92 protein-coding genes and 2 tRNA genes are annotated in these 103,167 nt (G+C 60.8%); 47 read left to right on the forward strand and 47 right to left on the reverse strand.

The annotated features are described in order from the left end of the window. Window positions 1-216: 216 nt before the first annotated feature. Both mmsA and aptA read right to left on the reverse strand, forming a co-directional pair. Complete coding sequence (gene mmsA, locus ACWKV4_RS15965; protein ID WP_483833070.1) at window positions 217-1,710, reverse strand: CoA-acylating methylmalonate-semialdehyde dehydrogenase; 1,494 nt, start codon at window positions 1,708-1,710, stop codon at window positions 217-219. 15 nt (window positions 1,711-1,725) lie between these two features. Beyond that, window positions 1,726-3,072 carry an omega-aminotransferase AptA gene (gene aptA / locus ACWKV4_RS15970; protein WP_483833071.1) on the reverse strand — a complete coding sequence of 449 codons (1,347 nt, stop codon included), beginning with the start codon at window positions 3,070-3,072 and terminating at the stop codon, window positions 1,726-1,728. A gap of 112 nt (window positions 3,073-3,184) precedes the next feature. Between aptA and ACWKV4_RS15975 the strand changes: the two genes are divergently transcribed. The 4 genes from ACWKV4_RS15975 to ACWKV4_RS15990 all read left to right on the forward strand — a co-directional run bounded on the left by ACWKV4_RS15975 (window position 3,185) and on the right by ACWKV4_RS15990 (window position 6,504). Beyond that, window positions 3,185-4,099: a LysR family transcriptional regulator gene (locus tag ACWKV4_RS15975; protein WP_483833072.1), complete on the forward strand. Its 915-nt coding sequence runs from the start codon at window positions 3,185-3,187 to the stop codon at window positions 4,097-4,099. 154 nt (window positions 4,100-4,253) lie between these two features. Continuing rightward, window positions 4,254-4,925, forward strand: coding sequence for a TetR/AcrR family transcriptional regulator (locus tag ACWKV4_RS15980; RefSeq protein ID WP_483833073.1), 672 nt, complete (start codon window positions 4,254-4,256; stop codon window positions 4,923-4,925). Then, complete coding sequence (locus tag ACWKV4_RS15985) at window positions 4,925-5,509, forward strand: IMPACT family protein (RefSeq protein WP_483833074.1); 585 nt, start codon at window positions 4,925-4,927, stop codon at window positions 5,507-5,509. The genes ACWKV4_RS15980 and ACWKV4_RS15985 overlap by 1 nt, the downstream gene beginning before the upstream one ends. 317 nt (window positions 5,510-5,826) lie before the next feature. Continuing rightward, window positions 5,827-6,504 (forward strand): SDR family oxidoreductase, encoded by a 678-nt coding sequence (locus ACWKV4_RS15990; RefSeq protein ID WP_483833075.1) that lies wholly within the window; start codon window positions 5,827-5,829, stop codon window positions 6,502-6,504. A gap of 3 nt (window positions 6,505-6,507) precedes the next feature. Here the strand turns inward: ACWKV4_RS15990 and ACWKV4_RS15995 are convergent, their stop codons facing one another. Continuing rightward, window positions 6,508-7,599, reverse strand: a complete 1,092-nt coding sequence (locus ACWKV4_RS15995) for a calcium:cation antiporter (protein WP_483833076.1) — start codon at window positions 7,597-7,599, stop codon at window positions 6,508-6,510. A 138-nt stretch (window positions 7,600-7,737) separates the two neighbouring features. Between ACWKV4_RS15995 and ACWKV4_RS16000 the strand changes: the two genes are divergently transcribed. After that, window positions 7,738-8,685, forward strand: coding sequence for an adenosine deaminase (locus ACWKV4_RS16000; RefSeq protein ID WP_483833077.1), 948 nt, complete (start codon window positions 7,738-7,740; stop codon window positions 8,683-8,685). On the opposite strand, the gene ACWKV4_RS16005 is transcribed toward ACWKV4_RS16000, so the two are convergent. The 3 genes from ACWKV4_RS16005 to ACWKV4_RS16015 form a co-directional block, all read right to left on the reverse strand. Beyond that, the gene (locus ACWKV4_RS16005) at window positions 8,682-9,389 is read right to left on the reverse strand and encodes an ArsR/SmtB family transcription factor (RefSeq protein ID WP_483833078.1); all 708 of its coding nucleotides are present in this window, start codon (window positions 9,387-9,389) and stop codon (window positions 8,682-8,684) included. The genes ACWKV4_RS16000 and ACWKV4_RS16005 overlap by 4 nt on opposite strands. 311 nt (window positions 9,390-9,700) lie before the next feature. Then, complete coding sequence (locus ACWKV4_RS16010) at window positions 9,701-10,885, reverse strand: multidrug effflux MFS transporter (RefSeq protein ID WP_483833079.1); 1,185 nt, start codon at window positions 10,883-10,885, stop codon at window positions 9,701-9,703. A gap of 76 nt (window positions 10,886-10,961) precedes the next feature. After that, complete coding sequence (locus ACWKV4_RS16015; RefSeq protein ID WP_483833080.1) at window positions 10,962-11,171, reverse strand: heavy-metal-associated domain-containing protein; 210 nt, start codon at window positions 11,169-11,171, stop codon at window positions 10,962-10,964. Between the two features lie 140 nt (window positions 11,172-11,311). Between ACWKV4_RS16015 and ACWKV4_RS16020 the strand changes: the two genes are divergently transcribed. The 3 genes from ACWKV4_RS16020 to ACWKV4_RS16030 are packed head-to-tail and all read left to right on the forward strand — an operon-like array spanning window position 11,312 to window position 14,374. After that, on the forward strand, window positions 11,312-11,704 hold the full coding sequence (locus tag ACWKV4_RS16020) for a hypothetical protein (RefSeq protein ID WP_483833081.1): 393 nt from the start codon (window positions 11,312-11,314) through the stop codon (window positions 11,702-11,704). Window positions 11,705-11,757: 53 nt separating this feature from the next. Next, window positions 11,758-13,971 carry a heavy metal translocating P-type ATPase gene (locus tag ACWKV4_RS16025; protein WP_483833082.1) on the forward strand — a complete coding sequence of 738 codons (2,214 nt, stop codon included), beginning with the start codon at window positions 11,758-11,760 and terminating at the stop codon, window positions 13,969-13,971. 1 nt (window position 13,972) lies between these two features. Continuing rightward, on the forward strand, window positions 13,973-14,374 hold the full coding sequence (locus ACWKV4_RS16030) for a MerR family DNA-binding protein (RefSeq protein WP_483833156.1): 402 nt from the start codon (window positions 13,973-13,975) through the stop codon (window positions 14,372-14,374). On the opposite strand, the gene ACWKV4_RS16035 is transcribed toward ACWKV4_RS16030, so the two are convergent. Both ACWKV4_RS16035 and ACWKV4_RS16040 read right to left on the reverse strand, forming a co-directional pair. Further along, on the reverse strand, window positions 14,371-15,264 hold the full coding sequence (locus ACWKV4_RS16035; protein WP_483833083.1) for a PA4780 family RIO1-like protein kinase: 894 nt from the start codon (window positions 15,262-15,264) through the stop codon (window positions 14,371-14,373). The genes ACWKV4_RS16030 and ACWKV4_RS16035 overlap by 4 nt on opposite strands. Before the next feature lie 143 nt (window positions 15,265-15,407). Beyond that, complete coding sequence (locus ACWKV4_RS16040; RefSeq protein WP_483833084.1) at window positions 15,408-16,208, reverse strand: AraC family transcriptional regulator; 801 nt, start codon at window positions 16,206-16,208, stop codon at window positions 15,408-15,410. An 83-nt stretch (window positions 16,209-16,291) separates the two neighbouring features. On the opposite strand from ACWKV4_RS16040, the gene ACWKV4_RS16045 reads away from it, so the two are divergent. The 10 genes from ACWKV4_RS16045 to ACWKV4_RS16090 all read left to right on the forward strand — a co-directional run bounded on the left by ACWKV4_RS16045 (window position 16,292) and on the right by ACWKV4_RS16090 (window position 23,699). After that, the gene (locus ACWKV4_RS16045; protein WP_483833085.1) at window positions 16,292-17,332 is read left to right on the forward strand and encodes a bile acid:sodium symporter family protein; all 1,041 of its coding nucleotides are present in this window, start codon (window positions 16,292-16,294) and stop codon (window positions 17,330-17,332) included. A 95-nt stretch (window positions 17,333-17,427) separates the two neighbouring features. Next, entirely contained in the window at window positions 17,428-18,267 is an 840-nt protein-coding gene (locus tag ACWKV4_RS16050; RefSeq protein ID WP_483833086.1) for an AraC family transcriptional regulator, read from the forward strand. Window positions 18,268-18,335: 68 nt separating this feature from the next. Then, entirely contained in the window at window positions 18,336-18,917 is a 582-nt protein-coding gene (locus ACWKV4_RS16055; RefSeq protein WP_483833087.1) for a LysE family translocator, read from the forward strand. 45 nt (window positions 18,918-18,962) lie between these two features. Further along, complete coding sequence (locus ACWKV4_RS16060; RefSeq protein WP_483833088.1) at window positions 18,963-19,268, forward strand: MazG-like family protein; 306 nt, start codon at window positions 18,963-18,965, stop codon at window positions 19,266-19,268. Further along, window positions 19,265-20,017 (forward strand): methyltransferase domain-containing protein, encoded by a 753-nt coding sequence (locus tag ACWKV4_RS16065; RefSeq protein ID WP_483833089.1) that lies wholly within the window; start codon window positions 19,265-19,267, stop codon window positions 20,015-20,017. Before ACWKV4_RS16060 ends, ACWKV4_RS16065 begins: the two co-directional genes overlap by 4 nt. Before the next feature lie 28 nt (window positions 20,018-20,045). Further along, window positions 20,046-20,657, forward strand: coding sequence for a DUF4136 domain-containing protein (locus ACWKV4_RS16070; RefSeq protein WP_483833090.1), 612 nt, complete (start codon window positions 20,046-20,048; stop codon window positions 20,655-20,657). A gap of 15 nt (window positions 20,658-20,672) precedes the next feature. After that, window positions 20,673-21,233, forward strand: a complete 561-nt coding sequence (locus tag ACWKV4_RS16075) for a DUF4136 domain-containing protein (protein ID WP_483833091.1) — start codon at window positions 20,673-20,675, stop codon at window positions 21,231-21,233. Window positions 21,234-21,407: 174 nt separating this feature from the next. Further along, window positions 21,408-21,878 carry a prepilin peptidase gene (locus ACWKV4_RS16080; protein WP_483833092.1) on the forward strand — a complete coding sequence of 157 codons (471 nt, stop codon included), beginning with the start codon at window positions 21,408-21,410 and terminating at the stop codon, window positions 21,876-21,878. A 101-nt stretch (window positions 21,879-21,979) separates the two neighbouring features. Next, window positions 21,980-22,273: a hypothetical protein gene (locus ACWKV4_RS16085; protein ID WP_483833093.1), complete on the forward strand. Its 294-nt coding sequence runs from the start codon at window positions 21,980-21,982 to the stop codon at window positions 22,271-22,273. 76 nt (window positions 22,274-22,349) lie between these two features. Next, entirely contained in the window at window positions 22,350-23,699 is a 1,350-nt protein-coding gene (locus tag ACWKV4_RS16090) for an MATE family efflux transporter (protein ID WP_483833094.1), read from the forward strand. Here the strand turns inward: ACWKV4_RS16090 and speA are convergent. The 4 genes from speA to ACWKV4_RS16110 all read right to left on the reverse strand — a co-directional run bounded on the left by speA (window position 23,684) and on the right by ACWKV4_RS16110 (window position 27,864). Beyond that, window positions 23,684-25,597, reverse strand: coding sequence for an arginine decarboxylase (speA, locus tag ACWKV4_RS16095; protein WP_483833095.1), 1,914 nt, complete (start codon window positions 25,595-25,597; stop codon window positions 23,684-23,686). The two genes, ACWKV4_RS16090 and speA, sit on opposite strands and share 16 nt — an antisense overlap. Window positions 25,598-25,743: 146 nt before the next feature. After that, complete coding sequence (locus ACWKV4_RS16100; RefSeq protein WP_483833096.1) at window positions 25,744-26,115, reverse strand: translation initiation factor Sui1; 372 nt, start codon at window positions 26,113-26,115, stop codon at window positions 25,744-25,746. A gap of 106 nt (window positions 26,116-26,221) precedes the next feature. After that, window positions 26,222-26,788, reverse strand: coding sequence for an NUDIX hydrolase (locus tag ACWKV4_RS16105; protein WP_483833097.1), 567 nt, complete (start codon window positions 26,786-26,788; stop codon window positions 26,222-26,224). Next, on the reverse strand, window positions 26,785-27,864 hold the full coding sequence (locus ACWKV4_RS16110; RefSeq protein WP_483833098.1) for a DUF2333 family protein: 1,080 nt from the start codon (window positions 27,862-27,864) through the stop codon (window positions 26,785-26,787). Before ACWKV4_RS16110 ends, ACWKV4_RS16105 begins: the two co-directional genes overlap by 4 nt. A gap of 340 nt (window positions 27,865-28,204) precedes the next feature. On the opposite strand from ACWKV4_RS16110, the gene dsbD reads away from it, so the two are divergent. From dsbD to accC, 3 genes are all read left to right on the forward strand, one after another. After that, entirely contained in the window at window positions 28,205-29,968 is a 1,764-nt protein-coding gene (gene dsbD, locus ACWKV4_RS16115; protein ID WP_483833157.1) for a protein-disulfide reductase DsbD, read from the forward strand. 449 nt (window positions 29,969-30,417) lie between these two features. Beyond that, window positions 30,418-30,870, forward strand: a complete 453-nt coding sequence (gene accB, locus ACWKV4_RS16120; RefSeq protein ID WP_483833099.1) for an acetyl-CoA carboxylase biotin carboxyl carrier protein — start codon at window positions 30,418-30,420, stop codon at window positions 30,868-30,870. A 17-nt stretch (window positions 30,871-30,887) separates the two neighbouring features. Beyond that, window positions 30,888-32,240, forward strand: coding sequence for an acetyl-CoA carboxylase biotin carboxylase subunit (gene accC / locus ACWKV4_RS16125; protein WP_483833100.1), 1,353 nt, complete (start codon window positions 30,888-30,890; stop codon window positions 32,238-32,240). Window positions 32,241-32,287: 47 nt separating this feature from the next. Here accC and ACWKV4_RS16130 read toward each other — a convergent pair whose 3' ends face one another. Further along, window positions 32,288-36,250: a dermonecrotic toxin domain-containing protein gene (locus ACWKV4_RS16130; RefSeq protein ID WP_483833101.1), complete on the reverse strand. Its 3,963-nt coding sequence runs from the start codon at window positions 36,248-36,250 to the stop codon at window positions 32,288-32,290. Between the two features lie 167 nt (window positions 36,251-36,417). On the opposite strand from ACWKV4_RS16130, the gene prmA reads away from it, so the two are divergent. The 7 genes from prmA to ACWKV4_RS16165 all read left to right on the forward strand — a co-directional run bounded on the left by prmA (window position 36,418) and on the right by ACWKV4_RS16165 (window position 46,125). After that, complete coding sequence (gene prmA, locus ACWKV4_RS16135; RefSeq protein ID WP_483833102.1) at window positions 36,418-37,296, forward strand: 50S ribosomal protein L11 methyltransferase; 879 nt, start codon at window positions 36,418-36,420, stop codon at window positions 37,294-37,296. A 31-nt stretch (window positions 37,297-37,327) separates the two neighbouring features. Next, complete coding sequence (locus ACWKV4_RS16140; RefSeq protein ID WP_483833103.1) at window positions 37,328-38,533, forward strand: DUF3426 domain-containing protein; 1,206 nt, start codon at window positions 37,328-37,330, stop codon at window positions 38,531-38,533. Window positions 38,534-38,751: 218 nt separating this feature from the next. Further along, window positions 38,752-39,765, forward strand: coding sequence for a tRNA dihydrouridine synthase DusB (dusB, locus tag ACWKV4_RS16145; RefSeq protein WP_483833104.1), 1,014 nt, complete (start codon window positions 38,752-38,754; stop codon window positions 39,763-39,765). After that, entirely contained in the window at window positions 39,762-40,082 is a 321-nt protein-coding gene (gene fis / locus ACWKV4_RS16150) for a DNA-binding transcriptional regulator Fis (RefSeq protein ID WP_483833105.1), read from the forward strand. The genes dusB and fis overlap by 4 nt, the downstream gene beginning before the upstream one ends. Window positions 40,083-40,155: 73 nt before the next feature. Then, entirely contained in the window at window positions 40,156-41,763 is a 1,608-nt protein-coding gene (purH, locus tag ACWKV4_RS16155) for a bifunctional phosphoribosylaminoimidazolecarboxamide formyltransferase/IMP cyclohydrolase (RefSeq protein WP_483833106.1), read from the forward strand. A gap of 158 nt (window positions 41,764-41,921) precedes the next feature. Then, window positions 41,922-43,211, forward strand: a complete 1,290-nt coding sequence (gene purD / locus ACWKV4_RS16160) for a phosphoribosylamine--glycine ligase (protein WP_483833107.1) — start codon at window positions 41,922-41,924, stop codon at window positions 43,209-43,211. Between the two features lie 139 nt (window positions 43,212-43,350). Further along, the gene (locus ACWKV4_RS16165) at window positions 43,351-46,125 is read left to right on the forward strand and encodes a response regulator (RefSeq protein WP_483833108.1); all 2,775 of its coding nucleotides are present in this window, start codon (window positions 43,351-43,353) and stop codon (window positions 46,123-46,125) included. An 11-nt stretch (window positions 46,126-46,136) separates the two neighbouring features. On the opposite strand, the gene cobJ is transcribed toward ACWKV4_RS16165, so the two are convergent. Genes cobJ through cobG form a run of 4 tightly spaced genes read right to left on the reverse strand, consistent with a single transcriptional unit; the run spans window position 46,137 to window position 50,524 of the window. After that, a complete protein-coding gene (gene cobJ, locus ACWKV4_RS16170; protein WP_483833109.1) occupies window positions 46,137-47,846 on the reverse strand; it encodes a precorrin-3B C(17)-methyltransferase in 1,710 nt (569 codons plus the stop codon). Between the two features lie 8 nt (window positions 47,847-47,854). Beyond that, window positions 47,855-48,586: a precorrin-2 C(20)-methyltransferase gene (locus tag ACWKV4_RS16175; protein WP_483833110.1), complete on the reverse strand. Its 732-nt coding sequence runs from the start codon at window positions 48,584-48,586 to the stop codon at window positions 47,855-47,857. Further along, entirely contained in the window at window positions 48,583-49,209 is a 627-nt protein-coding gene (locus ACWKV4_RS16180) for a precorrin-8X methylmutase (protein ID WP_483833111.1), read from the reverse strand. Before ACWKV4_RS16180 ends, ACWKV4_RS16175 begins: the two co-directional genes overlap by 4 nt. Then, window positions 49,202-50,524, reverse strand: coding sequence for a precorrin-3B synthase (cobG, locus tag ACWKV4_RS16185; protein WP_483833112.1), 1,323 nt, complete (start codon window positions 50,522-50,524; stop codon window positions 49,202-49,204). Before cobG ends, ACWKV4_RS16180 begins: the two co-directional genes overlap by 8 nt. Window positions 50,525-50,639: 115 nt before the next feature. On the opposite strand from cobG, the gene cbiE reads away from it, so the two are divergent. The 8 genes from cbiE (at window position 50,640) to ACWKV4_RS16225 (ending at window position 57,352) form a co-directional block, all read left to right on the forward strand. Further along, window positions 50,640-51,851: a precorrin-6y C5,15-methyltransferase (decarboxylating) subunit CbiE gene (cbiE, locus tag ACWKV4_RS16190; protein WP_483833113.1), complete on the forward strand. Its 1,212-nt coding sequence runs from the start codon at window positions 50,640-50,642 to the stop codon at window positions 51,849-51,851. Beyond that, entirely contained in the window at window positions 51,844-52,944 is a 1,101-nt protein-coding gene (locus ACWKV4_RS16195; protein ID WP_483833114.1) for a cobalt-precorrin-5B (C(1))-methyltransferase, read from the forward strand. Before cbiE ends, ACWKV4_RS16195 begins: the two co-directional genes overlap by 8 nt. Continuing rightward, window positions 52,941-53,663 carry a cobalt-precorrin-6A reductase gene (locus ACWKV4_RS16200; RefSeq protein ID WP_483833115.1) on the forward strand — a complete coding sequence of 241 codons (723 nt, stop codon included), beginning with the start codon at window positions 52,941-52,943 and terminating at the stop codon, window positions 53,661-53,663. Before ACWKV4_RS16195 ends, ACWKV4_RS16200 begins: the two co-directional genes overlap by 4 nt. Window positions 53,664-53,739: 76 nt before the next feature. Beyond that, window positions 53,740-54,234 carry a copper chaperone PCu(A)C gene (locus tag ACWKV4_RS16205; protein WP_483833116.1) on the forward strand — a complete coding sequence of 165 codons (495 nt, stop codon included), beginning with the start codon at window positions 53,740-53,742 and terminating at the stop codon, window positions 54,232-54,234. Between the two features lie 5 nt (window positions 54,235-54,239). Continuing rightward, window positions 54,240-54,641 carry a DUF2946 domain-containing protein gene (locus ACWKV4_RS16210; RefSeq protein ID WP_483833117.1) on the forward strand — a complete coding sequence of 134 codons (402 nt, stop codon included), beginning with the start codon at window positions 54,240-54,242 and terminating at the stop codon, window positions 54,639-54,641. Between the two features lie 117 nt (window positions 54,642-54,758). Further along, a complete protein-coding gene (locus ACWKV4_RS16215) occupies window positions 54,759-56,123 on the forward strand; it encodes a PepSY-associated TM helix domain-containing protein (RefSeq protein WP_483833118.1) in 1,365 nt (454 codons plus the stop codon). A gap of 163 nt (window positions 56,124-56,286) precedes the next feature. After that, entirely contained in the window at window positions 56,287-56,811 is a 525-nt protein-coding gene (locus tag ACWKV4_RS16220; RefSeq protein WP_483833119.1) for an N-acetyltransferase family protein, read from the forward strand. Between the two features lie 4 nt (window positions 56,812-56,815). After that, window positions 56,816-57,352: an N-acetyltransferase family protein gene (locus ACWKV4_RS16225; RefSeq protein WP_483833120.1), complete on the forward strand. Its 537-nt coding sequence runs from the start codon at window positions 56,816-56,818 to the stop codon at window positions 57,350-57,352. A gap of 29 nt (window positions 57,353-57,381) precedes the next feature. Here ACWKV4_RS16225 and ACWKV4_RS16230 read toward each other — a convergent pair whose 3' ends face one another. Further along, window positions 57,382-58,320: a DnaJ C-terminal domain-containing protein gene (locus tag ACWKV4_RS16230; RefSeq protein ID WP_483833121.1), complete on the reverse strand. Its 939-nt coding sequence runs from the start codon at window positions 58,318-58,320 to the stop codon at window positions 57,382-57,384. Window positions 58,321-58,539: 219 nt separating this feature from the next. Here ACWKV4_RS16230 and ACWKV4_RS16235 point away from each other — a divergent pair, with 219 nt between their 5' ends. Beyond that, on the forward strand, window positions 58,540-59,808 hold the full coding sequence (locus tag ACWKV4_RS16235; protein ID WP_483833122.1) for an Hsp70 family protein: 1,269 nt from the start codon (window positions 58,540-58,542) through the stop codon (window positions 59,806-59,808). 34 nt (window positions 59,809-59,842) lie between these two features. On the opposite strand, the gene ACWKV4_RS16240 is transcribed toward ACWKV4_RS16235, so the two are convergent. Further along, window positions 59,843-60,853, reverse strand: coding sequence for an AI-2E family transporter (locus ACWKV4_RS16240; protein WP_483833123.1), 1,011 nt, complete (start codon window positions 60,851-60,853; stop codon window positions 59,843-59,845). A 190-nt stretch (window positions 60,854-61,043) separates the two neighbouring features. On the opposite strand from ACWKV4_RS16240, the gene osmE reads away from it, so the two are divergent. Continuing rightward, complete coding sequence (osmE, locus tag ACWKV4_RS16245; RefSeq protein WP_483833124.1) at window positions 61,044-61,385, forward strand: osmotically-inducible lipoprotein OsmE; 342 nt, start codon at window positions 61,044-61,046, stop codon at window positions 61,383-61,385. Between the two features lie 140 nt (window positions 61,386-61,525). Next, window positions 61,526-62,059: a ferritin-like domain-containing protein gene (locus ACWKV4_RS16250; protein WP_483833125.1), complete on the forward strand. Its 534-nt coding sequence runs from the start codon at window positions 61,526-61,528 to the stop codon at window positions 62,057-62,059. A gap of 161 nt (window positions 62,060-62,220) precedes the next feature. Here ACWKV4_RS16250 and ACWKV4_RS16255 read toward each other — a convergent pair whose 3' ends face one another. Next, entirely contained in the window at window positions 62,221-64,296 is a 2,076-nt protein-coding gene (locus ACWKV4_RS16255; protein ID WP_483833126.1) for an AsmA family protein, read from the reverse strand. 213 nt (window positions 64,297-64,509) lie between these two features. On the opposite strand from ACWKV4_RS16255, the gene ACWKV4_RS16260 reads away from it, so the two are divergent. Continuing rightward, window positions 64,510-65,646, forward strand: coding sequence for an AGE family epimerase/isomerase (locus ACWKV4_RS16260; protein WP_483833127.1), 1,137 nt, complete (start codon window positions 64,510-64,512; stop codon window positions 65,644-65,646). On the opposite strand, the gene ACWKV4_RS16265 is transcribed toward ACWKV4_RS16260, so the two are convergent. The 6 genes from ACWKV4_RS16265 to ACWKV4_RS16290 all read right to left on the reverse strand — a co-directional run bounded on the left by ACWKV4_RS16265 (window position 65,597) and on the right by ACWKV4_RS16290 (window position 71,902). After that, window positions 65,597-66,361: an SDR family oxidoreductase gene (locus ACWKV4_RS16265; protein WP_483833128.1), complete on the reverse strand. Its 765-nt coding sequence runs from the start codon at window positions 66,359-66,361 to the stop codon at window positions 65,597-65,599. The two genes, ACWKV4_RS16260 and ACWKV4_RS16265, sit on opposite strands and share 50 nt — an antisense overlap. A gap of 485 nt (window positions 66,362-66,846) precedes the next feature. Continuing rightward, on the reverse strand, window positions 66,847-67,563 hold the full coding sequence (locus ACWKV4_RS16270; RefSeq protein ID WP_483833129.1) for an ABC transporter ATP-binding protein: 717 nt from the start codon (window positions 67,561-67,563) through the stop codon (window positions 66,847-66,849). Continuing rightward, window positions 67,560-68,435, reverse strand: coding sequence for an ABC transporter ATP-binding protein (locus ACWKV4_RS16275; RefSeq protein ID WP_483833130.1), 876 nt, complete (start codon window positions 68,433-68,435; stop codon window positions 67,560-67,562). The genes ACWKV4_RS16270 and ACWKV4_RS16275 overlap by 4 nt, the downstream gene beginning before the upstream one ends. Beyond that, window positions 68,432-69,709, reverse strand: a complete 1,278-nt coding sequence (gene livM / locus ACWKV4_RS16280; RefSeq protein WP_483833131.1) for a high-affinity branched-chain amino acid ABC transporter permease LivM — start codon at window positions 69,707-69,709, stop codon at window positions 68,432-68,434. Before livM ends, ACWKV4_RS16275 begins: the two co-directional genes overlap by 4 nt. 3 nt (window positions 69,710-69,712) lie before the next feature. Continuing rightward, the gene (locus ACWKV4_RS16285; RefSeq protein WP_483833158.1) at window positions 69,713-70,627 is read right to left on the reverse strand and encodes an ABC transporter permease subunit; all 915 of its coding nucleotides are present in this window, start codon (window positions 70,625-70,627) and stop codon (window positions 69,713-69,715) included. A 138-nt stretch (window positions 70,628-70,765) separates the two neighbouring features. Then, window positions 70,766-71,902: a branched-chain amino acid ABC transporter substrate-binding protein gene (locus tag ACWKV4_RS16290; RefSeq protein WP_483833132.1), complete on the reverse strand. Its 1,137-nt coding sequence runs from the start codon at window positions 71,900-71,902 to the stop codon at window positions 70,766-70,768. A gap of 490 nt (window positions 71,903-72,392) precedes the next feature. Between ACWKV4_RS16290 and pncB the strand changes: the two genes are divergently transcribed. Then, on the forward strand, window positions 72,393-73,589 hold the full coding sequence (gene pncB, locus ACWKV4_RS16295) for a nicotinate phosphoribosyltransferase (protein ID WP_483833133.1): 1,197 nt from the start codon (window positions 72,393-72,395) through the stop codon (window positions 73,587-73,589). A gap of 105 nt (window positions 73,590-73,694) precedes the next feature. On the opposite strand, the gene azu is transcribed toward pncB, so the two are convergent. The 9 genes from azu to rnr all read right to left on the reverse strand — a co-directional run bounded on the left by azu (window position 73,695) and on the right by rnr (window position 84,043). Beyond that, window positions 73,695-74,144: an azurin gene (azu, locus tag ACWKV4_RS16300; RefSeq protein ID WP_483833134.1), complete on the reverse strand. Its 450-nt coding sequence runs from the start codon at window positions 74,142-74,144 to the stop codon at window positions 73,695-73,697. Window positions 74,145-74,371: 227 nt separating this feature from the next. Further along, window positions 74,372-76,666 (reverse strand): YgiQ family radical SAM protein, encoded by a 2,295-nt coding sequence (locus tag ACWKV4_RS16305; RefSeq protein WP_483833135.1) that lies wholly within the window; start codon window positions 76,664-76,666, stop codon window positions 74,372-74,374. A 179-nt stretch (window positions 76,667-76,845) separates the two neighbouring features. Beyond that, window positions 76,846-78,240 carry a replicative DNA helicase gene (gene dnaB / locus ACWKV4_RS16310; RefSeq protein ID WP_483833136.1) on the reverse strand — a complete coding sequence of 465 codons (1,395 nt, stop codon included), beginning with the start codon at window positions 78,238-78,240 and terminating at the stop codon, window positions 76,846-76,848. 109 nt (window positions 78,241-78,349) lie between these two features. Beyond that, entirely contained in the window at window positions 78,350-78,796 is a 447-nt protein-coding gene (gene rplI / locus ACWKV4_RS16315) for a 50S ribosomal protein L9 (protein WP_483833137.1), read from the reverse strand. 21 nt (window positions 78,797-78,817) lie between these two features. Further along, the gene (locus tag ACWKV4_RS16320) at window positions 78,818-79,717 is read right to left on the reverse strand and encodes a hypothetical protein (protein WP_483833138.1); all 900 of its coding nucleotides are present in this window, start codon (window positions 79,715-79,717) and stop codon (window positions 78,818-78,820) included. Window positions 79,718-79,754: 37 nt separating this feature from the next. After that, a complete protein-coding gene (gene rpsR, locus ACWKV4_RS16325; RefSeq protein WP_040260021.1) occupies window positions 79,755-79,985 on the reverse strand; it encodes a 30S ribosomal protein S18 in 231 nt (76 codons plus the stop codon). A 28-nt stretch (window positions 79,986-80,013) separates the two neighbouring features. Further along, the gene (gene rpsF / locus ACWKV4_RS16330) at window positions 80,014-80,439 is read right to left on the reverse strand and encodes a 30S ribosomal protein S6 (RefSeq protein ID WP_483833139.1); all 426 of its coding nucleotides are present in this window, start codon (window positions 80,437-80,439) and stop codon (window positions 80,014-80,016) included. A 233-nt stretch (window positions 80,440-80,672) separates the two neighbouring features. Beyond that, window positions 80,673-81,416, reverse strand: coding sequence for a 23S rRNA (guanosine(2251)-2'-O)-methyltransferase RlmB (gene rlmB / locus ACWKV4_RS16335; protein WP_483833140.1), 744 nt, complete (start codon window positions 81,414-81,416; stop codon window positions 80,673-80,675). After that, complete coding sequence (gene rnr, locus ACWKV4_RS16340) at window positions 81,413-84,043, reverse strand: ribonuclease R (RefSeq protein ID WP_483833141.1); 2,631 nt, start codon at window positions 84,041-84,043, stop codon at window positions 81,413-81,415. Before rnr ends, rlmB begins: the two co-directional genes overlap by 4 nt. 188 nt (window positions 84,044-84,231) lie before the next feature. Here rnr and ACWKV4_RS16345 point away from each other — a divergent pair. From ACWKV4_RS16345 to ACWKV4_RS16360, 4 genes are all read left to right on the forward strand, one after another. Further along, window positions 84,232-84,318 (forward strand) — tRNA-Leu (locus ACWKV4_RS16345). A 179-nt stretch (window positions 84,319-84,497) separates the two neighbouring features. Next, a tRNA-Leu gene (locus ACWKV4_RS16350) sits at window positions 84,498-84,584 on the forward strand. 143 nt (window positions 84,585-84,727) lie between these two features. Then, window positions 84,728-85,738 (forward strand): extracellular solute-binding protein, encoded by a 1,011-nt coding sequence (locus ACWKV4_RS16355; protein ID WP_483833142.1) that lies wholly within the window; start codon window positions 84,728-84,730, stop codon window positions 85,736-85,738. Window positions 85,739-85,768: 30 nt separating this feature from the next. Then, on the forward strand, window positions 85,769-87,316 hold the full coding sequence (locus ACWKV4_RS16360; protein WP_483833159.1) for an ABC transporter permease: 1,548 nt from the start codon (window positions 85,769-85,771) through the stop codon (window positions 87,314-87,316). A gap of 78 nt (window positions 87,317-87,394) precedes the next feature. Here the strand turns inward: ACWKV4_RS16360 and ACWKV4_RS16365 are convergent, their stop codons facing one another. From ACWKV4_RS16365 to ACWKV4_RS16415, 11 genes are all read right to left on the reverse strand, one after another. Then, on the reverse strand, window positions 87,395-88,687 hold the full coding sequence (locus ACWKV4_RS16365; protein ID WP_483833143.1) for an adenylosuccinate synthase: 1,293 nt from the start codon (window positions 88,685-88,687) through the stop codon (window positions 87,395-87,397). A 52-nt stretch (window positions 88,688-88,739) separates the two neighbouring features. Then, on the reverse strand, window positions 88,740-89,927 hold the full coding sequence (locus tag ACWKV4_RS16370) for an ATP phosphoribosyltransferase regulatory subunit (protein WP_483833144.1): 1,188 nt from the start codon (window positions 89,925-89,927) through the stop codon (window positions 88,740-88,742). 278 nt (window positions 89,928-90,205) lie between these two features. Then, window positions 90,206-91,075 carry a protease modulator HflC gene (hflC, locus tag ACWKV4_RS16375; RefSeq protein WP_483833145.1) on the reverse strand — a complete coding sequence of 290 codons (870 nt, stop codon included), beginning with the start codon at window positions 91,073-91,075 and terminating at the stop codon, window positions 90,206-90,208. Then, window positions 91,075-92,232: an FtsH protease activity modulator HflK gene (gene hflK / locus ACWKV4_RS16380; protein WP_483833146.1), complete on the reverse strand. Its 1,158-nt coding sequence runs from the start codon at window positions 92,230-92,232 to the stop codon at window positions 91,075-91,077. Before hflK ends, hflC begins: the two co-directional genes overlap by 1 nt. A 96-nt stretch (window positions 92,233-92,328) precedes the next feature. Further along, window positions 92,329-93,630 (reverse strand): ribosome rescue GTPase HflX, encoded by a 1,302-nt coding sequence (hflX, locus tag ACWKV4_RS16385; protein ID WP_483833147.1) that lies wholly within the window; start codon window positions 93,628-93,630, stop codon window positions 92,329-92,331. 12 nt (window positions 93,631-93,642) lie between these two features. Then, window positions 93,643-93,903: an RNA chaperone Hfq gene (hfq, locus tag ACWKV4_RS16390; RefSeq protein ID WP_483833148.1), complete on the reverse strand. Its 261-nt coding sequence runs from the start codon at window positions 93,901-93,903 to the stop codon at window positions 93,643-93,645. 86 nt (window positions 93,904-93,989) lie between these two features. After that, window positions 93,990-94,961 carry a tRNA (adenosine(37)-N6)-dimethylallyltransferase MiaA gene (gene miaA, locus ACWKV4_RS16395; RefSeq protein ID WP_483833149.1) on the reverse strand — a complete coding sequence of 324 codons (972 nt, stop codon included), beginning with the start codon at window positions 94,959-94,961 and terminating at the stop codon, window positions 93,990-93,992. A 1-nt stretch (window position 94,962) separates the two neighbouring features. Beyond that, window positions 94,963-96,882: a DNA mismatch repair endonuclease MutL gene (gene mutL, locus ACWKV4_RS16400; protein ID WP_483833160.1), complete on the reverse strand. Its 1,920-nt coding sequence runs from the start codon at window positions 96,880-96,882 to the stop codon at window positions 94,963-94,965. Further along, on the reverse strand, window positions 96,882-98,291 hold the full coding sequence (locus ACWKV4_RS16405; protein ID WP_483833150.1) for an N-acetylmuramoyl-L-alanine amidase: 1,410 nt from the start codon (window positions 98,289-98,291) through the stop codon (window positions 96,882-96,884). The genes mutL and ACWKV4_RS16405 overlap by 1 nt, the downstream gene beginning before the upstream one ends. A 15-nt stretch (window positions 98,292-98,306) precedes the next feature. Next, window positions 98,307-98,777, reverse strand: a complete 471-nt coding sequence (tsaE, locus tag ACWKV4_RS16410) for a tRNA (adenosine(37)-N6)-threonylcarbamoyltransferase complex ATPase subunit type 1 TsaE (RefSeq protein ID WP_483833151.1) — start codon at window positions 98,775-98,777, stop codon at window positions 98,307-98,309. After that, the gene (locus tag ACWKV4_RS16415) at window positions 98,765-100,261 is read right to left on the reverse strand and encodes an NAD(P)H-hydrate dehydratase (RefSeq protein ID WP_483833152.1); all 1,497 of its coding nucleotides are present in this window, start codon (window positions 100,259-100,261) and stop codon (window positions 98,765-98,767) included. Before ACWKV4_RS16415 ends, tsaE begins: the two co-directional genes overlap by 13 nt. Window positions 100,262-100,326: 65 nt before the next feature. On the opposite strand from ACWKV4_RS16415, the gene queG reads away from it, so the two are divergent. Next, on the forward strand, window positions 100,327-101,394 hold the full coding sequence (queG, locus tag ACWKV4_RS16420) for a tRNA epoxyqueuosine(34) reductase QueG (protein WP_483833153.1): 1,068 nt from the start codon (window positions 100,327-100,329) through the stop codon (window positions 101,392-101,394). Window positions 101,395-101,397: 3 nt separating this feature from the next. On the opposite strand, the gene orn is transcribed toward queG, so the two are convergent. Beyond that, complete coding sequence (gene orn / locus ACWKV4_RS16425) at window positions 101,398-101,940, reverse strand: oligoribonuclease (RefSeq protein WP_483833154.1); 543 nt, start codon at window positions 101,938-101,940, stop codon at window positions 101,398-101,400. 116 nt (window positions 101,941-102,056) lie between these two features. Between orn and rsgA the strand changes: the two genes are divergently transcribed. Continuing rightward, window positions 102,057-103,088 (forward strand): small ribosomal subunit biogenesis GTPase RsgA, encoded by a 1,032-nt coding sequence (rsgA, locus tag ACWKV4_RS16430; RefSeq protein WP_483833155.1) that lies wholly within the window; start codon window positions 102,057-102,059, stop codon window positions 103,086-103,088. Window positions 103,089-103,167 lie beyond the last annotated feature (79 nt).

A 103,167-nucleotide genomic window follows, 5' to 3' on the forward strand; every position in this document is an offset into this window, starting at 1 on the left:
GGCGAATTCTACAGCACTACAACCTGCTGTCAACTGCCTTTTTCACCGCGCCGATCCGGAGACCGAAGCCGCTTCCAGCCCCTTCGAACCGGCTAACCCATTGATACTCAAGGAGTTTGCTGATCCGTTGCCGCTGGAAGTGGGGCGCAGTATAAAGGGTTTCGGAAGGCCGTCAACACCTTTTTACACCGTTGAAGCAAAACCCTGTTTTGCCCCTTACAAGCTAGGGAATGCAAATTGCGACGCCTCATGGCTGGCACGTTGTGGCCACCGCTGAGTGATTGCTTTGCGGCGAGTATAAAAGCGCACGCCATCCGGGCCATATGCATGGAGGTCGCCGAACAAAGAGCGCTTCCAGCCACCAAAGCTATGGTAGGCGACCGGCACTGGCAGGGGCACGTTCACACCGACCATGCCCACTTCGATCTCATCACAGAACAAGCGTGCAGCTTCGCCATCTCGGGTAAAGATACAGGTGCCATTGCCATACTCGTGTTCGTTGATCAGTTGCATGGCCTGCTCAAGGCTATCCACCCTGACGATGCACAGCACTGGACCGAAGATTTCTTCCTTATAGATACGCATGTCCGATGTAACGCGATCGAACAGGCACCCGCCCAGGAAGAAACCTTCTTCATGGCCGCTTACTGTTAATGCACGCCCATCGACAACCAACTGGGCACCGGCTTTTACCCCGTCGTCCACATACCCTTGCACTTTGTCTCTGTGCGCCGCAGTTACCAAAGGCCCCATGTCTAACCCGCATGAGGTACCGGCACCAATCTTCAGCGCTTGGATTTGCGGCACTAGCCTGGCTACCAACGCGTCCGCTACCTGGTCACCCACGCACACTGCAACGGAAATGGCCATGCAGCGCTCGCCGCACGATCCATAGGCAGCCCCCATCAACGCACTGACAGCGTTATCCAGGTCGGCATCGGGCATCAACACCGCATGGTTCTTCGCGCCGCCCAAAGCCTGCACGCGCTTACCGCGGGCGGCGCCCTCTTTATAGATGTATTCAGCGATAGGTGTAGAGCCTACAAAACTGATGGCTTTGACCTCAGGTGCTGCGATTAGCGCATCTACCGCTACCTTATCCCCTTGCACAACACTCATCACACCTACTGGCAACCCAGCCTCTTGCAGCAGTTGGGCGATAAATAGCGTAGCACTTGGGTCCCGCTCGGAAGGCTTGAGAATGAAGCAGTTCCCGCACACGATCGCCAAGGGGTACATCCACAGTGGCACCATCGCTGGGAAGTTAAAAGGCGTAATGCCAGCCACTACCCCCAGAGGCTGAAAGTCGGACCAGGCATCAATGCTTGGGCCCACGTTGCGGCTGTACTCGCCCTTCAACAACTCAGGTGCGGCACAAGCGAACTCCACGTTCTCGATACCGCGTTTGAGTTCGCCCGCAGCATCTTCCAAGGTTTTGCCGTGTTCCTCGCTGATCAACTGGGCAATCTTGGCTTCGTTCTGTTCAAGCAGTTGCTTGAACCGGAACATCACTTGGGCCCGCTTGCCCGCAGGCGTACGCCGCCAAGCCGGGAATGCGGCAGTCGCGCAGTCGATGGCCCTTTGCACCGTAGCGGTATCGGCCAACTGAACCCTGCCGGTTACGGCGCCCGTAGACGGGTTGAAAACATGCGCGGTGCGATCACCTAACGTAACCAAGTCACCATTGATCAGGTGTGGAATGCTGCTCATCGTGTGTTCCTGTTATCAATCGATCTGGTTCAGGGTTTCGCCCACTGCATCGAATAGCCGGTCCATCTCTTCAGGTGTTGCATTGAAAGATGGCCCAAATTGCAAGGTGTCCCCGCCGTACCGAACGTAAAACCCTTTCTGCCAAAGCTTCATTGCCGCCTCGAACGGGCGCACGATGGCATCGCCGTCGCGGGCAGCCAATTGAATAGCGCCCGCCAGCCCAAAGTTACGCAGGTCAACTACGTGCTTTGCGCCCTTCAAGCCGTGCAATGCACCCTCGAAGCTTGGTGCCAACCGCGCTGCCTGCCCTACCAGGTTTTCTTTGAGTAACAGGTCCAGCGCGGCAATACCCGCCGCGCATGCCACTGGGTGGGCTGAGTAGGTGTACCCATGGGGAAATTCGACGGCATATTCGGGGGTGGGTTGTGCCATAAAGGTCTGGTAGATCTCGCGACTTGCCACGACCGCGCCCATGGGGATGGCCCCATTGGTCATTTGCTTGGCAATGCACATCAAATCGGGCGTTACCCCAAAGGTAGTCGCGCCAAAAAGCGTACCCGTGCGCCCGAACCCGGTAATGACTTCATCGAAGATCAGCAGGATGTTGTGCTGGTCGCAGATCTCCCGTAGGCGCTTAAGGTAGCCCTTGGGCGGTGGCAACACCCCCGCCGAACCTGCCATGGGCTCGACGATCACCGCGCCAATGTTCGAAGCGTCGTGAAGCTCGATCAGGCGCAGTAAATCCTCGGCCAGCATCACCCCGCCTTCTTCCGGCATACCACGGGAATAAAGGTTGGCAGGTAGCAGGGTGTGGGGCAAATGGTCAACATCGAGCAATTGGCCGAAGAGCTTACGGTTGCCGTTGACGCCACCCAGGCTGGTTCCCGCGATGTTCACGCCATGGTAACCACGGGCGCGCCCGATCAACTTGGTTTTGGTGGCCTGGCCTTTGAGGCGCCAATAGGCACGCACCATCTTCACGGCTGTGTCGGCACACTCAGAGCCGGAGTTGGTGAAGAACACATGGTTCAGTTCGCCAGGGGTCAGTTCAACGATCTTTTCGGCCAACTGGAACGACAACGGATGGCCATACTGAAACGCGGGCGCGTAGTCGAGCACGCCTAACTGTTTGGCGACCGTTTCCTGGATCTCCTTGCGTGAATGGCCCGCGCCGCAGGTCCACAACCCGGAAAGGCTGTCGTATATCTGCCGGCCATGATCGTCCGTCAAATAACGCCCCTGTGCCGCGACGATAAGCCGGGGGTCACGCTGGAAGTTGCGATTGGCCGTATAGGGCATCCAATGCGCATCCAGTTTGAGCTGGCTGGCCAACCCCACGGGTGCAGTCTCCGGCATGTTCATCTGGAACCTCTTATTAGTGGCAGCGCGGGTTGTTCATTGCGTTTAATGTCCCATGGCCATACATTCGGTAAAATTCTACTTTTCCAATCTTCAGGCCTGGCGTGACTAAACAATGACCCGACGCGCGCCTTTCGCCCAAGTGAGCGATTTCGACATACGTCTGCTGCGCATTTTCCGCAGCGTGGTGGAGTGTGGAGGCTTTTCGGCAGCGGAAAACGTATTGGGTATTAGCCGCTCCGCGATCAGCCAACACATGAGCGATCTGGAACAACGCTTGGGGCTGCGGTTGTGCCAACGTGGCCGCGCCGGGTTTTCCCTGACTGAAGAAGGGCACGAGGTATACCAGTCCTCGCTACAGGTATTAGGCGCGCTTGAGAACTTTCGTACCGAGGTCAACGGCCTGCACCAGCACCTAAGGGGTGAGTTGAATATCGGCTTGACGGATAATCTGGTCACCCTCCCCCATATGCGTATTACCCATGCGCTTGCCCAACTTAAAGAACGTGGCCCGGATGTGCGAATCAACATTCACATGATCGCCCCTAGCCAAGTAGAGCAAGGGGTGCTGGACGGTAGCCTGCATGTAGGTGTGGTACCACAGGCCAGTGCCCTCCCCGGCCTTGATTATCAGCTGCTATATAGTGAACGGTCGCTGCTGTATTGCGCGGTAGGTCACCCCTTGTTCTACACGGACGACGCGACCCTGGACGATCACCGGCTCGATAGCCAGGAAGCCATTGCCCCTACGTTTCGATTGCCCGGGAATATCCAGGCCCAGTACCAGGCCCTACGGTGCACTGCCAGTGCCTCTGACCGGGAAGGCATGGCGTTTCTGATATTGACCGGCCGCTACATTGGCTATTTACCGGATCACTACGCTCAGGCATGGGTACAACAAGGCCGCTTGCGGGCGCTGAAAGCCAAGCAACGCTTCTATGACCTGAGCCTGGCCTGGGTCACCCGCAAGGGGCGACGGCCTCATTTGGTCTTAGAAAGCTTTCTGGAGCAACTGGTCAGCACCCGGTGAACCAAGCCCAATGGGTACTTCGATACTTTCAACCCTCATCAACCTGCGCTGCCCAGGGCGGTGGATGGAAAAGCCGCTTTAAAAGGGTTGTCTGATGCCTGTGGGTGCGTTATGAACGCAAACCAAACGCCCCCATAGGTAAAGTGGAACGCTTATGCCCCGTCATGCTCCCCCAGCCCCGGCTAACGTAAAACCGCCAAGCCGTATCCGTCGAAAGAACGAAGAGGCGATTATCAAGGCTGCAGAAGACGAGTTCGCGCGGCATGGGTTCAAAGGCACCAGCATGAACACCATTGCCCTTAAGGCGAACCTGCCAAAGGCTAACCTGCACTACTACTTCAATAACAAGCTTGGCCTGTATGTTGCGGTATTGAGCAATATCGTCGAGCTGTGGGACAGCACGTTCAATCACTTGAGTGGGGAAGACGACCCCGCTGAGGCCTTGACCCGTTACATTCGCGCGAAGATGGCGTTTTCAAGAACCAACCCACAAGCCTCTCGCATCTTCGCCATGGAAATCATCAGTGGCGGCCAGTGCCTGAGCGAGTACTTCAGCCAGGATTACCAACGCTGGTTCCGAGGGCGCGCGGCGGTATTCGAACAGTGGATCGCCGATGGGAAAATGGCCCCGATAGACCCTGTTCACCTGATTTTCCTGTTGTGGAGCAGCACACAACATTATGCAGACTTCGCCAGCCACATCTGCCGCCTGACCGGTAAACGTCAGCTCGGCCAGTTGGACTTCGATCAAGCGGCGGATAACCTGATTCGTATCATCCTGACCGGCTGCGGCATTTCGGCCCCAGCGTCAACGGGCACCCCGTGATGCTGTTTACGCTAGCCGAACCGGTGTACTACCGGGAAGAAATCCGCAAAAGCCGGTTTTTGGCCATCGCCGGGCCAGTGAGCGGCGCTGAACAAGCGCAGGCGTTTTTGCAGGCCCATAGTGATAGCCAAGCCACTCACAATTGTTGGGCGTGGAAGTGCGGCCCGCAGTACCGCAGTAGCGATGATGGTGAGCCGGGGGGTACGGCGGGGCGTCCTATTCTGTCTGCCATAGAAACCCAAGGTTACGATCAGGTAATAGTGGTGGTCACCCGTTGGTACGGAGGCATTCAGTTGGGTACTGGCGGCCTCGCCCGGGCGTATGGGGGCAGTGCCAACAAGTGCCTGCAGCAGGCGCCGAAGCTGCCATTGGTGGCCAAAGTGCTTTTTGGCTGTCAGTGCACATTTAGTGAGCTGGCGCTGGTCAGGCTTCGGGTAGAGGAGGCTGGCGGTGATATGGTCAGCGAAACCTTTCAGGCCCATGGCGTTGACCTACAGCTGGCAGTGCCCTCTGCTTCGCTACAGGAACTGACCGCGCAGCTCTCTCACTTGAGCCGAGGGCGCATTGAGCTTCACGCCCGTTAATTTGTTCACAATCACTGTGCGCGTGCTTGTGGATAAACTATGTGTAGCTTGCTCAAGCCCTTGCAGATAGGGCCCTCCAGGGACTTGATCAAATTTTGATCAGCGGAGTTTAAGCCTGTGGATCGAGACCAGTCGCCAAATATCCACGGCCGTTGCCCACAAATAGTGTGCGCCTACCTGTGGATAACCCCTGAATGACCGCGCGCAGCCCACGCAACATAGGCGCTCCAGTATGATGGTTATTATTTGACCAACTGCTGGCCCTGGCAGCTTATAGGCCTTGGCGTATGCTGTACCTTCAATCCGGAGATCCTTTTATGCCTGAAGCAAAACATGCGCTCATCATCGGGGCCTCTCGAGGCCTTGGCCTAGGCTTGGCTCGGCGCTTCCTTGAGCAAGGTTGGGCAGTTACAGCCACCGTGCGCGGCGATCCGCCAGCTGAGTTGACAGGGGCTGGTGCAACGATGCAAACCCTGGAAATCAACGACCTGGCTAGTCAGGACGGGTTGGCACAGCAACTCAATGGGCAAACCTTCGACGTGATTTTCGTTAACGCGGGGGTAATGGGCCCAACAGGCGCTTTGGATGCGGTAGAGCCGCAAGCGTTATTGGACCTGTTCACCACCAATGTACTGTCGCCGACTCGCTTGGCTTCGCGCCTTCTGGGTAACTTGGCCGCGAATACGGGTGTCCTGGCCTTTATGAGTTCTACCCTAGGCACGGTTGCCTCCCCAGATGCCCCAGATGCTGCGTTGTACAAAGCGAGCAAGGCCGCTCTGAACTCGATGGTCAACACCTTCGTGACCACGTTGCCAGAACCCCGCCCTACCGTGGTGTGCATGCACCCAGGCTGGGTCAAGACCGATATGGGTGGGCCTGGGGCAGATATCGACGTGACCACCAGCACCCAAGGCATGGTCAGCCAGCTACAGGCTCTTGCCGGCAAGGGCGGCCTGCGGTTTATTGACTACACCGGCAAAGCCTTGCCTTGGTGAGGCCTACAGCCCCAACAGCGAGAGCATGATAAAGGTGCCGAACAACACGAAGTGGGTCATGCCCTCAATGGCATTGGTTTCTCCATCGTTCAAGTTGATGGCGCACGCCAACAAGGTGATCAGCACCATCACTGTTTGTACCGGGGTCATGGCCATCTGGAAGGGTTGGCCGGTGTAAAGCGCCATGGCTTCCATCACCGGTACGGTAAGGATGACCGTCGACAAGGACGCACCCAGCGCAATGTTGACCACGGACTGCATCCGGTTGGCCAGCGCGGCCCGAAGGGCGGTCAGGATCTCAGGCGAGGCAGAGATAGCCGCAACCAAGATGGCCGACAGCACCGGCGGCGCCCCGCTACCTTCCAGGCCTACGTCCATGGCCTTGGACATGACCTCCGCCAACGCACCGATCACCGCTACGCCGAACATCAACACGGCGATGGAAACCCCGGCGCTGGTAGGCGCTTCATGGCCCTCATCGGCGGGGTGCTTGCGCTTTTTCTCAGGGTAGTTGTAGCTAAAGAAGTAACTGTGCGGCCCTACCTGCATCCGCAGGAACAGGCTGTAGAGCACCAGCATCGCGCCGATGGTAAACGCTGAATACACCGCCCAACGGCCCTCGGGAATGAACTCCGGCACCACCATGGACACACCCATGGCGGTAAGGATCATCACACTGTAGGTGCGTGCCGAATCATCGTTGTAGCTTTGCTCCCCGTGCTTGAGCCCGCCCATCAAGGCCGCCAGGCCGAGAATGCCGTTGATATCGAGCATCACCGCCGAATAAATGGTATCTCGCACCAAGGTCGGTGATGGCGCATTGTTCATCATAATGGCCAGAATCACCACTTCCACCAGCACCGCGGCCAGGGTCAGGATCATGGTGCCGTAGGGGTCACCCACTTTTTCGGCCAACAGTTCAGCGTGATGGGCCACTCGCAGCGAGGCGAAGATGATCGCCACGATCAACAGCCCGGCAGACAGCAACGCCATCCCGTGGCCGTTGTGCACCATGGCAGGCTCAAGCGGGTAGGCAATGACGGCGGCCACCAATGCGAGCAATAAGTACTTTTCTTCGATGACCTGCTTGAACATGACAGCCCTTTTCACTAACGCAATGGAAGTACTACTGACTGGCTCCGACAAGGATGGTTTCCCCCGCGACAACCCAGCCCGTGCACCGGTGTTACAGGAGGAGTAAAATGCCTCTTTGCGACTTTCAGAGACTCCCCTATGTACAACTGGCTCAATGCCCTTCCAAAGGCTGAACTGCACCTGCACCTGGAAGGCTCCCTCGAGCCTGAGCTGCTGTTCGCCCTGGCCGAACGCAACCGTATCGCGCTGCCGTGGGCAGATGTAGAAACACTGCGTTCGGCCTATGCCTTCAACAACCTGCAGGAATTCCTCGACCTTTATTACCGCGGCGCAGACGTGCTGCGCACTGAACAGGATTTCTACGACCTGACCTGGGCGTACCTGGAACGCTGTAAGGCGCAGAACGTGATCCACACCGAGCCCTTCTTTGACCCGCAAACCCATACCGAGCGTGGCGTACCCTTCGAAGTAGTGCTCAACGGCATCACAGCGGCGCTAAAAGAGGGCGAGCGTACACTCGGCGTGACCAGCGGCTTGATTCTTAGCTTCCTTCGCCATTTGAGCGAAGAAGAAGCCGAGCGCACGCTGGACCAGGCCCTGCCGTTCCGCGAGGCGTTCGTGGCGGTTGGCTTGGACAGCTCCGAGAAGGGCCACCCGCCCAGCAAATTCAAGCGTGTGTTCGACCGCGCCCGTGGCGAAGGCTTACACGCCGTAGCCCATGCAGGCGAAGAAGGCCCGCCCGAGTACATCTGGGAAGCCCTTGACCTGCTCAAGATCAAGCGCATCGACCACGGCGTGCGGGCAGTGGAGGACGAGCGGTTGATGCAACGCATCATCGACGAGCAGATCCCGCTGACCGTTTGCCCGTTGTCCAACACCAAGCTCTGCGTGTTCGACCATATGTCCAAGCACAACATTCTGGACATGCTCGAGCGCGGCGTAAAAGTTACCGTCAACTCGGACGACCCAGCCTACTTTGGCGGCTACGTGACCGAGAACTTCCATGCGCTGCATACGCACCTGGGCATGACCGAAGATCAGGCCCGCCGCCTGGCACAGAACAGCCTCGACGCTCGCCTGGTTTAAGCAGGCAGTAACACCGGGCTGCCCAGTTGATTCAATTCACGCTGGCCAGCCTGGGTTACCCGTAGCCCCAGGCCGTCGTCCAGGCGGCGAACCCAGCCCTTTTGCATGAATAACCGCAATAGGCTGGCACCCAATGCGCCTCCCAAGTGGGGCCGACCATCGCACCAGTCACAACAGGTGGTCACGCTTAAACAGCGCCGCTGGGCAAACGCCTGAACATAAATACCGCAAGCCGCAAACCCCAGCACCCCTCTGGGGGTTAGGCTGGCGCTGCCTTCAGCGACTTCGATCCAGCCGCTGCTGACCAAGCGCAGGTAGACATCGTGGGCCACCTCCCCTCCCATATGGTCTTTGCATACCCGCGCCTTGCGCAGCGCGCCAGGCAGGCCGGGCGTTGGTAAAGGCGATGCGGCTTCGCTGGCTCGCCCTAAGGCCGGTACGCTGGCCAGGGCCTCCACGGCCATGCCTACCTCGGGAGCGGCCAATCGGAAAAACCGCTTGCGCCCGCGGGCTTCGCGTTTAAGCAGCCCCGCGGCAGACAGTTTGGAGAGGTGAGCACTGGCCGAAGAAGGGGTAAGGCCTGCCAGGTTTGCCAGTTCATCGGCCCCTCGGGTAGCGCCATCGATCAGGGCCCATAGCATCGCGCTTCGCTTCGGGTCCGCCAGCAAGGTGGCGATGCGGCTGATGCGAGGTACGTATTCCATGTTCTTTCACTCCCTGTATAAGGGCCGGCAACCGCGCGGCAGCCGGCGGATCCAGTGCATTATAAGCACGGGCTTGGGAGGGAAAATTGGCCTTGGGAAGGGTGAGCTGGCTACTTCTGCAGTGCTTGGGCACACCATTAACAGCGCCGTAAGCCATGGTGCCCATGGCCTGAACGAAGCGACCGAACGATAGCGGGGGTTCGACCTTGTACCAATGAGTACAAGGCGAGAAAGGCCTTACGCCTGAAGGTACATTTACCTACACAGCGAATCGTTTCGTGGCTGGTAACCAAAGCCTACCGGCAACGCTTTCAATTCCCAGCGCGGGCTCGAACCACTTTGGTGGTCAGCAACGAGGCCGTTACCGCCAAGGCACCACAACTGGCGATCACCATCGCCATGGGCACCGCCGTACCATTGGCCAGTGCGCCCACCATGCTCGAAGACAACGCGGCTATGCCAAATTGCAGGAAGCCCAACATGGCCGACGCGCTCCCTGCCCGCCCCCCTTGGCCCGCCATGGCACACGCAGAGGCATTGGGAATGATTGCCCCTAGGCTGGCGATACAAATGAACAGCGGAATCAGCAAGGGCCATAGCTGGGCCGGCTGTACGGCGGTAATGCCAAGCAGAGCCAGGCCCGCGCCTAGATATACCCATACCATGCGTCGCAACAGATTATGTGGCCCAAACCGGCTCAGTAAGCGGGCATTGACCTGGGCCACGAGGATGAACCCAGCGGCATTGGCGCCGAACACCCAGCCAAAATGCTCTGCCGGTACACCGTACAGTTTGATGATTACGAAGGGAGACCCGGCTATATAGGCGAACATACCCGCCATGGCAATGCCGCCTGTAAGCGCATGCCCTACAAAAGGCCAGTCCCGAAGCAAGCGTGCATACTGCCGTGGAGCGCCCGTGAGTGGCAAACGCGGCCGGTCTGCCGGCATGCTTTCAGGCAAGCCTAGGTAGACCGCGGCCGCGCAGCAGGCGCTGAAAACCGTTAGTACCAGGAAGATCGACTGCCACCCCGCGGTGTTGACCAGGAAGCCACCCAGTACCGGGGCTAGGATAGGCGCAAGGCCCATTACCAGCATCAGTTGGGAAAACACCTTGGCCGCCCCTATGGTGTCGCATTTGTCCGTGACGATCGCCCGCGCCAGTACCATGCCCGCGCACCCACCCAGGGCTTGCAAGAAACGCAACACGATCAGGGATTGAAGGCTCGGCGCCAGCGCACACCCCAGCGAGGCCAGGGTGAAGACGCCAACACCGGCCAGCAGCGGCAGGCGGCGGCCGAAGCGATCTGCCATGGGGCCATAGATCAGTTGGCCGAACGACAAGCCCAGGAAATAAGAGGCCAGGGTAGTCTGGACGTGGGTTTCGTCGGTACCAAATGCCGCCGCCATGGCGGGGAACCCAGGCAGGTAGAAGTCGATGGCCAAGGGGCCAAAGGCGCTCAGGGCGCCGAGGATCAAGATGATTCGCAGGTTCATGGGGCAATCGATAGCACGTATGGCCCGTCAGTGTAGCGCGGCACCCTGGAACATTCTGAAAAAATCCCTGCGTGCTCTATTTAACCTCACCCCGTGGCTGCGCCGAGTAGCCACTGTTCTGGATGGCGCGCAATATCCGCTCTACAGGCAGTTCGCTGATAACACCCACCTGGCCTGCGGCTAAGTCCACTTCTACCCGCGCTTTGGCATCCTGGCTCTGGATGGCGTCGCTTACGGCCCGCACGCAGTGCTGGCAGGTCATACCTTGAACGTTGAAATACTGCATAAGAACCTCCGTTGATGAAGTGGGCCAGCCTTTAACTGTCCGTCGGGGCAAGGTCAAGTTTTTCCATGAACGGCCGGGCTGGCAATCCGTTGTAAGGTGCGCGAAGCTTGAGGGGTCGTTCTCGCTTTGGAGCCTTAACAATGCGCCGGCTTATCACTCTTGGCTTTGCCCTGCTGGGCCTGGCGTCCACCACGCCCGTATTGGCCGACAGCCCTCAGGGCTACGGTGTGCTGATCATTTCGCGGGAACGGCTTGAAGTCGGCACCTCCTGCGAGATCGGCCTCTACATGCAAGACCAGCTGGTGGGCAGGCTGTTCCCAGAACAAACCCTTTCTTACAACCTGCCACCCGGCCCGCAGGTGGTGCGGCTTCAGGTACTGCCTGGGCAAGCCCCCGGCTGCAACCCAGGCATCGTTGGCGATCAGCGTTCGACCACGCTTACGTTGCAGGCTGGGGACATTCGTAAATACCGTATTGCCACAGGCCCAGATGGCCTTTACCTGAAAGCGGCGCCCCTCGACTACGCCCCTTGACCTTGCCAGTGGGTCAAGGTTGAGGCTTTATGCGTCCGTAAGGAGGCATAAGCATGGTTACATCCACCACCTTTGAACTGTCGATCGAGGGCATGACCTGCGCCAGTTGCGCGGGCCGGGTCGAGCGCGCCCTGGTGAAAGTACCCGGGGTGACGGTTGCCACGGTGAACCTGGCCAATGAACAGGCTCGGGTCAGCCTGAACGCACCTCTACCTGTCGCGCAACTGATCGAAGCTGTGAAGCTGGCCGGATACGAAGCCCGGCCTACCGCCGATGCCACTGACGAAAACCATGCCCGCCAGCGTGCTATCACTGTTGAATATCGCCGCCTTGCCCTGGCGCTGCTATTGGCGCTGCCACTGGTAATGCCCATGATACTGATGCCGCTAGGGGTGCACTGGGCGCTGCCACCCTGGTTGCAGTTCGCCCTGGCCACGCCCGTGCAGTTCATTGCTGGCGCGCGGTTCTACCAAGCAGCCTGGGGCGCAGTGCGCGCCAAGGCAGCCAACATGGACATGCTGGTTGCCTTGGGGACCACGGCTGCCTATGGCCTGAGCCTGTTTAGCTGGGTCAGCGCCCAGCCTGGTCAGCCGCCGCAATTGTACTTCGAAACCGCCGCCATGGTGGTTGCTCTGGTATTGCTCGGCAAAGCCCTGGAAAGCCGGGCCAGGCGCCGCGCTACTGGGGCCATCCGCGCCCTACAGGCGCTACGCCCCGCCACCGCCACGCGGCTGGAAGCAGGCATGGAGCATCAAGTGGCGGTAGAGCAGTTGCGCAAGGGTGACCATGTACGGGTTCGCCCCGGGGAGCGCTTCGCTGCCGATGGTCGAGTGCTGGAAGGGCTTAGCCATGTGAACGAAGCGTTGCTGACAGGCGAGGCGCTGCCCGTCAGCAAGGGGGTAGGCGATAGGGTCAGTGGCGGCGCCGTCAATGGTGAAGGGGTATTGCTGCTGGAAGTCACTGCGGCAGGCAAGGACACGTTGCTCGAAGGCATCATCGCTTTGGTCGAAACTGCCCAGGCGGCCAAAGCGCCAGTGCAGCAGACGGTCGACCGTATCAGCCGCGTTTTTGTGCCTGTGATGCTGCTTGTGGCGCTGGCAACCTTTCTGGTTTGGTATGTGGCCCGAGGGGATTTGGAGCACGCACTGGTTACCGCCGTGAGCGTGCTCGTGATCGCCTGCCCCTGCGCCTTGGGATTGGCTACGCCTGCCGCGATACTGGCAGGCACCGGCGTGGCCGCTCGCCATGGCATCCTGATCAAAGACATCGGCGTCATAGGGGTCGCCGGGCGGGTAGGTCATGTGGTGTTCGACAAAACCGGTACCCTTACCAATGGCCAACCAGAGCTGACCGGGGTAAGCACCTGTGGAGCCACCGACGCTCCGGTGCTGGCCTTCGCCGGCGCCTTGGCCAGTGCCAGCGAGCACCCTTTGGCGCAAGCCGTATACCGCGCCTGTGTAGAGCGCACGCTCTCGATACCCCCAGTGAAAGGCGCCAGCGCCCTGCCCGGCCAAGGCATCACCGGCCATGTGAATGGCCAAGCCCTGGCACTGGGCAGCCATCGTTTGGTAGAGGCCCTGCAGGCGGCCGTCAGCCCTACCCTGCTCGATCAAGCTCAGGCTTGGGAAGCACAAGGCATGAGCGTTTCCTGGCTGGTCGAGCAACCGCCCTCCCCGCGGGTACTGTGCGTCATGGCCTTTGCCGATGTGGCCCGGCCCGAAGCCGCCACAACAGTCGCCGCCCTTGACCGTAATGGCCTAACTTGCCACCTGCTCACCGGCGACAACCCTGGCAGTGCCCGAGCTATTGCCCAAGCGGTCGGCATCACCCGCGTGCAGGCCAGTCAGCTACCCGCGCAAAAAGCCGAACGGGTAGCCCAATTAGGGCTGGAGGCCCCGGTAACCATGGTGGGCGATGGTTTGAACGACGGGCCTGCGTTGGCGGCGGCCGCAATCGGCATCGCCATGGGCAGCGGCACAGACGTAGCGGCCCAGGCCGGCGGCGTAGTCTTGGCCAGGGCAGACCTGCGTCTGGTGCCCGCGGTGTTGGACATTGCAGCGCGCATTCAGCGCAAGATCCATCAAAACCTGTTTTGGGCTTTTGCCTATAACCTGATAGGTATCCCTCTGGCCGCGTGCGGTGTGTTAAGCCCGATGTTCGCAGGCGCCGCCATGGCGCTGTCGAGCGTTAGCGTGGTGACCAATGCCCTGTTGCTCAATACCTGGCGCCCAGCCCTAGCCACCGGAGGCAATCATGCCCGACCTTAGCCTGAACATTGGCCAGGCTGCTATGCAAAGCGGCCTAAGCGCCAAGATGATCCGCCATTACGAAGCCATTGGCTTGCTGCCGCCTGCGCCGCGCACTGCCAGCGGCTACCGGTTGTACGGGCCCCACGCGATGGAGACCCTGGCGTTTATCAAAGGGGCCAAGGCCTTGGGCTTTGACCTCGACGCGGTTGCGCAACTGTTGGCCCTACGTCTTGACCCAGGCCGCGCCAGTGCCGATGTTCAGGCCCTGGCACGGCGGCATATCGCCATGCTGAGTGAGCGCATCGACACCCTTACCGCCTTGCGGAACAGCCTTGGCGCACTGGCTGATCAATGCCAGGGCAATGCATTGCCACAGTGCGCCATTCTCGATGAGTTATCGGCTGGCGCGTTGGAGCGCTAGCGCATCCACGGCGGGGTAGGTTCTTCGGGCGGGCCCGCTGGCGCGTCTTGTTCAGCCCGAGCCGCCTGGCGCCGTGCTTCGTCGCGCTTGGCGGTTTCAATCTCACGCATAACCGCGTTCACGTCCGCGCTTACGTCTGCTTCGGCGAAGGTACCGGTCAGTGGCGTGCTCGGTTCCAAGGTGCCGGCCTTATACAGCGCCCACATTTCCTTGGCATAACGGGTGGCTTTGAGTTCAGGCGCGAAACGCCCGAAGTACTGGGCCATGTTGTTGACGTCTCGCTCCAACATGCTGAAAGCGTGGTTGTTGGCGGCGGCATCCACCGCTTGGGGCAGGTCGATGATTACCGGGCCGTCGGGCCCCAGCAGCACGTTGAACTCCGAAAGGTCTCCGTGCACCAGGCCGGTACACAGCATCAGCACGATCTGTGAAATCACGAACCCATGGTATTCCCGCGCTTGCTCGGCCGTCAGGTCAACGTCATTGAGCCGGGGCGCGGCGTCCCCCTGGCCGTCGGTGACCATTTCCATCAGCAGTACGCCGTCGAGGAAGTCATAGGGCTTGGGCACCCGAACACCTGCCCCGGCCAAGCGGAACAGCGCGCTCACTTCAGCGTTTTGCCAGGCTTCCTCGGCTTCCTTGCGGCCATATTTCGTGCCCTTGGCCATGGCTCGGGCTTGCCGGCTGCTGCGGGTTTTACGGCCCTCCTGGTACTCGGCGGCCTGGCGGAAGCTACGCTTGTTCGCTTCTTTGTAGACCTTGGCGCAGCGCAAGGCAGTGCCACAGCGCACCACGTACACCGCTGCCTCCTTGCCGCTCATCAGCGGGCGCAGCACCTCGTCAATGAGGCCATCTTCGATCAAGGGTTCAAGGCGTTTTGGCGTCTTCATCGGTTGCGTAAGGGTCCTTTTTAACCGAACAGCAAAGGGTTAGGGGCGAAAGTGGCATCGCAGCGCCGGATGCTCGCCCAGCAGCGCCACGAATGCAAACGCCTCGGCGTTTTTGCAATGTTTGTTCATCACAGACCCGCCCTTTACAGGCAGATTCCCCGGAACACTTCACCGGGGGTCGAGCCGAACAGCGCTTTGAATGCCGCAATGAACGCAGAGGTAGATTCATATCCACAAGCCAGCGCCGCCTCGGTCACGCTGCTGCCTTCCTGCAATGCACCCAGCGAAGCCAGCAAACGCACCCGCTGCCGCCAACTGCGAAAGGTCAGCCCGGTTTCACGCTGGAACAGCCGCGCCAGGGTTTTCTCCGATACGCCCACGCGTGCGGCCCAGGCTGTGAGCGACGTGACTGCATCGGGCTGAGCGATCAAGCCTTCACACAAGTTCAGCAAACCTGGGTGATGGGGCAGCGGTACTGAAAAGGCCACTTCGTTCAGCCCCTGCAATTGGTCGATCAGTACCGAGGTCAGGCGTGCCTGGGGCGTGTCCCCCAAGGGATAGTCCACTTCCAGGGCCGAGAAGGACTTTATCAGCTCGCGGGTCAGTGGCGTCACCTCTAGCACCCGGCACCGCGTCACAGGCGGGCCTGCCACTTGCTCATCCACATACAGGCTGCGCATTTCCGCCTGGGTAGAGGTGTGCACCCGATGCTCCACGTTGGCGGGGATCCATACACCCCATTGCGGGGGCGCGAAGTAGCTCCCTTGGTCGGTATACACCGCTAGTACGCCGCTGATCGCATAGGAGAACTGCACCCATGGGTGGCGATGCCGAGGGGTCCAGGAACCTGCCCACAGGCTTTCCGCTCGGGCATACAAGGGCCGAGGCAACGTGCTTAATGAAGGAATGCTGCGTATAGGAGGTGGCTGTCCGTTTGGCGTCATAGGCTGGCTTTTTGTCGCAAGACGGCTAAGGCGATACAGGGTACCGTGGTGCCATTGCCCTGTCTCTGTCAATGGTCCCGCGTATGCCTGTGCTTAAACATTTGAAAAAACTGCTGACCGACTGGTTTCTGTGCGGCATGGTACTGGCTACGGTGCTGGCCTGGTTGCTACCTGAGTACGGTGGCACCGGCGGGGCACTGCATCTGGATAAAGTCATCAATGTAGGCGTGTTCCTGGTGTTCTTCCTTCACGGCGCCAACCTTTCCAGCGAACAGATAGGCCGCGGGCTGCGAAACTGGAAACTGCATGTGATGATCCAGAGCTTTACCTTTGTGGTATTCCCTCTGTTGTGGCTGGCGGCCAGTTACCTGGGTGCCAAAGCCTTGCCGCCGATGCTGATGCTAGGCTTTCTGTACCTCTGCGCGCTGCCTTCGACCATATCTTCTTCCGTGGCGCTTACCGGCAGTGCCAAGGGCAACGTGCCAGGGGCCATCCTCAATGCGAGCCTCTCTAGCGTGTTGGGCATTTTCATCACGCCTTGGCTGGTGAGCCTGGCCATTGGCAGCGGCCAAGGGGGCATCGACCTGGGCCCTACCCTGCTTAACCTGAGCCTGATGTTGCTGGCCCCGCTGTTGCTAGGCCAAGCCGCCCGCCCGCTGCTGGGTGCGTTCTTCGCCCGCCATAAGCGCTATACCAACATCCTGGATAAAAGCGTGATCCTGCTGCTGGTGTACTCGGCATTCTGTAACTCGATGCTGTCCGGCCTGTGGGAACAGCAAAGCAGCAGTGTAATCGTGGCCGCCTTTGTAGGCAGCGCACTGTTACTGGCAATCGTATTGTTGATGACCACACGGGTTACCCGCTGGCTAGGCTTTCCCCATGGCGACCAAGTGGCCGGAGTGTTTTGCGCCAGTAAGAAGTCTTTAGCTGCCGGGGCCCCCATGGCGGCGCTGATCTTCGGGCAACACCCGGCACTGGGGCTAATCCTGTTGCCGATCATGATTTATCACCCTATGCAGCTGGTGGTGTGCTCGATCATGGCCGAAACCTATAACCAGCGCGCAATCGCCGCAGCCCAGGCCAAGGCGGCGGCTGAGGCTGACCCTGCCATAGCCCCTGCTTAAGCGCTGCACGTGCAGTGTGGCCAGGGGGTGCACAAACCTTCTAGCCACATTGAGCCTAGTGTGGGTTACTGGCCTTAGCCTGCCAGGTATACGCCATGACCAACTGGATCGACCTCACCCACAACCGGGAAACCGGTATCGAAACCCTACACGCGCATTTCGCGGGGCATGCCCATGCCTACGACCCGCATTGGCATGACGCCTACCTGATCGGCTTTACCGAACAAGGCGTGCAACGCTTCAACAGCCGCAGGGTTCGCCATGACAGCACGCCAGGCAAGGTATTCATGCTCGAGCCTGGGGACATTCACGATGGGGACGCGCCCAGCCCTGAGGGCTTTACTTACCGAATGCTGTACTTGCAGCCGGCCTGGTTGGAACAAGCACTGGATGGGTTAGGTGAAAACACCTTCAATGGCGGCTTGCCTGGAATCGGCCAGGTACTTAACGACGACCCTCGGCTGGCCCAGGCTACCCTGTTTGCCTTCAATGCCCTGCATCAACAGGATGTACGTATGGTGCAGGACGTGGCGCTGGATACACTGCTGGAGCGCCTGGCAGGCTATTTACGTTGGCATAGGCCGCTGGCCGTGGACCCACGCGCGCCAGCACTGGCTCGGCGTGCCCGGGATTACCTGATGGCGCACCATGAGCAGGACATCAGCCTAAACGCCCTTGCCCAGGCATGCGGTACGGACCGCTTTCGCCTGACCCGGGCATTCAAGGCGGCCTACGGCCTTGCCCCCCATGCCTGGCTGATCCAACTGCGCCTAAGCCGTGCCCGTCGGCTGCTGGCGGCAGGCACGCAGCCTGTGGAGGTCGCCAGCCGCTTGGGCTTTTCTGATCAAAGCCACTTGGGCCGTTGGTTCATGCGTGCCTATGGCATCAGCCCTGGGGCCTATCAGCGGCAGACAGGTACAAACACTCGGCGCTGAACAAGCGTTCAAGACCTTACCCCAGCCACACTGCACAGTAATCCCTGGTTTCCACTTAGGGTTGTGCCATGCTTGCTTTCATTCTGTTCGCCTTCGTCGCCTCCATTACCCCGGGCCCCACCAATCTGATCGTGCTCAGTACCAGCGCCCGGCGCGGTTGGCGGCCATGCCTGCCTATCATCCTGGGGGCCGGTGCCGGGGCCGCGTCCTTGGTGTGGGTGGCCGGTACCGGGGCCAGTGGCCTATTGCTGTTGCCGGGGGTAAAGCCTATGGTCACTGGCCTGGGGCTGTGTTGGATGCTGTGGCTAGCCTGGCGCATCTTCAGCGCCCCGGTATCAGCCATAACGGCTGGGGCTGCAACGGAAAAGCCAGAAATGGGCTTGGTGGGCGCGGCCTTATTGCAATGGGTCAATCCCAAGTGCTGGCTGATGGCTATGGCGGTGATCGGCGTGTTTACCGCCCAAGGCCAGGATTTGAATGCGCTCTGCGTGGCGTTCTTTTTAGTCTCGCTGCCCTGCTTGGGCGCCTGGGCCGTACTGGGCCGGGGCGCCGCTCGCTGGCTTGGCAGCCCTGTGCGATTACGCTGGCTGAACCGCGTGCTGGCCGTCGTGCTGGTGGTATCGTCCGCCGCGGCGGTGTTGCACACTTGATTCGCAAGCTTTAGGCGCTGAAGCTATAAGCTTTAGGAGAGCCTTATGAACCTGCAAGACCTCACCGCGCGGATGCACCGTATCCGCGACGCCAACCAGTGGAGGCAATACCACAGCCCCAAGAACCTAGCCATGGCCGCCAGTGTGGAAATGGCCGAGCTGGTGGAAATCTTCCAATGGCTCAGCGAAGCCCAGTCCCAGGCCTTGCCCCCCGAGCAGCTAGCCCATGCCGGTGAGGAAATAGGCGACGTGGTGTTGTACCTGCTATTGCTATGCGGCGAACTGGGCCTGGACATGAACCAGGTGGTCAGCGCCAAGCTGGCCGATAACGAACGGCGGTTCGCTCAATGAAAGACCGCCATTTCGACGCCCTGGCCGCCCGCTTCGCCAATAAAATCTACGGCGGCGCCAAGGGGGCGATTCGCCTGGCGGTGCTGCAGGCCGACCTGAGCGAAACACTGCCGCAACGGCCTCTAAGAGTATTGGACGTTGGCGCGGGGCTGGGCCATATGGGGGCCTGGCTCGCTGCCCAGGGCCATGATGTAACCCTCGCCGAGCCGGCCGAACCGATGCTGGCAGCGGCCCGCGAGCGCTTCGCCGAGGCGGGGTTGGAAGGCACCTTCATCCAGGCCTCCTGGCAAACCCTGGTCGAGCAACTGGGTGACACAACCTATGATGTGGTGGTATGCCATGCGGTGCTGGAATGGCTGGCGGACCCGAGCGCGATTTTCCCTGCCCTGGGCAAATGGGTAGCACCGGGCGGGTGGCTGTCATTGGCGTTTTACAATCGCGACGCTTTGGTTTACCGCAACTTGCTCAAGGGCCACTTCCGCAAGCTCAAGGGTGAAAGCCTGGCCGGTGAAAAGCAAAGCCTTACCCCGCAAACCCCCTTGGACCCACGAGAGCTAGAGGCGCAACTCGCCCAGGCGTGGCGGGTCGAAAGCCGCAGTGGCGTGCGAGTATTCCACGACTATATGCCCATGGAGTTTCAAGCCAAGGCTGACAGCGTCGATTTGCTGGCCATGGAACTTCACTACCGCCGCCACCCAGCCTTCGCCGGGCTAGGGCGTTACTTGCACTGGCTATGCCGGCCCTGCTAAAGCGGCCGCAGGCTCGGGAGGGATCACCATGAATTACCGCCTTGCCCTGGTATTGTGCTGCGTGGGCCTCGGGGCCTGCCAGGGGTCGAACCCCTATGTGGCCAGCAGCCTGCCTTTACCCGCGGCGCCCCCCGCCGCCGGGCTGCCGCTGGACCCCAGTGCCTACCCCGCGGCACCGCGTGACTATGGCCGCTATCGCAGCTGGGCCTGGGCCAATAACCGCTTGCCACCCAGCACCACCTGGGCTACCCCGGAACAAATCGCCGAAGCGGTGAGCACCGGCCTGGACCAACGGGGGCTGCGCCCTGCCCGTACCGGCCCGGCGGACCTGAACATAGCCGTGGAATTGCGTCAGGAGCGGCGTCTACGGCAGGTACAGGAAGGCTACGGCGGCTACTATGGCCCAGGCTATCGGCCCTACGGCCCTTATGGCGGCTATGGCAATTACGGTAGCGCACCGGTAGTGCGTACCTATGAAGTTCAGGTGTTGGTGGTCCAGCTGCATCTGTTGGAGGCCAGCAGCGGGCAAGAGGTATGGAACGCTTCGATCGATGCCTCGGCCCAAGGCAGCCAGGGTGAGCGCCTCGATGCGCTGCGCACCGCCGTGAGCAAGGCGTTATCTACCTATCCACCCCAGTGACATTGTGAGGTTTCCATGCGTGCCCTGCCTTGGCTTTGCTGTGTATTAACGTTGGCCCTGAGCGGTTGCCAAAGTGACCGGGTCAACCAAGATTTCGATACCGCCCGAGACTTTGCCAAATACCGCAGTTGGGCATGGCAGGAGCCTGCCCTGCAATACCGCCCCGATGACCCCCGCATCCACAGCGACCTGACCGAACAGCGCGTGCGCGAAGCAGTAGCCGAACAACTGGAGCAGCGTGGTCTGCGGCCGGCCGGTAATGCTGCGCCAGACCTCAGGGTGCGCGCCTGGCTGATCGTGGACAACCGCCAGGAGCAAATCACCACCCGCTATAACGGCCCTTGGGGCGCTGGCTGGGGCGGGCCTTGGATGAGCCCAGGCTGGAACGAAACCCGCAGCATCGATTACCGGGTAGGTACCCTGCAACTGGACCTGCTCGACGGCCACGACGGCAAGCTGGTGTGGCGTGCGAGCCAGGAGCAGATCATGACCGACGACGGCGCGGGCCCGGCACAGCGGGCAGACAAACTGCGCCGCACCGTTAACAGCCTGTTGCAGCACTACCCACCGCGCTAGCCTAAAACGCCAGGCGGCCTTGACGATTTTGCAGTTCAGGGCTGCACTACCCTCTAAGCGCTGGCGCCGCCAGCGAATCGGCCACCGCGCCAGGCTTCGGTGCAGCCAAACCAGCGGCTGGCCACACCCTCGGAAGGGCGGTCTAGTAGTAGCGCTAAAAAGGAAGCTCTAGCGATGCATGGCCTTGTATTGTTGATCTGGTTTGCCTGCTGTGCCGAACAACACCTGCGCCAGCGACACATCGCTGACGCGCTTACCCTGGGTGGTGGCTGCTTTGCCTTGTGGTACCTGTTCACCACCGGGCACACCTGGTTAGGCGCACCCGCTAGTGAAGGCGCCCTCGCCCTGGCGCTAAGCATGGCAATTACCCTCCCGGCCTACTGGCTGGGCAGGCTTACCGAAACCGAAGTAAAGCTGCTTGGCACCCTGGCCTTGGCCACTGATCCCCTGCACTGGCTAGGTACCTCCATAACTGCTCTGGTGGTAGCCCTGGCGTGGCTGATGATGGGTCAACGGGTATGGCGCCAACTCAACCGTAAACACCGTGAACGCCTGGCCAACCTGGCACCCGACCCAGCCATCGCCCCTCCCCTGGCGCCTTTTCTGTTAATGGGTTTTATGGCGGCGCTCACCTGGGTGCGCTGATTCACCTGGCCGAGAGGAAAACCAAGCGGTACGGGAACCACTACCGGCCTTGAGTGACCAATGCCACGAACCCGGCGCACGCCGGCCACTGGAATCACACCATGCAGGTAGACGGTTTTTTCGAATGGCTTGGCCAGGCGATCGGCGCGGTCATCCGCTTTATTGTGGACGGCTTGAGCGGCATCTTTGGTGCCCTGACCCATGCGGGCGGTAATTTTATCGAAGGGCTCTCCCGTACCTTAGGGATGGATACCTCCCTGATCAGCATCATTGCGCTGGTGATCGGCCTGGCCCTGCTTTATGCGGCAGTCCGTGCCTTTATGCGGGCAAGTATTGTACTGGGCATCATCTGGACCTTGCTGGGCCTCTGGCTGCTTAGCTGGATCATGCACTGACCCTGACCCTGACCCTGACCTGAGCTTTGAGCTAGGGTGGCGCCCTTTCCCACTCGTGCGCCACGCCGGCTTTTCCATGACCTCACTTCTACAAGACTGGCAGCATCGGCCGACCCACCGCCGGGTCTGGGCCCTGGCCGCTCCCATGATTCTGTCCAATCTCTCGGTGCCCTTGGTGGCGCTGGTAGACAGCGCCGTCATCGGTCATTTGCCTCACGCGCACCAGCTGGGCGCGGTGGCCGTCGGCGCCAGCTTGTTCAGCCTGCTTGCCTGGGCGCTGGGCTTTCTGCGCATGGGCGCCACGGGTTTCGCCGCGCAAGCCGTGGGCCGCGGGGACGGAGACGGATTACGCCAGGTACTGGCCCAGGGGCTGCTACTGGCGGCAGGCTTCTCGCTCCTGCTGGGTGTGCTCGCCTTGCCCCTGAGCCGTTTGGCCCTGCACTGGATGCAACCTTCGGCCGCCTTGGCGGACAGCACCTTGGCGTTCTTTCACATCAGGCTGCTGGCGCTACCTGCTACCCTCGGCGGTTTCGCCCTGGTGGGTTGGTTTCTAGGTACACAAAACGCCCGCGCGCCCCTTGCCATGTTGCTGGTTACCAATGCGCTGAACATTGCCCTGAACCTGACGCTGGTGCTAGGCCTGGGTTGGGGCGTAAAAGGTTCGGCCTGGGCGTCAGTAATGGCGGAGTGGTGTGGCTTGGCCTTGGGGCTCGTGATGGTAGGCCCTGCGCTTAAAGCCCATACAGGGCAAATACCCTGGCAGCGTTTACGCACATGGGCCAATTGGGCACCACTGCTGACGGTCAACCGAGATATTTTTATCCGTAGCCTAGCGTTACAGGCCGTGTTCTTTCTTATTACGGTGCAAGGGGCACGGCTGGGCGATGCCACCGTGGCCGCCAACGCGCTGCTACTCAATGGGCTACTGCTGACCGCCCATGCCTTGGATGGCCTGGCCCATGCCGTAGAGGCTCTATGCGGCCACGATATCGGCGCCAGGGACCGGCTTGCGCTGCGCCGCTCCATGGTTGTCGCCGCGGGCTGGTCGTTGCTGGCCAGCCTGGGTTTCGTGGTGTTCTTTGGCACCTTTGGCCAGATGTTCATCCGGCTACAAACGGATATTCCCAGCGTGCACGACACCGCCGCGCGCTTTTTGCCTTATTTAGCGATACTGCCGCTGGTGGCAGTGGGAAGCTACTTATTGGACGGGCTGTTTATCGGCGCTACCCGGGCCCGAGAGATGCGCAATGGCATGCTGGCCAGCCTGGCGCTGGCGGCACCCGTGGCTTGGTTGACCCAGAGCTGGGGCAACCCAGGCCTCTGGCTAAGTTTCCTATGGTTCATGGCGGCCAGGGCAATCACGCTAGGCGCCATTGCCCTTTATCTGGCCCACCAAGACCGCTGGCTGCCTCAGGAAGACAGGTAGGACGAGCGGGTCAAGCCCAGGCGCAGCGCATCCAGGAAGGTGGTACGTTCACGCACGCTGATCTTGGCGCTGGCCACCTTGTCACGGTAGTGGGTCATCAGCTCTTCAGGCGACAGATGCACATAGCGCAGCATGTCCTCGATGGTGTCGTGGGTTTCGATACCCGCGTGGTACACGCTGCCGTTGGCGGTTTGGTAGATGTTCACCGAGTCGGTATCACCGAACAGGTTGTGCATGTCCCCAAGGATTTCTTGGTAGGCACCTACCAGGAACACACCCAGCATGTAGTCTTCATCCTTGTTGACCGGGTGCACCGGCAAGCTGGTCTCGATACTCTGCTCGTCCACGTACTGCTTGATCTTGCCATCGGAGTCGCAGGTAAGGTCTTGCAGTACAGCACGACGCACCGGCTCTTCATCCAAACGATGCAATGGCAAGATTGGCAGCACCTGGCCAATGGCCCAAGTATCAGGCAGGCTCTGGAAAACCGAGAAGTTGCAAATGTACTTGTCGGCCAGCTTGTCATTGAGTTCATCAAGGATTGCCCGGTGGCTACGCTGACGCGCCTTAAGCAGGTTGTGCAGCTTGCGGCATACGGCAAAGTAGCATTGCTCGGCCAAGGCCTTCTGGGCCAGGGTCACCTTGCCATCGGCGTACTGGGCAGCGATATCACCGATATAGTGCGTGGCGCGCCAGTAGATCTCGGTGACCATTTCCGGGTCCGTTGGGCCCAACAGGTCGGCCAGCCACTGAACGGTTTCCGGCAGGCTGTCGTAATCCGGCAGCTCTGGGGTTGCGTCGTTATGGCGCTCCACGTCGGTGACCTGCATCACTAGCATGGCGTGGTGCGCGGTCAGGGAGCGACCGCTTTCCGAGAAGATATGCGGGTGCGGCAGCGCCTGCTCGTTGCAAAACTCTTTGAGCATGCCCACCACCACACCGGCGTAATCGTCCATGTCGTAGTTGATGGAACTGGCATTGCGCGAATGGGTGCCGTCGTAGTCCACGCCAAGGCCGCCGCCTACATCAATGTGGTCCACCGGCAGGCCCAGGTTGCGTAGCTCGCCGTAATAGCGGATGGCTTCCTTGAAGCCGTGCTGGTAGTCAGCCAGGTTGGCGATCTGCGAGCCCATATGGAAGTGCAGCAGGCGAATGCCCTGCTCCAGCCCAGCCTCGCGGAAGCGCTCTACAACGGAGATCAACTGCGCCGCGGACAAACCGAATTTGGATTTCTCACCACCGGTGTCGGCCCACTTACTGGAAGCCAAGGAAGACAAGCGTACACGCAGGCCGATCTGTGGCTTGACCTTGATTTCGGCCGCCTCCTCGATCACAAGCTGAACCTCGGATTCCTTCTCGATCACGATAAACACGTTGTGGCCCAGCTTCTGCCCGATCAGAGCCAAGCGGATGAATTCCCGGTCCTTGTAGCCGTTGCAGACGATGGTGCCACCCTTGGGGGCCAGGGCCAGCACGGCCATCAGCTCAGGCTTTGAGCCCGCCTCCAGCCCAATGGACACATCCTGGGTAGCAATGATGTTCTCCACCACTGCTTCCTGCTGGTTGACCTTGATCGGGTAGAGCGCGGTGTAGCTGCTCTGGTATTCAAGGCGCGCGATATTGGCATCGAAGGCACCGGTCAGTTGGCGTACGCGGTGCTGGAGAATATCCGGAAAGCGTACCAGCAGCGGCAACGACAGCCCGCTCTTGCGCAGTTGCTGTACTTGCTCGAACAGGTCGATGGCCGGGCTGTCCGGCCCGTTGGGTCGTACTTCCACGCGCCCTTGTTCATTGATGGCGAAGTAGCCAGCGCCCCAATGCCTGATCCCGTAAACGCTACGGCTGTCCGCAACGGTCCATTGGCTGCCATCGTCTTTGCGAGTGCGTCTTACGGACATCGAGGTCCCCTGTGATAGATCCAGGCCGGCAGGTGAAGGGTGCCGGCAGGTGGGAAGAAAGTGATAGCGGTGCCTGCGGGATAGACCCCAGACAAGGCGCCGAGTTTAGGCTTTATACAAGCCCTCTGGTGCAGGGCGTGGCCGGGCTAGCCGCCAGACTTCTTCGCCTTGTGGCCCAGGCGGGTCAGTTCGGCCAACAGCAGCTCTACGTGGTCACCCTGAATCTCGATGACCCCATCCTTGACCGCGCCTCCCGTACCACAGCGCCGTTTGAGGTCGGTCGCCAAGGCCTTGAGCGCCTCCAAAGTCAATGGAACCCCCGTGACCGTGGTTACGGTCTTGCCACCACGGCCTTTGCTCTCGCGACGCACCCGAGCGATACCATCTCCTTGAGGCAGAGCGGCTTGAGCACACACGCACTCGCCAACCGGCTTGCCGCAATCGGGGCAATGCCGACCACTGTCGGTGGAGTACACCAAGCCACCCAAGGAGGCGAAGGAGGAGGCTTTTTTGGCCATCGGCAATCCTCGGCACGGGATTGAAAAGGTCGCGCAGTTTAACGGCAAAAGTGCCCTGTGCTAAGGGCCAGGACTGGGCAATTTATAAAATTCATGCGGCCTTGACCTAGGCGCTTGCCTCGCCAGGCAGCATGTGAGGGAAATAACGCCGCAAGGCCTCGATAGAGTCGGGGCACCAGGGCTCATTTCTTATACGGGCAATCAATGCCTGTGGGTGAACAAAGCACACTTGGCTGATTTCCTCCGGCTGCGGTTTCAAGGGCCCGTCCCATACGGCGGAAAACACCGCGCACCACAGCCGGTTTCCTGGGGCCTCGAAGAAGAACCGGCCATGTTCGCGCAAGGGTACACCCGTTACGCCCAGCTCTTCGCCCAGTTCCCGTTCGGCTGACAACGTATAGGTTTCATGGGCCTGGACCATACCCCCAGCTGCCGCGTCCCAGTAGCCTGGGTATACCGCCTTGCTGAGGGTACGCTGCTGCGCGCACAGGCGGCCTTGGCTATCGAACAGCACGATGAACGTGCCTCGGCCGATAAGCCCACGCTCGCGTAATTGAGCGCGGGGTAGCTCGCCCAGCAAGCGGTCCTGCTCATCAACCCAAGCGATCAGCTCCTGGTCCGAGGCCTCGCGATGCGCAGCCTCCTGAGCCCCGATCAAGCCACCTGTACTCATCCTTGGGACAGTAACTGACGCAGGTCCAGCACAGCGGCGTTGGCGCGGGAGATGTAATTGGCCATGACCAACGAATGGTTGGCGAAGATCCCGAAGCCACTACCGTTGAGCACGACTGGGCTCCACAACGGCTCCTGAGAGGCCTCAAGCTCACGAATGATCTGGCGCACGCTTACGGTAGCGTTTTTCTTCGCCAGCACGTCGGCGAAGTCCACTTCGATGGCGCGCAGCAGATGCGACAGGGCCCAGGCTTCACCGCGAGCTTCATAGAATACGTTATCGATTTGCATCCATGGGGTTTCCACGAACTGCTCTTCAAGTTGCGGCGCGGTGCCCGGGGCTAGGGTTTCTACCTTTACCTTGGTATCGAGTTTTACCCGGCCAACGCTTGCAGACAACCGCTGAGACAATGAGCCCAGGCGGGTAGAAACATCCCCCAACCAGTTGTTCAGGTTATCGGCGCGGGCATAGAAGAACGCGTTAGGGCTAGGGTCGGTCAGCCGACGCTGGAAGTTATTCAAGGACTTGAGCCCTTCCTGGAACTCCGACTCGCTCGAAGGCAGCACCCAGCTCTTATTGTCGAAGTTAAAGCGCGGTTCGGCCTTGGCCAGGTCTCCGTCTTCAGTGGACTGGGATTGGGAGCGGGCAAAATCCTTACGCAGCGCGCGGCTCAGGTCACGCACCTGCACCAATACGCCGTATTCCCAACTGGGCATGTTATCCAGCCATACGCCCGGTGGCAGGCGGTCGTTTGAAAGGTAACCACCCGGCTTGTTCATCAAGGTGCTGGCGACCTGCTTCAAGGTTTCGACCGTGGTAAAACCTACGACCATCTGGCGATTCTCGCGCTGAATCGCACTTTGAGCCGTTTGCTGGACCGAAAACAGGTCCGGTTCGCGGCTCCAGTAAATCCCTAGCACCAGCACCACCAGCAAATAGAGGCCTAGCACGGTCAACAGCGCGCGGCTAAGGAACAGGCTTTTCCAATAGCCTCGCGAGGACGGCTCGGCTCGGGTACCTGCAGAGGCCCCTGGAGGCGATTCGGGGGTGTCTGTACGTTTCTTCCAGTCGAGCATTGGGTGGTCCTTTCGTACTTGCAGGTGATCGGTTCGACCGCGTCGGCACGTCATGGTGCCAAGCGCGAGCTACCACCGGCTGGCAAGGCGGTGGGGGCACACCCTGCACTATAAGATAAGGCCGGTAGTAGAGAATACCCATCCTCAGACGGGGGAGCCTAACCTTAAGTACCCTTGCTCAAGCGTGGCTCGAGCAATCCCGCGGCCCCTTGACCTTCGTCAGGGCAATCAGCGGCTGGAGGGCAACCCGGCTGGATTTTTCTGATTTAGTGACAATGACGGTTCGGTACCAGAGGCTGGCTTGGTTATGATGCTTGTCTCCCACCCGACCGAGCCGCCCATGATCCGCCTGTTGTTCGCGTTACTGCTGCTGATTGCCCTGCCAACCCATGCCGACTTGCTAGGCCAACGCCCCAGCGCCGTGTTGGGCGGATCGTCAGTGGGCGGTGAAGGGTTCCTGCCTGTTCGCGAGGCGTTCCAGCTGAGCCAGGTAGACGCTGCGCAGGGCACCATTGGCGTGCGGTTCGTGGCCGCTGAAGGCTACTACCTCTACCGGCATCGGTTGCAGTTCAAAACCGACCCTGGCGACATCACACTGGGCCCGCCGCAGTTGCCCGAAGGCCAACACAAACACGATGAGTACTTCGGTGATGTAGAGGTGTATCACAATGTAGTGGATGTGGCGCTTCCTCGCCCCGCTTCGGCCAACCAAGCCTTTACCTTGGTGGTCACCTATCAGGGCTGCGCCGACAAAGGCTTATGCTACCCTCCTGAAACCCAGCGCCTGAGCATACCGGCCATCGCTGGCGCCCCGGCCACGCTACCGGCCAGCACAACGGCGCCCGAGGGCTGGTCGTGGCGTGAATTGGCGTTGTTTTTCCTCGCCGGCCTTGGCCTGACCTTCACCCCCTGCGTGCTGCCAATGCTGCCTATCCTGTCGGGTGTAGTTCTGCGCGGCCAGGTCGGTGGGCTTAGGGGCCTGAGCCTGTCACTGGCTTATGCCCTTCCAATGGCCGCCTGCTTCGCAGTGCTGGGCGCCTTGATGGGCGTGTTCGGCGCCAGCCTCAACCTACAGGCGCGTTTGCAATCGGCCTGGGTACTGGTGCCCTTCTCGCTGTTCTTTGGGCTATTCGCGCTGGCCATGTTCGGTGCGTTCGAACTCAAGCTGCCGCGTCGGTTGAACGACTGGCTCGATAGCGTGGCCGGGCGTACCCAAGGGGGTTCGCTGCTAGGCGCCGCTGCCTTGGGGGTATTGTCTAGCCTGCTGGTCTCGCCTTGTGTGTCCGCACCCTTGGCCGGCGCGCTGCTTTATATCAGCGCCAGCGGCGATGCCCTGGGCGGCGGCCTCAAACTTCTAGCCCTTGGCTTGGGCATGGGCGCGCCTCTGGTGCTGATCGGCGCGGGAGGCGCGGCCTGGCTACCCAAGAGTGGCCCTTGGCTGGTAACGGTCAAGAACGCCATCGGGGTATTGCTGCTAGGGCTGGCTATTGGATTGCTGAGCCGAGTGTTGCCGGGGCCTGTCACCCTTATCCTTATTGGGCTGTTGGCCGTGGGCGTTGGGCTATTCCTCGGTGCCTTGGACCTTTCATCCACCAAGGTGACAGGCGCGCGCTTACGGCAATCGCTGGGTTTGCTCTGTTTCTGCTACGGCCTGGCCTGTTGGGCAGGTGCCTTTAGCGGCAATGGCAACCCCTTGCAACCTGTCACCCTAGCTGCCGGCCCCAGCCAAGCAGCAACCCCCTCCACCCCCAGCGAGTGGCAGACCATCAGTCAGGTCCCTGAGCTACGGCAAGCCTTGGCGGCGGCAGCTGCGGCCGGCAGCCCGGTGATAGTGGACTGGTATGCCGACTGGTGCATCAGTTGCAAAGTGATCGAACGCGAAGTACTGAACCAGCCCGGGGTACAGGCCAAGCTGGCCAATCACCGTAAGCTTCGATTCGATATCACCGCCAGCACCGAAGCCCAGCGCGCTTTGCTCGATCAATACGGGCTGTTCGGCCCGCCCATCCTTCAGTTCTTCAAGGCCGATGGCAGCGAAGTGCTGAACGCCCGCGTGGTAGGGGAAGTAGACCTGAAAGGCTTTTTGGCCAAAGTACCTGAATAAGGCTTTTTGCCCAAAGCCTTGGCACATGACCGGCTGCAAACTGCTGGTCAAATAAATGCCGGGATTCTCGGCAAACGTGCCGACAGCGTCGGCAAACTGGACATACCGCCTACATTTGGGCATAGTCGGCCCCGCACCCGCCTACAAGAAGCATTAAAAGGGTCCACCGATGCCGATTTTGCTGAGAACCTCTGTGATGTATCACCCATTGCTCTCGCTGTCCTTGCGTTTTTACGTGACGCGGCGCGCCTGGTGAGCATCCCACACCCTGACGCGCTATCTAGCGGCGCGCGCTCAAGGACATACGTATCAGCCCTGGCGGGTACCACACCTGCCAGTGCGCTCGCGGCCAACAGTGCCGATGTCGACCGACCGGGCTGCCAGGCCATTCAGGGTTACCTGAACCCTTTTGCCTTTAAAACCCCTGACCCATGCGGGAGTTGAAGTTCATGGATATTCGTAAAGTCAAAAAACTGATCGAGCTGCTGGAAGAATCCGGCATCGACGAGCTGGAAATCAAAGAAGGCGAAGAATCCGTACGGATCAGCCGCCATAGCAAAGCCCCGGCTCAGCAGTTCTACGCCGCGCCGCCGATGGCCCAAGCGCCCGCGCCGGCTGCCGCTGCCGCGCCTGCCGCCGAGGCCGCGCCTGCCGTAGCCAAGCTCAACGGTAGCGTGGCTCGCTCGCCAATGGTCGGTACTTTCTACCGCAAGCCATCGCCGGCCTCGCCAAACTTCGCCGAAGTGGGGCAAACCGTGAAGAAAGGCGACACCTTGTGCATTGTCGAAGCCATGAAAATGATGAACCACATCGAAGCGGAAGTCAGTGGCGTCATTGAGTCCATCCTGGTGGAAGACGGGCAGCCGGTTGAATTCGACCAACCGCTGTTCACCATCGTTTGAACCGCGGAGAGCCTGCGATGTTGGAAAAAGTTCTGATCGCCAACCGCGGCGAGATAGCCCTTCGTATCTTGCGCGCCTGCAAGGAACTGGGCATCAAAACCGTCGCGGTGTACTCCACCGCCGACCGTGAGCTGATGCACCTGGGCTTGGCTGACGAATCCGTATGCATCGGCCCGGGCCCAGCGACCAAATCCTACCTGCATATTCCGGCGATCATCGCCGCCGCCGAAGTGACCGGCGCGACCGCCATTCACCCAGGCTATGGCTTTTTGGCTGAAAACGCCGACTTCGCCGAACAGGTAGAAAAGTCCGGCTTCGCCTTCATTGGCCCCAAGGCCGATACCATCCGACTGATGGGCGACAAGGTATCGGCCAAAGACGCCATGAAGCGCGCGGGCGTTCCTACCGTGCCGGGCTCAGATGGCCCCTTGCCTGAAGACGAAGAAGAAGCACTGCGCATTGGCCGTGAAGTCGGCTATCCGGTGATCATCAAGGCTGCCGGTGGCGGTGGTGGCCGCGGCATGCGTGTGGTGCACAAGGAAGAAGACCTGATCGCTTCGGCCAAGCTTACGCGCAACGAGGCTGGCACAGCGTTTGGCAACCCCATGGTCTACCTGGAAAAATTCCTGACCAATCCACGTCACGTGGAAGTGCAGGTATTGTCCGATGGTCAAGGCCAGGCCGTACACTTGGGCGATCGCGACTGCTCACTGCAACGTCGCCACCAGAAGGTCTTGGAAGAAGCGCCAGCACCGGGTATCGACGAAGCGGCCCGCGAGGAAGTACTGGCTCGCTGCGTAAAAGCCTGTATTGAGATTGGCTATCGCGGGGCGGGTACCTTCGAGTTCCTGTACGAAGACGGGCGTTTCTACTTTATCGAAATGAATACCCGGGTACAGGTAGAGCATCCGGTGTCCGAGATGGTCACTGGCATCGACATCGTCAAGGAAATGCTCAGCATTGCCGCTGGCAACAAGCTGTCGTTCACCCAGGACGACGTGGTGATTCGCGGCCATTCCCTGGAATGCCGAATCAACGCCGAAGATCCGCGTACCTTCATTCCTAGCCCTGGCACGGTCAAGCACTTCCATGCCCCGGGCGGGAACGGCGTACGGGTGGATTCGCACCTGTACAGCGGCTATGCCGTACCACCGAACTACGATTCATTGATCGGCAAGCTGATTACCTACGGGAAGGACCGGGACGAAGCCATGGCTCGCATGCGCAATGCCCTGGATGAAATCGTGGTAGACGGCATCAAGACCAACATTCCGTTACACCGGGACCTCACTCGGGACCCAGGCTTCTGTAAAGGTGGGGTTAACATCCACTACCTGGAACACAAGCTGGCCGAAGAAAAAGCCCGATAATACCGCCCGCCGCATGCCAGGTTACCCCGGCATGCGGCGTTAGCGCTTCAGTCGTCTACCGCGTGTATGGGAATGGCTGCCAGCTCACGCCCCTTCTCGGTATCCACGCCACGCCATTCGTTCCAATACATCTGGTCACCCTGTTGAGTCCAGCGCCGCTCTCTTAAGCGATTCCAGAACCGTTTCGAGCGGGTACGCAACTGCTCGTCACCGAGCGCTGGATACTCTCTATATCGGTCATAGAAGGTTTTGCGTCCGGTGATGGAGAAGCGCCACATCAGGCTCGCCCCTGTTTTCACGTCCAGTAGTTTGCCCCAAGACCCGCCTAGGCCATCTCTTGCCAAGGAAACCTCCAAGCGTGGTAGCACAGCGTGTAAGCCAAGCGCATGCTTCACTTGTTTGAGAATATCCCCCGGCAACACAAGCCAGTCACCGCCATGCAACGTGGCCTGGATGGGCTTGGCGGGTTCTACCGGCCCCAATGCCTTGAGCACGTTACCGATTGCGTCAGTGATAGGGGCTTCGATGCCATGGTCGATATTGAGCACAGCGCCTTTACCCGTGGCAGGGTTATATAAGGTGGTCACCACAGAATCCTGGGTTTCGATACCAATCAGGTAGTTGTCAGCCTTGGCTGGGTGATAGGCGCTGATTACCCCCTCCCCGGGCAAGGCAACGCGGTTGGGCTTCAAGGTGACGCCGCTGGGGAACACGTCGGCAATGTCATCCAGTGCGCCCAGATAAATGGGCGCCCGGCCTCCGCGCAGGCCAGTGGCGGGGTTGAATGTCCAATGGCCCTCAGGGGCGCGATACACCGGCATTTTGTAGTTGGCCATGGGGTGGCGGGCATCGACGAGCCGCAGTGTACCGGCCGCTTCATCGACCTGCACCTCGAAGTACCGGTCATCCTGCTTGATGAAGTACCTGTCCTGGGGCCTGCTGACATTGGCTCGCTGTCGATAAAGGCCCGCGGTAAGGCCAAGTTCGGTGACAGGCTCAAGCCCTACAGGGGCGTGCTTGAGCGCCTGGCGCACATCAAGCGAGTCAATGCCGCCGCGTAGTCCGCGGCCAGGGCCGATCGGCTGTCGGTGAGCGGCGCCCCGGTAAAGGCCCGGCGCGGAACGCACAGACGCTTTCGCCGTGCTCGTTATTTTATTGAAATGGTGGAAGCCTATCGGTATCGCCAAGAATAACGCAGAGACAAGCGCCCCGCCAAAAAAGCCGGCCGCCCCTGCTTCGTCACCCTCCTGATAAGCGCTGTACCCCCGGCTGATGTCAACGCCAAGCACGATAAGGTCAAGCACAAAGCCTACGGGAGGAAACGCCACGCCAATCAAAAGGGTAGCGAAGCTCACTCCCGTGGTTACCGCATCGATAATCACCTCGCGACGGCTTTTGGTCAGGCGGTCGACATTGGCCAGCATGTCTTCGAGCGCTACCCTGTACTCCGCCCGCAGGTCGGTAACAGGTTCGCCAGAGCCTGCCCCATCGCCTTTCGCACGGCCCAGGCCGATTGCCGTCAGGCGCGCGGCCACCCCGTCAGAAGCGGCTAGGCGTGCGCGCTGTTGATAATACAGCTGCATGTCCACGCTCAAACCCTGGACGAAGGCGTGTTCATAGGGTCTGAACACATAGCCGTCTGGTGCCTGAGGGGTGTAGAGCAGCGCCTGCTTGAACCCCTGGTCTGGCAGCCGTACTACATAGATGCCGCCCAAAGATTGGCCATTGACGGTAGCCCGATAGAACACGGCGATGCTTGCATCACGGGCCTCCAAGCGTTCGATGGCAGCAGTGATGACGCGCTGTTGTGACTCGCTCAGCTGCTTTTTGAGGTAGCCCGCATAGGTATCGCGGCGTAACGTTAGAGCAGTAAGTTGGGCAAACCATTGCTCTCGCCACGGGGCACCCGCGCCCAGGTACTCCGCCCGTACCATCCGCTCGTATTTCTCACCCAGGTAAGCGCTTCGTATGTAGCGCGCCAAGTCAGCGGCGCGAGCGCCCTTGAGGTCCTGCTGCACGGTCGAATACACCGGCATCAATGGGTTGTCCAGGCCGCCATTATCCTTATAGCCGGTAACCGCCAACTCAAGCAGCGTCACTGTTTGCTCAATTGGCTGGGTTATGGAAAACGAGGCATCGGTGAATTTGAAAATAACAGTTTCTGGGTCCACCGGGCCTTCTATGCCCTTCTCCACGAAGTAGGCTGCCGTATCTGCCTGAACCTTGCGTTTGGCGAATTCAAAAAAGGGTTCGGGGTTCAGCGCGGTTTGATCCGCACGGCGCTGTAGCAAATTGAGCCGCTCATTTATCGAGTTCAACGCCGCGCGCTGCTCAAGAGGGACTCTGATATACCAACGAGGGGCAATCGCTCGATCCACCAGTTCCCGGTGAGTCGCGTGCTGAAATGCCACCAAGCCGAACAGCGCTTCGCTGTATCGAATCGGCTTATCGCGAAAGTCCAGCGAAGCCGGCCACTGCGCCGGCTTGAGGAACATGTCTTCAAGGTAGCGCTCAGCGCGTTCGCGTCGCGTGCTGGGCAGGCAACCTAGCAAGTACGAACGCCCTTGCTTGCTGGCAACCCAACCGCCTATTTCCTGGGTGACCGCCCGCAGGCTAGGCAACTCTACCCACTCTTGGCCATCGTATTTGCCTGGCGCATAAAGAATAAAAGGCCGGAGTGCACTCGGGTTAGGGTTGACGAACAACAGCAGTGCCAAGCCACCTATTCCAGGTAGGGCGAGCCCTGTCAAGGAGGGTTGATCCGGCCCCGGCCTTGGTGATTCTCGAGCCTGGCGTACAGCCTTGTAACTATCACCGCTCATATGCCCCTGTAGCTGCGCCACGAATGCACTGCGTAACAGCTGTGTATCTAACGTATCGTAACTAAGCGCAAGCGTGTCCGCGCGCTGGTAGAACGGGTTGATCCTGTTCAAGTAGAACACTCGGGCATCGAACCACTTCAGCAGGCCAAGCCAATCGATGGCGTCAGGAGCCAATTCTTCAGGCGCTGCTACTATCCAGCGTTGTACGTCCCCTTCCGGCACATAGGGCCCTCTGGATAGCAACTTCGGTAACGTCTCGACAAAGCTATCCTCACCCTCCGCGCCTTTATAGGTAGTGGCAACTGTCACCTGAGTAGGGTCGATGGATAATCCGGTCTGTTGCCGAACATACTCAGCCAGTTGTAACTCAACGAAATATTCGAAGTCATTAAGCCCCTCGCTGGCCCGGGCAAGTGCTGCTTCCATGCCCTGCAACTGCTCATCAAGCGCTGCTAACACATGCTTGTCTTCAGCGGAGGCCAGGCGCAGCCAGTACGGCCTGCGATTTGAAGCACCCTGGCCAGGGCCCGTGTGCTGGTCGGCCCGTAACAGGTTATCCAGCGTAAGCGGATCTAATAGCCACTCGTGGGCGGCAGCCAAAGCGGCCAGGGCCTTGTGAGGCGTGATGGGTGCCAGGGGCGCCAGGGCCGCGTCCAGGCTTGGCGCCCAGCGCTCATACAACGCCTTTAGCCGCGCAAGCAACTGCTCGGCCTCTTTAGCCCGCGTTGTTGGCTCGGCCGTATTTGTCGGCGTAGCGGGCTCGCCGACCAAGGGTGCCAGCAAATGGTCGCGCACAGTGCGCTTATAGGTGTCTAATAAATCGCTATGCAGCGTTTCGATCACGTCCACTAGCACACGGGTTCGCTCTTGGCTGATGGAAGGCCGGGTAGCGCCCTTGATTACGCTACCCTCCTTCACTAGCGTAGCGGGCAATGGCTCACCGTTGAGTACGCGCCTGACCAGTGCCACACACAGCTCATCAAGCAAGCTGTCTCGAATGTGGCCGTCGGGGTAACGGGCACGTATCGCCCTGATCGCTCGCTTGCGGGTTACTTCGTAAAAGGTAGGAACGTCATCCAGACGCGCCCGCAGCACGCGCGCCCAGTAATAACGCTCATTGATCTCTGTCACCGGTTTTACCTGTTGCAGGCCTTGCGCGGCCTGCATCGTCGCTGTCAAAGGTTGCATCCCCGCACCTCCTGAGTGAAAGCCGCGATACTGAGATCCGCCCACCTTGCTCAGGTAATAGATAGGTAAGCTCAAGTCCGCCAGCCATACCCGAAGCCGAGCCGGTGCAGTACACTGGCGCGCCTGATTCGCCGCGCCCATGAGCGCCCATACCAAAGGAACAGTACATGCCCTGGCTTCAAGTCCGCCTGGCCATAGGCCCAGAACAAGCGGAGATCTATGAGGACGCGCTACTGGACATTGGCGCGGTTTCGGTGACCTTCATGGATGCCGAAGACCAGCCGATCTTCGAGCCAGACCTGAACACAACGCCACTGTGGAGCCATACCCACCTGCTGGCGCTGTTCGAGGCGGATACCGAACCCACGGCCGTCTTTGCCCACCTGCGGCTGCTAACCGAGGACCCGTTGCCCGATCACCATGCCGAGGTGATCGAAGACCAGGACTGGGAGCGTAGCTGGATGGATAACTTCCAGCCCATGCGCTTCGGCCAGCGCTTGTGGATCGTGCCTAGCTGGCATGAAGCACCCGAGCCAGGGGCGGTGAATCTGTTGCTCGACCCAGGGCTGGCGTTCGGCACCGGTACCCACCCAACGACCGCGCTCTGCCTTCAGTGGCTCGATGGCCAGGCCCTGGAAGGCGTCAAGGTGCTGGATTTTGGTTGTGGCTCGGGCATTCTGGCGATCGCTGCCTTGCTGTTAGGCGCGGAATCGGCCGTAGGTACGGATATTGACGTACAAGCTCTGGAAGCATCCCGGGACAACGCAGGTCGCAACGGTATCGCCGAGGCGCGCCTGGCCCTGTATTTGCCTGAAGCGCTGCCTGCCATGAAAGCAGACGTACTGGTGGCCAATATCCTGGCAGGCCCCTTGGTGACACTGGCACCGCAACTGGCCCAACGGGTACGCCCAGGCGGGCTGCTAGCACTGTCGGGGGTCCTTGCCGAACAAGGTGAAGAAGTGGCCGCGGCCTATGCCGACGCCTTCGAACTAGACCCCATCGCCGAGCGCGACGGGTGGGTACGGATCAGCGGCCGTCGCCGTTGACCGCAGGCCTAACTTTCAACCGGACCCGCGCATGACCGAAAGCTTCGTTACCCAGTGCCCGCATTGTCGTACCAGCTTCAAGGTAAGCCACAATCAACTGAGCGTGGCCCGCGGTGCCGTGCGCTGCGGTGCCTGCAAGCAGGTGTTCAACGCCGCTCGCCAACTGCTGGAACAAAGCGCGACCCAGGCACCTGACGGTGGGCCACCCCCGGCGCCAGTGGCTGCCCCGCTCTCGGCAACACCAGAGGCCTGGGCCAGGGCCACGCCAGACCTGGACAGCCTGGACTTGGACGACGAGTTGGCGCGCCTTGAGCGGCGGCCTGCAAAACCCTCGGCCAGCGATGAAGCACCGTCGTTGAGCGCTCAGCGAGACCAGGCCGAGGACTGGCTCGATGAGCCCTTTGGCGAGCACCATAACGACGAACACGATCAGCCTTCATCGTCCGAGGTGACGGCGACCCAACGTCAAGAACCACGGTTGAGCAAGGCCGGGGCTTCGCCGGATGACGACCTGCTGAATGAGCCAGCACCCCTCAAGGTGTTACCTGCTGATGCGGGCGTAGCACGAGCGCCCTGGGCGATCACGCCGCTGCGTGCCGATACAGAAGACGATGACTCCTTTGAGGTGCCATCCGTCGACCGCCGTTCAGCGCCAGCCTTGCAGCCTGTCCGTAGCGAGCCTGGGTTGCGAGAGGAGCACCTGCTGGTGCTGCAAGACGATCCCCTGCACTTGCAGTGGGAAAAGCCGAAAAGCAGTTTGGGAAAACGGCTGCTATGGACCGCCCTGACGCTTGTCGCCGCCCTGACCCTGCTTGGGCAGTACGTGACGTTCCATTTCGATGAGCTGGCTCGCCAGGACAGCTACCGCCCTTGGTTCGTAAGCCTCTGCCCTACCCTAGGTTGCACCGTGCCCTCGCGCGTGGATATCCAGTTGATCCGCAGCAGCAACCTGGTGGTGCGTAGCCATCCCACCTTCGCCGGGGCACTGGTGGTCGATGCGATCATCTACAACCGGGCGACCTTTGCCCAGCCGTTTCCCTTGCTGGAGTTGCGCTTCGCTGACTTGAACAACACGCTTATCGCCAGCCGACGATTCAAGCCTTCGGAGTACCTGAACGGTGATCTGGCGGGCCAAAGTGAAATGCCACCACAGGTCCCCATTCATATCGCGCTGGATATTCTTGACCCCGGCAAGCGTGCGGTGAACTACAGTTTGTCCTTCCATTCCCCTGAGTGAAACCAGTTGTCCGGTTAGGTTGCCCCTGGCTTGTCACTGCTCAGATTTTATCCAATTTGACCTTTATCCGGTCATCGAGAGCGGGTATCATGCGATCCCTTTTTCGAACTCCAGGCTTCGACGGATCCGCCCTGCCAGGCTGTTGAAAGACGTAGGCGAGGCAACGCTTCGGCACGCAGGTCGTTTTTCAATAGCCTGGTATCACGGGTAGCACACCTATGGCGGCGGTACGAATTGGCCCCTATACATTGGGCAACGGTCTGATCCTCGCCCCTATGGCAGGGGTTACCGATCAGCCATTCCGGCAGTTATGTCGCCGCCTCGGCGCGGGGCTGGTGGTGTCGGAGATGGTGACCGCGGACATGTCCTTGTGGAACAGCCGCAAGTCTCGGCTGCGCATGGTCCACGAAGGCGATCCGGAGCCGCGCTCGGTTCAAATCGCCGGAGGTGACGCGCATATGCTGGCGGCGGCGGCCAAGGCCAATGTCGAGGCAGGCGCTCAGATCATCGACATCAACATGGGTTGCCCAGCGAAAAAGGTATGCAACAAGGCGGCAGGCTCGGCGCTGCTGCGAGACGAAACCCTGGTGACCGACATCCTCGAAGCCGTGGTAGCGGCGGTAGACGTACCGGTCACCCTGAAGATTCGCACGGGCTGGGATCGTGACAATCGCAATGGCCTGGCCGTGGCGAAAATCGCGGCGCAATCCGGCATCAGCGCCCTGGCGGTACATGGGCGCACCCGTGCCGACCTGTACACGGGTGAAGCCGAGTACGACACCATCGCGGCGATCAAGCAGGCGGTGTCGATTCCGGTGTTCGCCAATGGGGACATTACCTCGCCTGAAAAGGCTCGCGATGTGCTGCGCCACACAGGCGCCGATGGCTTGCTGATCGGCCGCGCCGCGCAAGGGCGGCCTTGGATCTTTCGCGAGATCGAGCACTACCTGCGCACTGGCCACTACCTGCCGGCGCCGCAATTGGAAGAAGTGGAACGAATTCTGCTGGACCACCTGAACGCGCTGCACGCCTTCTATGGGGAGGTGATGGGTGTGCGTATTGCCCGAAAGCATGTGGGCTGGTACCTGGCTACGTTGCCAGGGGCAAAGGAATTTCGCGCCAGCTTCAATGGCTTGAACGAGACCACGGCGCAGTGCGCCAGCGTTCGGGAGTTTTTCCGTGAACGTGATGGGAGCCTCGTTGAAAAGGACGCAAAAGGGGTGGCCGCATGACGATGATGACCGAGACATTAGTGAGTGGAACAACACCGGTGAGCGACAACGTCAACCTCAAGCAGCACCTGAACACGCCCTCCGAAGAAGGGCAGACCCTACGCGGGAGTGTCGAGAAGGCGCTGCACAACTACTTCGCGCACCTTGAGGGCGCCTCGGTGACCGACGTCTACAACCTGGTGCTGTCCGAGGTGGAAGCCCCTCTGCTCGAGACCGTGATGAATTACGTCAAGGGCAACCAGACCAAGGCCAGTGAAATACTGGGCCTGAATCGAGGCACCCTGCGCAAGAAGCTCAAGCAGTACGATCTGCTCTGAAGCCCACGACATTCCGAAAAGGCGACTGCATGCAGCTCGCCTTTTTTGCTAACCGCTCTGAATGGAAATCGAAATGACCGACCAGACCACCCGCCTGCCGATCCGCCGCGCCCTGATCAGCGTGTCCGATAAAACCGGCATCCTGGAGTTTGCCCGCGAACTGGCCGCCCTTGGCGTGGAAATTCTGTCCACCGGCGGCACCTTCAAGTTGCTGCGGGACAACGGCGTGGCCGCTATCGAGGTAGCGGACTACACGGGCTTCCCGGAAATGATGGACGGCCGGGTGAAAACCTTGCACCCGAAAATCCACGGCGGGATTCTCGGGCGGCGTGGTGTGGACGACGCGGTGATGGCCGAGCACGCCATTGGCGCCATCGACCTGGTTGCGGTCAACCTGTACCCCTTCGAAGCCACAGTCGCCAAGCCGGGCTGCGACCTCCCTACGGCCATCGAAAACATCGACATCGGCGGGCCGACCATGGTCCGCTCCGCGGCCAAGAACCATAAAGACGTGGCCATCGTAGTCAACACCAGCGACTACCCAAGGGTGATCGAAGGCCTGAAGGCCGGTGGCCTGACCTATGCCCAGCGTTTCGACCTGATGCTCAAAGCGTTTGAACATACCGCCGCTTATGACGGGATGATCGCCAACTACCTAGGCACCATTGATCACCAGGCCGAAACCCTGAGCACCGAGGGCCGGGGGGAATTCCCACGCACCTTCAATAGCCAGTTCATCAAGGCCCAGGGCATGCGCTACGGAGAAAACCCGCACCAGAGCGCGGCCTTCTACGTGGAAGCCAAGCCTGCTGAAGCCGGCATCGCCACGGCGGTCCAGCTTCAAGGCAAAGCGCTGTCGTACAACAACGTAGCCGACACCGATGCCGCATTAGAGTGCGTGAAAAGCTTCACCAAACCGGCTTGCGTGATCGTCAAGCATGCCAACCCCTGCGGCGTGGCGGTATGCCCAGACGCCGAAGGCGGCATCCGCCAAGCCTACGAACTAGCCTATGCCACCGACAGCGAGTCGGCCTTTGGCGGCATCATCGCCTTTAACCGTGAGCTGGACGCCGCCACGGCCCAGGCCATCGTCGAACGCCAGTTCGTGGAAGTCATTATTGCCCCAAGCGTAAGCGCAGAGGCGCGCGCGGTGGTGGCGGCCAAGGCCAATGTGCGCTTGCTGGCCTGTGGTGAATGGCCGGCCGAACGCGCCACGGCCTGGGACTTCAAGCGGGTGAATGGTGGCCTGTTGGTGCAAGGCCGGGACATCGGCATGATCGGTGCTGAAGACCTGAAAGTGGTCACTCGCCGCGCGCCCACCGAGCAGGAAATCCATGATCTGATCTTCGCCTGGAAAGTGGCCAAGTTCGTTAAATCCAACGCCATCGTCTATGCCCGTAATCGTCAGACCTTGGGCGTGGGCGCAGGCCAGATGAGCCGTGTCAATTCCGCGCGCATTGCCGCCATCAAAGCCGAACACGCCGGTTTGCCGGTGGAAGGTGCCGTTATGGCATCTGACGCCTTCTTCCCCTTCCGCGACGGTATCGATAACGCCGCGAAAGTGGGCATTCGTGCCGTGATCCAGCCGGGTGGCTCGATGCGCGATGCGGAAGTGATAGCCGCGGCGGACGAAGCGGATATTGCAATGGTGTTCACCGGCATGCGTCATTTCAGACATTAAAACGGTCGTGCTGACGCGGGCATCTGCGGCGTTGGCGGCGTTGTCCGGAATGCTCATTGCCAACAGGCAACACCGCTTCCGGACAACGACGCCGCCTTGCATCTACCCACGGCATCGCGACCTCTTCCGGTGTCGCTTGCACCGAACAGGAATTGAAAATGAAAGTTTTGATCATCGGCAGTGGCGGGCGTGAACACGCCCTGGCCTGGAAAGTCGCTCAAGACCCTCGGGTCGAGAAGGTGTACGTAGCCCCGGGCAACGCTGGCACGGCCACTGAAGCCAAATGCGAAAACGTGGCCATCGACGTACTGGCATTGGAGCAGCTGGCTGACTTCGCTCAGCAGAACGTCCAGTTGACCATCGTTGGCCCGGAAGCACCGCTGGTGGCGGGCGTGGTAGACCTGTTCCGCCAGCGCGGCCTGGACTGCTTCGGCCCTACCGCCGGCGCTGCTCAGTTGGAGGGTTCCAAGGCCTTTACCAAGGATTTCCTGGCTCGGCACCAGATCCCCTCCGCCGCCTACCAGAACTTCACCGAGATCGAACCCGCCCTGGCCTACCTGCGCCAGCAGGGCGCGCCTATCGTGGTCAAGGCCGATGGCCTGGCTGCGGGCAAAGGCGTTATCGTAGCTACCACGCTGCAGGAAGCCGAAGACGCTGTGCGTGACATGCTGGCCGGCAACGCCTTTGGCGACGCAGGCTCTCGGGTAGTCATCGAAGAATTTCTCGAGGGCGAGGAAGCCAGCTTTATCGTGATGGTCGATGGCAGCAACGTGCTGCCCATGGCCACCAGCCAGGACCATAAACGCGTAGGCGATGCCGACACCGGCCCCAACACCGGCGGCATGGGCGCGTACTCTCCGGCACCGGTAGTCACCGACGAGGTACACCAGCGGGTCATGGATCAAGTGATCTGGCCCACCGTGCGGGGCATGGCCGAGGAAGGCAACACCTATACGGGCTTTCTCTACGCCGGTTTGATGATCGATACCCAGGGCAATCCCAAGGTCATCGAATTCAACTGCCGCTTCGGCGACCCGGAAACCCAGCCGATCATGCTGCGCCTGCAATCGAGCCTGGTACTGCTGGTCGAAGCCGCCCTGGCCAAGGCTCTGAACAAGATCGAGGCCCAGTGGGACCCGCGCCCTAGCCTGGGCATAGTGCTCGCGGCTGGCGGCTACCCTGGCGACTACGCCAAAGGCGATGTGATCGACGGCCTGGATGCCGCGGCAGCGCTGCCCGGCAAGGTGTTCCATGCCGGTACCGCGTTGCTCGACGGTCGAGTCACCACGGCTGGAGGCCGCGTACTGTGCGCCACTGCGCTGGGTGAAACCGTCGGCGCCGCCCAGCGCCAAGCCTATGCGCTGGCTGAAAAAGTGAGCTGGAAGGGCAGCTTCTACCGCTCGGATATCGGCTACCGGGCGATTGCCCGCGAACAGGGCAAGGGTTGATTTCACCGAGCGCGCCGTGAATGAATACCCCCGGCCCCAACCGGGGGTATTTGTTTTGAGCATTCCGACACCGCGCCCTGCGCGCCAGCTCTGGCACGGTTATACTCAGCCCTTGCTTAACCTGGACAAGGAATTCCCCGTGGATCGGCTCAGGACCGCCTTGCTGTTCTTGATCGGGCTGTTACTGACCTGCCTGACGCCGGCCTATGCCGATCAGGGTAGTGGCTGGTCCATGCTGGTGGACGACCAGGCCGGGCTGCAACTGAGCGACGTACGTTCCGAGCGCTACCAGAGCCAGTTTGCTCCCATTGACCTTCGCCAGCTCAATGCCGCGCCTCCGCAAAGCGCGTTATGGCTGCGCTACCGCCTGATGCCCTCGCCCCATGAGCAGGTCGTGCGCCTGTTCGCGCCCGACCTTGCCCAGTTCGACCTCTATGCTTTCGTCGGCGATGATCAGGTGGAGCACTTGGGCAGCGGCGCGGGTCGCCAGCATTCACCGCCCTCCCACAGTGGTGATTTGTTGCTGCCTGTTCCTATCAGCCAGGCGCCCGTGGACCTCTATCTGCGCTTGGTGAGCGAGCATCAGATGCGCCCAGGTATCAGCCTGGAGCCGGCCCTGCAAGTGGCATCCCAACAAAACCAGGCGCTGTTGTTCGGGCTGCTGCTCGGCTGTATGGCCATGTTGATCCTGCACAACTTCGCCCGCTATGCCCTTAGCCACTCGGCCAGCAGCCTGTGGCTAGGGGCCTGCCAGGCCATGGTATTGGTCAGCGCGATGATTCTGGTCAACCTGGGCACGCCCTGGATGAGCAGTTGGAGTTCGGCGCGCACGCCCTTGGCTTATTTCACCATGCTGCTTGGGGCGGAGTTCGCGCTGGTGTACACGCTAAGGTTCTTCGCTGCTCGCCCTGCTCCGCGCCTGCAACGCTTGGTGATGGGCCTGATTGGGCTGATCGGCCTGTGTAGCGTGCTGCTGTTGTTCCTGGACACACTGCCACTGAATTTTACCGCTTATGCGGCCGTAGCCCTGACCTGCGTGTGCATGCTGGTGGTCTCGGCCTGGCATTGGCACAAGGGCTACCCGCCCGCCCGGCTATTTACCTTGGCCATGGCGCTGTGCAGCCTGGGCTTTCTAGTGGTATTGCCGGCAATGCTGGGCCTTACCCGTACGCCAGTACAGTGGCTGATCTACGGCATGCTGGGCTGTGCGGTAGTCGGTGGCGCGATGCTCAACCTTGCGCTGACCACTCGGCTTCGGCGCATCAGCGAAGACCGCTACAGCGCCAGCCGGGAGCTGGCCGCCAGCACCGCCGAAACCAACGCCAAGGCAGAATTCCTGGCCAAGCTTAGCCATGAAATCCGTACCCCCATGAATGGCGTGCTGGGCATGACCGAGCTGCTGTTGGGCACGCCGCTGTCGGTCAAGCAACGTGATTATGTGCAAACGATTCACAGCGCAGGCAATGAGCTGCTCACGCTGATCAACGAAATCCTGGACATTTCGAAGATCGAATCCGGCCAGATCGAACTGGACGACGTGCAGTTCGACCTAAACGCCTTGATCGACGAGTGCCTTAACATCTACCGGGCCCGCGCCGAACAGCAGAACGTGGAGCTGATCAGCTTTACCCAGCCCCAGGTGCCCCGGGTGATCACTGGGGACCCTACGCGCCTGCGCCAGGCCCTACTGGCCATGCTGGACAACGCGTTGAAGAAAACAACAGCCGGTGAGGTACTGGTCGCCGCCGCACTGGACCAGCGCAGCGGCCCACCTCGCCTGCGGATCGCAGTGCAAGACAGCGGCGAGGCCTTGCCTGCCGAGGAGAGGGATGCCCTGTTGCATGCCGAATTGCACAGCCAGGACCTGCTCACGAGCAACAAGCCAGGCAGCAGCCACCTGGGCCTGCTGATCGCCCGTCAGTTGATCGGCTTGATGAATGGCGAATTCGGCATCAAAAGCGGCGCTCATCAGGGCAGCACCTTCTGGCTTACCTTGCCGCTGGACCCTCAGCGCATGGAGCATACTCACCCCGACCTGGATGCCGGCCTCAAGGACGCCCGGGTGTTGGTAGTGGACGATAACGACACGTGCCGCAAGGTTTTGGTACAGCAATGCAGCGCCTGGGGCCTGAATGTCAGCGCCGCTAACTCAGGCAAGGAAGCCCTGGCCTTGCTGCGCACCAAGGCCCATCTGCGCGATTACTTCGACGTGGTGCTGCTAGACCAGAACATGCCAGGCATGACCGGCATGCAGCTGGCCGCAAAGATCAAAGAAGACCCTAGCCTCAATCACGACATCTTGATCATTATGCTGACCGGTATCAGCAACGCGCCCAGCAAGGTCATCGCGCGCAACGCCGGGGTCAAGCGTATTCTGGCTAAGCCCGTAGCCGGCTATACCCTGCGTACAACCTTGGCCGATGAGCTGTCCCAACGGGCGTTGGCCGCGGTCAGCCTACCCGAGGCCGCTTACCCCGTTGCGGGTGAAACCTCTAACGTGCCCACGGATTTTCGGATTCTGGTGGCCGAAGACAACAGCATCTCCACCAAGGTGATTCGTGGCATGCTGGGCAAACTCAACCTGCAGCCTGATACCGCCAGCAATGGCGAGGAAGCCCTGCGCGCCATGAAGGCCCGGCGCTACGATCTGGTGCTGATGGACTGCGAAATGCCTATCCTCGACGGTTTTTCAGCCACTCAGCAACTGCGGGCCTGGGAGTTGGGCGCGCGACGCCATCGTACCCCGGTGGTCGCCCTGACGGCGCATATCCTGAGCGAGCACAAAGAGCGCGCGCGCCTGGCCGGCATGGACGGGCACATGGCCAAGCCCGTGGAAATGTCCCAATTGCGGGAGTTGATCGACCACTGGGTAGCGCGGCGCGACAGTAATCGCAATGAAGTAGAGCCTGGCTAGCCTTAAGGATGCTATCTCGACCCGCCGCCAGCCCCTTCCGAGCCAGGGGCCGTGGGGTACCATCGCGGGGTATACACCCAAGGCGCGCCCTGCGCCCGAGGGATAAGCCGGGTCGTGCTGGAGCCAACGATGACCATGGTGCGCATGTCGACCATGTCCGCGGTCAACTCCCCAAGGGTGACTACGCGAAGCCGCTGAGCAGGGCGGGCTACATCTCGACCCAGGACCACGGGCGTACAGGGTTCACGATGGCGGCGTACCACTTCCAGCGCTTGGGTCAACTGCCAAGGCCGAGCCTTTGAGATCGGGTTGTAAAACGCCATGGCCAAGTCTGCCTGGCCGGCCAGGTCCAGGCGCTGCTCGATCACTGACCAGGGCTTGAGGTTGTCCGAGAGGGATATGACACAAAAATCATGCCCCAAGGGCGCGCCGGCCAAGGCTGCGGTCGCCAGGCAAGCCGAGACACCAGGGAGCATGCACAAGGCCACCGCGTGCCAGGCTGGGTCGGTACTGCCTTCAAGGGCTTCGAGTACCGCCGAGGCCATGGCGAATACCCCTGGGTCGCCGGAAGACACAACCACCACCGCCCGGCCACTGGCCGCCAGTTCCAGCGCGTGCCGAGCGCGTTGCAACTCTTCTCGATTATCAGTGCAATGCAGCACTTGATCGGCGCGGAACGGGCCGGCCATGTTCACATAGGTTTCGTAACCCAGCACATCCTGGGCCGCGGCCAACGCGGCTTGCACCGCGGGGGCCATGAACTCGCGAGCCCCAGGGCCCAGGCCCACTACGGCCAGGCTTCCCCGGCGCTGGCCCAGGTTGTCGGCGGTCAATGGCTCTGGATTGACCGCGACCGCCAAGCCTGCCCACTGCGTGTGTTGAGCCTGGGGCAGTTGTGCCCGCAGGGCCTGGGCTGGAGAGCCTTGCTGAGCGAAACGTACATCGGCGCCCAGCGCTTGGGCGACCTCTAACAAGTGGGTAGAGCCCATCAAGGCCGGGGGTGCCAACAGGCACGCCAAGGCCGCCTGTGCCATGCCACCGGCGCTCAAGGCCGCCTCTATCTGACCTAGCAACTCCGGCCCGGCCGTATCCACGGCCACTGCCAGGCTGCGAGGGTGAATCAGCAACTCGCCCTCGCCCTGGCTCAATGAAGGGCTTACTCGAATGGTCAGGTCGGCTTCTGCCGCCAGGGGCAAGGCCACCGCGCTCAGCCAAGGCGCATGGCCCTCCACCTTGACCGGTCGCCCGGCCAGCAGGTCAGACACAAAATGCTTGCCCTGTTCCAGGCTGGCTAGCACATAGCCTGCGGGCGGGTTGAGCAGGCAGGTACCGAAGCGCAGCTCGCCGCTGGTCGTGATGGCCGGGGCCACCTCCAGCGCGCAGGCGATTTGCCGGGCCAGGTCATTCACCCCGCCCAATCCACCAAGCAAAGGCACCACGGCGCTGCCGTCTTCAGCAACGGCCAGCACCGGAGGCTCGGTGCCTTTTTCGCCCAATACGCTGGCCAAGGCGCGAATCACAATACCCGCCGCGCACACGGCAATAATGCCAGTGCCCGCGCGGTACAAGCCGCGCAGGGTGTCACCAAAGCGTTGATAGGCGTGGTCGGCGTGCTCTACCCGGCCTTCCAGCCCCCACACGGGCGCGCCGGGCAGGCATTGTTGGATGCGCCGGGCTACTGGCAATGCGGTGGGCCCTAACACCACGATGGCTAGAGGCATGGGTGTGCTCATCCCTGCCACCGCTGGCCGGGCACGATCACCAGGGAAAAATAAGGCGACGACTGAGGGTCAACCTCTGCCAGCGGGACGATCTTTTGGTTCTCCATGGTTGCCCGCTCCACATAGAGGGCGCGCTCGGCCAGGCCCAGCTCAGTCAACACCTGGCGCACCTTGGGCAGGTTGCGGCCCAGCTTCATGATCACGGCGGCCTCCGCATCAGCCAGGCGGCGCTTGAGCTCCTCTTCCGGCAGCACGCCTGAGAGCACTGAGAGGCTTTGATTGCGATAGACCAGGGGCGCGCCCAACACTGCGGCCCCCCCCAACATGGAGCACACGCCGGGGATCACCTCGGCGTTATAGCGCTGAGCCAGGCGATCGTGCAGATACATATAGGACCCGTAGAACATAGGGTCACCTTCACAGATCACGGCTACGTCCCGGCCGGCTTCAAGGTGCGCGGCCACGTCCAGGCCTGCCTGATCATAAAACCGCGCAATCACCTCTTCATACGACAAGGGTGCTGGCAGCGCTTCGGTAGTCACTGGGTAGACCAGCGGCAGCAGGGTCTGGGCGGGCTGCAAGTGTTCTTCGATGATGCTGAACGCATTGCCCTTTTTGCCCTTGGCCACAAAATAGGCCACCACGGGCGCTTCACGCAGCAGGCGCAATGCCTTGATGGTAATCAGCTCCGGGTCTCCTGGGCCTACGCCCAGGCCCAACAAACGCCCCGGCGGCATCATTCCACCTCCGTGGCGAGGGCATTGACCGCCGCCGCCGCCATGGCGCTACCGCCCCGGCGCCCGGTGACGACCACATAGGGCACGCCACGGCTGTCCGCCGCTAGCATCGCCTTGGACTCGGCGGCGCCGATGAAGCCTACTGGAAAGCCGAGGATCAGCGCCGGGCGTGGCGCGCCAGCGTCGAGCATTTCCAACAAATAAAAGAGCGCGGTAGGGGCGTTGCCAATGACCACCACGCTGCCTTCCAGGTAGGGCCGCCAGAACTCCAGGGCCACGGCGGAGCGGGTATTGCCTTGGCTTTGAGCCAACCCAGGCACGCGTTCATCTTTCAGGGTGCAGATCACCGGATTATTGGCCGGAAGACGCGCGCGGGTCACGCCTTCGGCTACCATATGGGCATCACAGAGGATGGGCGCGCCCGTGGCCAGCGCCCGGCGGCCCGCTGAACCTGCGCCTGGGGAGAAGCGCAGGTCCTGGACCACATCCACCATGCCGCAGGCATGAATGACTCGCACCGCGAGTTTTTCCAGGTCCGGCGGGATTTGGCTCAGGTCGGCCTCGGCGCGAATGGTAGCGAAGGAATTGCGATAGATCGCCTGGCCATCGCGAATATAGTCAATCATCGAACAGGCTCCGAGAGCAGGCGGCGAGTTGTGTCGCCACCTCTTGCACACTAAGGTTGCGCCCGTCCCGCCGGCCAAGGCCTGGGCATGAGGGGTCGCGATAAAAGAGGTCATAACGGCCGGGTGCCACTGCCAGCAAGGTGACAGGCGCCACCGTGGCCCGCGCGCAGGAGCGGGCACAGCCGGTCAGGTGAACCGGTATGGCGCGGCCAAGCAGGCTGGCCAACTGGCGGGCGTCGCCCTTGGTATCCGACAGGCCACGGGCACAACCGGCGGCACCTGTGCAGGCTACAGTGGATGCCAGAGGCTCGGCCGGGTCGGTCAGTAGCCCTGCGTGGCGAGCCTGGCTTTGTACCTGGCTCGCCAAGGCACGCGCCACATCCGGTATCAACAGCCCCTGCCAAGGGGTAAGGCGCAGCAACCCATTACCCTGCTCCTGCGCCAGGCGCGCCATGGCCTCCAAGCCCTCTGCGGGTAGCCGCCCCAGCTCCGGGGCAACGCCTATCGCTACCAGGCCCGGCTCGCGTTGAGCGTGAACCCCCAAGGGCGCGGGGGTAGGTCGTGATGCGGGCAAAGGCCAAGGCCCATGACGCAGCGGCAGCGGCAGGGCCTCGAACAGGGCCGCAGCGGTGTGTTGCGAAAGCAGATCGCGCATCCGCCCAGGCTGAGGCCCGGCGAGGGTCAAAAATCGTTGGAGTACCGCCAGCACCAGCGCCAGCGCATGCTTGGCAGGCACTGCCGCCACGGCCGGCGCCTGCCCGAGACCGCTGGCCAGCCCTAGCCCCATGTGCAACTCACCTTCCAGCCATAGTGGTGACAGCCACAGGTCATGGTGATGGCCCAGTACCGTCAGCGCTTCGCCACCATCGAGTTGAATGCAGAACTTAGGAGACAGGGCATGGAACTGGGCATGCTGCTCCAACGCCTCCACCAAACTGGCCGCCAGCGGGCGGGTATCCAGGACCGCCCGCGGGTCTAGCCCGGCCATGGGGCTGAGCATCAGGTTACGGATATCATCGGCGCCGGCCGAAGCGGGCCCCAGGCCTGCCGCCATCAGATAGTCGATCAAGGGTTGCTGCTGGGCTGGGGCAACGCCACGCAGCTGCACGTTGGCGCGATTGGTCAGGTACAGCGCGCCGTCACCCAAACGCCGCGCTGCTTGCGCCAGAGCATGGGCACCGGCTACCGTCAGGGCGCCGCCGGGGAGTTTGACCCGGCACAAGCCGCCATCGCGCGCCGTTACCAGGCGCAGCAAGCCTGGGCAGGCGCTGGCAGGGGGTAAGGCAAGCGGTTGGGCCGGCAATGGCTCGTTCAAAAGATCACCCGGAAGTCGTGATAAAGGCACTTCTGAGCAGAAGCGCGCGGTATTATGCCTGCTTTGACCGAAGGCATGAAAATCCTGCCTGTCGGATTACTCCTGAGGATCCTTCATGTTGCCCTGGCTGACAGTTGTCGGTATTGGCGAAGAAGGCTATCCGGGCCTCGGCAAGCAGGCCCGGCGGGCCTTGCTCGATACCCCCTTGATCATAGGCGCGCCTCGCCAATTGGCCCTGCTGCCGCCCTGCCTTGGCGCCGAGCGGCTGGCCTGGCCCACGCCTTTTTCCCTGACCCCTGTATTGGAGCGGCGCGGTCAACCCCTGTGCGTGCTGGCCAGCGGCGACCCTATGTTCCATGGCGTGGGCGCCAGCCTGGCTCGCAAGCTTCCAGCCACCGAACTGCGCGTGCTGCCCGCGCCCTCTTCGGCCTCCCTGGCAGCGGCCCGTCTGGGCTGGCCCTTGGCTGATACACCTATAGTGTCGCTGGTGGCCCGCTCACCTGCCCAGCTCAACCATTACCTAAACGACGGTCGGCGGCTGCTAGTGCTCAGCAACGACGGCAATACGCCCGCTGTGGTGGCGGCCTTGCTGTGTTCAGCCGGGTACGGCGCCAGTGTGATGGACGTCTTCGAACACCTCGGCGGCCCGCAAGAACAACGCCATACCCGTACCGCGCACGCTTGGCAGGACCGCCCGGCGAAAGCCCTCAACCTCATCGGCCTAACACTTATGGCCGAGGCAAACGCTCGCGCCCTGGCCTGCGTGCCTGGGCTGACGGACGCGGCCTTCCAGCATGACGGGCAATTGACCAAGCGCGACGTGCGGGCACTGACCCTAGGCCGTCTAGCGCCCTTGCCGGGGCAACTGCTGTGGGACGTAGGCGCTGGTTGCGGCTCCATTGGCATCGAATGGATGCGAGCCCATCCCAGTTGCCAGGCCATTGCTGTCGAGGCCGACGCCGGGCGCCAAGCCCTGATCCAGCACAATCGCGATGCCTTGGGCGTGCCAGGGTTGCGCCTGATCGCGGGACCCGCCCCGGCTGCCTTGGAGGGCCTGCCCCGCCCGGATGCCATTTTCATCGGCGGTGGAGTAACCCTAAGCGGTATATTGGAACACTGCTGGGCCGCCCTTAAGCCTGGTGGCCGCCTGGTGGCCAACGCTGTGACCCTGGAAAGCGAGATGGCCCTGTTTCACTGGCAGGCGCGCCATGGCGGCGAGTTGGTGCGCGTGCAGGTGGCTCAGGTCAAACCCCTGGGCAACTTCCACACTTGGCGCCAAGCGCTGCCGATCACGCTACTCGACTCGCTCAAGCCTACCGATGCGTAACGAAACCGTCGAACACCCCGCGCCACTGCGCAGTGGGCTGACCACAGGCACCTGCGCAACGGCCACGAGCCTGGCGGCTGCCAGCTTGCTGTTGAGAAGCCAGGTAAATGACGCAGTGGAAGTCACCCTGCCGAAGGGCCGCCTGGTGACCCTGCGCCTGGAATATTGCCGCACCCTCAGTGATGGAGGCGCCGAAGCCGGCACCTTGAAAGACGCAGGCGACGACCCTGACGTGACTCATGGCGCGTTGGTACACGCCCAGGTACGCCTCACTCCTACCCCTGGCGTGGTCTTCAAGGCAGGCGAAGGCGTGGGCACGGTGACCCGCCCAGGCCTGGTGCTGGGGGTAGGAGAGCCGGCAATCAACCCGGTGCCGCGCAAGATGATGACTGAGCACCTCACCCAGTTGGCCGCTGCCCAAGGTTATTCAGGTGGCTTCGAGCTGACCCTAGGGGTACGCGATGGCGCGCAATTGGCGTTGAAAACCATGAACCCACGCCTGGGGATTCTAGGTGGGCTGTCGATCCTGGGCACCAGCGGTATCGTGCGCCCCTTCTCGTGTGCGGCCTATATTGCCTCTATTCACCAAGGCATAGACGTTGCCTATACCAATGGCCACGCCCACCTGGCCGCCTGCACTGGCAATACCAGTGAAGACACTATTCGCCGCCTCTACGCGCTGCCAGACATCGCCCTGATCGAGATGGGGGACTTCGCTGGCGCGGTACTCAAGCACCTGCGCAAGGTGCCCGTGGCCCGGCTGAGCCTATGTGGCGGCTTTGGCAAAATCAGTAAGTTGGCCGCTGGCCATATGGACCTGCACAGCCGCCATTCGGCCATAGACTTGCCACTGTTGGCCAGTTGGGCAGCCGCCCTTGGCGCGAGCGACGCCCTGCAAGCCAGCATCCGCGGCGCCAATACCAGCCAACAGGCCTTGGCCTTGGCCCTTGCGCAAAACGTCCCCCTGGGAGACAAAGTGTGTCGGCACGCGTTGGCCTTCGCCCGCCGTACCGTGCCCTCGCACACCGATATGGAAGTGATCGCCATCGACCGCCAAGGTGGTGTGGTAGGCCGCGCCGGGGGCCCCTGGTGACCCGCGTGTTGTTATTGGGTGGCGTTGCCGAAAGCCTGCGCGTGGCTCGGCACCTGGGCCCCCGCCATGTATACAGCCTGGCCGGCGTAGGTCGTGTGCCTACTGATCTGAAGTGCCAGGTAAAGGTAGGCGGCTATGGGGGTGCTGAAGGGCTGGCCGCTTATATCCAGGCCGAGGGCATCGGGCTGGTGGTGGACGCGACTCACCCCTACGCCGCGCGCATGAGCCATAACGCCGCCCTGGCCGCGAGCCGAGTGGGTATCCCCTGCTGGGCACTGCGCCGTCCAGGCTGGGCGCCCGGCCCAGCTGACGACTGGCGCGCCTTCGACGACTGGGCCGGGCTGACTCGCTTGCTGGCCCCCTTCAGCCGGCCCTTTTTCACCTTGGGCCGCGAGCCTCTAACGCACATGGCTGCTATCCCGCCGCACCAGCACTGGACCCTGCGCTGCCTCGATCCCCACCCCGGCAGCCCAGGCTGCGAGGTAATAGGCGCGCGAGGGCCGTTCGAGCTGGAAGCAGAACGAACATTGTTCGAGCGGGGCCGCTTCGATGTATTGATCAGTAAGAACAGCGGCAGTGGCGCAACAGAGCCTAAGCTGCAGGTGGCCCGCGAGCGCCAACTGCCGGTATTGATGCTGGCCCGGCCACCGCTGCCCCCCGTTGACCGGGAGTTCCTTGAGGCGCAAACGTTGATCGAGACGCTTATGCGCGTGGAGTAACCGTTGTGGTTTTTACTTCGTCGCGCGCTTCTGGCTAAATACCAGGCACTTTTCCCCTTGCTTCGGAATACGTCCAATGACCCGCCTCTGGCGCATGTTGCCGTGGTTTTGCACGTTTGGCTTGGCGCTGCTGGCCGGGCCCAGCCATGCCGACAGCTACCGCGCAGGTTCGCTGGAGGTACTGCGGCCTTGGTCTCAAGCCCTCCCCCCCAACGCGCCCACGGTCGCGGCTTACTTTACGGTGCGCAACACCGGCATGGCTGATGACCGCCTGCTGAGCGTGGATAGCCCGGTGGCGGCCGAAGCGCAGCTGCATGAGCATGTGGGCGCCGATGGCATGATGAAAATGCAGCAGGTCAACGCGGTGATCATCCCCGCGGCAGGGCAAGTACGCTTTGCACCCTTTGCCAGCCACGTGATGCTAATGGGGCTGGGTGATCGCAGCCAATTGGCGGAAGGCTCCAATTTCCCGCTTACCCTGCACTTCCAGCGCGCGGGCACCGTGCAGGTGCGGGTGCGGGTACTCGCCAACCCGCCAGCAGGCGTCGACGACGTTGGAGCAGGTGGCTAATGCGGATGGGCAGGCGCGGCCGCGCTAGCGCTTGGGTCAGTCTGTTCGCGGTGCTGATGATGTTCATCGGCCCGCTGGCTTCCCAAGCCATGCCCATGGACCATGGCATGGCCGCGGCTACCTCTACGTCAATGGCTGCCCACCCCGCCATGACCATGGCGCAACCCCATTGCCAGCCAGGTGCCGCCCAAGGCGGTGACAACACGCTGCATCCGCTGTGGGAGCGCTGTGGCTATTGCAGTTTGTTCTTCCACTGCCCTGCCCTGCCCCAGAGCCTTCAGCTACGGGCAGATACGCCCCCGTTGATCACTTTGCGGCTGCTGGTACAGGCGCTACAAGGCCATGGGGTTCAGCCTGTCTTCCCCGGGGCCCGCACTCGGGCGCCACCCATGTCCGCCTTGGTTTAAGCGTTTATCACCACGTAGGTCATAGCCGCCGGGGCTATCGGGCGGCTGTGACCTACGTGGACGTCTTATTCAGTGCGTGAGGGCACCCTGCGTGGGCCCCGCGCCCAAGGATCATTCATGAAAACCTTCTATAATCTGGCGTGGCGCTGGCACTTCTATGCGGGCCTGCTGGTCGCCCCCGTGATGATCATGCTGGCCTTGACCGGTATGCTTTACCTGTTCAAGCCTCAACTGGACCCTTTGATGTACCCCGAGCTGATGCATGTCGAGCCACAGGCTCATGCATTGTCGGCCGATACCTTGCTGGCGAAAGTACGGGACACGTACCCTCAGGCCAGCGTGGACCAATACCTGCCACCCGCCACCGCCGATAGCAGCGGGCAATTCATGCTCACGGTGGCTGGCAACACGCTCAGCCTGTTCATCGACCCCTACAGTGGGCAGGTGCTGGGCACCCAGGACAGCCACTACAACCTGCAAGCTATTGCCCGGGCGCTGCATGGCGAATTGATGATCGGCAAGGTCGGAGACGCGATCGTGGAGTTGGCTGCCGGCTGGGGTATCGTACTGGTGGTTTCAGGGCTTTACCTGTGGTGGCCCCGAGGCACTGGGGCCGCCGGAGTATTCTGGCCACGCTTGCGTAGCCGGGGCCGGCTGCTCTGGCGCGACCTTCATGCCGTGGTTGGGTTCTGGGGGTCGCTGGGCCTGCTGTTCATGCTAATCACCGGTATGACCTGGACAGGCATCTGGGGCAAGCAGTATGCCGAGCTGTGGAACCGCTTTCCGGTAGGGATGTTCAGTGACATTCCCCTGTCGGACCTCAAGGCCCGTAGCCTGAACGCCGATGCCAGCCAACAGACCGTGCCGTGGGCGCTGGAAACCACGCCCATGCCCATGAGTGGTGGCGCCCATGCCGAGCATATGGGGCATGGTCACGATCACAGCGGCCCGGCCGCGCCGCAAGTAGGGCTGCAAGCGGTGGTAGACACTGCCGAGCGCGCGGGTGTGCACCCCGGCTACAGCATTACACTGCCAAAGACCGGCACCGGCGTGTACACGGTGGCAGTATTCGCCGATGACCCCCATAACGACGCTACCCTGCACGTGGACCAGTACACCGGCAAGGTGTTGGTGGATGTGCGCTACGCCCACTACAGCCCTGTGGCGCGGGCCACGGAGCTGGCCGTGATGCTGCACGAAGGCAAGATGTTTGGCCTGGTCAACCAACTGTTGGTGCTGCTGGTGTGCCTGATGGTGTTGTTGGGCTCGGTCAGCGGCTTGGTGATCTGGTGGAAGCGCCGCCCGGTGGGGGGATTGGGCGTACCGCCATTGCGCCACGGTTTGCCTCTGTGGAAAACCGCCGTGGTGGTCATGCTCGCCATTGGTGTGATGTTCCCGCTGGTAGGGGCGTCGCTGGCTGTCGTGGCAATGCTGGAATACGGTGTGCTGCGCTGGATGCGTCGAGGCGCGGTGCCCGCGTAGCGCACGCTTTCACCGGCACAGCCTCGGTAACAGGCAGCGCGCGCTGCCTTGGGTTATAGTCCTCGACGCCCATGGAAGACGCCTGGCTGCGCAACGGTAGCCAGGTGTTGGCCGTGGTACGAAAGCTGGTGAGCGGTCACCAGCGCCACGCTTGAGGTTATCGATGACCCTGAACATTCGCGACGCCACCCCCGCCGACCTGCCCGGCCTCCTTAGCATCTATAACGATGCGGTGGTCAATACCACGGCTATCTGGAATGACTACCAAGTAGACCTGGCCAACCGCCAGGCCTGGTACACCCTGCGTCAACGGCAGGGCTATCCGATTCTGGTGGCGGTCGACGACACCGACCAGGTGCTGGGCTACGCCTCCTTTGGCGACTGGCGGCCCTTCGATGGCTTCCGCCATACCGTAGAGAACTCCGTGTATGTGCGTGACGGGCAACGCGGCCTGGGGGTAGGTGCCCAGTTGCTGGCGCCGCTACTGGAGCGGGCCCGGGGCTGTGGCAAGCATGTAGTGGTGGCCGCGATCGAAAGCGGCAATGCGGCATCTATCCGCCTGCACGAACGCCATGGCTTCAACATTACCGGGCAAATGCCCCAAGTCGGGCTAAAATTTGGCCGCTGGCTGGACCTTACCTTTATGCAATTGACACTCCAGCCCGGCGCCCAGCCCCCTCAGGAATGACCCTATGAATTCCGCGCAACTGCGCCGCGTTAGTGCTGAAAGCTTTGCCCATTACCGCGCAGGCCTGGTAGAGCTGTTGCTCGATGCCGTAGCAGGCGGTGCCTCCATTGGGTTTCTAGAGGATTTGAGCGCAGCCGAGGCCAATGCTTACTTTGATGGCGTTCAGGCCGAGCTAAATCAAGGAAGCCGGGTACTGTGGGTGGTGGTGCTCGCTGAGCAGGTAGTGGCCAGCGTACAACTTGCGTTGTGCCAAAAGCCCAACGGCCTGAACCGGGCCGAAGTGCAAAAACTTATGGTACGTAGCGACAGCCGCCGCCATGGCCTGGGCTCGCAGCTGATGGCGGTTCTAGAGGGCGAAGCGCGCCAGCAAGCCCGGGGGTTGCTGGTGCTGGACACGCAAACCGGTTCGGGTGCCGAGGGCTTCTACCGTGGGCTGGCCTACCAAAGGTTGGGGCAAATCCCCGATTACGCCTGTTCCCCCAATGGCACTTACCAGCCCACTTCCATTTACTACAAGATTCTCCAAGGGCCCCGGGCGTAACCTTCAGGGCGCTGGCTGGGCCCGCGCCCTCAGGCCCGTGGGTCGAACGCTGCCTTGTGCGCCAGCTTGTTCCAGAGTTCGCGGGTGGCATCGTTGCGCGGTGGCATTACCACCTTCAATTGCACGAACAGGTCGCCCCGCCCGCCGCCCTTAATGGGCAAGCCATTTTCTTTCACCCGCAACCGCTGGCCATTCTGGCTGTCTGGGCGAATAGTCAGGTTCACCCGGCCAGTGAGCGTGGCCACGGGTACCTTGGCCCCTAAGGCCAACTCCCAGGGCGCTACGGGAACGTCGACCACCAAGTCAGTGCCTTCCACGCTAAAACGTGTGTGGGGCGCATAGCGGATGGTCAGGTAAAGGTCACCACTTTCCCCTCCCGCATGGCCGGGCCCACCCTGGCCCTTGAGGCGCACGCGTTCACCGTCCATCACCCCGGCAGGGATCTTTACGTTAAGGGTTTTGGTGGCGCTGCCCGTGGGCTGGCCCGCGGCGTTGTGCTGCGGCACGCGGAAACTCACCTGCTTGGATTCATCCGACAGGGTTTCTTCAAGAAACAAAGCAAGCTCCAGCTCTACATCCTTGCCACGCCGACGTACGTTGCGGGTAGAGCCGCGAGCATTACCGAAGGGATTACCGGCGCGGCTCTGATTACCGAAGATGGAGCTGAAGAAATCCGAGAACTCGGGGTTGTCGCTTTGCCCGAATGGGCCACCACCGTAACCCGGTGGCGCCTGAAAAGGCCTGCCGTGCACGCCGTACTTGCGCAGCTCGTCGTATTCGGCGCGTTTTTCCGGGTTGCTTAGAGCATCGTAAGCTTCGGAGGCCTCCTTGAAATGCGCCTCGGCATTGGGCTCCTTGCTCACATCGGGGTGATACTTGCGGGCCAGCTTGCGGTAGGCGGCCTTGATGGCCTTCTCGTCCGCCGTAGGCTCTACGCCAAGAATCTTGTAGTAGTCTTTGAAATCCATCTGTAGAAACCACCTGAAAAGGGAAAGGCGCGAACTCGTCTGTGGAATAAGACGTTGCCTGAGGAAAAGGTTCGCGCGCGGTAATGCCCTCTAGATTGGGGCCAGGCGGCGCCTTTCAAGGAGCGCGCTGCGTGGCCCTGTAAATAACAGACACCTGGCCTTCGATTCCAGCGGCCTGTGGCATACACTGCGCGGCCGTTTTTCCCCCAGGGCCGATACATGACCACCGCTCCCTTCGCTCGCGCCTGCGGCATTGACTTTGGTACCTCCAACTCAACAGTGGGCTGGTACCGGCATGGCGAGGACACCTTGCTGCCGCTCGAAGACGGCAAGATCACCTTACCCTCCGTAGTGTTCTTCAATGCCGAGGAGCGCCGCCCAGTGTATGGCCGCCTGGCCCTTAAGGAGTACTTGGAAGGCTACGAAGGCCGCCTGATGCGCTCGCTCAAGAGCCTGCTTGGGTCGCGCCTGATCAAGCATGACACCAGCGTGCTTGGCAGCGCTCTGCCCTTCAAGGACTTGCTCGGCTTGTTTATCGCTCAGCTCAAGCAGCGCGGTGAGCACGCCAGCGGACGCGGCTTCGATCACGTGGTTCTGGGCCGACCGGTGTTCTTTGTGGACGAAGACCCGACCGCCGACCAGGAAGCCGAAGACACGCTCGCGGCGGTTGCGCGCAAGATAGGCTTCAAAGAGGTGTCCTTCCAGTACGAACCCATTGCCGCGGCCTTCGATTATGAATCCGGAATCGAGCGCGAAGAACTGGTGCTCATCGTGGACATCGGCGGCGGTACGTCCGACTTTTCCCTAGTGCGCCTGGCCCCGGAGCGGCGCGCCCTGACCGAGCGCCAGGACGACATTTTGGCCACTGGCGGCGTGCACGTGGGCGGTACGGATTTCGACAAGCAATTGAGCTTGCAAGGGGTAATGCCGCTGTTCGGCTATGGCAGCCGAATGAAAAGCCAGGCCTTGATGCCTACCAGCTTCCACCTGAACCTGGCCACCTGGCACACCATTAACTCGGTCTATTCGCAGAAATCCCAGATTGCCTTGAGCAACATGCGCTACGACATCGAAGACACCCAAGGCATCGACCGGCTGTTCCGGCTGATCGAGCAGCGCGCCGGGCACTGGTTGGCCATGGAAGTGGAAGACACCAAGATCCAGCTCACCGACGCTCAAAGCCGCTTGCTAACACTGGAGCGCGTAGAACCGGGCCTAAGCGTAGAACTTACCCGCGCTCTGTTCGAAAGCGCCATCGAAGGCTTGCTAGGGCGGGTGCGCGCCAGTGTCAGCGAAACCCTGACCCGGGCGGGAGTCAGCGAAAGCCAGGTGGATACCGTGTTCTTTACCGGCGGCTCTAGCGGTATTCCAGCACTGCGTAACAGCGTGGCGGCCATGCTACCCAACGCTCGCCATGTGGAAGGCAACCGCTTCGGCAGCATTGGCAGCGGGCTGGCCATCGAGGCTTGGCGACGGTACGGTGGCTAACCTGAACTGGCCAATACCCTGCCTGAGGCGGGCCTTACACCAGCCTTGCTTCGCGTAGCTCGCTCTTGAGGTAGGCGTAATACACCGGCCCGGCCACCACGCCGGGCAGGCCAAACGCCGCCTCGAATATCAGCATGGCCAATAACAGCTCCCAGGACTTGGCCTGAATCTGCCCCCCGACGATCCGTGCGTTGAGAAAGTATTCCACTTTGTGGATGAAGATCAGGTAGCCCAGGGCGGCTATCGCGACCCAGATCGACAGCGACAAGCCTACGATGGTGATCAGGGTGTTGGACATCAGGTTGCCGATCACCGGTAGCAAGCCCAGCAGGAAGGTCAACACCACCAGGGTTTTGGTCAGCGGCAGCTTGATCCCCAATAGCGGCAATACCACCATCAGAAACACGGCGGTAAAGGCGGTGTTGAGCAGTGAAATCTTGATCTGCGCGAAGACGATATTGCGAAAGGCCCGCACCAGCAGCGTGAGCCGCTGATAAAGCGCCGCGGCCAGCGGCCTGCGCTCCGCGAGCTCTGGGCCACGCTGCAGGGCGATGATCGCGCCCAGTACCATGCCGATCAGCAGGGTCACGAACGTGTGCACCGCATCCTTGCCCACCAGTTGCAGGTCACTTACATGCTTGCCCAGCCAGGCACCAATGGCTATCCGAAATTCCGCCGCGCTGGCTGGCAGGTAGGCATCGATTGCTGGTGGCAATTGCCCGCGCGCCCGGTCGACCACGGTCATGAATTTATCCAGAGACGCACCGGGGTTTTCTACCTCATGCAGCACCAGGCTAAAGGCACCGAAGAAAATCAGCGCCAGGGCACTGACCACCAGGGTACCCAGCAGCGCCACCGCCAACCAGCGAGCCCGGGGGCCAGCGATCAGCCGTTGTAGCTGGGGCGTGAGCATGTTGACCAGCTCGAACACCAATAAGCCCGCCAGCAGACTCGGCAGCAGGCGCAGCGGTAGCACCAGCAGCAACCCGCCAATCACCAGCAGCCAGCTGGCGATCACTATGTGACGCGACGAAAACGTGGGCATACGGCCTCGAACAAGCGACCCGGGAGGATGGGCAGTCTGCCAGCGAACTCTTGGCATAACCAGCACCACCGCAGGCCCCAATCACTGGCAAATGTAACGAAGCGGCCAGAATGCGGGAAAGTTCGAACTCTTGCGCACAAGTTAAGCTCCAAACTGCATAGCCACTTCGGCTTTTCAAGGAGCGATACCCATGTACAAGCATATGCTCACCGCTGCGTGCACCTTCGCCCTGCTCGCCGGTTGCCAGACTACCCCACAGAACCCAGTGGACTTCGTGACCTACCGTAACGAACCGTTGGTCAAGCAGGTTGAGAAAGGCATGACCATGGAGCAGGTACGGACCATCGCTGGCCCACCCTCCACTGTAGTGGAAGGTACTGCCGGTTCTGTGAATGGGACCTGTAACAACTACGTGCTTAACCGCGACGGCCATCAACAGCCCTACTACGTCAGCTTCAGCAGTGCTGGGCTGGTTGATACCAAGGGCTTTATGACCTGCGAACAGCGCAAGCAGAACGAACAAGCCAAATAAGCCGGCACCTGCCGCAGCTGAGGCGCCCTAGACGTGAAACCTTCCGTCTGGGGGGCTACTCAGACTTAAACCCGAGCATGCCAAGCTAGAGCACCTCATAGAGCAGGCCGGGCACCGTGAATCGCTTGGAGAATATTCCTATGATGAATCTGCAATTGACTGAAAAAAGCGTACTGCGCGAACGCGCGCGTCAACACGTTGACAATGGCGCCGTAACCGAAGGCTATGCGGCCGATCGCGAAGAAATCATTCGCCTGTTGAACGAATCCCTGGCCACCGAACTGGTATGCACCCTGCGCTACAAGCGCCACTACTTCATGGCCACTGGCTTAAAAGCCAGCGTAGCGGCAGATGAATTCCTAGAGCACGCCCAGCAGGAAGCCGAACACGCTGACCGCCTGGCCGAACGCATCGTGCAGTTGGGTGGCGAGCCTGAGTTCAACCCCGACTTGCTGTCAGGGCTGTCCCATGCTGAATACAAAGCGGGCAACAACCTGCGTGAGATGGTGTACGAAGATTTGGTTGCCGAGCGCATCGCCATTGATTCCTACCGGGAAATCGTCCAGTACATTGGCGACAAAGACCCAACCACCCGCCGTATCTTCGAAGACATCCTGGCCCAGGAAGAAGAACACGCCGATGATATGGCCGATATTCTCAGCGACCTGACCTGATGCAGTAAACGCTGCAGGCAAACCAGGCGCCTGCCTGGTTTTTTCGCCTATCTGGACCAGCACCCGCCCCCGTAGAAACGAGCGCCAGCTCGCGAACAGCCACAAATACCCTGTTCGCTAGCTGCGCTAGCGCCTACAGCGCCTGCCTATATTCATGCGAATCAACGCACAGTCTTGGGTACCTTGCCCTGCTGCATTTGCTCCAGCAACGGCCGGCACTGGTTGGTGTCATCATCTCCACCGCTAGGCACTACCAAGGCAAGCAGGCCAGCCGCTGGTGCAACCACCGCGCCCAATGCCACCATGCCGGCGCCACGCAGTAACAGGGGCACACTCTGCACGCCCGCGCTTGGGTTGGCGAAGGTGCCACGCACGTAAAGCGGTGAGCGCAGGGAGAACAGGCGGAAGCCCTTGGATTCAGGCGTGACCTTGAAGTCCATGCGTTCGGTTTTGAAATTCGCATCGCCGTCGATATAAATTACTGCATTTTCCGCGTCGAACACGAACAGGTTGGTACTGGCCAGCCCCTCCTTGACGCCGATGTCAGCCGCGGCGCAATTGATCTTCACTTCTTTGTCGCCGAAGAGTTTCCCCATCAGATAATTGCCCACGTTCAAACCGGCAATTTCCATCAGGTCTCGACTGACCGCGCCGTCATTGACCAGCATCTTCAAACTGCCATTGGCTGAGCCCAATAGAGCAGCTACCGAGTTGCCCGTACCGGAAAACCGCGCGTCACCATTGAGCTCACCGAAACTGGTGCGCATGGGTTCGAAGGTCGGGAACAGTTGCTTGAGCTTGAAGCCGCGCGCGCTGAGCTTGGCTTGGCCTTGCAGTGGCGTAGCCCGGCCGTTAAGGCTAATTTGCGAATTCAATTGGCCCCCGGCCACGCCAAAGCGCAGAGGGTCCAGGCTCAAGCGGCCATCATCGAGCACCACGTGGGTGTCCAGATTTGTAATGGGCAGGCTCTCGCTTTTTACGATCCGCTTGCCACTGAACTGCACATCCGCGTCCATGGCGCGCCAGCGATCGGTACGGAAGGCCTCCACCGGCAGCACCTTGCCTTCAGGCTGCTGGGTAGCGGCGCCACGGGCTTTCTTCTCGGTGTTGGAATCTGCGCCAATCAGTGGCGCCAGGTCTGCGAACAGCAACTGATTGGACACCAGTTGGCCGGTCAGCTTGGGGCGTGGCTGGGTAGCTGCAAATCCCAGGTCCCCATGGATGTCACTGGCGCCGATGCGCCCATTGAAGCCCTGATAGCGGAAGGTAGCGCCATTAGCCTCATGCAGCCGGGCGACCAGATGGCCATCGGTGCTATAGGGCGGCGAATCCGGCAGGGTGACCCCGGTCAAGGGGAACAGGTTACCCAGGCTGGTACCAGAGAGCTTCAGGTGCAGGTCCAGCGCTCCCAGGTTGCGTGGGTCGATCAAGGTGCCTACCACCGCGGCATGGGTATCGCCGGCGGTGACATCCACCTGCACCGGGAACGGCTGACGAGCGTCCTGCAGGGCCAACAGGCCGCCTATCTTGCCATCACCCTTTACCGGCAGGCCTTTGTACTTTCCCTTGGCCTTGAAGCCAAAGGCGTAGTCCTGAGCGCTGCTGCCGTCTTTTTCCAAGGCTTTGGCAGCCTCGCTCTGCCCGGCCAGCTCCTTGAACGGAATGGGCTTGCCCAAGGGGTCGATCAATACGTCCATCTGGGTATCGAGGGTAGCGTCGTCCAGCGTAACCTGGCCTTTATCGAAGCCAATGGCGCCAATATCCAATACCCAGCTCGAAGGCTCGGTGTTTTCGTCCTTTGGCCCCAGGTCGAAGGCCCAGTTGGCCCTGCCATCCTTCAGGCGTTGCAACTGAGCATTGGGCTGGGTCAGGTCGATGCGCGGGATGACAATGTGCTGGGCCAACAGTGGCAGCGGTGATAACCGAAACTCCACGCGCTGCAAGGTAGCCATATGGGGCTCGCTGGACCATTCCGGGTTGCCCAAGGTGATGTCTTGAGCGCTAAAGCGCGGCCAGGGAATCCAGGCATGCCAGCCGCCTTCGTCCGGTTCGCGTGCCCAATGCACCGCCAGGTCGCCATTGATTGCGAAGGGGCGGTGCAGGGCTGCCGACACCTTCTCGTTCAGGGTTGGCTTGACCCTGTTCCAGTCAAAGGTTGCGATGATGATCACCAGAATAACGACCAGCAGCGCGATAACGGCGGCGGTCCAGGCGAGGATGCGAAGCGGGCGCGACATGAGGTTCTCCTTACAGCGACCATCCGTGGGGCATCAGTGCGCTAACAATGGTCAAGGCTGTGACTGCAACGAGACGGCGCAGGTTCGGGTGGGCGTGCCTGTTAGCCTGTCGGCGTGAGCGCTGCCGCCCATGGCGCAAGTGCCAAGCCCTTGGTCGCAAGCAGGGCTTGCTGCTACAGTGGCGCCCATTTGCAGCCCGCCATGAAGCCGTCCATGCCTGCCTCCCGCCAGCACCCACAACTTGCCGAAACCTTCGCCACGGTGTGGCAGCACTTTCTTCACAGCATAGTACCGCTGTGGGAAGGGCCGGGCTGGAATGCCGAGCTCCAGCTGCCCTTCGAGGCATTGGACGACCAACATCGGCCCTTGCCGCCCCAGCGCTATAGGGCCATGGCCTGTGCCCGACAACTGTTTCTATTTACTTGCCTGAGCGAGCGGCCCGGTGCTGGCGCCCGGGCCGCGGCGTTGTTCGCTTCCCTCAACCAGTACTTCGCCGACCCAGAGCACGGTGGCTGGTTTTACAGCGTGGATGCCCAAGGCAAGCCTTTGGATACCCGTAAAGACCTTTACACCCATGCGTTCGTACTGTTCGCTTGCGCGCACTATCAGCGCCGCCAACAGGGCGCGGCCACGGCAGTAAACGATGCGTTGGCGATGGTTCAGCGTTTTGCCATCGAGGATGGCCTGTATACGGCGTGCCTGGATCGCGAATGGGCCTCTTTGGGCGAACCCCCACTGCAGAACCCGCTGATGCATTTGGCAGAGGCGTTTTTGGCCGTGCTGGATACCTCACCGAGCGAAACCACCCAGGCTGCTCTGATCGCCTTGTGCGATGGCATGCACCACAGGTTTTACGACCCTGCCCATCAAGTACTGCTCGAAAAGCCCACGGGCAGCCTGGATAACTGGTACGAGCCAGGGCATCAATTCGAGTGGTATTACCTGCTGGCATCTTCGCCCAGCCTGGCCAGGCACCCCCTAACCATGGACATGGCCGCCGCCCTGGCACGTTCCGAGGCGCAAGGCCTGCGTGAAGGCGCAGTGTGCGCAAGCCTTGCGGCAAATGGCGAGTTGCTCGACGGCACTCGGCGAATCTGGGCCCAGGCCGAGTACCTTAGAGCGCTGAGCCTGCTGCCCGATCGCGCCTCAAGCCTGACCCAACAATTGAGTGAATTGCAAACCAGCTTCTTGCGGCCGGTGGGCTGGTATGAGTGTCGGGACGCCGCCGGAGCAGTGAGCCGGCATGACATGCCGTCCACTACCCCGTACCATCTCTATACCTGCTTGGACGCGCTTAGGGTTAGCCCTGTTGTTTGCGATCCACCGCAAAGCCTGCCCAAGACTGAGTGATGGGCATCAGCTCAAGGCGGTTGATGTTGATGTGGGCCGGCTGGGTGAGGATCCAGAAGATCGTATCGGCGATGTCTTGGGGCTGAATAGGCTCGGCACCTGCATAGGTAGCGTTATAGCGTGCCTGGTCACCGCCGAAACGTACCAAGGAGAATTCGCTTTCGCACATGCCTGGCTCCAGATCGGTGACCCGCACGCCAGTACCTTGCAAGTCGCAACGCAAGCTTAGCGAGAATTGCTTCACGAAGGCCTTGGTGCCGCCATACACATGGCTACCAGGGTAGGGATAGCTACCCGCCACCGAACCCAGGTTGACGATCCCCGCGCCCTTGCCATGGGCGATCAACCGCGGCAGCAGCAACCGCGTGGCGTACAGCAAGCCCTTGATGTTGGTATCGACCATGGTTTCCCAGTCATCCAGGTCGCACTTTGGCGCGGGGTCCGCGCCCAGGGCGAGGCCGGCGTTGTTCACCAGCGCCGTCAAGGTGGCGAATTCCTCCGGCAAACCGGCAATGGCCGCTTCCATGGCTTGGCGATCGCGCACGTCCACGGTCAGAGCAAGCACCTTTACCTGAGCGCCTAGCTCTTCTGCCAACGCCTGCAAACGCTCTTCACGGCGGCCCGTGATGATCAGCGACCAGCCCGCAGCCGCGAAGCGCCGCGCGCAGGCCTCACCAAAGCCAGACGTTGCACCGGTAATGAATACAGAAGGCATCGGGTTTTCCTCGAAGAAGCGGCCCAGGCCGCTAGGGATAGGTTCGCCGCCCAGCATGCCCGCCGAGCAGAGCCGGTACAATCGCGACCAGGTAATTTCATCAATTACTCTACCGTCGGGCACTCGGGGGTGAATTGAAAACAATACTAATGGCCCTAGGAAAAGCGGCCCTTGCAGCCATATTTCCAAAGGTTTCACACAGACTTATCCACAGGCTGCTTACCCGGCTGATGCCCTGCTGTCAAGGCTTGACAATTGCCTCATGGCAGCGCTTAGCGCTGACTGATCAATTAATGAACAATCCTTTGAAAGCCCCATGAATCGTGGCTTTCAGCGCTGTGCTACCAGGTTATTCACAAGCCGATGCACGGTTATTGGGGGCTAATAACCATTGGGGATAACTAAGGCCAAAATGCGACGCAAAGTCGCATTCCAGTGGCGCTCTAAAAATGTTTTCCACATTTCCAGAGCGCAGCGGTCAGTGGTCAGTGACCGCCGAGATAGGCATTACGCACATCGTCATTGGCGAGCAGTTCTTGACCCGTGCCACTTAGCCGAATCTGCCCGTTAACCATCACATAAGCGCGATCAGAGAGCCTTAGCGCGTGGTTGGCGTTTTGCTCCACCAGAAAAATCGTCATCCCCGACTGCGCCAGCTCCCGCAAGGTGGCGAAGATCTGCTTCACCACGATAGGCGCCAGCCCCAAAGAAGGCTCGTCCAGCAACAGCAACCGCGGGCGGCTCATCAGGGCACGGGCGATGGCGAGCATCTGCTGCTCACCACCGGACATAGTCATGGCCCGCTGATTACGCCGCTCCTTGAGCCTAGGGAACAGCTCGAACATCCGCCGCAGGTCTTCGCTGGCGTATTTATCCCCAATGGGGATAGTCCCCATCATCAGGTTCTCTTCCACGGTCATGTCCGGGAAAACGCGCCGGCCTTCAGGGGATTGGGCAATGCCATTGGAGGCGATGAAATGGGACGACTTCTGGGTGATGTCAGTACCCTCGTAGACAATCTGCCCACTGGCCACGCGGGGCTGACCGAAGATCGACATCAACAGCGTGGACTTTCCTGCCCCATTGGAACCAATCAGGCTTACGGTTTCGCCAGGGTCGATGTGCAGTGACACTTGTTTGAGAGCCTGGATAGGCCCGTAGTACACATCAATGGAGCGTAGCTCGAGGATAGGCGAGGTCATACCAGCTCCTCTTCGTCAGCGCCCAGGTAGGCGGCGATCACTTTGGGGTCATTGCGGATCTGCTCGGGCTTGCCCATGGCAATTACATTGCCGTGATCCAGCACCACAATGTCGTCGGAAATACTCATCACCATGCCCATGTCATGCTCGATCAGCACCACGGTCATATCGTGGTGGTCGCGCAGGTGGCGGATCATCCCGCTCAGCGCTTCGGTTTCCTGGGGGTTGAGCCCCGCGGCGGGTTCGTCGAGGCAAATCACTTGGGGCCGGGTACACATAGCCCTGGCGATTTCCAGGCGGCGCTGCTGGCCATAGGACAGCTCCCCAGCCAACCGGTTGGCGCAATCGACCAAGTCCACCACTTCCAGCCAATAGAAGGCCGTTTCCAGCGCCCGCGCTTCAGCCTTGCGGTAGCCTGGGGTATTGAGGATACCGGCCAGCATATTGCGATTGACCCACATGTGCTGAGCCACCAGCAGGTTTTCAACGACAGACATTTCCTTGAACAAGCGAATGTTCTGGAACGTGCGCGCCAGCCCCGCACGATTGACTAAGTGGGTACCACCGAACATCTTGTAATACAGCCGATTGAGAAACCGCCCAGGGGCCACGAAGTCGCCGGCCTTGAACGGCTCGCCCAGAAGCTTGATCACCTCTACGCTGCCGCCACGGGCATTGAGCTGGATACGCCCGCCAGTGGCTTTATAAAACCCCGTCAGGCAGTTAAACACCGTGGTTTTGCCCGCGCCATTAGGGCCGATCAGCGCGAAGATCGAATTGCGCTTTATTTGCAGGTTCACGTCGCTCAAGGCCTTGATACCGCCGAAGTGCATCATCAAATGCTCAACCGACAGGATGATATCGTCGCTCATGGCGCCACTCCTTTGCGTGGCACTACACCGGTACGGCTGACCCGAATCAGCCCGCGCGGCCGCCAGATCATCATCACTACCATCAATATGCCGAACAGCAACACACGATAATCGGCGAAGCTGCGCAGTAACTCAGGAGCTGTAGTGAGCACAAAGGCCGCGATTACAACACCCAGTGTCGAGCCCATCCCGCCGAGCACTACGATAGCCAGGATCAAAGCCGACTCGAAGAAGGTAAACGAGGTTGGATTGACGAACCCCTGATAACTGGCAAAGAACACGCCGGCGATGCCGGCAGTAGATGCGCCTAGGGTAAACGCGGAAAGCTTGACCAGTACATGGTTTAGACCCATTGCACGGCAGGCAATCTCGTCTTCACGTAATGCCTCCCACGCACGGCCCACAGGCATGCGAGTCAACCGGTGCTTGATGTAAAGCACTAGCAATACCAAGATGAACAGCACTGCATAGAGAAATACGAATTTCAAGTTAGGGTTGTAATCGAAGCCGAAGAACTGGTGGATCGGGGTGCCCCCGCCCTCGGCCACTCGGCCGAATTCCAGCCCAAGGAAGGTGGGAGAAGGGACTGGTACGCCGTTGGGGCCGCCTGTGAAATCAAGCCAGTTGTTCAGGACCAGCCTGATGATCTCTCCGAACCCCAAGGTCACGATGGCCAGATAGTCACCATGCATGCGCAGTACCGGGAAGCCCAAGATGCACCCGGCCAGTGCAGCAGCAATAGCCGCCAATGGGATCGCTGACCAGAAGCCCAGGCCCAGATACTGATAGCCCAACGCTAGGCCATAGGCGCCTATGGCGTAGAAAGCGACGTAGCCTAGGTCCAGAAGGCCCGCCAGGCCTACCACAATGTTTAAACCGAGCCCCAGCAGTACGTAGATCAGGCCACCAATAACCACTACGAGAAGGTATTTAGTAGCGAACACAGGAAAAATCAGTGCGATCACGATCATCATCGGGATAATCCAGCGCAGCCTGGATTTATAGTTAGGCTCGCGCACGTGCACACCGGCACCGCCTTGCTCCAAGCCTTGAATAAGGGCGGCACCCCGCGAGGTTTGCAAAAACACGCTGAGCACGCAGCGGCCGACCATGACTACCAGCACCATCAAGGCGACACGGGCGGGCTGAGTGTTAAAGCCGTAGCCATCGAGTACGACGCCTACGATAGGGCCGAATACTATAAGGGCCATGAGCCCAGCGGCGACCGTATCGATTGCCACTTTTTTGAAGTCGATCGTTTTAGACGTAGCCATGGCTTAAACCTTCGTCACCAGCGGGCGGCCCAACAGGCCTTGAGGGCGGAAAATCAGGATCAGCACCAGCAGGCCGAAGCTGAATACGTCTTTGTAGTCAGAATTTACCAACCCTGAGAATTGCGCCTCCGCTACCCCCAGAATCAACCCACCTAACATAGCGCCGGGCAAGGAACCGATACCACCCAGCACTGCGGCGGTGAAGGCCTTGATGCCGATGATAAAGCCGGCATAAAAGTCGAAGGTGCCGTAGTTCATGGTTACCAATGTGCCAGCCAACGCCGCCATGGCCGCGCCTATCACGAACACATAAGAGATGACCCGATCGGTATTGATACCCAGGATCGACGCCATCTTGCGGTCTTGCTGGGTCGCCCGGCACATCCGGCCCAGCTTGGTGTACTTGATGATGTAGGTCAGTACGGCCATGCCAACGAAGGCGGCAATGATGATAAAGGCCTTGGTGTAGCTCAGCTGTACGAAACCGGTGCCTACATGGAAGCGCCAGCCACCCTCAAGTAGCGTGGGCACACCCTGTTGCCGCGAACCCTGGCTGATCTGCACGTAGTTCTGCAGGATCAACGAAATACCGATGGCGCTGATCAAAGGCGCCAGACGCGTGGAGTTACGCAGGGGTTTATACGCAACCCGCTCGATCACAAAGCCATACACGCCCGTGACGACGATGCTGAAAATCAGCGTACCGAGGATAAGAAAAGGGAATGACTCGATGCCGAAGAACGACAGTACCGCCAGGCCAATGGCCGAGAGATAACAGGACACCATATACACATCGCCATGGGCGAAGTTGATCATGCCGATGATGCCGTACACCATCGTATAACCGATGGCGATCAGCCCATAGACCGACCCCAGGGTCAGGCCGTTGACCATTTGCTGCAGGAAGATACCGTCCATCATGCACTCTCGTGAACCTATGGGGGCGCCAATGGCTGCCTGACCAAGCGGCTAGGGTCAGGCGACCAGGCTGGCCTTTCACAGAAGCAGGGCCAGCCCGCGGGCATTTCAACGCCTACGGCCGGCCTGCCGCCAGGCTTATTTTTGTTGTGCAAGTTGCTTGTACTTGCCGTCCGCGCCCCACTGATACATCACGTAGTCCGAGACTTTCAGGTCGCCTTTGCTGTCCCAGGTTTTCTCGCCCATCACGGTTTTGACGGGGTTGGCCTTGAGCCATTCGGCGGCCTTCTCGCCCTTGTTTACCTTCGCGCCATTGAAACCCGCGGCAATAGCCTGCAGCGAGGCATAGGCATAGAGCGTGTAGCCTTCCGGCTCATAACCGCTTTTGCGGAACTGGTCCACCACGGCCTTGGAGTCAGGCAGCATGCGTGGGTCAGCGCCGAAGGTCATGTACACGCCATCCACGTACTGAGCGCCCCCTGCGGTGGTCACCAGTTCGTCGGTCACAACGCCGTCGTCAGACACAAACCTTACGTCCTTAAGGCCCTGCTCGCGCATCTGGCGAACCAATGGCCCCGCTTCGGGGTGCAGACCACCGAAGAACACCACATCAGCACCGGTGCTGCGGATTTTAGTGACCAGGGCGCTGAAATCTTTCTCGCCACGGGTCAGGCCTTCCTCAAGCACAGGGGTAACCCCGCGCTTCTTGAGCTGCGCGGCTGTAGCATCGGCCAAGCCCTTGCCGTAGGTATCTTTGTCGTTAATAACCGCGACCTTCTTGGCCTTGAGCATATCAACGATGTAGTCGCCAGCGACGATGCCTTGCTGGTCATCACGGCCACACATACGGAAGATGGTCGGCAGGCCGCGCTCAGTGACCTGGGGGTTGGTCGAGCCTGGCGTAATGGCAAGTACACCCGCCTCGGCATACACCTTCGAAGCCGGAATGGTATTGGATGAGCAGAAGTGCCCAACCACGGCGACTACCTCATCCTGATCAACCAAGCGGTTGGCCACTGCGACCGCCTGCTTGGGTTCGCAGGCGTCGTCCCCTGCCACCAGCACAATCTTTTCCCCATTGACGCCACCGGCGGCATTGATGGCATCCGCGGCTGCTTGGGCGCCCTTCATGTATTGCTCGCCGAACGACGCGTTGGCGCCGGTCATGGGGCCCGCGACGCCAATCTTCACGTCGGCTTGAGCATAAGATGCAACGCCCAGTGCGGTTGCCACCGCAAGGGCAAGAAAGCCTTTTTTGTAAAACGTCTGCGACATGAGGTGTGCTCCTGATCTTTTTTTGGTTGGCACTACAACTTCAGCGTTTTGATCTTTCAGGGAATTGCTTCTTAGCCTGTTCGCATGAGCAAGCGGCGTGCCATCAGCTTTTTAAAACACAGGCGACTTAACATTAGCCTAGAGGCGCTCGCTCGCCGTAGCGCTTAGACGGGACGTGCAACCCCCTGGCACACTCCTGGTACTACCTGCAGGCTGTGCAGAGCAACCAGGCTGTACACGCAGGAGCAACCCTGACTGGCCAGTCAGGACAACCTTGACGTAACAATTTGCGTAACGGAACTGCACAATCAGAGTGCGCCCCCGCTACGGCGCGCACCATCACAGGCAAGCGCGACGCAGATATTCACGATTGCATGACCAAGTGTTGCTTAAGGGCCCAGGCGGGCGTCAGATAACCCATAAGCTGGCCAGCCACTCACTTTTTGCGTGCATTGTTGTCACAAGGGCGTTGGCACCCCCGGAGCGTTTAATGATCGATTCACCCTTTGGCCCTCGCGTTATCCAGTCCTTGCTCGATACCGACCTTTATAAGCTGTCGATGATGCAAGCCGTGCTGCACAACTACCCTAATACCGATGTGGAGTGGGAATTCCGCTGCCGCAACGGCGAAGACCTGCGCCCTTGGCTAGGCGAACTTAGGGTAGAGCTGGAGCGTTTGTGCGAATTAGGCCTAAGCCCGGAAGAAAGCGCCTTTCTTGAAAACATAAGCTTTATGAAGCCAGACTTTCTTCGCTTCCTGGGGCTGTTTCGCTTCAACCTGCGCTATGTGCAGCTGGGTATCGAGCACGATGAACTTTACATTCGCCTACGCGGGCCCTGGCTGCATGTGATTCTCTTTGAGGTCCCGTTGCTGGCCATGGTTAGCGAAGTACGTAACCGCAACCTGCATTCAGCCATACCGTTGCAGCGCGCCCGCGACCAGTTGTATCGAAAGTTCGATTGGCTGGTGGCCAACGCCACCTCGGATGAGCTGGCCGGTTTGCAGGTAGCGGATTTCGGCACCCGTCGGCGATTTTCCTTTGGTGTGCAGGACGAAGTGGTGCGGCTACTGAAGGCCGATTTCCCTGCACGCTTCGTGGGTACCAGCAACGTATACCTGGCGCGCAAATACGACCTTAAGCCTCTGGGCACCATGGCCCATGAGTGGGTAATGGCCCATCAGCAGCTCGGCCCTCGACTGATCGACAGCCAGATCGCCGCCCTGGATGCCTGGGTCAGGGAATACCGTGGCCTATTGGGGATTGCCCTGACCGACACCATCACCATGGATGCCTTCCTGCGAGACTTCGATCTGTTCTTTGCCAAGCTGTTCGATGGGCTGCGTCACGACTCCGGGGACCCAGTGGCATGGGCCGAGAAAGCCATTGCCCATTACCGCAAGCTGGGCATCGACCCCATGACCAAGACGCTGGTGTTCTCCGACGGCCTGGACCTGCCCCGGTCCTTGAACCTGTATCGAGTACTGCGAGGCCGCATCAATGTAAGCTTTGGCATAGGCACCAACCTTACCTGCGACATCGAAGGCGTAAAACCCATGAGCATGGTACTGAAGATGGCCAGCTGCAACGGGCAGCCGGTGGCGAAAATCTCTGACGAAGCCGCCAAAACTCAATGCCGTGATCCTAACTTCGTGTCTTATCTTCGGCATGTGTTCAAAGTGGAATAGGCGCCCCGGAAGGGAATTTAAGCACAGTGCCTCGCCGTGCCCGGTCAGGAGTAGGAGCAAACGAAGCTCGCGATGGCGGTTCTGGCCGAGCGGGCGATCCGAACCTTAATCCGCCAGATTGATGGCCCCTTGCATCATGGCGGTATGGCCTGGGAATGAGCAGAAGAAGGCGTATTCAGTCCCTGCGTTCAGCTTGGAAGGGTCGAAGGTGATGGTGTCTTGGTCACCTGCGCCAATGAGGCGCGTGTGTGCCAGTACACGTTCATCGTCTGACTTGAGGTAGCCGTTGTCCGCCCCGGCGGACATGCCGTCACTGGCAACAGGCCGCACGTCGTCCTTCTTGGTCAGTACCCAGTTGTGGCCCATCACTTGTACCGGCAGGTTGCCGGAATGGGTAAGGGTGACGGAGAAGGCCTTGCAGCTTTTGCTGACCTTGATCTCCTTCTGGTCGAAGGTCATCTGGTCCGTGGAATCGACGGTCACCGCGCACTCAGCGGCCATGGCTGGCACCGCGATCAGAGCCAGAATACTTGTAGCCAAGACTTTGAACAGCATAAACACTCCCGGTTGGGGCCCTGTGTTTGTCTATGGGGCCCATGGACACTTTCAACGTGCCCATCATGCCTGCCGGGCGTAGCCTTCTCAACATGACTTGAGGAGAACCACCCTGTACGTCAACAGCTTCTTTCGCAGCCTCTTGGCCGCCTATGCCTGTGGTGCCAGCGGCACCGAGCCTGGTACCGCAATGACCTTCTCCAGAAGCTAACCCTTAAGCCGGAGGGTCAGCGCGGCAACACAGGCTGGCGGCTAGGTTTTTTCTTGACCTTGCTGCCGCCCTTACTGGCGCGCGCGGTTTGGTCCCGGCGAGCCTGGGCGGCGGCCTTGGCTTCCTCGCGCTTGTCCCACGGCTTGCTACCGTCACTGGCGCGGGGCGGCAAGCCTGTATGCTGGGTAAGGATCCGCTGCTCGCGGCCTACTTTGTGGCTACCAGCAGGCGTGGAATTCTTGCGGCGGGCGCTGGTGTAGGTATCGGCGTCCGGCTGGTGCATGGGTATCAACTGGTGCTTGCCAGGGCCGATCAGGTCGGCGCGGCCCATGCGCTCCAAGGCTTCGCGCAGCATTGGCCAGCCCTTGGGGTCGTGATAGCGCAAGAAGGCCTTGTGCAGTCGGCGCTGGGCGTCGCTTTTGACGATGCTTACCGCTGGGCTTTTATAGGTGACCTTACGCAGCGGGTTCTTGCCGGAATGGTACATGGCGGTCGCCGACGCCATGGGCGAGGGATAGAACGCCTGCACCTGGTCTGCACGGAAGCCATTGCCCTTGAGCCACAGCGCCAGGTTCATCATGTCTTCATCGGTGGTGCCAGGGTGGGCCGCGATAAAGTAAGGGATCAGATACTGTTCCTTGCCCGCCTCTTTCGAATATTTCTCGAACATGCGCTTGAAGCGGTCGTAGCTGCCAATGCCCGGCTTCATCATCTGGTTGAGCGGGCCTTCCTCGGTATGCTCAGGCGCGATCTTCAGGTAACCGCCCACGTGGTGGGTCACCAATTCCTTCACGTATTCCGGCGATTCCACCGCTAGGTCATAGCGCAAGCCAGAAGCGATCAGGATCTTCTTCACGCCAGGCAGCGCGCGAGCACTGCGGTACAGCTGGATCAACGCGGAGTGGTCGGTATTAAGGTTCGGGCAGATGCCGGGGAACACGCACGACGGTTTGCGGCACGCGGACTCGATCTCTGGGCTCTTGCAAGCGATGCGGTACATATTGGCGGTAGGGCCGCCCAGGTCGGAAATGACCCCGGTGAAGCCAGGCACTTTGTCCCGGATTTCTTCGATTTCACGGATGATCGAATCTTCCGAGCGGTTCTGGATGATGCGACCTTCGTGCTCGGTAATGGAGCAGAAGGTGCAGCCACCAAAACAGCCACGCATGATGTTGACCGAGAAGCGGATCATGTCGTAGGCAGGGATTTTTTCCTTGCCGTACGCCGGGTGCGGCACGCGCGCATAAGGCATGCCGAATACGTAGTCCATTTCCTCGGTGGTCATGGGAATGGGTGGCGGGTTGAACCACACATCCACGTCTCCATGCTTTTGCACCAGCGCTCGAGCGTTGCCTGGGTTGGTTTCCAGGTGCAACACGCGGTTGGCATGGGCATAGAGCACCGCATCGTTGCGCACCTTCTCGAAGGACGGCAGGCGGATCACTGTCTTGTCCCGGGTCATCCGCGGGCTTTCAAGGATCTGTACCACCTTGGCTTCGCTAGGATCATCCACTGGGCCTTTTTCCTGCTCGATGGCGCAGGCCTGGGTGTCCTGGGTGTTCACATAGGGGTTGATGATCTTGTCGACCTTGCCGGGGCGATCGATGCGGGTGGAGTCCACCTCGTACCAGCCTTCCGGCGTATCGCGGCGCACGAACGCCGTGCCACGGATATCCGTGATGCTGGTCACCGGCTCGCCGGCCGCCAGGCGCTGGGCGACTTCTACTACGGCACGCTCGGCGTTGCCGTACAGTAGGATGTCGGCACAGGCGTCGATCAGAATCGAGTGGCGGACCTTATCCTGCCAGTAATCGTAATGAGCGATGCGCCGCAGGGAGGCTTCGATGCCGCCCAGTACGATGGGCACATGGCGATAAGCTTCCTTGCAGCGTTGGCTGTACACCAGGCTGGCGCGATCGGGCCGCTTGCCTGCCATCCCGCCTGGGGTATAGGCATCATCGGAGCGGATTTTTTTGTCCGCGGTGTAACGGTTGATCATCGAATCCATGTTGCCCGCGGCCACGCCAAAGAACAGGTTCGGCTCGCCCAGCTTCATAAAGTCGTCTTTGCTGGTCCAGTCAGGCTGGGCGATGATCCCTACCCGAAAGCCTTGAGCTTCGAGCAGGCGGCCAATGATGGCCATGCCGAAGGACGGGTGGTCCACATAGGCATCGCCGCTCACAATGATGATGTCGCACGAATCCCAGCCAAGCTGATCCATCTCTTTCCGGCTCATAGGCAGGAAAGGCGCTGGCCCGAAACACTCGGCCCAGTACTTTTGATAGTCGAATAGCGGCTTGGCTGCTTGCATGGCGATAACCGATGTTGTGGCGGAGACCCGCGTGAATTCGCGGTCGCGGAGGATAGCACAAAAAATAACCAAATCCGACTGCCTTTGTCGGATATGCCTAATGCTGTTCCCGGGCTTTGCCCGGTCCTACAATGCCTGGATGTACCGTGTGGGACCGGGTGAAACCCAGGAACCTGGGGTCAGTCGTCGTCGAACTGGTAGCTGCCCGGCGCCAGATTCTCAAACCTCGTGTACTTACCGATAAACGCCAAGCGCACCGTACCAATTGGGCCATTGCGCTGCTTGCCGATGATGATCTCGGCAATGCCCTTGTGCTCGGTTTCGGGGTGGTATACCTCGTCCCGGTACACGAACATGATCACGTCGGCGTCCTGCTCAATGGCCCCGGATTCACGCAAGTCAGAGTTGACTGGGCGCTTATTGGGACGTTGCTCCAAGGAACGATTGAGCTGGGACAAGGCAACCACGGGGCATCCAAATTCCTTGGCCAGGGCCTTAAGGGATCGAGAAATCTCGGAAATCTCGTTGGTACGGTTATCCCCACTAGAACCTGGAATCTGCATCAACTGCAGGTAGTCGATCATGATCATGGCGATCTCGCCATGCTCACGCACGATGCGCCGGGTGCGGGCGCGCATTTCCGAGGGGCTGATGCCGGCGGTATCGTCGATAAACAACTTGCGGTCATTGAGCAGGTTCACCGCCGACGTTAGCCGCGGCCAATCGTCGTCGTCCAGGCGGCCACTACGCACCTTGGTCTGGTCGATACGACCCAGGGAGGACAGCATCCGCATTACCAGGGAGTCACCAGGCATTTCCAAGGAATACACCAGCACCACCTTGTCGCTGCGCAACACGGCGTTTTCCACCAGGTTCATGGCGAAGGTGGTCTTACCCATGGAGGGACGGCCTGCCACGATTACCAAGTCCGAAGGCTGCAAACCACTGGTTTTATCATCCAGGTCGGCATAGCCGGTGGACAGGCCCGTAATGGCCTGGTCAGTGTTGAACAAGGTATCGATACGGTCGATCGCCTTGGTCAGCAGGTCGTTAACGCCAACCGGGCCGCCGGTCTTGGGTCGCGCTTCGGCAATCTGGAAGATCTGCCGTTCCGCTTCATCAAGGATCTCCGCCGCGTTGCGCCCCTGGGGGTTAAAGGCGCTATCGGCGATATCGCTGCTGATGCTGATCAACTGGCGAAGGGTGGCCCGCTCGCGCACGATTTGCGCGTAGGCCTTGATGTTAGCCACCGACGGGATGTTCTTGGCAAGCTCGCCGAGATAGGCCAAGCCGCCCACCTGGCTGCTTTGGCCCTCTTTATCCAACTGCTCGTGCAGCGTGACCACGTCGAATGGGACGTTCTGGTCGGCCAAACGAGCGATGGCGCGGAAGATCAAGCGGTGGTCGTGCCGGTAGAAGTCGCCGTCCGAGACTTGGTCCAGCACGCGCTCCCAGGCATTGTTATCCAGCATCAACCCACCGAGCACAGCCTGTTCGGCTTCGATGGAATGCGGCGGGACCTTCAGCGCGGCGGTTTGCAGGTCGTACTGTTCAGGGCTCGAGATGTCGTTCATATCCGGCGGAATCTGGGAGTTACAAAAAACAAAAGGCACGGTCTGCTCAAAGCAGGGCCGTGCCCAATGTAAGCTTTAACACAGTGGCTGGCGAGTGCCAGCCGCGGGGTTAGGCTGCTACAACCACAACGCGAACGGTGGCTTCAACGTCGCTGTGCAAGTGCACGGCTACGTCGTATTCGCCAACGTTACGGATGGTACCGTTCGGCAGACGTATTTCAGCCTTGGCCACTTCCACGCCAGAGGCGGTCAGGGCGTCAGCGATGTCGTGAGTGCCGATCGAACCGAACAGCTTGCCTTCATCGCCAGCGGTGGCGGTGATGGTGACTTCCAACTCGGCCAGTTGAGCGGCGCGGCTTTCAGCCGAAGCTTTCTTGTCAGCAGCTGCTTTTTCCAGATCAGCGCGGCGAGCCTCGAACGCGGCCAGGTTGGCTGCGGTCGCTGCGGTCGCCTTGCCTTGTGGCAGCAGGTAGTTACGGCCGTAACCAGCCTTTACGCTTACCTTGTCGCCCAGGTTGCCCAGGTTGGCGATTTTTTCCAGCAGGATCAGTTCCATTTGGTATTAACCTCTTAACTTTTAACCTTCACCGTTCGCGGATCCCTGGTCATCACCCTGTTCAGGCGCCAGGCGGCCGCGAAAATCAATCAGGCTGTCGACAATGGCCACAACCACGAGTAACAGATAGGCCAGCTGTATGAACAGCAGGAACGTCACATACAACCCCACGACCCAGAAGCGCCCAAGCTTGCCGCGCGCGGCCAGCCCATGAATCAGGGCGAAGCCTGCGAACACCAGGGGCACGCTGCAGATAGGCGTTAACATCGCCACCTGCGGGCCGAAATGCGGCCCGACCAGCATGCACGCCAGCAATGCCAGCGCCAGGGCCCGGGGAATTCTGACCGCGCGAAACTCGCGCCCAAAACCACCAGGGTTGTACAACACGGCCTGCCAGTAACGCCCCAGCATCAGGGCCAATACACTGACGGCTTGCAACAATGCCGCTATCAATCCAGTCAGTACCGGGGCAATCAACGCCGCCAGGTGGGCCTGCTCTTCCGGCGACAAGCGCTGGTAGATCTCTCCAAGCAGGTTGGGCAGGTGGCGATTCATCGCCTCTGCCAGCAGGTTCAAGGGTTCGCCGAAGGCGACGCCCAGTACCACGCCATACACCACACCCAGGCCAATACTGGCCAACAGCACCTTGCTCCAGGACCAGTTCGCGCGCAGTAACGCCGCGAGCCCCAGGGAACCGAGCAGCACCATCAAGGTGCGAGGTTCACCGAAATACCACCAGGCCAATGCCGGTAGTACGCCCCAGGCAAGCACGCCGATAGCATCGCTTAGCCCCCGCCGCAGCAGCACTAGGCAACCCGCGGCGGCACTTAACCAGAACAAAAACGGCAGTGCCGCACATCCAACCACCACCAGGGTGGCTTGCACACGACCCCGCATGATGAAATCAGCCAAGGCACGCATGCGCTCTATCCTTTACTACGTGTCGACAAAGCCCGTATCAGCGGCCGTGGCTGTCGGTGTAAGGCAGCAGGGCCAGGAAGCGGGCGCGCTTGATAGCGGTAGCCAGCTGACGCTGATAACGAGCCTTGGTACCCGTGATACGGCTAGGAACGATCTTGCCGGTTTCAGATACGTAAGCTTTCAGGGTGTTGAGATCTTTGTAGTCGATCTCTTTAACGTTTTCTGCGGTGAAGCGGCAGAATTTACGACGACGGAAGAAACGTGCCATTTAACAGGCTCCTCTAAAGATCCGTGGATTACTCGTCAGCGTTGTCGCTGCTGTCACTGTTGTCGCTGTCGTCGCCGTCGGCGCCTTCAGCTTGCTCAGGACGGTCACGACGCTCACGGCGCTCGCTGCGGTTCTCTTCAGCCTTGAGCATTTCGGACGGGCCGGTAACGGCTTCGTCGCGACGAATCACAAGGTTACGGATCACGGCATCGTTGTAGCGGAAGCTGTCTTCCAGCTCGGCCAAGGCCTTACCGGTGCACTCAACGTTCAGCATCACGTAGTGAGCCTTGTGAACGTTGTTGATGGCGTAGGCCAGTTGACGACGGCCCCAGTCTTCCAGGCGGTGAATCTTGCCACCGTCTTCTTCGATCAGCTTGGTGTAACGCTCAACCATGCCGCCGACTTGCTCGCTCTGATCCGGGTGGACCAGGAAGATGATTTCGTAATGACGCATGAATGCTCCTTACGGGTTGTAGCCTGCCGGGGTGCCGGTCAGACAAGGAGTGAATAGTGCTTGGTGCATGCTCAGGCGGGCAGGAATGAACCTACCGCCAAGGCAAGGGGCGCAATTGTAGAGAAGGGGCTGGGCTTAAGCAAGGTGATTGGTGAATATTTGACCACGCCTCGGGGCTGCCGTAGGCGCCAGCGAATCGGGCGAACCAGGCAGGCCACGGTCGCCCATGGGTATCAGCGCCCCTTGCGCTGGCGTACCGCCTCGAACAGGCACACGCCGGTGGCCACCGACACGTTCAGGCTGCTGACGCTACCGGCCATGGGCAACTTTACCAGATGGTCGCAGTGCTCACGGGTCAGGCGGCGCATGCCCTTGCCTTCGGCGCCCATCACCAGGATCAACGGCCCGGTCAGGTCTTGCTGATAGATCTCTTTGTCTGCCTCCCCTGCCGTGCCCACGACCCACAGCCCGCGCTGCTGGAGTTTCTCCAGGCTACGGGCCAGGTTTGTAACCGCAACCAGCGGGATCACTTCAGCCGCGCCGCAAGCGACTTTACGCACAACCGGCGTAAGGGTAGCGGCTTTGTCTTTGGGAACAATTACCGCCAGTGCGCCAGCCGCATCGGCGGTGCGCAAGCAGGCGCCCAGGTTGTGCGGGTCCGTCACACCGTCCAGCACCAACAGCAAGGGCGGGCCTTCGTGGCGATCCAGCAGCTCTTCGAGCATTGCCTCACCCCACACCTGGCTGGGGCTCACATCAGCCACTACGCCCTGATGCACGCCTTCGACCCAGGCATCCAACTCTCTGCGCTCAGCCGCGCCTACCGCAACCCGGTGCTGCCCGGCAAGCTCCAGCAAGGCCTGCAGACGAGGCTCGCTACGCCCTTCAGACAACCAGATCTGCTTGACCCGACGCGGGTGATGACGCAGTAGCGCTTCCACGGCATGTACACCGTAGATTTTTTCCAACTGACTCATGATCCTGCCTTGGTGGTCTTGCGGGCACCTGTTTTGGAAGGGCCCTTGCGGTGCTTGCTGGGTTTGCCGGCGTCGGCCTTGGCCGAGCTGCTACGGGCCTCGCCCATCAGCGCCTTTTTCATTTCGCGGCTCTTGCGCACTTCGGCGTTATTGGCCGTGGCGTGGGATGCGCGGTAGGCATCGTCCACCGCTGGGTCCTTGCTCGCCTTACGCTTGCGGGGTTTTGGCAGCTCCGCCTCAGCCTGTGGCGCAGGCGCTGCCGCCACGGCAGCGGTTTGATTGGAACGAGAGGCAGACGCCTTGCCTGTCGAGGTTTTGCCCGACGTCGGTTTGTCCGTGGCTTTGCGGGACTTGCGGTTTGGCGCGCTCTTCTCCGGGCCTTTATCCGCCAGCTCGAAGTCGATCTTGCGCTCGTCCAGGTCGACCCGCATAACGCGTACCTGCACGGTGTCACCCAAGCGGAAGCTGCGGCCAGTGCGCTCACCGGTCAGGCGATGATGCACTTGGTCGTAGTGATAGTAGTCACCCGGCAACGCGGACACATGCACCAGGCCTTCCACATAGATATCCGTCAGTTCGACGAAGATACCGAAACCCGTAGTAGCGGTAATGACGCCTGGGAAGACTTCACCCACGCGATCTTTCATATATTCACACTTAAGCCAGTTGACCACGTCACGGGTGGCTTCATCGGCGCGGCGTTCGGTCAACGAGCATTGCTCACCCAATTGCTCAAGCGCGGCTTCGTCGTAGGGGTAGATCCGTGCCTTGGGAATGGCCGCGGCGCCGGCACGCACCACATGAGGCGTTTCGCGCTTGGAGCGGATCACACTGCGAATCGCGCGGTGAATCAGTAGGTCTGGATAGCGGCGGATCGGCGAGGTGAAATGGGTATAGGCTGGGTAATTCAAGCCAAAGTGGCCGTTATTGTCCGAGGTATACACCGCCTGGCTCAGTGAGCGCAGCATCACGGTCTGGATCAGATGGAAATCCGGCCGATCCTTGATCGCCTCCAGCAAGGCCTGGTAGTCCTTGGGGCCAGGGCCATCCTTGCCTTTGTTGAGCGTAAGGCCCAACTCGCCCAGGAAGGTGCGGAGTTTTTCCAGCCGCTCTGGCGGCGGCCCATCGTGAACCCGGTAAAGGGACGGTACTTCGTGCTTCTTGAGAAACTCTGCCGTGGCCACGTTGGCCGCCAACATGCACTCTTCGATCAGCTTGTGAGCGTCGTTACGGGTAGTGGGGCGAATTTCCGCGATCTTGCGTTCGGTACCGAAGATGATGCGGGTTTCTTGGGTTTCAAAGTCGATGGCGCCACGGGCGTGCCGGGCTGTCAGCAATACTTGATACAGCGCATACAGTTGCTTGAGGTGCGGCACTACCTCGGCATATTCGCCGCGCAAGGCTTTGGCCTCGGAGGTACGGGAATGCTCGAGGATTGTACTGACCTTGTTGTAGGTCAGGCGCGCGTGGGAATGGATGACTGCCTCATAGAACGTGTAGTCGACCATCTGCCCGCTTTTGGAGATGGTCATTTCACAGACCATGGCCAAGCGATCTACGTGAGGGTTCAGCGAGCACAGGCCATTGGACAGCTGCTCGGGCAGCATAGGCACGACCCGCTCGGGGAAGTACACCGAGTTACCACGCACTTGGGCTTCGGCGTCCAGGGCCGAATCCAGCTTCACATAACTGGATACGTCGGCGATGGCCACATACAAGCGCCAGCCACCGGAAAACATTTTGATGCGCCCTTTAGGCTCACAGTACACCGCGTCGTCGAAGTCGCGGGCGTCTTCACCATCGATGGTCACGAATGGCAGGTGGCGCAGGTCGACTCGATTGGCCTTGTGCTTCTCTTCGACTTCAGGCTTGAGCTTGGCGGCTTCTTTCTCCACCGCTTCTGGCCATACATGGGGGATGTCGTAGCTGCGCAAGGCTACGTCGATTTCCATGCCTGGGGCCATGTAGTTGCCCAGCACTTCGATCACATCCCCCTGGGGCTGGAAGCGTGCCGTCGGCCAGTGGGTGATCTTGATCTCCACGAACTGCCCTACCCGGGCGCCACCATTGCGCCCTGGCGTAACCAGCACTTCTTGTTGGACCTTAGGGTTATCGGCCTGAACGAAGCCGATACCGCCTTCCTCGAAATACCGCCCCACGATGCTTTCGTGGGCCCGGCTGACCACTTCGACCAAAGCGCCTTCGCGGCGACCTCGGCGATCCAGGCCAGCGACCCGGGCCAGCGCGCGGTCACCGTCGAAGACCAAGCGCATTTGCGCGGGGCTCAGGAACAGGTCATCGCTGCCGTCGTCGGGGATCAGGAAACCAAAGCCGTCGCGGTGACCACTCACGCGCCCGGCGATCAGGTCCAGCTTATCGACCGGCGCATAGGTGCCACGGCGGGTATAGATCAGCTGAGCGTCGCGCTCCATCGCCCGCAGGCGGCGGCGCAGGGCTTCAATCTGATCCTCGGTCTCCAGGCCGAATTCCTCCACCAACTCTTCGCGACTCGCAGGAGAACCCCGTTCGGCGAGGTGGTGCAGGATCAGTTCACGGCTGGGGATAGGATTTTCGTATTTTTCCGCTTCACGAGCGGCCTCGGGATCGAGGGACTGCCAATCGGCCATTAGAGAGTGTTCACCTTGTGTCATATGCAAGTTAGTTTGGCATACCCCTGTTAAAACGGGAAATTCCGGCGGCATATGCCTGCGTGCTGGCCGTGACCATGGGCCATAAACATTTTTGCGGTCAGGGGTTTACACTGCAATACAGCGCCCGTATAGTGCGCGCCATCGACGACGCAAGTGGTCGATTTGCCCAGATGGTGAAATTGGTAGACACGCCAGCTTCAGGTGTTGGTGGCCTTACGGCCGTGGAAGTTCGAGTCTTCTTCTGGGCACCATCTTCAAACGCGAGACTACATTAGTCCTCGACGTTCCAAAAGCCCGCGAAAGTGGGCTTTTGCGTTTTCAGGCTAAATACCGATCATGCCAGCGGCCCCATTCTTTTTTTCAGAGGGGCTTTACACCCTATAATGACCACCGTATAGTGCGCGCCATCGAAGGCGACAGTCTTCGATATGCCCAGGTGGTGAAATTGGTAGACACGCCAGCTTCAGGTGTTGGTGGCTTTACGGCCGTGGAAGTTCGAGTCTTCTCCTGGGCACCAAATTCAAGCATATGCTGCAAACAGCCCACTCAGCGTGGGCTTTTTTGTGTCTAACTGAAACGTACTGACAACGAAATCCAGCCGCATTCGAGAACCGATCTCCTTTATACTTGGCCACTTTGTATTTTAGGAGATACGCCCGGATGTCAGTGCGAATTGCCCTCCTGCGCCTGTGCGCTTTGCCCGCCTTGACCGTAGCCCTGCTCATCGGCAATGCCCATGGCGCTGATGCGCCTTCGCTTACCTTGTACAACGGTCAACATAAAGAGCTTGGCGAAGCCGTGGCAAAGGCCTTCGAAGCTTCCACCGGCATCCATGTAAATATCCGCAAGGGCAGCAGCAATCAGTTGGCCAATCAGATCATGGAAGAAGGCGATCGCTCCCCTGCTGACGTGATCTACAGCGAGGAATCGCCACCGCTCAACGCGCTGGGCGAAAAAGGCTTCTTGGCGGCTACCGACAAAAGCACCCTCGACGTGCTCCCCTCTGAATACGTTGCCAAGGATGGTACCTGGGTAGGTATCACCGCGCGGGTGCGAGTAGTTGCCTATAACCCCAAGCTGATAGCGGAAAAAGACCTCCCTGCTTCGGTCATGGACTTCGCCAACCCGGAGTGGAACGGCAAGATAGGCTTTGTACCTACCAGCGGCGCTTTTCAGGAGCAAGCCGTTGCCGTGCTGCGGCTCAAGGGCGAGGAAGCAGCCGAGGAATGGCTGACTGGCCTGAAGGCCTATGGCAAAACCTACGCTAACAACATGGTTGCCATCCGGGCCGTAGAGAAAGGCGATATCGCTGCCGTACTGGTGAACAACTACTACTGGTATGCCCTCAAGCGTGAAAAGGGCGAGCTGCAATCGAAGCTGTACTACTTCAAGAACAAAGACCCGGGCGCTCTGGTGAGCATCTCCAGCGCGGCGGTGGTCAAGGCAACCAAACACCCTCAACAGGCCCAGCAACTGCTGGCCTGGATGACCAGCGAAGAAGGCCAGCGGGTGATTACCCAAGCCCAGGCCGAATACCCGCTGCGCAAGGGCATGGTGTCCGACCAGGGCCTGAAGCCATTCAGTGAACTGGAAGCACCGGACATTACCCCCGCGGACATCGGCAACGCCGACGAAGCACTGCAAATGCAGCGTGACGTTGGGCTCAACTAAATGACTACGCAGGTTCAGGTCGTACCAGCCATGGTGCCCTCGGTCAAGCGGGTGGCTGGCAAGCGGCCTTCCGCCTGGCTAGTCGCGCCCGTGCTGTTGCTTGTGGCCATGAGCCTGCTGCCGTTGGCATACGTCAGCATCCGAACCGCCGAAGCCGGCTGGCACGATGTGAGCCGCTTGCTGTTGCGGCCTTATGTTTACAGCCTGCTTGCCAACACGCTTATCCTCCTGGCAGGCGTCACGATCGCTTGCGCGGTGATGGGTACCCTGCTGGCCTGGTTGTTGGAGCGCACCAATTTGTGGGGCCGACGCGCCTGGGGCGTAGCCCTTTGTCTGCCGTTCGCCGTGCCTTCGTTCGTTTCCAGCTTCACTTGGATATCCTTGAGCTCCAGCTTCGAAGGCCTGGGCGGCGCCGTCCTGGTGATGAGCCTGTCCAAGTACCCGCTAGTGTTCCTGCCAGTGGCCGCTACCCTGCGCGGCCTTGATCATTCCCTGGAAGAATCAGCGCGTTTGCTGGGCGCTAGCCGCAGTCGCCTGTTCTTCTCGGTAACCCTTCCTCTGCTATGGCCTGCCATCCTCGCGGGCAGCCTGCTCATTGCCCTGCACATGCTTGTGGAGTTCGGCGCGCTATCCATCCTTAATGTACGCACCTTTACCACCGCCATCTATCAGCAGTTCGAACTGGAGTTCAGCAACGCCAACGCGGCGATGCTGTCGGCCGTATTGCTGGTGCTGTGCCTGGGCTTTCTGTGGCTTGAGCTCAAGGCGCGGGGCCGCGCGCGCCACGTGCGCACTGGCCAGGGCGTCGCCCGGCGCGCCGCGCCCCTGCGCCTACCTACCTGGGCAATATTGGCGGGCCAGGCCTTTTGCGTGGCTTTGGCGGTACTAGGCAGCGGCGTGCCGCTGGTGATGCTGGGTTACTGGCTCGTTAAAGGCAGTTCCGCAGCCTTCCCACTGGCTGAGATCGGCCAGGCGCTGATGTCGTCTCTGGGGCTGTCACTGGCCGGTGCCGCCGTGGCGCTGCTGTTTGCGTTGCCGGTAGGCCTACTGGTGGTGCGCTATCGGGGGCCATTGGCAATCTGGGCCGAACGGCTGCCGTATCTGCTACATGCACTGCCTGGCTTGGTGATCGCGCTGACCCTGGTGTACTTCGCCCTTCATTATGTACCAGCGCTCTATCAAACCACGGGCTTGCTAATTCTGGCCTATGCCCTACTGTTCCTGCCGCTGGCCCAGGGCCCGGTGCGCACAGCGCTGACTAAGGCCGCGCCACAACTCGAAGAAGCTGCACGCACCTTGGGGGCCACGGCGTTCCTGGCCTTCTGCAAGGTGACTCTGCCGATCATCTTCCCGGCACTGGCGGCCGCCTTTGCCCTGGTATTCCTGGACGCGATGAAAGAACTCACCGCCACGCTGCTCCTTAGCCCCACAGGCACTACCACCCTGGCCACGGAAATATGGTCCCATACCGCCAATATGGAGTTCGCCGCGGCCGCGCCCTTTGCGGCATTGCTGATTCTGGTATCCGGGTTGCCCGTGTACTTGCTCACCACCCGGATGTACCTGAACCGTCGCTAGCAGCGAGCGTCTTGCAGGCTGCGCTATTTCACAAATGACAAAGGGCCCTCTTGGGGCCCTTTGTGCAACAACAGCGAGTTACGCGAACGGGTGGCGCAATACGATGGTTTCGTTGCGGTCAGGGCCCGTCGAAATAATGTCGATCGGCGCGCCCACCAGCTCTTCCACCCGCTTGATATACGCCTGAGCATTGGCGGGAAGCGCCTCAAGGCTCTTGGCCCCTAGGGTGGATTCGCTCCAGCCCGGCATCTCTTCATAAATCGGCTGCAGGCCCAGGTAGCTATCGGCATCCGTAGGCGCGTCGATCACAGCGCCATGCTCGTTCTTGTAGCCCACGCAGATGTTTATGGTTTCCAGGCCGTCCAGTACGTCCAGCTTGGTCAGGCACAGGCCCGAAATGCTGTTTACATCGATGGCACGGCGCAGAATCACGGCATCGAACCAGCCACAGCGGCGCGCGCGGCCGGTGGTGGCGCCGAACTCATGACCACGCTTGGCCAGGAAGGCACCTACGTCATCGAACAGCTCGGTAGGGAACGGGCCAGAACCCACACGCGTGGTATAGGCCTTGGTGATCCCCAGAATGTAATCCAGGTACATCGGCCCCACGCCCGACCCGGTGGCAATGCCGCCAGCCGTAGTGTTGGAGCTAGTGACGTAAGGGTAGGTCCCATGGTCGATGTCCAGCAAAGAACCTTGGGCCCCTTCGAACATGATGTCTTTGCCAGCACGACGCAAGTCATGCAACTCGGCAGTGACGTCCAGCATCATCGGCTTGAGCAGCTCAGCGTAGCTCATGCACTCGTCCAGGGTTTTCTGGAAGTCGATGGCAGGCTCTTTGTAGTAATTGACCAGCACGAAGTTGTGGTAATCCAGCAACTCGCCCAGTTTGGCAGCGAAGCGTTCGCGGTGGAACAGATCCCCTACACGCAGGCCACGACGCGCGACTTTGTCTTCGTACGCCGGGCCGATGCCGCGACCGGTGGTGCCGATCTTGAGCTCACCACGGGCTTTCTCACGCGCCTGGTCCAGCGCTACATGATAGGAAAGGATCAGCGGGCACGCTGGGCTGATGCGCAGGCGCTCACGCACCGGCACGCCTTTTTCTTCCAACTTGATGATTTCGCGCATCAAGGCATCAGGCGCAACCACCACACCGTTGCCAATCAGGCACTGTACGCCAGCGCGCAGGACGCCGGACGGGATCAGGTGCAACACGGTTTTCTCGCCGTCGATCACCAGCGTGTGGCCGGCGTTATGGCCGCCTTGGTAACGAACCACCGCGGCAGCATGTTCGGTGAGCAGATCGACGATCTTGCCTTTGCCCTCATCACCCCATTGGGTGCCCAGGACGACGACATTCTTACCCATAACACTTGTCCTCATTGGCGCAAACTTGGTACCGGCCACGGCCGGCGTGAACTCAGGAAACCAGGGCCGCTACTTGCCAACGGCCGTTTTGCAGAATCAGTTGACGGTCGCAGCCTGCTTCCAGCGCAGGGGCCCCAGCCTGGCCAGGTAGCGCCTGTACCACGCGTTGGCCTTCACTGCGCAGCCGTTGCGCGGCCTGCCATAAGGCAGCGTCTGGGCTATCGGGCATCCAGATACCTCCCACAGGCAGCTTAACCTCGGCGCGGCCCAGGGTAACCAGGGTCTTGAGGTCGGTAGAAAAACCGGTAGCCGGGCGAGCACGGCCGAAGTCGGCGCCGAAATCATCATAGCGGCCGCCCTGGGCGATGGACTGCCCTTCGCCCGGCACGAAAGCGGCGAACACTACGCCTGTGTGGTAGTGATAGCCGCGCAGTTCGCCCAGGTCAAAGTACAGTGGCAAACCAGGGAAGCGGGCCGCCAGACGCTCGGCCAGTTCCAGCAGTTCATCCAGTGCGGCCAACACTTGCGCCGGCGCACCTCCGAGAATTTCCCGCGCCTGACCCAACACCGAACGGTCTCCAGACAGGTTCACCAAGGCTCGCAACATGCGCGCCGGCGTTGCGGGCAAATGAGCGGTCAGCTCGAATACCTCATCGGTGGCCTTGCGCTGCAAGGCGTCGAACAGCCGTTGCTCGGTATCACCCGACAAGCCCGCCGCTTGCGCCAGCCCTCGGTAGATGCCCACATGGCCCAAGTCCATATGCACGTCCGGCACCTGCCACAGCTCCAGCATGGCCAGCATCAGGCTGATCACTTCCAGGTCGCTGGCGATGCTGGCATCGCCGTACAACTCGGCCCCTAGTTGAATAGGGCTACGGGACGTCGACAGCGCCCGCGGATTGGCGTGCAGCACGCTACCGGCGTAGCACAGGCGGCTTGGGCCTTCACGGCGCAAGGAGTGGGCGTCGATACGTGCTACCTGGGGAGTGATGTCAGCCCTGAAGCCCATCTGCCGCCCGGATAATGGGTCTACTACTTTGAAGGTGCGCAGGTCCAGGTCCTGGGAGGCACCTACCAATAAGGACTCCAGGTATTCGATATGTGGGGTTACCACGAACTCGTAGCCCCAGCTCTGGAATAGATCCAGTACCTGGCGGCGCGCTACTTCGATACGCGCGGCCTCAGGTGGCAGTACTTCCTCGATACCATCTGGCAAAAGCCAGCGGTCTACCGTTGCCATTACCCCATCCCCTTCGTTACAGGCGGCAAGCCGGTGCTGGCTCGCCTTAGAGTGAAGCAGATACTGCCGCGCAGGCGCGTGGACCATAGCGCGGTCGCGCCACGGGGCAATACCCTCGTACACCATAGAGCCTGCCGGTCAAGAACCCTGCAGACGCAAAAAAGCCGGGAATTTCCCGGCTGCCGCATGATACACAGGTTTGGCCCCAGGATCACCCCGCTGGGCAATGAGCCGCCCAGTGGGGTGCCGATGATCCAGTTCAGGCCCCAAAGGCCTAGTTATGGCTTAGTGCGCTCCATGAAGCGGAAAAACTCACTGCTTGGGTCTAGCACCAGCACGTCTTCCTTGCTGGAAAACCCTTGCTTGTAGGCCTGAAGGCTGCGATAGAACGCATAGAACTCAGGATCTTGACCATAAGCCTTGGCGTAGATACCTGCCGCCGTGGCGTCGCCATCTCCTCGTACTTCCTCGGACTCGCGATAGGCTTCAGCCAGCAGTACACGACGCTGACGGTCGGCGTCGGCACGTATGCCTTCTGCCAGCTCGTTACCCTTGGCACGGTGCTCGCGGGCTTCGCGTTCCCGCTCGGTGCTCATACGCTCGAACACACTGCGATTGACTTCCTTCGGCAGGTCGATGGCCTTGACGCGGACGTCCACCACCTCGATACCCAGTTCCTGGTCAGCCATGCGGTTGAGCGAGGCGGTGATATCCGCCATCAGAGCATCACGCTCACCAGACACCACCTCATGCAGGGTACGCTTGCCGAACTGGTCTCGAAGGCCAGATTCAAGTCGGCGCGCCAGTCGCTCGTCTGCCGTGGCCTTCATACCCGCGGTAGCGGTGTAGAAACGGTCGGCGTCCTTCACCCGCCATTTGGCGTAGGCGTCCACCATCACGGCCTTTTTTTCAAGGGTGAGGAAGCGCTGGGTCGGGGCGTCCAAGGTCATCAGGCGCGCATCGAAACGACGCACCTGGTTCATATAGGGCACCTTCATGTGAAGCCCGGGCTGTACGTCGGCTTCCACGACACGGCCAAAGCGCAGCAAAACTGCCCGCTCGGTTTGAGACACGATATAGAAGCTGTTCCACAGCCCTATCACCACCACGACCCCGGCGATAAGCGCGATTACGGATCTATTGCTCATCAGCGGCTCTCCCTCGTACGCAATTCCCGCTGCTGCTGTTGCAGGTCGCCAGCGCTACGGCCAGCGGAGTCCGACGGCGGTGCCGTGGATGGCTGCTGAGGCACGGGGGTGCGGCCTTTGTCCATGAGTTTGTCCAACGGCAGGTAGAGCATGTTGTTTTGCCCCTTGCCCGATACCAGCACTTTGCTGGTATTGCTGTACACCTCTTGCATGGTTTCGAGGTACAGACGCTCACGTGTGACGTCCGGCGCCTTGCGGTACTCGGTCAGCAACTTGACGAAGCGGTCCGCCTCACCCTTGGCGCGGGAAACGACTTCGTCCCGGTACCCATTGGCATCCTCAATGATGCGTTGCGCCTGACCCCGGGCCTCGGGCACCACGCCGTTGGCGTAGGTCTCGGCCTGATTGCGGGCACGCTGCTCGTCTTCACGGGCGCGAATCACATCGTCGAAGGCTTCCTGAACCTCGCGTGGCGCGGCAGCGCTCTGTACGTTCACCTGGGTGACGCTGATACCCGTACGGTAGGTATCCAGGAAGCGCTGCAGGCGCTCCTTGATTTCACCGGCCATCTGCACCCGGCCCTCGGTCAGCACCTGGTCCATGGCGGTGGAGCCCACCACATGGCGCAAGGCGCTATCGGTGGCATGCTGCAGGCTGATTTCAGGCTGGTCGACGTTAAGTACGAAGTCCCGCAGGTTGACGATCTTGTATTGGACGGTCAGCGGCACCTCGACGATGTTCTCATCCTCGGTAAGCATTTGCCCTTGCTTGCTGTAGGCACGTTCACGCGTCACGTTCTCGAGGTACTTGCGATCGAAGGGCGGGAAGTAGATGTTCAGGCCCGGCCCTACGGTTTCATAGTATTTACCGAACCGAAGCACAACTGCCTGCTCTTGTTCGTCTACTACATAAACCGCGCTATACAGCCAGATAGCCGCCAGCACGGCCAGGCCAATGCCCAGCAGGCCCAGGCCACCGCCTTTGGAGCCCGTAGGCTCGCCACCTCGACGCTTACCGCCACCGAACAACCCGTTCAGGCTCTCTTGCAGCTTGCGGAAGGCTTCGTCCAGATCCGGCGGGCCCTTGCGATCGCCGCCACGACGGCCGCCCCAAGGGTCCTGGTTGTTCGAGTTGCCACCCGGCTCATTCCAAGCCATAGCGCTCTCCATCAGATAAAGCTAAGACGCACCCACGGCGCGTCGGCCAATGCTACAGAATGCCGGCCCTCCCGACCAAATCAACACGAAGGGCTTTTATTGCAAAGTGTGTTCCTGGATGAATTCCGCCGGCTTCAAGCCTTCGCGGCTAACCAAGCGGTTAAGCTCCACCCTAGGGATGCGGACATCCAGCAAGCTGGCGCCACCCTCGTCGTAAACCTCGCCCTGCACCGCCCCCGCCCCGAAGAACTGCGCACGCAGGCGCCCGAGGGCTTGAGGCAAGCGAAGCGTGGCCACGAACAGGTCTTCACCCAGTAGCTCCGCGACCGCCTGGCCCACCAGCTCAAGGCCCAGGCCTTCGCGGGCCGATACCCATACGCGCTGCGGCTTGCCATCTTCGCCACGCTGGATGTGTGGCTCTACCGCGTCGAGCAGGTCGACCTTGTTGTACACCTCCAGAATCGGCAAGCCCTGGGCGCCGATTTCGGTCAACACCGCCATGACCTGCTCCACTTGAGCCATGCGTTCTGGCTCGTGGGCATCGATTACATGCAGCAGCAGGTCAGAGTTGGCGGACTCTTCTAGGGTAGCGCGGAAGGCTTCCACCAGCTTGTGGGGCAAATGGCGGATGAACCCTACGGTATCGGCAAGCACGATCGGGCCGATATCGGCCAGTTCGAGGCGCCTCAGGGTGGGGTCCAGGGTAGCGAAGAGCTGGTCTGCGGCGTACACGTCAGACTGGGTGATTGCATTGAACAAGGTGGACTTGCCAGCGTTGGTGTAACCCACCAGCGACACGGAAGGGATATCGGCACGCCTACGCCCGCGCCGTGCTTGCTCACGCTGACTGCGCACTTTCTCAAGGCGGGCCTTGATCTGCCGCAGACGCACCCGCAACAGGCGCCGGTCGGTTTCGAGCTGGGTTTCACCCGGCCCACGTAGGCCGATACCACCCTTTTGCCGCTCAAGGTGAGTCCAGCCTCGAACAAGACGTGTACTCATGTGTTCGAGCTGGGCGAGCTCCACCTGCAGCTTGCCTTCATGGGTACGCGCGCGCTGGGCAAAGATATCCAGAATCAGCCCGGTGCGGTCCAACACGCGGCACTCGAACGCACGCTCGAGGTTGCGCTCTTGGCTGGGCGTAAGGGTGTGATTGAAAATCACCAGGTCAACTTCACCGGCCTTGACCTGCTCGCGCAGCTCGTCGACCTTGCCCGTACCAATCAGGTACTTGGCCGTGGGCTGATGCCGCGAAACGCTTACGAACCCAACGGTTTCAGCACCGGCGGAATTGGCCAGCTCCTGAAACTCCTGCGGGTCTTCGCGCGCCTCAGGGTCTTGTCCATCCAGATGAACGAGAATGGCCCGTTCACCACCACCGTGGCGCTCAAAGAACAAAGGCAGCTCCTATCAGGCGTTTCCAGGCTCGGCGTCGGCGTGCTCGGCATCACCGGCGCTAGGCAGGCGAATGGGGCGCACAGGAACGACGGTAGAGATAGCGTGCTTGTAGACCATCTGGCTGACAGTGTTCTTCAGCAGGATGACGAATTGGTCAAAGGACTCGATAGTACCTTGCAGCTTGATGCCGTTGACGAGATAGATCGAAACCCCCACTTTTTCTTTACGTAAGGTATTCAAGTAAGGGTCTTGTAGCGAATGCCCTTTTGACATGTGCCGCACTCCTTTAAGGACTATAAAAAAAACTGCAAAAATGATGGCTACCCGCCTTCCACCAAGGATAGACGGCAACGCAAGACTCAGCTCAATATGGAGATCGAACCCAGGTATTTCAAGGACTGCGTCAAGTTGTCGCGAGCAAGGCTGTCGAGCCAGTGCAAATTGCTCCAACTTCTTAACCAAGTAGATTGCCGCTTGGCCAACTGACGGGTCGCGATGATGCCTCGTTCTTTCATTTCGCTGACGCTCAAGGCGCCGTCGAGATGTTCCCATACTTGCCGATAGCCCACCGCCCGCATGGATGGCAGGTCTGCGTGCAAGTCCCCTCGGTCGCGCAATGCTCTGACCTCATCCACGAAGCCCTGTTCAAGCATTTGCTCGAAGCGCAGGGCTATGCGCTCGTGTAAGACGGACCGCTGCGCTGGCGCGATGGCTAGGCTGGCCACAGTATAGGGTAATTGCGGGCCGCCCGATGCGCCTGGCACACCCTTTTGCACATTTTGCAACTGGCGCAGTTCGGTCATGCTTTGGCCGCTGACCCGGTACACCTCCAAGGCCCGCATGATGCGCTGAGGGTCATTGGGGTGAATGCGCGCGGCAGACACCGGATCGACACGGGCCAATTCAGCATGCAGGGCTTGCAACCCCTCCTCGACCGCCTGGGTCTCCAAGGCCTCGCGCAAGGCGGCATCGGCGCTGGGCATTTCGGCCAGGCCCTCGACCAAGGCCTTGAAATAGAGCATGGTGCCGCCTACCAACAGCGGTATGCGGCCACGGGCCGTGATGTCGGCCATGGCACTGAGTGCGTCACGGCGAAAGTCCGCCGCCGAATAACGCTCGATGGGGTCGAGAATATCCACCAACCGATGTGGGTATTCAGCCAGCAAAGCCTTGGACGGCTTGGCCGTACCGATGTCCATGCCCTTGTAGACCAAGGCCGAGTCCACGCTGATCAGTTCGCAGGGCAGTGCTCGGGTCAATGCCATGGCCAGGTCGGTTTTGCCGGAAGCCGTGGGCCCCATCAGAAAGATGGCAGGGGGTAACGCGGCCATGCTAGCGCCCTCGCAGGAAAAGCCGATCCAGCTCGTCCACGCCCAGTTGGGTCCAGGTGGGGCGACCATGGTTGCACTGGCCACTGCGCTCGGTGGTTTCCATGTCCCGCAATAACGCGTTCATTTCAGCCACCGCCAGGCGCCGATTGGCACGCACCGCACCGTGGCACGCCATAGTGCCGAGCAGTTCGTTCAGGTGCGCTTGAATACGGTCGCTGGTGCCGTACTCCATCAGGTCGGCTAGCACATCGGCTACCAGGCGATTCGCTTCGGCTTGCTTGAGCAAGGCCGGGATCTGCCGGATTGCGAGCGTTTCAGGCCCAAGACGCTGTAGCTCGAACCCAAGCCGGGAGAACCAGGCCGCATGCTCTTCGGCGCAGTCTGCCTCGCGTTGGCTCAATGCTAGAGATTCCGGGACCAAGAGTGGTTGGCCACTCAGGCCCTCGCTGGCCATGGCCAGCTTAAGGCGTTCATACATGATGCGCTCGTGGGCCGCGTGCATATCGACCAACACCAGCCCGTGGGCGTTTTCGGCCAGGATGTAAATCCCTTTGAGTTGCGCCAAGGCAAACCCCAGCGGCGGAATTTCATCTTGGGTTGCTGGCAAGGCCGGCGCGGCTTCGGTAGCAGTGGGCAGGGGCGCGAAAAACGCCTGGTACACACCACTGGCTTCGGCCAAGGGCACGGCCTGCGGGCGGCGCTCGGGCCCCGCCCAGGCGCCATGGTTACCGCCACCGCCACTGCTGCTGCCCTGGGTGGCGGACAGTGGCGGAGTGTACCGCGGCTGCAAGGTTGTGGCGCGCGCCGCCAGGGGCATCTCGCCCTGTGGGCCGAACTCGCCAGCTTCAGGCCCGGAGGGGCGCACGATCGCGGCAGTGGCGGCAGGCGCGGCGGCCAGTTGATCTTCCGGCCGCACCTGCGCCAAGGCGCGGTGCAGGGTGCCATAGAGGAAATCATGGACCATGCGCCCATCGCGGAAGCGCACCTCATGCTTGGTGGGATGCACGTTCACATCCACCATGGCCGGGTCTACTTCCAGAAACAACACAAAGGTGGGATGACGGCCATTGAACAGTACGTCACGGTAGGCCTGGCGCACCGCATGAGCGACCAGCTTGTCGCGCACTGCCCGGCCATTGACGAAGAAGTACTGCATATCCGCCTGACTACGCGAAAAGGTAGGTAAACCGACCCACCCCCATAAACGCAGGCCGCTGCGCTCTACCTCGATAGGCATCGCCTGCTCCAGGAAACCTGGGCCGCAAATGGCGCCTACCCGCCGAGCGCGCATGGCCTCGTCGGGCGCTTCGTGCAACGTGAGCACGCTTTTACCGTTGTGGCGCAGGTGAAAGGCCACATCGAAGCGAGCCAGCGCCAGGCGGCGGATCACTTCCTGCAGGTGATCGAATTCGGTTTTTTCGCTTTTTAGGAACTTGCGCCGCGCCGGGGTATTGAAAAACAGATCGCGCACTTCCACCGAAGTACCCACCGGGTGGGCAGCAGGCTGCACCCTAGGGGCCATGTCCCGACCTTCGGTTTCAACCTGCCAGGCCTGTTCGGCATCGATGGTGCGGGACGTAAGCAGCAGCCGCGCCACCGAACTGATGGAGGCCAGCGCCTCACCGCGAAAGCCCAGGCTCATTACCCGCTCCAGGTCTTCCAAGTCGCGGATCTTGCTGGTGGCGTGGCGAGCCAGGGCCAGGGGCAAGTCATCGGAGGCGATGCCTGAGCCGTCATCGCGCACCTTCAGCAGCTTGACGCCACCCTGCTCCACGTCCACGTCGATCCGCTTGGCGCCGGAGTCCAGGCTGTTTTCCAGCAGCTCCTTGATCACCGAGGCAGGCCGCTCGACCACCTCCCCGGCGGCAATCTGGTTCGCCAGCCGTGGCGTGAGCAGCTCGATGCGCCCGGGCGCCGCCATCATTGGGCAGCCACGGCAGCGGACGGGATGACCAGCAACTGGCCGATCTTCAAGTCGTCGCCGCTCAGGTCATTGGCGCTGCGCAAGGCGCTGACCGACACCTGGTAACGGGTTGCAATCATTGGGAGGGTCTCGCCGCTGCGCACGGTGTGCTCGCTTTCGGCCCGGGCCAGCTTGCCTGAGTCACGCAGCCAAGCGATATAGGTGCCTGGCGGTGGGTTCTGTTCGAAGAACTGTTTCACCCCTGCACGTATGGAGCGGGCCAAGGCTTGTTGATGGGACGCCGAACGCAGCTTGCTGGATTCGCCGGAATTGGAAATAAAGCCGGTTTCCACCAGGATCGACGGAATGTCCGGGGATTTGAGTACCATGAACGCCGCCTGTTCTACCCGGTTCTTGTGCAAGGTAGTCACTTGGCCAATGTTGCTCAGCACCTTTTGCCCAACGTTGAGGCTGGAGCTGAGGGAGGCGGTCATGGACAGGTCCAGCAGCACCCCGGCCAGCATCCGGTCTTTATCGTCCAGGCTCACGTTACCGGCACCACCAATCAGGTCGGAACGGTTTTCGCTGTCAGCCAGCCAGCGGGCGGTTTCGGAGGTAGCGCCGCGCTCCGACAGCGCAAACACCGAAGCGCCGTAGGCCGCTGAAGAGGGCGCGGCGTCCGCATGAATGGACACGAACAGGTCGGCACCCTTCTTGCGGGCGATCTCCGTGCGCTGGCGCAGCGGGATGAAGTAGTCCCCGGTGCGGGTCAGTTCAGCGCGAAAGCCCTTCTCTTGGTTGATCTGCCGTTGCAACTCACGGGCGATTGCCAGTACCACGTCTTTTTCGTGCTCCCCACGGGAGCCTGAGGCGCCGGGGTCTTCACCACCGTGGCCGGCGTCGATGGCAATGATGATGTCGCGCTTGCCATTGGGCACCGGGGTCAGCTTGATCTCAGGCTTGGCCGGGGTCACGGGCACCGCGGGCGTCGTGGCAATAGTCGGCGGCAAGGGCACGGGTTCGGCGTCCGAAGGCTGGTCATACAGGTCGACCACCAGGCGGTTGCCGTACTGCTGGTTAGGCGCCAGCGTAAAGCTCTTGGGCGTAAGGGCTTTTTTCAAGTCCACCACGACCCGCAGGTCCGTCGGTGTACGTTGCGCCGTGCGTACACTGGTAATGGGTGTATTGGCGGTGGACACCTTCAGGGGGCTGTCCAGTGTTGCGCCATTGATGTCAATGACCAGCCGGTCCGGTGCCGTTAGCGTGAATACGCTGTGCTCTACCGGACCTGACAGGTCGAAGACCAGGCGCGTGTTATCCGGGGCCCGCCACAAGCGCATGCTTTTGACCTGTGTGACCGCCATGGCGTCGACCGCAAAGGCCGTAAGCCAGAGTCCCACGACTGCGACCAGCGCGCGAATGCGCATACGTTCCCCACCCCTTCATCTATAAACAGGCGCCAATGCGCCCAACCACGATTCACCACGGGAGCTGCCAGCGCTCATATCGAGACGGCGCCCTTGCTCTTGGGCGCTTATGGTAATGGTCAGGTCAGGCTTTGGCAAAACGCCCTGGCCCTTGGCCGGCCATTCCACCAAGCACAGTGCATTGTCGTCGAAGTAATCCCGAATACCCATGAATTCAAGCTCTTCGGGATCGGCCAGGCGGTAGAGGTCAAAGTGATACAGCGTGGTGCCGTCCAGCTCATAAGGTTCCACGAGGGTGAAGGTAGGGCTTTTGACAGCGCCGGCATGCCCAAAGCCGCGAACGACCCCCCGTGAAAGAGTGGTTTTGCCAGCGCCCAGGTCCCCTTCAAGAAACAAGGTTCCACGGCCATCGGTAGCGCCGGCAAGCTTGGCCCCTAACGCGGTCATAGCCGCTTCATCGGCGATGAACAGGCTCAGGCTGCGCATGGGGCTACCTCCTCGAGCAACTGACGAATGGAAGGAATCAGATCAACGGCAGCCAGGCCCCGCCCTTGGGCGCCTTGAAGCTCACCGGCCCGAGCGTGCAGCCATACGCCCAGGCATGCGGCGTCGAAGGGCGCCATGTGTTGGGCCAGCAAGGCGCCGATCAGCCCAGACAGTACGTCCCCTAACCCCGCAGTAGCCATGGCGGGGTGGCCACGGTCACACAAGGCAAGCTCGCCCTCAGGCGTGGCGATCAGGCTACCCGCCCCCTTGAGCACGCAGACACACTGGTAACGCTGGGCCAACGCCCTGACTGCCGCGGGCCGGTCCGCTTGGACTTGCGCGGTGCTGATGCCCAGCAAGCGTGCCGCCTCGCCGGGGTGCGGGGTAATCACGGCCTGCGCTGGCAGGGTCACTACACCTTTGGCCAGCAGGTTCAGGGCATCGGCATCCCACACTTGTGGCAGGTTGTGGCTGGCGGCAGCCGATAACAGGCCACGAGCCCAGGCCGACGTACCCATGCCAGGCCCCACTACCAGCACAGACGCGGCTTCTATCAGGGGCAGCACTTGGTTGGCGGACGCCACGGCGGCTGTCATCACCTCGGGCAGGCGGCTCAAGGCCGGAGCCAGGTGCATGTCTCGGGTGGCCAGCGACACCATGCCCGCGCCACTGCGCAGGGCGGCTTCGGCCGCCATGATGGCGGCGCCACCGGTACCGCGCTCACCGCCAATGACCAGCACGCGGCCGAACTGCCCCTTGTGGGCGGTAGGTTGGCGGGGCGCGGGCAAGGGCAACCGGCCAGGCCCGAGCAGGCGGGCTTCGGTGGCCGCTTGGGCGAGGATGGCCGGTGCGGCTTGCAAGGCATCGAACACCAGTGCGCCCACATAGGCCGGGGCCTCTCCGGTGAACAAACCCAGCTTGAGGCCAATAAAGGTCACGGTGACCTGGGCCTTTACCGCCTCGCCCAACACATGGCCGGTATCCGCGCTCAAGCCAGAAGGAATATCCACGGCCAATACGCCCAGGCCGCTGCCATTGATAGCGTTGATCGCCTGGCGATAGGCACCGGTGACTTCGCGAGTCAGGCCGGTACCGAACAGGGCATCGACCAGCACGCCCTGCAATGGCTCGCCCTGCTCCCAGGGGCGGCAGTGAACGCCTGCCTGCCGTGCCTCGGCGAAGGCGGCGGCGGCGTCCCCGCGAAGCTGGGCAGGGTCGGCCAAGGTATAGACCCGTACCTGCCAGCCCGCATGCTGGGCCAGGGCCGCGATCAGAAACCCATCGGCGGCGTTATTACCCCCCCCCGCAAAGACAGTGACGGCTTTCGCGTCCGGCCAGCGCGAGCGTAGCGCCTGCCAGCAGGCCGCCGAGGCGCGGCCCATCAGTTCGAGCCCAGGCGTGCCCGCGGCAATCAGCTGAGCATCGAGCTGGCGGACCTGGGCGGCGGAGTACAGTACGTCGGGTAGAGCAGTAAGAGGCGCCATCATTCAACCATTGGCCTGGATGTCTGGCAGAATTATACCCATTCACGCTTTGGTTTCCTTCTTACATGCCCACCGCCACCCTCGACCTTGCAGAACTCGCCACGTCCATCAAGGCCTGGGGCCGCGAACTGGGCTTCCAGCAAGTGGGCATCAGTGGCCTGTCGCTGGGCGAGCATGAGGGCCACCTGCAGCGTTGGCTGGAGGCGGGCCACCATGGCGAAATGGACTATATGGCCGCCCATGGCAGCAAGCGCTGGCGGCCAGACGAACTGGTACCCGGCACGCTGCGGGTGGTTTCGGTGCGCATGGATTACCTGCCCGGCGACACGCGCATGGCCGAACGCCTGGCCCAGCCGCAAACCGCTTATATTTCCCGGTACGCCTTGGGCCGGGACTATCACAAGGTGGTGCGCAAGCGCTTGCAGCAACTGGCCGAGCGCATTGGCGCGGTTATTGGCCCCTTCGGCTATCGGGCTTTTGTAGACAGCGCGCCGGTACTGGAGAAAGCCATCGCCCAGCAGGCGGGGCTAGGCTGGATCGGCAAAAACACCTTGGTGTTGAACCGCAAGGCAGGCAGTTACTTCTTCCTTGGCGAACTGTTCGTCGACCTGCCGCTGCCTGAGGACGCCCCCTATGACAGCGAACATTGCGGCCGCTGCCAGGCCTGCCTGAACATTTGCCCCACCAATGCCTTCGTCGGGCCTTACCAGCTCAATGCCCGGCGCTGCATTTCGTACCTGACCATCGAATATAAAGGCTCGATTCCCGAAGACCTGCGCCCGCTGATCGGTAATCGGGTGTTCGGTTGTGACGACTGCCAGTTGGTCTGCCCTTGGAACCGCTTCGCCCGCCCTACCGCTGAAACAGACTTCACCCCCCGACACGGCCTGGATAACAGCGAACTGGCAGTGCTGTTCCGCTGGGACGAAGAGCAGTTTCTGGCGCACACGGAAGGCTCACCGCTGCGGCGGGCAGGTTTTGAACGCTGGCTGCGCAACCTGGCCGTGGGGCTTGGCAATGCCCCCACCACCATTGCCGTGGTCGAGGCATTAAAAGCCCGCCGTGCTCACTCGTCCCCACTGGTGCGCGAGCATGTGGAGTGGGCCCTTACCCGTCATGGCGAGGGGGCCTAAGCCTCACACCTTGAGGAAATGCTGGCGGTAGTGCTGCAACTCGGCAATGGAATCGCGGATGTCGTCCAGGGCCAGGTGGCTACCGCCTTTCTTCAGGCTGTCACGCACCTCGGGGGCCCACAGCCCTGCCAAAATCTTCACGGTAGAGACGTCCAGGTTGCGGTAATGGAAGTAACCTTCCAAGGCGGGCATATGGCGATACAGGAAGCGGCGATCCTGGCAAATGCTGTTGCCGCAGATAGGCGATTTGCCCTTGGGTACCCATTGCTCCAGAAACGCCAGGGTTTCCCGCTCGGCGTCGGCCATGCTCAAGGTGCTCTGGCGCACGCGCTCAGTTAGCCCGGAGCCGCCGTGCTGGCGGGTGTTCCATTCGTCCATGCGCGCCAGAACATCATCGCTATGGTGAATGGCGATCACCGGGCCTTCGGCCAGGGTATTGAGGTTGCTGTCTGTAACGATGGTCGCCATTTCGATGATGACGTCGGTGTCCGGGTCCAGCCCGGTCATTTCCAGGTCGATCCAGATCAGGTTAGTGGGGTTGAGCATTGCGGTCTCCTCGACAAGACTGCGCAGTGTAGCTTACCGGCGCATGCTAGACTCGCGCCTCGACCCTGGGCCGCTGTCGCGCGCCTACCTATCGGTCCCCTCTTTTCGGTACTTTCATGGCCAAACGCCAGCTTAACCGTCGCCAGGCCTGGCGCATCGACAAAATTCAGAACGAACGCGCCGAGCGCGCGGCCAAGCGCGACTCCCTTGCGCTGGACGCCCTTGAGGGCGGCGACCTGGGCCCAGAAGAAACCGGCCTGGTTATCGCGCACTATGGCGTGCAGGTAGAAGTAGAAGCCCAGCAAGGCGAACGCGTCGGCCAGGTGTTCCGCTGCCACCTAAGGGCCAACCTGCCTGCGATGGTCACCGGCGACCAAGTAGTCTGGCGCGCTGGCAATCAGGGCATTGGCGTGATCGTGGCGCAGTTGCCACGCAGTACCGAACTCTGCCGCCCGGATCATCGCGGCCAGCTTAAACCCGTGGCGGCCAACGTAGACCTGATCGTGATCGTGTTCGCGCCGGCACCCGAGCCCCATGCCAACCTGATCGATCGCTACCTGGTGGCGGCGGAACACGCCGGGATTCACCCCTTGTTGCTGCTGAACAAGGCCGACCTGATCAGCCCGGACAACGAAGCCGCCCTGAACGACCTGCTGGCGGTCTATCGCCAGTTGGGCTACCCGCTGCTGGAAGTCTCTGCCCATGAAGGCGACGGCATGCAGCAGCTAAAGGAACGGCTCAAAGGCCACACCAGCGTGTTCGTGGGCCAGTCGGGCGTGGGCAAATCGTCCCTGGTCAACCGCCTGCTACCTGCGGCAGAGGCTCGCGTGGGCGCATTGTCGGATTGGTCTGGCCAGGGCCAGCACACCACCACTACGGCCAAGCTGTTCCACTTCCCCGATGGCGGTGACTTAATCGACTCCCCAGGCATCCGTGAGTTTGGCCTGGTACACGTCAGCCGAGACGACGTAGAGGCGGGCTTTATCGAATTCGACGGCCTGCTGGGCCATTGCCGCTTCCGCGACTGCAAACATGACCGCGAGCCGGGCTGCGCTCTGCTGCAAGCACTGGACCACGGTCGTATCCACCCCCAGCGTATGCACAGCTACCGGGCAATCCTCGCCAGCTTGCCGGAAGAGCGGTACTAACCTGAACTGCGCCCCAAAACCTGGACAGTGATCGTTAAGCCGTTTGAGCCTGGGCCCTGTACGCTACAGGGCTTAGGTC

The organism is Pseudomonas artemisiae (assembly GCF_057128685.1).

Coding starts and splice junctions, on each gene's coding strand:
- ACWKV4_RS16055 (WP_483833087.1), top strand. CDS start 18,336: ATGCTTGCTTTCATTCTGTTCGCCTTCGTCGCCTCCATTACCCCGGGC.
- purH (WP_483833106.1), top strand. CDS start 40,156: ATGACCGACCAGACCACCCGCCTGCCGATCCGCCGCGCCCTGATCAGC.
- ACWKV4_RS15985 (WP_483833074.1), top strand. CDS start 4,925: ATGCTGTTTACGCTAGCCGAACCGGTGTACTACCGGGAAGAAATCCGC.
- ACWKV4_RS16040 (WP_483833084.1), bottom strand. CDS start 16,208: ATGACGCCAAACGGACAGCCACCTCCTATACGCAGCATTCCTTCATTA.
- ACWKV4_RS15990 (WP_483833075.1), top strand. CDS start 5,827: ATGCCTGAAGCAAAACATGCGCTCATCATCGGGGCCTCTCGAGGCCTT.
- ACWKV4_RS16080 (WP_483833092.1), top strand. CDS start 21,408: ATGCATGGCCTTGTATTGTTGATCTGGTTTGCCTGCTGTGCCGAACAA.
- ACWKV4_RS16130 (WP_483833101.1), bottom strand. CDS start 36,250: ATGCAACCTTTGACAGCGACGATGCAGGCCGCGCAAGGCCTGCAACAG.
- ACWKV4_RS16065 (WP_483833089.1), top strand. CDS start 19,265: ATGAAAGACCGCCATTTCGACGCCCTGGCCGCCCGCTTCGCCAATAAA.
- rsgA (WP_483833155.1), top strand. CDS start 102,057: ATGGCCAAACGCCAGCTTAACCGTCGCCAGGCCTGGCGCATCGACAAA.
- ACWKV4_RS16285 (WP_483833158.1), bottom strand. CDS start 70,627: ATGGACGGTATCTTCCTGCAGCAAATGGTCAACGGCCTGACCCTGGGG.
- ACWKV4_RS16320 (WP_483833138.1), bottom strand. CDS start 79,717: ATGCGTGCCTTGGCTGATTTCATCATGCGGGGTCGTGTGCAAGCCACC.
- ACWKV4_RS16360 (WP_483833159.1), top strand. CDS start 85,769: ATGGTGCCCTCGGTCAAGCGGGTGGCTGGCAAGCGGCCTTCCGCCTGG.
- ACWKV4_RS16015 (WP_483833080.1), bottom strand. CDS start 11,171: ATGCAGTATTTCAACGTTCAAGGTATGACCTGCCAGCACTGCGTGCGG.
- mmsA (WP_483833070.1), bottom strand. CDS start 1,710: ATGAGCAGCATTCCACACCTGATCAATGGTGACTTGGTTACGTTAGGT.
- ACWKV4_RS16260 (WP_483833127.1), top strand. CDS start 64,510: ATGCCTGCCTCCCGCCAGCACCCACAACTTGCCGAAACCTTCGCCACG.
- ACWKV4_RS16070 (WP_483833090.1), top strand. CDS start 20,046: ATGAATTACCGCCTTGCCCTGGTATTGTGCTGCGTGGGCCTCGGGGCC.
- rplI (WP_483833137.1), bottom strand. CDS start 78,796: ATGGAACTGATCCTGCTGGAAAAAATCGCCAACCTGGGCAACCTGGGC.
- ACWKV4_RS16215 (WP_483833118.1), top strand. CDS start 54,759: ATGAAAACCTTCTATAATCTGGCGTGGCGCTGGCACTTCTATGCGGGC.
- hflC (WP_483833145.1), bottom strand. CDS start 91,075: ATGAGCAATAGATCCGTAATCGCGCTTATCGCCGGGGTCGTGGTGGTG.
- queG (WP_483833153.1), top strand. CDS start 100,327: ATGCCCACCGCCACCCTCGACCTTGCAGAACTCGCCACGTCCATCAAG.
- ACWKV4_RS16140 (WP_483833103.1), top strand. CDS start 37,328: ATGACCGAAAGCTTCGTTACCCAGTGCCCGCATTGTCGTACCAGCTTC.
- ACWKV4_RS16180 (WP_483833111.1), bottom strand. CDS start 49,209: ATGATTGACTATATTCGCGATGGCCAGGCGATCTATCGCAATTCCTTC.
- ACWKV4_RS15995 (WP_483833076.1), bottom strand. CDS start 7,599: ATGTTCAAGCAGGTCATCGAAGAAAAGTACTTATTGCTCGCATTGGTG.
- ACWKV4_RS16195 (WP_483833114.1), top strand. CDS start 51,844: ATGCGTAACGAAACCGTCGAACACCCCGCGCCACTGCGCAGTGGGCTG.
- dusB (WP_483833104.1), top strand. CDS start 38,752: ATGGCGGCGGTACGAATTGGCCCCTATACATTGGGCAACGGTCTGATC.
- ACWKV4_RS16050 (WP_483833086.1), top strand. CDS start 17,428: ATGACCAACTGGATCGACCTCACCCACAACCGGGAAACCGGTATCGAA.
- osmE (WP_483833124.1), top strand. CDS start 61,044: ATGTACAAGCATATGCTCACCGCTGCGTGCACCTTCGCCCTGCTCGCC.
- miaA (WP_483833149.1), bottom strand. CDS start 94,961: ATGGCCGCGTTACCCCCTGCCATCTTTCTGATGGGGCCCACGGCTTCC.
- accB (WP_483833099.1), top strand. CDS start 30,418: ATGGATATTCGTAAAGTCAAAAAACTGATCGAGCTGCTGGAAGAATCC.
- orn (WP_483833154.1), bottom strand. CDS start 101,940: ATGCTCAACCCCACTAACCTGATCTGGATCGACCTGGAAATGACCGGG.
- ACWKV4_RS16010 (WP_483833079.1), bottom strand. CDS start 10,885: ATGAACCTGCGAATCATCTTGATCCTCGGCGCCCTGAGCGCCTTTGGC.
- ACWKV4_RS16045 (WP_483833085.1), top strand. CDS start 16,292: ATGCCTGTGCTTAAACATTTGAAAAAACTGCTGACCGACTGGTTTCTG.
- prmA (WP_483833102.1), top strand. CDS start 36,418: ATGCCCTGGCTTCAAGTCCGCCTGGCCATAGGCCCAGAACAAGCGGAG.
- ACWKV4_RS16060 (WP_483833088.1), top strand. CDS start 18,963: ATGAACCTGCAAGACCTCACCGCGCGGATGCACCGTATCCGCGACGCC.
- ACWKV4_RS16365 (WP_483833143.1), bottom strand. CDS start 88,687: ATGGGTAAGAATGTCGTCGTCCTGGGCACCCAATGGGGTGATGAGGGC.
- cobJ (WP_483833109.1), bottom strand. CDS start 47,846: ATGCCTCTAGCCATCGTGGTGTTAGGGCCCACCGCATTGCCAGTAGCC.
- mutL (WP_483833160.1), bottom strand. CDS start 96,882: ATGGCGGCGCCCGGGCGCATCGAGCTGCTCACGCCACGGCTGGCGAAC.
- tsaE (WP_483833151.1), bottom strand. CDS start 98,777: ATGCGCAGCCTGAGCCTGTTCATCGCCGATGAAGCGGCTATGACCGCG.
- accC (WP_483833100.1), top strand. CDS start 30,888: ATGTTGGAAAAAGTTCTGATCGCCAACCGCGGCGAGATAGCCCTTCGT.
- ACWKV4_RS16230 (WP_483833121.1), bottom strand. CDS start 58,320: ATGGATTTCAAAGACTACTACAAGATTCTTGGCGTAGAGCCTACGGCG.
- ACWKV4_RS16100 (WP_483833096.1), bottom strand. CDS start 26,115: ATGGCCAAAAAAGCCTCCTCCTTCGCCTCCTTGGGTGGCTTGGTGTAC.
- ACWKV4_RS16035 (WP_483833083.1), bottom strand. CDS start 15,264: ATGAAGACGCCAAAACGCCTTGAACCCTTGATCGAAGATGGCCTCATT.
- ACWKV4_RS16025 (WP_483833082.1), top strand. CDS start 11,758: ATGGTTACATCCACCACCTTTGAACTGTCGATCGAGGGCATGACCTGC.
- ACWKV4_RS15975 (WP_483833072.1), top strand. CDS start 3,185: ATGACCCGACGCGCGCCTTTCGCCCAAGTGAGCGATTTCGACATACGT.
- ACWKV4_RS16240 (WP_483833123.1), bottom strand. CDS start 60,853: ATGCCCACGTTTTCGTCGCGTCACATAGTGATCGCCAGCTGGCTGCTG.
- ACWKV4_RS16250 (WP_483833125.1), top strand. CDS start 61,526: ATGATGAATCTGCAATTGACTGAAAAAAGCGTACTGCGCGAACGCGCG.
- aptA (WP_483833071.1), bottom strand. CDS start 3,072: ATGAACATGCCGGAGACTGCACCCGTGGGGTTGGCCAGCCAGCTCAAA.
- ACWKV4_RS16270 (WP_483833129.1), bottom strand. CDS start 67,563: ATGACCTCGCCTATCCTCGAGCTACGCTCCATTGATGTGTACTACGGG.
- hflK (WP_483833146.1), bottom strand. CDS start 92,232: ATGGCTTGGAATGAGCCGGGTGGCAACTCGAACAACCAGGACCCTTGG.
- ACWKV4_RS16275 (WP_483833130.1), bottom strand. CDS start 68,435: ATGAGCGACGATATCATCCTGTCGGTTGAGCATTTGATGATGCACTTC.
- pncB (WP_483833133.1), top strand. CDS start 72,393: ATGATCGATTCACCCTTTGGCCCTCGCGTTATCCAGTCCTTGCTCGAT.
- rpsR (WP_040260021.1), bottom strand. CDS start 79,985: ATGGCACGTTTCTTCCGTCGTCGTAAATTCTGCCGCTTCACCGCAGAA.
- ACWKV4_RS16355 (WP_483833142.1), top strand. CDS start 84,728: ATGTCAGTGCGAATTGCCCTCCTGCGCCTGTGCGCTTTGCCCGCCTTG.
- rpsF (WP_483833139.1), bottom strand. CDS start 80,439: ATGCGTCATTACGAAATCATCTTCCTGGTCCACCCGGATCAGAGCGAG.
- speA (WP_483833095.1), bottom strand. CDS start 25,597: ATGTCCGTAAGACGCACTCGCAAAGACGATGGCAGCCAATGGACCGTT.
- ACWKV4_RS16370 (WP_483833144.1), bottom strand. CDS start 89,927: ATGGCAACGGTAGACCGCTGGCTTTTGCCAGATGGTATCGAGGAAGTA.
- ACWKV4_RS16255 (WP_483833126.1), bottom strand. CDS start 64,296: ATGTCGCGCCCGCTTCGCATCCTCGCCTGGACCGCCGCCGTTATCGCG.
- rlmB (WP_483833140.1), bottom strand. CDS start 81,416: ATGAGTCAGTTGGAAAAAATCTACGGTGTACATGCCGTGGAAGCGCTA.
- ACWKV4_RS16205 (WP_483833116.1), top strand. CDS start 53,740: ATGACCCGCCTCTGGCGCATGTTGCCGTGGTTTTGCACGTTTGGCTTG.
- ACWKV4_RS16020 (WP_483833081.1), top strand. CDS start 11,312: ATGCGCCGGCTTATCACTCTTGGCTTTGCCCTGCTGGGCCTGGCGTCC.
- livM (WP_483833131.1), bottom strand. CDS start 69,709: ATGGCTACGTCTAAAACGATCGACTTCAAAAAAGTGGCAATCGATACG.
- ACWKV4_RS16085 (WP_483833093.1), top strand. CDS start 21,980: ATGCAGGTAGACGGTTTTTTCGAATGGCTTGGCCAGGCGATCGGCGCG.
- ACWKV4_RS16225 (WP_483833120.1), top strand. CDS start 56,816: ATGAATTCCGCGCAACTGCGCCGCGTTAGTGCTGAAAGCTTTGCCCAT.
- ACWKV4_RS16000 (WP_483833077.1), top strand. CDS start 7,738: ATGTACAACTGGCTCAATGCCCTTCCAAAGGCTGAACTGCACCTGCAC.
- ACWKV4_RS16090 (WP_483833094.1), top strand. CDS start 22,350: ATGACCTCACTTCTACAAGACTGGCAGCATCGGCCGACCCACCGCCGG.
- ACWKV4_RS16110 (WP_483833098.1), bottom strand. CDS start 27,864: ATGCTCGACTGGAAGAAACGTACAGACACCCCCGAATCGCCTCCAGGG.
- ACWKV4_RS16210 (WP_483833117.1), top strand. CDS start 54,240: ATGGGCAGGCGCGGCCGCGCTAGCGCTTGGGTCAGTCTGTTCGCGGTG.
- ACWKV4_RS16235 (WP_483833122.1), top strand. CDS start 58,540: ATGACCACCGCTCCCTTCGCTCGCGCCTGCGGCATTGACTTTGGTACC.
- dsbD (WP_483833157.1), top strand. CDS start 28,205: ATGATCCGCCTGTTGTTCGCGTTACTGCTGCTGATTGCCCTGCCAACC.
- hfq (WP_483833148.1), bottom strand. CDS start 93,903: ATGTCAAAAGGGCATTCGCTACAAGACCCTTACTTGAATACCTTACGT.
- ACWKV4_RS16075 (WP_483833091.1), top strand. CDS start 20,673: ATGCGTGCCCTGCCTTGGCTTTGCTGTGTATTAACGTTGGCCCTGAGC.
- ACWKV4_RS15980 (WP_483833073.1), top strand. CDS start 4,254: ATGCCCCGTCATGCTCCCCCAGCCCCGGCTAACGTAAAACCGCCAAGC.
- ACWKV4_RS16405 (WP_483833150.1), bottom strand. CDS start 98,291: ATGCGCATTCGCGCGCTGGTCGCAGTCGTGGGACTCTGGCTTACGGCC.
- ACWKV4_RS16265 (WP_483833128.1), bottom strand. CDS start 66,361: ATGCCTTCTGTATTCATTACCGGTGCAACGTCTGGCTTTGGTGAGGCC.
- azu (WP_483833134.1), bottom strand. CDS start 74,144: ATGCTGTTCAAAGTCTTGGCTACAAGTATTCTGGCTCTGATCGCGGTG.
- ACWKV4_RS16005 (WP_483833078.1), bottom strand. CDS start 9,389: ATGGAATACGTACCTCGCATCAGCCGCATCGCCACCTTGCTGGCGGAC.
- rnr (WP_483833141.1), bottom strand. CDS start 84,043: ATGGCCGATTGGCAGTCCCTCGATCCCGAGGCCGCTCGTGAAGCGGAA.
- ACWKV4_RS16220 (WP_483833119.1), top strand. CDS start 56,287: ATGACCCTGAACATTCGCGACGCCACCCCCGCCGACCTGCCCGGCCTC.
- dnaB (WP_483833136.1), bottom strand. CDS start 78,240: ATGAACGACATCTCGAGCCCTGAACAGTACGACCTGCAAACCGCCGCG.
- cbiE (WP_483833113.1), top strand. CDS start 50,640: ATGTTGCCCTGGCTGACAGTTGTCGGTATTGGCGAAGAAGGCTATCCG.
- ACWKV4_RS16105 (WP_483833097.1), bottom strand. CDS start 26,788: ATGAGTACAGGTGGCTTGATCGGGGCTCAGGAGGCTGCGCATCGCGAG.
- ACWKV4_RS16290 (WP_483833132.1), bottom strand. CDS start 71,902: ATGTCGCAGACGTTTTACAAAAAAGGCTTTCTTGCCCTTGCGGTGGCA.
- purD (WP_483833107.1), top strand. CDS start 41,922: ATGAAAGTTTTGATCATCGGCAGTGGCGGGCGTGAACACGCCCTGGCC.
- ACWKV4_RS16415 (WP_483833152.1), bottom strand. CDS start 100,261: ATGGCGCCTCTTACTGCTCTACCCGACGTACTGTACTCCGCCGCCCAG.
- ACWKV4_RS16175 (WP_483833110.1), bottom strand. CDS start 48,586: ATGATGCCGCCGGGGCGTTTGTTGGGCCTGGGCGTAGGCCCAGGAGAC.
- fis (WP_483833105.1), top strand. CDS start 39,762: ATGACGATGATGACCGAGACATTAGTGAGTGGAACAACACCGGTGAGC.
- ACWKV4_RS16305 (WP_483833135.1), bottom strand. CDS start 76,666: ATGCAAGCAGCCAAGCCGCTATTCGACTATCAAAAGTACTGGGCCGAG.